At 43.9% G+C, this 115,343-nt stretch carries 106 protein-coding genes, 3 pseudogenes and 1 other annotated feature (1 of these 110 only partly in view); of the genes and pseudogenes, 85 read left to right on the top strand and 24 right to left on the bottom strand.

Annotated features, from left to right (window positions below):
• Positions 1 to 205, bottom strand: the 5' portion of a protein-coding gene (locus NSQ49_RS08500) for a hypothetical protein (RefSeq protein WP_159862150.1). Its footprint begins 200 nt before the window's first position; the window shows 205 of its 405 coding nt (coding positions 1-205); it begins with the start codon at positions 203 to 205; its stop codon lies off the left edge, out of view.
• A gap of 226 nt (positions 206 to 431) precedes the next feature.
• On the opposite strand from NSQ49_RS08500, the gene NSQ49_RS08495 reads away from it, so the two are divergent.
• The 16 genes from NSQ49_RS08495 to NSQ49_RS08420 all read left to right on the top strand — a co-directional run bounded on the left by NSQ49_RS08495 (position 432) and on the right by NSQ49_RS08420 (position 16,198).
• A complete protein-coding gene (locus NSQ49_RS08495; protein WP_341070664.1) occupies positions 432 to 737 on the top strand; it encodes an antibiotic biosynthesis monooxygenase family protein in 306 nt (101 codons plus the stop codon).
• Complete coding sequence (locus NSQ49_RS08490) at positions 734 to 1,099, top strand: hypothetical protein (RefSeq protein ID WP_159862148.1); 366 nt, start codon at positions 734 to 736, stop codon at positions 1,097 to 1,099. Before NSQ49_RS08495 ends, NSQ49_RS08490 begins: the two co-directional genes overlap by 4 nt.
• A 1-nt stretch (position 1,100) precedes the next feature.
• Positions 1,101 to 1,745 (top strand): cobalamin B12-binding domain-containing protein, encoded by a 645-nt coding sequence (locus tag NSQ49_RS08485; RefSeq protein ID WP_251284560.1) that lies wholly within the window; start codon positions 1,101 to 1,103, stop codon positions 1,743 to 1,745.
• A complete protein-coding gene (locus NSQ49_RS08480) occupies positions 1,732 to 2,517 on the top strand; it encodes an STAS domain-containing protein (protein WP_159862146.1) in 786 nt (261 codons plus the stop codon). Before NSQ49_RS08485 ends, NSQ49_RS08480 begins: the two co-directional genes overlap by 14 nt.
• A gap of 197 nt (positions 2,518 to 2,714) precedes the next feature.
• A complete protein-coding gene (locus NSQ49_RS08475; protein WP_251284561.1) occupies positions 2,715 to 3,917 on the top strand; it encodes a benzoate/H(+) symporter BenE family transporter in 1,203 nt (400 codons plus the stop codon).
• Positions 3,918 to 4,429: 512 nt separating this feature from the next.
• Complete coding sequence (locus NSQ49_RS08470; RefSeq protein WP_251284562.1) at positions 4,430 to 5,251, top strand: DUF3100 domain-containing protein; 822 nt, start codon at positions 4,430 to 4,432, stop codon at positions 5,249 to 5,251.
• A complete protein-coding gene (locus NSQ49_RS08465; RefSeq protein ID WP_159862143.1) occupies positions 5,244 to 5,696 on the top strand; it encodes a hypothetical protein in 453 nt (150 codons plus the stop codon). Before NSQ49_RS08470 ends, NSQ49_RS08465 begins: the two co-directional genes overlap by 8 nt.
• Before the next feature lie 95 nt (positions 5,697 to 5,791).
• Positions 5,792 to 7,075: a M20 family metallo-hydrolase gene (locus NSQ49_RS08460; RefSeq protein ID WP_251284563.1), complete on the top strand. Its 1,284-nt coding sequence runs from the start codon at positions 5,792 to 5,794 to the stop codon at positions 7,073 to 7,075.
• Positions 7,076 to 7,092: 17 nt separating this feature from the next.
• Positions 7,093 to 7,590 (top strand): GNAT family N-acetyltransferase, encoded by a 498-nt coding sequence (locus tag NSQ49_RS08455; protein WP_251284564.1) that lies wholly within the window; start codon positions 7,093 to 7,095, stop codon positions 7,588 to 7,590.
• A gap of 466 nt (positions 7,591 to 8,056) precedes the next feature.
• Positions 8,057 to 9,073 carry a TAXI family TRAP transporter solute-binding subunit gene (locus NSQ49_RS08450; RefSeq protein ID WP_159862141.1) on the top strand — a complete coding sequence of 339 codons (1,017 nt, stop codon included), beginning with the start codon at positions 8,057 to 8,059 and terminating at the stop codon, positions 9,071 to 9,073.
• A gap of 13 nt (positions 9,074 to 9,086) precedes the next feature.
• Positions 9,087 to 11,051: a TRAP transporter permease gene (locus NSQ49_RS08445; RefSeq protein WP_251284572.1), complete on the top strand. Its 1,965-nt coding sequence runs from the start codon at positions 9,087 to 9,089 to the stop codon at positions 11,049 to 11,051.
• A gap of 13 nt (positions 11,052 to 11,064) precedes the next feature.
• Positions 11,065 to 11,790, top strand: coding sequence for a FadR/GntR family transcriptional regulator (locus tag NSQ49_RS08440; protein WP_251284565.1), 726 nt, complete (start codon positions 11,065 to 11,067; stop codon positions 11,788 to 11,790).
• On the top strand, positions 11,780 to 13,195 hold the full coding sequence (locus NSQ49_RS08435; protein WP_251284566.1) for an FAD-binding oxidoreductase: 1,416 nt from the start codon (positions 11,780 to 11,782) through the stop codon (positions 13,193 to 13,195). Before NSQ49_RS08440 ends, NSQ49_RS08435 begins: the two co-directional genes overlap by 11 nt.
• Positions 13,188 to 14,453 (top strand): (Fe-S)-binding protein, encoded by a 1,266-nt coding sequence (locus NSQ49_RS08430; RefSeq protein ID WP_251284567.1) that lies wholly within the window; start codon positions 13,188 to 13,190, stop codon positions 14,451 to 14,453. The genes NSQ49_RS08435 and NSQ49_RS08430 overlap by 8 nt, the downstream gene beginning before the upstream one ends.
• An 18-nt stretch (positions 14,454 to 14,471) precedes the next feature.
• Positions 14,472 to 15,680: an L-2-hydroxyglutarate oxidase gene (lhgO, locus tag NSQ49_RS08425; RefSeq protein WP_251284568.1), complete on the top strand. Its 1,209-nt coding sequence runs from the start codon at positions 14,472 to 14,474 to the stop codon at positions 15,678 to 15,680.
• Between the two features lie 62 nt (positions 15,681 to 15,742).
• Positions 15,743 to 16,198 carry a hypothetical protein gene (locus tag NSQ49_RS08420; RefSeq protein WP_159862136.1) on the top strand — a complete coding sequence of 152 codons (456 nt, stop codon included), beginning with the start codon at positions 15,743 to 15,745 and terminating at the stop codon, positions 16,196 to 16,198.
• Between the two features lie 40 nt (positions 16,199 to 16,238).
• Here the strand turns inward: NSQ49_RS08420 and cbpA are convergent, their stop codons facing one another.
• Complete coding sequence (gene cbpA, locus NSQ49_RS08415) at positions 16,239 to 16,883, bottom strand: cyclic di-AMP binding protein CbpA (RefSeq protein ID WP_251284569.1); 645 nt, start codon at positions 16,881 to 16,883, stop codon at positions 16,239 to 16,241.
• A 138-nt stretch (positions 16,884 to 17,021) separates the two neighbouring features.
• On the opposite strand from cbpA, the gene NSQ49_RS08410 reads away from it, so the two are divergent.
• The 3 genes from NSQ49_RS08410 to NSQ49_RS08400 all read left to right on the top strand — a co-directional run bounded on the left by NSQ49_RS08410 (position 17,022) and on the right by NSQ49_RS08400 (position 20,647).
• Positions 17,022 to 17,666: a LytTR family DNA-binding domain-containing protein gene (locus NSQ49_RS08410; RefSeq protein ID WP_159862134.1), complete on the top strand. Its 645-nt coding sequence runs from the start codon at positions 17,022 to 17,024 to the stop codon at positions 17,664 to 17,666.
• Positions 17,667 to 17,798: 132 nt separating this feature from the next.
• Positions 17,799 to 19,346 (top strand): acetyl-CoA hydrolase/transferase family protein, encoded by a 1,548-nt coding sequence (locus NSQ49_RS08405; RefSeq protein WP_251284570.1) that lies wholly within the window; start codon positions 17,799 to 17,801, stop codon positions 19,344 to 19,346.
• A gap of 107 nt (positions 19,347 to 19,453) precedes the next feature.
• Complete coding sequence (locus NSQ49_RS08400; RefSeq protein ID WP_251284571.1) at positions 19,454 to 20,647, top strand: class I SAM-dependent rRNA methyltransferase; 1,194 nt, start codon at positions 19,454 to 19,456, stop codon at positions 20,645 to 20,647.
• A 164-nt stretch (positions 20,648 to 20,811) separates the two neighbouring features.
• Here NSQ49_RS08400 and NSQ49_RS08395 read toward each other — a convergent pair.
• A protein-coding gene (locus NSQ49_RS08395; RefSeq protein ID WP_159871978.1) for an IS1182 family transposase occupies positions 20,812 to 22,160 on the bottom strand; the annotation gives its coding sequence in 2 pieces (ribosomal slippage) (positions 20,812 to 21,596 and positions 21,596 to 22,160; 1,350 coding nt in all).
• 185 nt (positions 22,161 to 22,345) lie between these two features.
• Positions 22,346 to 23,392, bottom strand: a complete 1,047-nt coding sequence (locus NSQ49_RS08390) for a TRAP transporter substrate-binding protein (RefSeq protein ID WP_251283299.1) — start codon at positions 23,390 to 23,392, stop codon at positions 22,346 to 22,348.
• A gap of 91 nt (positions 23,393 to 23,483) precedes the next feature.
• On the opposite strand from NSQ49_RS08390, the gene NSQ49_RS08385 reads away from it, so the two are divergent.
• The 5 genes from NSQ49_RS08385 to NSQ49_RS08365 all read left to right on the top strand — a co-directional run bounded on the left by NSQ49_RS08385 (position 23,484) and on the right by NSQ49_RS08365 (position 29,704).
• A complete protein-coding gene (locus NSQ49_RS08385) occupies positions 23,484 to 25,076 on the top strand; it encodes a sensor histidine kinase (RefSeq protein WP_285869072.1) in 1,593 nt (530 codons plus the stop codon).
• Entirely contained in the window at positions 25,066 to 25,752 is a 687-nt protein-coding gene (locus NSQ49_RS08380; protein ID WP_251283297.1) for a response regulator, read from the top strand. The genes NSQ49_RS08385 and NSQ49_RS08380 overlap by 11 nt, the downstream gene beginning before the upstream one ends.
• Before the next feature lie 121 nt (positions 25,753 to 25,873).
• Positions 25,874 to 27,163, top strand: coding sequence for a C4-dicarboxylate transporter DctP (gene dctP, locus NSQ49_RS08375; protein ID WP_311315891.1), 1,290 nt, complete (start codon positions 25,874 to 25,876; stop codon positions 27,161 to 27,163).
• A gap of 303 nt (positions 27,164 to 27,466) precedes the next feature.
• The gene (locus NSQ49_RS08370; RefSeq protein WP_251283296.1) at positions 27,467 to 28,780 is read left to right on the top strand and encodes an MFS transporter; all 1,314 of its coding nucleotides are present in this window, start codon (positions 27,467 to 27,469) and stop codon (positions 28,778 to 28,780) included.
• A gap of 78 nt (positions 28,781 to 28,858) precedes the next feature.
• Positions 28,859 to 29,704, top strand: a complete 846-nt coding sequence (locus tag NSQ49_RS08365) for an STAS domain-containing protein (RefSeq protein ID WP_251283295.1) — start codon at positions 28,859 to 28,861, stop codon at positions 29,702 to 29,704.
• A gap of 42 nt (positions 29,705 to 29,746) precedes the next feature.
• On the opposite strand, the gene NSQ49_RS08360 is transcribed toward NSQ49_RS08365, so the two are convergent.
• A complete protein-coding gene (locus NSQ49_RS08360; RefSeq protein ID WP_159862125.1) occupies positions 29,747 to 31,423 on the bottom strand; it encodes a hypothetical protein in 1,677 nt (558 codons plus the stop codon).
• A gap of 177 nt (positions 31,424 to 31,600) precedes the next feature.
• Here NSQ49_RS08360 and NSQ49_RS08355 point away from each other — a divergent pair, with 177 nt between their 5' ends.
• The 5 genes from NSQ49_RS08355 (at position 31,601) to NSQ49_RS08335 (ending at position 34,665) form a co-directional block, all read left to right on the top strand.
• Complete coding sequence (locus NSQ49_RS08355; protein ID WP_251283294.1) at positions 31,601 to 31,999, top strand: GNAT family N-acetyltransferase; 399 nt, start codon at positions 31,601 to 31,603, stop codon at positions 31,997 to 31,999.
• Positions 32,000 to 32,093: 94 nt separating this feature from the next.
• Positions 32,094 to 32,918: an MBL fold metallo-hydrolase gene (locus NSQ49_RS08350; protein WP_251283293.1), complete on the top strand. Its 825-nt coding sequence runs from the start codon at positions 32,094 to 32,096 to the stop codon at positions 32,916 to 32,918.
• A 58-nt stretch (positions 32,919 to 32,976) separates the two neighbouring features.
• Positions 32,977 to 33,519: a DinB family protein gene (locus NSQ49_RS08345; RefSeq protein WP_251283292.1), complete on the top strand. Its 543-nt coding sequence runs from the start codon at positions 32,977 to 32,979 to the stop codon at positions 33,517 to 33,519.
• A complete protein-coding gene (lepB, locus tag NSQ49_RS08340; protein WP_251283291.1) occupies positions 33,512 to 34,033 on the top strand; it encodes a signal peptidase I in 522 nt (173 codons plus the stop codon). Before NSQ49_RS08345 ends, lepB begins: the two co-directional genes overlap by 8 nt.
• Positions 34,034 to 34,068: 35 nt before the next feature.
• Positions 34,069 to 34,665 carry a histidine phosphatase family protein gene (locus NSQ49_RS08335; RefSeq protein WP_251283290.1) on the top strand — a complete coding sequence of 199 codons (597 nt, stop codon included), beginning with the start codon at positions 34,069 to 34,071 and terminating at the stop codon, positions 34,663 to 34,665.
• Positions 34,666 to 34,701: 36 nt separating this feature from the next.
• Here the strand turns inward: NSQ49_RS08335 and NSQ49_RS08330 are convergent, their stop codons facing one another.
• Complete coding sequence (locus NSQ49_RS08330) at positions 34,702 to 35,961, bottom strand: sensor histidine kinase (RefSeq protein WP_159862120.1); 1,260 nt, start codon at positions 35,959 to 35,961, stop codon at positions 34,702 to 34,704.
• Positions 35,962 to 36,274: 313 nt separating this feature from the next.
• Here NSQ49_RS08330 and NSQ49_RS08325 point away from each other — a divergent pair, with 313 nt between their 5' ends.
• Both NSQ49_RS08325 and NSQ49_RS08320 read left to right on the top strand, forming a co-directional pair.
• Positions 36,275 to 38,359, top strand: coding sequence for a catalase (locus NSQ49_RS08325; RefSeq protein WP_251283289.1), 2,085 nt, complete (start codon positions 36,275 to 36,277; stop codon positions 38,357 to 38,359).
• A 285-nt stretch (positions 38,360 to 38,644) separates the two neighbouring features.
• Positions 38,645 to 39,508, top strand: a complete 864-nt coding sequence (locus tag NSQ49_RS08320; RefSeq protein ID WP_159862118.1) for an AraC family transcriptional regulator — start codon at positions 38,645 to 38,647, stop codon at positions 39,506 to 39,508.
• A gap of 43 nt (positions 39,509 to 39,551) precedes the next feature.
• Here NSQ49_RS08320 and NSQ49_RS08315 read toward each other — a convergent pair whose 3' ends face one another.
• Positions 39,552 to 41,066 carry a glycine betaine uptake BCCT transporter gene (locus tag NSQ49_RS08315; protein WP_159862117.1) on the bottom strand — a complete coding sequence of 505 codons (1,515 nt, stop codon included), beginning with the start codon at positions 41,064 to 41,066 and terminating at the stop codon, positions 39,552 to 39,554.
• A 135-nt stretch (positions 41,067 to 41,201) separates the two neighbouring features.
• On the opposite strand from NSQ49_RS08315, the pseudogene NSQ49_RS08310 reads away from it, so the two are divergent.
• The 4 genes and pseudogenes from NSQ49_RS08310 to NSQ49_RS08295 all read left to right on the top strand — a co-directional run bounded on the left by NSQ49_RS08310 (position 41,202) and on the right by NSQ49_RS08295 (position 44,572).
• A pseudogene (locus NSQ49_RS08310) lies at positions 41,202 to 41,689 on the top strand (DinB family protein).
• Positions 41,652 to 42,209, top strand: coding sequence for a hypothetical protein (locus NSQ49_RS08305; RefSeq protein WP_311315890.1), 558 nt, complete (start codon positions 41,652 to 41,654; stop codon positions 42,207 to 42,209). Before NSQ49_RS08310 ends, NSQ49_RS08305 begins: the two are co-directional and overlap by 38 nt.
• 332 nt (positions 42,210 to 42,541) lie before the next feature.
• Entirely contained in the window at positions 42,542 to 43,765 is a 1,224-nt protein-coding gene (locus NSQ49_RS08300; protein WP_251283288.1) for an MFS transporter, read from the top strand.
• Between the two features lie 318 nt (positions 43,766 to 44,083).
• Positions 44,084 to 44,572 carry a DinB family protein gene (locus NSQ49_RS08295; RefSeq protein ID WP_159862115.1) on the top strand — a complete coding sequence of 163 codons (489 nt, stop codon included), beginning with the start codon at positions 44,084 to 44,086 and terminating at the stop codon, positions 44,570 to 44,572.
• A gap of 339 nt (positions 44,573 to 44,911) precedes the next feature.
• On the opposite strand, the gene NSQ49_RS08290 is transcribed toward NSQ49_RS08295, so the two are convergent.
• On the bottom strand, positions 44,912 to 45,640 hold the full coding sequence (locus tag NSQ49_RS08290; protein ID WP_251283287.1) for a DUF3784 domain-containing protein: 729 nt from the start codon (positions 45,638 to 45,640) through the stop codon (positions 44,912 to 44,914).
• A 105-nt stretch (positions 45,641 to 45,745) separates the two neighbouring features.
• On the opposite strand from NSQ49_RS08290, the gene NSQ49_RS08285 reads away from it, so the two are divergent.
• Together NSQ49_RS08285 and NSQ49_RS08280 are read left to right on the top strand one after the other, a co-directional pair.
• Positions 45,746 to 45,970 carry a hypothetical protein gene (locus tag NSQ49_RS08285; RefSeq protein ID WP_159862113.1) on the top strand — a complete coding sequence of 75 codons (225 nt, stop codon included), beginning with the start codon at positions 45,746 to 45,748 and terminating at the stop codon, positions 45,968 to 45,970.
• 71 nt (positions 45,971 to 46,041) lie between these two features.
• Positions 46,042 to 46,650 (top strand): exonuclease domain-containing protein, encoded by a 609-nt coding sequence (locus NSQ49_RS08280; RefSeq protein ID WP_159862112.1) that lies wholly within the window; start codon positions 46,042 to 46,044, stop codon positions 46,648 to 46,650.
• 41 nt (positions 46,651 to 46,691) lie between these two features.
• Here NSQ49_RS08280 and NSQ49_RS08275 read toward each other — a convergent pair whose 3' ends face one another.
• From NSQ49_RS08275 to NSQ49_RS08265, 3 genes are read right to left on the bottom strand one after another with little or no spacing between them, the layout of a single operon-like run.
• The gene (locus tag NSQ49_RS08275) at positions 46,692 to 47,945 is read right to left on the bottom strand and encodes an ATP-binding protein (RefSeq protein WP_251283286.1); all 1,254 of its coding nucleotides are present in this window, start codon (positions 47,943 to 47,945) and stop codon (positions 46,692 to 46,694) included.
• A 39-nt stretch (positions 47,946 to 47,984) separates the two neighbouring features.
• Positions 47,985 to 48,182 (bottom strand): YwbE family protein, encoded by a 198-nt coding sequence (locus NSQ49_RS08270; RefSeq protein WP_159862110.1) that lies wholly within the window; start codon positions 48,180 to 48,182, stop codon positions 47,985 to 47,987.
• Entirely contained in the window at positions 48,182 to 48,370 is a 189-nt protein-coding gene (locus NSQ49_RS08265) for a hypothetical protein (RefSeq protein WP_285869043.1), read from the bottom strand. The genes NSQ49_RS08270 and NSQ49_RS08265 overlap by 1 nt, the downstream gene beginning before the upstream one ends.
• A gap of 218 nt (positions 48,371 to 48,588) precedes the next feature.
• On the opposite strand from NSQ49_RS08265, the gene NSQ49_RS08260 reads away from it, so the two are divergent.
• A complete protein-coding gene (locus NSQ49_RS08260) occupies positions 48,589 to 50,415 on the top strand; it encodes a M6 family metalloprotease domain-containing protein (protein WP_159862108.1) in 1,827 nt (608 codons plus the stop codon).
• Between the two features lie 45 nt (positions 50,416 to 50,460).
• Here the strand turns inward: NSQ49_RS08260 and NSQ49_RS08255 are convergent, their stop codons facing one another.
• The 4 genes from NSQ49_RS08255 to NSQ49_RS08240 form a co-directional block, all read right to left on the bottom strand.
• Complete coding sequence (locus NSQ49_RS08255) at positions 50,461 to 51,381, bottom strand: ketopantoate reductase family protein (RefSeq protein ID WP_159862107.1); 921 nt, start codon at positions 51,379 to 51,381, stop codon at positions 50,461 to 50,463.
• Positions 51,382 to 51,596: 215 nt separating this feature from the next.
• A complete protein-coding gene (locus NSQ49_RS08250) occupies positions 51,597 to 53,048 on the bottom strand; it encodes a carbon starvation CstA family protein (protein WP_251283285.1) in 1,452 nt (483 codons plus the stop codon).
• A gap of 252 nt (positions 53,049 to 53,300) precedes the next feature.
• Positions 53,301 to 54,032, bottom strand: coding sequence for a LytR/AlgR family response regulator transcription factor (locus NSQ49_RS08245; protein WP_251283284.1), 732 nt, complete (start codon positions 54,030 to 54,032; stop codon positions 53,301 to 53,303).
• Complete coding sequence (locus NSQ49_RS08240) at positions 54,001 to 55,770, bottom strand: sensor histidine kinase (protein WP_251283283.1); 1,770 nt, start codon at positions 55,768 to 55,770, stop codon at positions 54,001 to 54,003. The genes NSQ49_RS08245 and NSQ49_RS08240 overlap by 32 nt, the downstream gene beginning before the upstream one ends.
• Positions 55,771 to 55,927: 157 nt before the next feature.
• On the opposite strand from NSQ49_RS08240, the gene NSQ49_RS08235 reads away from it, so the two are divergent.
• The 7 genes and pseudogenes from NSQ49_RS08235 to NSQ49_RS08205 all read left to right on the top strand — a co-directional run bounded on the left by NSQ49_RS08235 (position 55,928) and on the right by NSQ49_RS08205 (position 62,013).
• The gene (locus NSQ49_RS08235; protein WP_251283282.1) at positions 55,928 to 56,749 is read left to right on the top strand and encodes a DUF2268 domain-containing putative Zn-dependent protease; all 822 of its coding nucleotides are present in this window, start codon (positions 55,928 to 55,930) and stop codon (positions 56,747 to 56,749) included.
• Positions 56,750 to 57,382 carry an NUDIX hydrolase gene (locus NSQ49_RS08230; RefSeq protein ID WP_251283281.1) on the top strand — a complete coding sequence of 211 codons (633 nt, stop codon included), beginning with the start codon at positions 56,750 to 56,752 and terminating at the stop codon, positions 57,380 to 57,382.
• Positions 57,372 to 57,947, top strand: a complete 576-nt coding sequence (locus tag NSQ49_RS08225; RefSeq protein ID WP_251283280.1) for a nucleotidyltransferase family protein — start codon at positions 57,372 to 57,374, stop codon at positions 57,945 to 57,947. The genes NSQ49_RS08230 and NSQ49_RS08225 overlap by 11 nt, the downstream gene beginning before the upstream one ends.
• A gap of 17 nt (positions 57,948 to 57,964) precedes the next feature.
• Entirely contained in the window at positions 57,965 to 58,525 is a 561-nt protein-coding gene (locus NSQ49_RS08220; protein ID WP_251283279.1) for a hypothetical protein, read from the top strand.
• Between the two features lie 59 nt (positions 58,526 to 58,584).
• A complete protein-coding gene (gene map / locus NSQ49_RS08215) occupies positions 58,585 to 59,325 on the top strand; it encodes a type I methionyl aminopeptidase (RefSeq protein WP_159862099.1) in 741 nt (246 codons plus the stop codon).
• A 111-nt stretch (positions 59,326 to 59,436) separates the two neighbouring features.
• Positions 59,437 to 59,644 (top strand) — a binding site (T-box leader).
• Between the two features lie 153 nt (positions 59,645 to 59,797).
• Positions 59,798 to 60,939 (top strand): annotated as a pseudogene (tyrS, locus tag NSQ49_RS08210) (tyrosine--tRNA ligase); the annotation flags it as partial.
• 78 nt (positions 60,940 to 61,017) lie between these two features.
• On the top strand, positions 61,018 to 62,013 hold the full coding sequence (locus NSQ49_RS08205; protein ID WP_251283278.1) for a zinc-binding dehydrogenase: 996 nt from the start codon (positions 61,018 to 61,020) through the stop codon (positions 62,011 to 62,013).
• 43 nt (positions 62,014 to 62,056) lie between these two features.
• On the opposite strand, the gene NSQ49_RS08200 is transcribed toward NSQ49_RS08205, so the two are convergent.
• Positions 62,057 to 63,100, bottom strand: a complete 1,044-nt coding sequence (locus tag NSQ49_RS08200; RefSeq protein ID WP_159862096.1) for a lactonase family protein — start codon at positions 63,098 to 63,100, stop codon at positions 62,057 to 62,059.
• A 127-nt stretch (positions 63,101 to 63,227) separates the two neighbouring features.
• Between NSQ49_RS08200 and NSQ49_RS08195 the strand changes: the two genes are divergently transcribed.
• From NSQ49_RS08195 to NSQ49_RS08160, 8 genes are all read left to right on the top strand, one after another.
• The gene (locus NSQ49_RS08195) at positions 63,228 to 63,992 is read left to right on the top strand and encodes a hypothetical protein (protein WP_159862434.1); all 765 of its coding nucleotides are present in this window, start codon (positions 63,228 to 63,230) and stop codon (positions 63,990 to 63,992) included.
• A gap of 68 nt (positions 63,993 to 64,060) precedes the next feature.
• The gene (locus tag NSQ49_RS08190) at positions 64,061 to 64,363 is read left to right on the top strand and encodes a hypothetical protein (protein ID WP_251283277.1); all 303 of its coding nucleotides are present in this window, start codon (positions 64,061 to 64,063) and stop codon (positions 64,361 to 64,363) included.
• 82 nt (positions 64,364 to 64,445) lie between these two features.
• Complete coding sequence (locus tag NSQ49_RS08185; protein ID WP_159862094.1) at positions 64,446 to 65,261, top strand: STAS domain-containing protein; 816 nt, start codon at positions 64,446 to 64,448, stop codon at positions 65,259 to 65,261.
• A 283-nt stretch (positions 65,262 to 65,544) separates the two neighbouring features.
• Positions 65,545 to 66,768: an S-methyl-5-thioribose kinase gene (gene mtnK / locus NSQ49_RS08180; protein WP_159862093.1), complete on the top strand. Its 1,224-nt coding sequence runs from the start codon at positions 65,545 to 65,547 to the stop codon at positions 66,766 to 66,768.
• Positions 66,769 to 66,780: 12 nt separating this feature from the next.
• A complete protein-coding gene (gene mtnA / locus NSQ49_RS08175) occupies positions 66,781 to 67,842 on the top strand; it encodes an S-methyl-5-thioribose-1-phosphate isomerase (RefSeq protein WP_159862092.1) in 1,062 nt (353 codons plus the stop codon).
• A gap of 380 nt (positions 67,843 to 68,222) precedes the next feature.
• A complete protein-coding gene (locus NSQ49_RS08170) occupies positions 68,223 to 69,482 on the top strand; it encodes a S8 family peptidase (RefSeq protein WP_251283276.1) in 1,260 nt (419 codons plus the stop codon).
• A gap of 204 nt (positions 69,483 to 69,686) precedes the next feature.
• The gene (locus NSQ49_RS08165; protein WP_159862433.1) at positions 69,687 to 70,475 is read left to right on the top strand and encodes a class II aldolase/adducin family protein; all 789 of its coding nucleotides are present in this window, start codon (positions 69,687 to 69,689) and stop codon (positions 70,473 to 70,475) included.
• A 99-nt stretch (positions 70,476 to 70,574) separates the two neighbouring features.
• Positions 70,575 to 71,909 (top strand): CoA-disulfide reductase, encoded by a 1,335-nt coding sequence (locus NSQ49_RS08160; protein WP_251283275.1) that lies wholly within the window; start codon positions 70,575 to 70,577, stop codon positions 71,907 to 71,909.
• 30 nt (positions 71,910 to 71,939) lie between these two features.
• Here NSQ49_RS08160 and NSQ49_RS08155 read toward each other — a convergent pair whose 3' ends face one another.
• Positions 71,940 to 73,148 carry an MFS transporter gene (locus NSQ49_RS08155; protein WP_251283274.1) on the bottom strand — a complete coding sequence of 403 codons (1,209 nt, stop codon included), beginning with the start codon at positions 73,146 to 73,148 and terminating at the stop codon, positions 71,940 to 71,942.
• A gap of 267 nt (positions 73,149 to 73,415) precedes the next feature.
• On the opposite strand from NSQ49_RS08155, the gene NSQ49_RS08150 reads away from it, so the two are divergent.
• The 12 genes and pseudogenes from NSQ49_RS08150 to NSQ49_RS08095 all read left to right on the top strand — a co-directional run bounded on the left by NSQ49_RS08150 (position 73,416) and on the right by NSQ49_RS08095 (position 88,974).
• A complete protein-coding gene (locus NSQ49_RS08150) occupies positions 73,416 to 74,873 on the top strand; it encodes an alanine/glycine:cation symporter family protein (protein ID WP_159862088.1) in 1,458 nt (485 codons plus the stop codon).
• Between the two features lie 167 nt (positions 74,874 to 75,040).
• Positions 75,041 to 76,681, top strand: a complete 1,641-nt coding sequence (locus NSQ49_RS08145; RefSeq protein WP_251283273.1) for a PhoX family protein — start codon at positions 75,041 to 75,043, stop codon at positions 76,679 to 76,681.
• A 9-nt stretch (positions 76,682 to 76,690) separates the two neighbouring features.
• Positions 76,691 to 76,876, top strand: coding sequence for a twin-arginine translocase TatA/TatE family subunit (locus NSQ49_RS08140; protein WP_251283272.1), 186 nt, complete (start codon positions 76,691 to 76,693; stop codon positions 76,874 to 76,876).
• A 56-nt stretch (positions 76,877 to 76,932) separates the two neighbouring features.
• Positions 76,933 to 77,658 carry a twin-arginine translocase subunit TatC gene (gene tatC, locus NSQ49_RS08135; protein ID WP_251283271.1) on the top strand — a complete coding sequence of 242 codons (726 nt, stop codon included), beginning with the start codon at positions 76,933 to 76,935 and terminating at the stop codon, positions 77,656 to 77,658.
• A gap of 106 nt (positions 77,659 to 77,764) precedes the next feature.
• Positions 77,765 to 78,898, top strand: a complete 1,134-nt coding sequence (locus NSQ49_RS08130; protein ID WP_251283270.1) for a zinc-dependent alcohol dehydrogenase — start codon at positions 77,765 to 77,767, stop codon at positions 78,896 to 78,898.
• Between the two features lie 143 nt (positions 78,899 to 79,041).
• A complete protein-coding gene (locus NSQ49_RS08125; protein ID WP_251283269.1) occupies positions 79,042 to 80,280 on the top strand; it encodes an ATP-binding protein in 1,239 nt (412 codons plus the stop codon).
• Between the two features lie 139 nt (positions 80,281 to 80,419).
• On the top strand, positions 80,420 to 80,710 hold the full coding sequence (locus NSQ49_RS08120; RefSeq protein ID WP_251283268.1) for a hypothetical protein: 291 nt from the start codon (positions 80,420 to 80,422) through the stop codon (positions 80,708 to 80,710).
• Between the two features lie 277 nt (positions 80,711 to 80,987).
• Positions 80,988 to 82,919 (top strand): bifunctional 2',3'-cyclic-nucleotide 2'-phosphodiesterase/3'-nucleotidase, encoded by a 1,932-nt coding sequence (locus NSQ49_RS08115; protein WP_251283310.1) that lies wholly within the window; start codon positions 80,988 to 80,990, stop codon positions 82,917 to 82,919.
• 336 nt (positions 82,920 to 83,255) lie between these two features.
• Positions 83,256 to 85,644, top strand: a pseudogene (locus NSQ49_RS08110) (immune inhibitor A domain-containing protein).
• A gap of 406 nt (positions 85,645 to 86,050) precedes the next feature.
• Positions 86,051 to 87,175, top strand: coding sequence for a DEAD/DEAH box helicase (locus NSQ49_RS08105; protein ID WP_159862080.1), 1,125 nt, complete (start codon positions 86,051 to 86,053; stop codon positions 87,173 to 87,175).
• A 124-nt stretch (positions 87,176 to 87,299) separates the two neighbouring features.
• Positions 87,300 to 88,781, top strand: coding sequence for an amidase family protein (locus NSQ49_RS08100; protein ID WP_251283267.1), 1,482 nt, complete (start codon positions 87,300 to 87,302; stop codon positions 88,779 to 88,781).
• Between the two features lie 58 nt (positions 88,782 to 88,839).
• Positions 88,840 to 88,974, top strand: coding sequence for a hypothetical protein (locus NSQ49_RS08095; protein ID WP_258549819.1), 135 nt, complete (start codon positions 88,840 to 88,842; stop codon positions 88,972 to 88,974).
• A gap of 518 nt (positions 88,975 to 89,492) precedes the next feature.
• Here the strand turns inward: NSQ49_RS08095 and NSQ49_RS08090 are convergent.
• Complete coding sequence (locus NSQ49_RS08090) at positions 89,493 to 91,019, bottom strand: FAD-dependent oxidoreductase (RefSeq protein WP_159862077.1); 1,527 nt, start codon at positions 91,017 to 91,019, stop codon at positions 89,493 to 89,495.
• 192 nt (positions 91,020 to 91,211) lie between these two features.
• On the opposite strand from NSQ49_RS08090, the gene NSQ49_RS08085 reads away from it, so the two are divergent.
• The 5 genes from NSQ49_RS08085 to NSQ49_RS08065 all read left to right on the top strand — a co-directional run bounded on the left by NSQ49_RS08085 (position 91,212) and on the right by NSQ49_RS08065 (position 96,618).
• Complete coding sequence (locus tag NSQ49_RS08085; protein WP_159862076.1) at positions 91,212 to 91,442, top strand: hypothetical protein; 231 nt, start codon at positions 91,212 to 91,214, stop codon at positions 91,440 to 91,442.
• A 33-nt stretch (positions 91,443 to 91,475) separates the two neighbouring features.
• Complete coding sequence (locus NSQ49_RS08080) at positions 91,476 to 92,597, top strand: GerAB/ArcD/ProY family transporter (RefSeq protein ID WP_159862075.1); 1,122 nt, start codon at positions 91,476 to 91,478, stop codon at positions 92,595 to 92,597.
• The gene (locus NSQ49_RS08075; protein ID WP_251283266.1) at positions 92,594 to 94,183 is read left to right on the top strand and encodes a spore germination protein; all 1,590 of its coding nucleotides are present in this window, start codon (positions 92,594 to 92,596) and stop codon (positions 94,181 to 94,183) included. The genes NSQ49_RS08080 and NSQ49_RS08075 overlap by 4 nt, the downstream gene beginning before the upstream one ends.
• Positions 94,180 to 95,364 (top strand): Ger(x)C family spore germination protein, encoded by a 1,185-nt coding sequence (locus tag NSQ49_RS08070; RefSeq protein ID WP_251283265.1) that lies wholly within the window; start codon positions 94,180 to 94,182, stop codon positions 95,362 to 95,364. The genes NSQ49_RS08075 and NSQ49_RS08070 overlap by 4 nt, the downstream gene beginning before the upstream one ends.
• A gap of 123 nt (positions 95,365 to 95,487) precedes the next feature.
• Positions 95,488 to 96,618, top strand: a complete 1,131-nt coding sequence (locus tag NSQ49_RS08065) for a trans-sulfuration enzyme family protein (protein ID WP_251283264.1) — start codon at positions 95,488 to 95,490, stop codon at positions 96,616 to 96,618.
• A 2-nt stretch (positions 96,619 to 96,620) separates the two neighbouring features.
• Here NSQ49_RS08065 and NSQ49_RS08060 read toward each other — a convergent pair whose 3' ends face one another.
• Positions 96,621 to 97,112: a hypothetical protein gene (locus NSQ49_RS08060; RefSeq protein ID WP_251283263.1), complete on the bottom strand. Its 492-nt coding sequence runs from the start codon at positions 97,110 to 97,112 to the stop codon at positions 96,621 to 96,623.
• A 169-nt stretch (positions 97,113 to 97,281) separates the two neighbouring features.
• Here NSQ49_RS08060 and NSQ49_RS08055 point away from each other — a divergent pair, with 169 nt between their 5' ends.
• Positions 97,282 to 98,091 (top strand): Fpg/Nei family DNA glycosylase, encoded by an 810-nt coding sequence (locus NSQ49_RS08055; protein ID WP_159862432.1) that lies wholly within the window; start codon positions 97,282 to 97,284, stop codon positions 98,089 to 98,091.
• A gap of 34 nt (positions 98,092 to 98,125) precedes the next feature.
• Here the strand turns inward: NSQ49_RS08055 and NSQ49_RS08050 are convergent, their stop codons facing one another.
• Positions 98,126 to 98,269, bottom strand: a complete 144-nt coding sequence (locus NSQ49_RS08050) for a hypothetical protein (protein ID WP_201306449.1) — start codon at positions 98,267 to 98,269, stop codon at positions 98,126 to 98,128.
• Positions 98,270 to 98,448: 179 nt separating this feature from the next.
• Here NSQ49_RS08050 and rraA point away from each other — a divergent pair, with 179 nt between their 5' ends.
• A complete protein-coding gene (rraA, locus tag NSQ49_RS08045; protein ID WP_159862070.1) occupies positions 98,449 to 98,928 on the top strand; it encodes a ribonuclease E activity regulator RraA in 480 nt (159 codons plus the stop codon).
• Positions 98,929 to 99,019: 91 nt separating this feature from the next.
• Entirely contained in the window at positions 99,020 to 99,277 is a 258-nt protein-coding gene (locus tag NSQ49_RS08040) for a hypothetical protein (RefSeq protein ID WP_159862069.1), read from the top strand.
• 26 nt (positions 99,278 to 99,303) lie between these two features.
• Here NSQ49_RS08040 and NSQ49_RS08035 read toward each other — a convergent pair whose 3' ends face one another.
• Positions 99,304 to 100,239, bottom strand: coding sequence for a VanW family protein (locus NSQ49_RS08035; protein ID WP_159862431.1), 936 nt, complete (start codon positions 100,237 to 100,239; stop codon positions 99,304 to 99,306).
• A gap of 167 nt (positions 100,240 to 100,406) precedes the next feature.
• Complete coding sequence (locus tag NSQ49_RS08030; RefSeq protein ID WP_251283262.1) at positions 100,407 to 100,919, bottom strand: hypothetical protein; 513 nt, start codon at positions 100,917 to 100,919, stop codon at positions 100,407 to 100,409.
• A gap of 246 nt (positions 100,920 to 101,165) precedes the next feature.
• Between NSQ49_RS08030 and NSQ49_RS08025 the strand changes: the two genes are divergently transcribed.
• The 12 genes from NSQ49_RS08025 to NSQ49_RS07970 all read left to right on the top strand — a co-directional run bounded on the left by NSQ49_RS08025 (position 101,166) and on the right by NSQ49_RS07970 (position 114,202).
• A complete protein-coding gene (locus NSQ49_RS08025) occupies positions 101,166 to 101,513 on the top strand; it encodes a lmo0954 family membrane protein (protein ID WP_159862067.1) in 348 nt (115 codons plus the stop codon).
• 17 nt (positions 101,514 to 101,530) lie between these two features.
• Complete coding sequence (locus NSQ49_RS08020) at positions 101,531 to 102,163, top strand: PspA/IM30 family protein (RefSeq protein ID WP_251283261.1); 633 nt, start codon at positions 101,531 to 101,533, stop codon at positions 102,161 to 102,163.
• Positions 102,164 to 102,333: 170 nt separating this feature from the next.
• The gene (gene liaF, locus NSQ49_RS08015; RefSeq protein WP_159862065.1) at positions 102,334 to 103,068 is read left to right on the top strand and encodes a cell wall-active antibiotics response protein LiaF; all 735 of its coding nucleotides are present in this window, start codon (positions 102,334 to 102,336) and stop codon (positions 103,066 to 103,068) included.
• Positions 103,065 to 104,081, top strand: a complete 1,017-nt coding sequence (locus NSQ49_RS08010) for a sensor histidine kinase (RefSeq protein WP_159862064.1) — start codon at positions 103,065 to 103,067, stop codon at positions 104,079 to 104,081. The genes liaF and NSQ49_RS08010 overlap by 4 nt, the downstream gene beginning before the upstream one ends.
• A 43-nt stretch (positions 104,082 to 104,124) precedes the next feature.
• A complete protein-coding gene (locus tag NSQ49_RS08005; RefSeq protein ID WP_159862063.1) occupies positions 104,125 to 104,757 on the top strand; it encodes a response regulator transcription factor in 633 nt (210 codons plus the stop codon).
• Between the two features lie 126 nt (positions 104,758 to 104,883).
• Positions 104,884 to 105,834 (top strand): cation diffusion facilitator family transporter, encoded by a 951-nt coding sequence (locus NSQ49_RS08000; protein ID WP_251283260.1) that lies wholly within the window; start codon positions 104,884 to 104,886, stop codon positions 105,832 to 105,834.
• Positions 105,835 to 106,008: 174 nt separating this feature from the next.
• Positions 106,009 to 106,143: an RAxF-45 family protein gene (locus tag NSQ49_RS07995; protein WP_268891629.1), complete on the top strand. Its 135-nt coding sequence runs from the start codon at positions 106,009 to 106,011 to the stop codon at positions 106,141 to 106,143.
• 327 nt (positions 106,144 to 106,470) lie between these two features.
• Complete coding sequence (abc-f, locus tag NSQ49_RS07990) at positions 106,471 to 108,351, top strand: ribosomal protection-like ABC-F family protein (protein ID WP_251283259.1); 1,881 nt, start codon at positions 106,471 to 106,473, stop codon at positions 108,349 to 108,351.
• Positions 108,352 to 108,581: 230 nt separating this feature from the next.
• Entirely contained in the window at positions 108,582 to 109,958 is a 1,377-nt protein-coding gene (locus NSQ49_RS07985; protein ID WP_251283258.1) for a sigma-54 interaction domain-containing protein, read from the top strand.
• A gap of 86 nt (positions 109,959 to 110,044) precedes the next feature.
• Positions 110,045 to 111,364 carry an aspartate aminotransferase family protein gene (locus NSQ49_RS07980; protein WP_341070632.1) on the top strand — a complete coding sequence of 440 codons (1,320 nt, stop codon included), beginning with the start codon at positions 110,045 to 110,047 and terminating at the stop codon, positions 111,362 to 111,364.
• A 12-nt stretch (positions 111,365 to 111,376) separates the two neighbouring features.
• Complete coding sequence (locus NSQ49_RS07975; protein ID WP_159862058.1) at positions 111,377 to 112,744, top strand: YjiH family protein; 1,368 nt, start codon at positions 111,377 to 111,379, stop codon at positions 112,742 to 112,744.
• A gap of 132 nt (positions 112,745 to 112,876) precedes the next feature.
• On the top strand, positions 112,877 to 114,202 hold the full coding sequence (locus NSQ49_RS07970; RefSeq protein ID WP_159862057.1) for a polysaccharide biosynthesis protein: 1,326 nt from the start codon (positions 112,877 to 112,879) through the stop codon (positions 114,200 to 114,202).
• Positions 114,203 to 114,233: 31 nt separating this feature from the next.
• Here NSQ49_RS07970 and NSQ49_RS07965 read toward each other — a convergent pair whose 3' ends face one another.
• Together NSQ49_RS07965 and NSQ49_RS07960 are read right to left on the bottom strand one after the other, a co-directional pair.
• Positions 114,234 to 114,908, bottom strand: coding sequence for a hypothetical protein (locus NSQ49_RS07965; RefSeq protein WP_251283256.1), 675 nt, complete (start codon positions 114,906 to 114,908; stop codon positions 114,234 to 114,236).
• Positions 114,909 to 114,965: 57 nt separating this feature from the next.
• On the bottom strand, positions 114,966 to 115,229 hold the full coding sequence (locus NSQ49_RS07960) for a hypothetical protein (protein WP_159862055.1): 264 nt from the start codon (positions 115,227 to 115,229) through the stop codon (positions 114,966 to 114,968).
• Positions 115,230 to 115,343: the final 114 nt, after the last annotated feature.

Genomic DNA, 115,343 nt, shown 5'->3' with positions numbered 1-115,343 from the left:
TGCCGTTCAAATGCGCATTTTTTACAGCAGCAATGATGAATTTCAGGTGTGCATTTTCTGCAGGAGCAGCTTTTATGCTCAAAAGAGCATCTTTTGCAGGGACAGTGGAATTTAAAATCGCTTGTGCATTTCTTGCAGCCGTGATGTTCAGGCTCTTCTTTCTTTTTGCAGCAGACCTTTTTCTTGTAATAATATTCTTCAACACAATAATGGCACATGGGTTTCACTCCTTTCCTCCTACCAATATATGAAGGAGAAACCAGAAGGAAAGAGCCCTTGTCCATATTACATGAAATATCCGCAAATGCCCTCTTTTTGAGGAGGCTGAAGTAACATTGCCCTCTCCAACCTACTAACCCGTCAAAATGACAATCCCATGCAGTATGTTATACTAAAGGAGCCATAAAACTCCCAAAATTGGAGGAGAGTTCATGTACACTGTTTTTTCAACATTCGACGTTCCCGACGAAAAGTCGGAAGAAGTCATTCGCATATATAAAAATAGAACACGGTCGGTTGACCAGGCTGAGGGGTTTGTCGACTTTCTGCTGCTGCAGAATGATAAGCGCCCCGGCGAACTGACTGTGCAGCTCATTTTTGATACAAAAGAAAACTATTTAAACTGGCTCCGGAGCGAAGATTTTAAGAGAATCCATGATCTGGAGAAAAAGTATCCTGATCAGGAGCTCGCTGCGGTGGTACCGAAGGTTTCTCAATATAAGGTGGTGGCTAAGTGAATTATGAAAAGATCGTAAACAGCATAACCGAAAAGATTTATGAACTTGAGCCTTCCCTGCTGGAGCGGTTCGGTGAAAAAGGGAAAGAGAAGTGCCGAGAAGACAACCATCATCATATGAAACATCTCGAGACTGCTTACGAGCTGGATCAGCCTGCTTTTTTCATTGATTATGCTGTCTGGCTTGAGGGCATTTTAACAAAGCATGGGATGAATTCACAGCACCTGATCGACAATTTTGAAATCATTCAGGCTGTTTTGGCTGATAGTATGGATTCCGATGAAAAGAGAGAGAAGTTTCATCTTTACCTTGCTGAAGCTATTACTGTTTTGAAAGGTGAACATGTGAAGGGAGGCGCGTAAGATGCAACAGGCTGAACTACTCGCTGCTCTATTGCTGGAAGGAAACTCTGCGAAGGTCTGGGATAACCTTCAAAAGAATTCCCATCTATCACGGATCGAAGTCTATCAAAATCTGATTACACCTGCTATGCAGCACATCGGGTACTTGTGGGAGACGAATCAGATCACAGTGGCTGATGAGCATCTTGCTACAGCTACCTGTGACTTTGTGTTGTCAAAGCTCGCTTACCAGCGTGAAAAAAGCCAAACAGGCAAAAGGGCCATGTTTCTTTGCCTGGATGGGGAGCAGCATTACATTGGGCTGAAAATGGTTAACAGCCTTTTTGAAGAGAACGGATGGGAGACTAAATATTTTGGCCCGAGTCTGCCCTTGGAATATGCGCTGACAACGGCAATAGACTGGAAGCCAAGCGTCATCGGCATGTCGGTCAGCATTGTTTATCACCTGCCGAAATTAAAGGAATATGCCGACGCCTTTGCCAAACTTCCGCATAAGCCGACAGTTCTGCTTGGAGGACGGTTAACCGGAAAGTATGACCTCCTTCCTTACTGCTCCGATCAAACAGTTATTCTAAAAGATTTGCCGCAAACAAAAGAATGGCTGCAAAACCATAAAGTGGGAGGACAGCAAAATGCAATATTTTAACCATGCGCTTCCTCTTGCGTTTTTAAAAGCGGACAAGAATGGAAAAATCGTCAGCTACTCTAGTATAGCAAGGGAAACATTTGACTTGAGCGGCGGGCATTTAAAGGGAATCATTGATGAGGAAAGCATTGAGAAGATGATTCAATACAGCTGGGAGCCTGGTGTGGATCCTGTGAAGCTGGAATTGAATATGAAAACCAGGGAAATGCAGCTCTGCTTATTTGAGGTTCATATCCAATGGGACAGCGAGGATTATGCCAATATGCTGTTTTTGCCAAAGGACAGCTCAAATGAAGGCTTGATGGATAAGCTGATGCAGCTGCAGGAGCGCCTGGCGTCAACAGATTTTGAGCTGCTGGAGAAAAAAGAAGAGCTGGAGCAAGTGCTGCTCCGCTTAAATCAGTTGTCTGGACCATTTATTCCGCTGTCTGATACACTTTGCCTGATCCCTTTATTTGGCGATATAACCGCAGATAAAATAAACGTTATTTCGGAAAGCTGCCTGAAGGCTGTCTTTGCAGGTGAATATGACGAAATTCTTTTTGATCTGACCGCTGTTGGGGAAATTGAAGATAAAGGCATAGAGAAATTCACCCAGCTGATTAAAACCTTGAACTTTATGACAGGCAGCATCATCAAATTGATCGGAATAAAGCCAAACCTGGCTGAAGTGCTTAATAACTATAAGCTTGATGAATGGGTGCAGATCGATCAGTCCCTGAAGCAGGTTTTAAATGTCTATTTTAAAAGGAATGAACGGGGGGCCTCTTAGGAGGTCTTTTTTTGCCGCAAATGGAAGAACGCCGAAATTTCATAAAGTGACAGGCACCACCCGAAATTTGTCGAAACAGAGAAATATCCTTGCGAGGGTATTTCTTTTTTTTGTTTCCAAAGGCGAAATAGTTTGACAATTATTCCGTTTAAAATCATGATAGTAAGTAAACTATTTGAAAGTCGGGGGCAGAAAAAATGGGTTTGCCGAAGGAGAGGCCTAACAGTCAAACGGAACAAAAGGGTTCCTTCATAAGAGATTTGACTGCTGAAAACATATCATCGGGAATCATTGCAAGCACACTGGTTATGACCGGGCCTGCCCTGATCATCCTGCAGGCGGCGTCAGCAGGGGGGTTCACCGATCAGCAGACGATTAACTGGATGTTTGCGGTTTATTTTTTTGGGGGTGTCTACAGCATCCTGCTGCCGCTTTTATACCGGATGCCCATTACAGGAGGGCATTCGATTACCGGTGCGGCCTTTTTGGCGACTGTGACTGCACAATATTCGTATCCAGAACTGATTGGCGGATATGTCATGTCCGGCCTGCTGATTTTTCTGGTTGGCATTTCTGGCCTGTTTACAAAAATCATTGGCTGGGTGCCGAAAGAAGTCATCGCCAGCATGCTTGGCGGGCTGGTCGCCAGCTATGTAGTGAAGCTCGTACCAGCAATCCAGGAAATGCCTTTTGTTGGAGGAGCGGCTTTGGTCAGTTTTCTGCTTTTTACGAGATATGTGAAAAAGTTCCCGCCTGTGCTAGCGGCTGTTGCAGTTGCCTTTGCGGTCTTATTTTTTACAGCAGATTTGAATGCAGCAAAAGACATATCATATTTTTTGCCGTCAATCCAGACACCGGAATTCAGCTGGATGGGGCTTGTAACGATTGCTCTGCCGCTGGCAATGCTGATTCTGAGCAATGATGCGGCACCAGGAATCGGTGCATTGGAAAGCGGAGATTTCAAACCCCCTATTCGGAAAATTGTTTCATCAAGCGGCATATTCTCCGTGATCACGAGCTTCTTTGGCGGACAGTGTGCCAATATCGCCGGCATGATGAGTGCTATCTGTGCCGGACCGGATTCCGGTCCCAGGGAAAAAAGGTATATGGGAGCAGTTGTGTCAGGAGCGATTACGATTGTCTTCGGCATTTTCGCCTGGAAAATCGTTCCCTTTATCCAATCGCTCCCCCAGGCTTTCATTTCATTGCTGGCAGGGTTCGCCCTCATTGGCGTCCTGCATTCAAGCCTGCAAACGGGCTTTTCCGGAAACCGATACCGATTAAGCGCCCTCTCAGCTTTTATTGTCACTTTATCAGGCGTGAGCATTCTTCATATCAGCGCTCCTGTTTGGGGACTTGTTGCCGGAGCGGTATTGGCCCGGACGGTGGAGAAGCATTAATGTGGTGACAGGCACCAGTAAAATGTGTGGAAACGAAGGAATGAGTTTGGGAGCTTGATAGAAAAATGCTCAGTGTTTATATGGGGGAAATGCAGGGAACTATTCCCCGTCTTAGCCATACAAGGCAGCAAAACAAGCGAATCTAGTAACTTCTTCATTGCCTGGACCAAATATTGTCATGGGTGGTATGATGGGTGAAAGCAGGGGCTTTCCTGCTTTAAAGCCTCATAGTTTTGTTCAAATATGAGCGAGCACCATAGATAGATCCAAAAACAGACCTGGAGCTGTATCAAGCTGCGATGGAGGTCCTGTCCATTCGGTGGAAAGATCCTGCAGAATACATATAGAATGTGATGTTTAGCCTCGAGCACAGACCAAGGATATCCACTTACAAAAAGATATTTTCAGCTGGTGTGCGACATACTAGGAAGGCTGGAGCAGGGGAAGGGCATGCTTGATTCTTCCACTGGGTGCGGATCTATCTAGTAATCTTTATATCTAGGGGGGAAACCGTGAAAAATGAAAAAACAGAAATTTTAAAAGATTGGCGCTTGCATGCCATTGTGCTTGTTTTGGTGGCAGCCACTGAAGCGATCGGACAGATCAGCTTTAAAGTAGGCGCTGGAGTTATTCTGCTGCTGCCTATGCTTTATGCTTTTTTCGTGGGGCTGGGTCTTTACTTCACTCCTCTTATTAAAGAAAAACAGGCTAAAAATGCAGAGCCCCTCATCGTGCTGGGGGTTACTCTGTTAATTGCGAAAATTGGCGTAACAATTGGGCCGCAAATCGAGGCCATTATTGCGGCTGGGCCTTCATTGCTGCTGCAGGAACTTGGTAACCTGGGAACAATCTTATTTGCGCTGCCAGTGGCTATTTTTCTTGGCTTTAAAAGAGAATCCATTGGCATGACCCACTCAATTGCCCGTGAGCCGAACGTGGGGCTGATTATGAATAAATACGGATTCGATTCGCCAGAAGGCAGGGGAGTAATGGCTATTTATATTTTCGGTACTGTGTTTGGTGCTGCCTTCCTGGGACTGATTTCCGGATTCCTGGCCACCATTACCCCGCTCCATCCATTGTCTTTCGCGATGGCATCAGGGGTGGGAAGCGGAAGCATGATGGCGGCTGCCAGCGGATCACTCGTTGCTGCCTTCCCTGAAATGGAGGCGCAGATTGTTGCCTTCGCAGGCGCCAGTAATCTTCTTTCACTTTCAACAGGGCTGTATGCAAGTATTTTCATTGGACTCCCTCTTACTGAAAAGCTGTACAGCATAATGATAAAACGCAAAGAGCAGAAGGATGCGGACAAAGGGGGAGATATCCATGCTTAAAAATATAACAGAGTGGTTCCTGATATTATGTATATTCGGTCTTTCAGCGCTGATCGGTAACTGGGTAGGCTACGATATCCTGCCGTCTGCAGCCATTCCGGGCATGCTTGTGTTAATTGTCATCAGTGTACTTGGTCTTATTCTTGAAAAAGTGCTGCCAGGTAATATTCCGAGTGTCGGATATATTGGGATTATCGGAATCATCGTTTCTATTCCTGGAGTACCTGGATCACAGTACGTTGTCGAATGGACAACCCAGGTCAATATCCTGGCTCTTGCTACCCCTATTTTGGCTTATGCAGGCATCTCAATCGGAAAGAACTGGGCTGATTTTTCCAAGCTGGGTTGGAGAAGCATTATTGTCGCAGTCTTCGTGTTCTTCGGAACCTTCATTGGATCTGCCGTAATAGCCGAGATTATTCTGCGGATGCAGGGAATTATTTAATGATTGCAGCCTGGCAGGAGAATACTGCCAGGTCTTTTTGGCTCGAATATCCACAGTGTTAATAGTATCCAAAAAAATAAGAAAGAGTGAAGCCTATGAACCTTTATGAACAGCTAATAAAAGGTTATGACCAGGAACTGACCCGCTCAGGTGTAAACGGCGAAAGATTGGCTAAAAGACTTGATGAGCTTTCAAGGATAGGCCTCATGGGTAGCGGTGGAGTGACCCGCCCAGGCTATTCTGCTCAAGAGAAAGAAGCGAAGGAGCTGGTTACCAATTGGATGAAAAGCGCCGGTCTTACTGTGACAGCAGACGGTGCAGGAAATGTATTCGGCAGATTGGAAGGAAAAACAGATGGCCCCTCAATCGCTTCCGGTTCCCATGTTGACAGTGTTCCAAATGGAGGGCACTTCGATGGGCCATTAGGGGTTCTCTCAGCATTGGAAGTTGCGGAGTCATGGAAGGAAACAGGATACATACCGGAGAAGCCGTATGAGGTTGTGATTTTTTCAGATGAAGAGGGTTCAAGATTTAAGAGCAGCTTAACAGGCAGCCGGGCATTTATGGGTCTGCTGAAGCCGGAAGAAATGGATCACCTGCGTGATGAAAATGGCAAAACGTTTCGTGAAGTGTTAAGCGAATATGGCAGCAGTGCTGAAGAGTGCTTAAAGGCAGGAAGAAACAGGCGTGACATCGAAACCTTCGTGGAGGTCCATATTGAGCAGGGGAAGGTGCTGGAAAGAGAGAATCAGCCAGTTGGTGTGGTAAAAGGCATTGCTGGTCCAGCCTCTCTGGAGGTAACGTTTACGGGGGAAGCGGGCCATGCGGGAAATACGCCAATGGCTGGACGCAGAGATCCCTTAGTGGCTGCCTCATTGTTTGTAGCGTCTATCGAGAAATTTCCAAAGCAAATCTCCGATACGTCCGTTGCGACTGTTGGAAAGCTGAACGTACACCCGAATGGCTTTAATGTCATCGCTCAGGAAGTAATATTAACAGTGGATATACGGGATATTTTTGAAGAAACCCGTGATCAGCTGCTTGATCAAATTAAGAATGAAGCCCGAAAAATAGCGGACGAACGAAGTATTGACGTGAAAATGAAGCTGAATGCCAAAATCAAACCTCTGCCAATTAATGAAAATCTGCAATCTGGCATAGCAGAATCCCTGGAGAAATTCGAGATTAAACCTGTTTATATCCCAAGCGGTGCCGGCCATGACACGATGATTGTCGGAACTGAAATCCCAGCGGCTATGCTGTTTGTCCGCAGCAGGGATGGCATCAGCCATAATCCCCGGGAATGGACGTCATTAAATGACTGTGTATATGGTGTCCATGTTTTGAAAGATTTTGTTGAAGGGCTTATGAAAAAATAGCAAAAGGAGCCATCCGCATGAGTATCCGCCACATAACCCTATCAGACGCCCAGTCCCTGGCAGATCTGATTACACAAGTAGAAAACGATTCAGACTACATGCTATTTGAGCCCGGTGAAAGGCAGACATCAGCTGAAGCGCAATTTAAAAGAATTGAAGCTATCCAAAAAGAAGATCACTCAGCCATAATTGTAGCAGAACAGAACAATAGATTGATCGGCTTCGTAATGGCTATCGGCGGTGCAGCAAAGAGAAACAGGCACTCAGTCTATCTCGTTGCAGGCATTCTTAAGGAACACAGAGGCCAGGGCATCGGCACTATGCTGTTTGAAGAGCTTGACCGCTGGGCGCGTGAGCAAAATATCCACAGGCTGGAGCTTACAGCCGTTATCCATAATCATGCCGGTATCGCCCTCTACAAAAAAGCGGGTTTCCAAATTGAAGGCACCAAAAAACATTCGCTCATGATAAACGGTAATTTTGTTGATGAATACTATATGGCTAAGCTGATATAGCAGAAAGGTCATTTCCTATTAAACAAGGGGAATGGCCTTTTTCTTCTTAAAAATTTGTACACAGGCGGCACTTCGGACAGAACAAGCGGAAATCACATTGCTAGAGTCTTGAACCTGGGTCAACTTCGGACAGAATAAGCGGAAATCACGTTGCTAGAGTCCGAACCTTGGTCAACTTCGGACAGAGAAAGTCAAAATCGCTCCCCCAGAGTCCGAACCCCGTAACGCTTTAAACAAAAAAGGCACGACCCCCAGCCAACCTAGGTTAATAGACCGATCTTAAGGTAGAATTTCCTATTTTATTTCAGAAATCCCAGTATTCCCAAGGCATTCGGCATTCATTTTCACTAAACATAATGAAAAATCAGAATTTTATTTGAATTCAAAACAAGTAATCTTGTATACTTGTAATACAAGTAACTTAAAAACGCTTACATTCAACATTCAGCAGGAAAGGGAGGATTTTATGATTAAGAGAAAGTGGAAGATTATCATATCGGTTCTGACACTGGTTTTCATTGTCATTGTTGGCGTACGGACTGCAGCCGAAAACGAGGATAAAAAGTTCGTTTCTGTTGCGACTGCATCAACTGGAGGTACATATTACCCGATAGGGGTTGGAATGGCTAATATTTGGAGCAGCCATTTAAAGGATGAAAAAATTCAGGCGAGCGGTCAGTCTTCAGCCGGCTCTATTGAAAATATTGAACTGCTTCGTGAAGGGGAAGCGCAGCTAGCTATCCTGCAGGGGTTAATTTCTTCACAAGCCTATGCAGGGGACGATTCCTTTGAAGGGAAACGCTATGAGGATCTCCGAACGATCTCGATGCTATGGCCAAATGTGGAGCATTTTGTGCTGATGAACAATGATATCAAAAGCGGGACGATCGACGATATAAAAGGAACACGATTCTCTGTAGGGCCGCAGGCAAGCGGTACGGAGCAATCCACAGTCGTGATGATGGAAGGACTCGGTCTTACGAAAAAAGATATTTCTCCTGAGTATCTTGGCTACAGTGACACAGTTTCCGCGATGCGTGACGGAAGACTGGATGGAGGTTCACTGCCTGCGGGGATCCCGATTTCTGCAGTGACGGATATGTATGCAAGTAATGTAAAAGCTTCGATTTTGGAAGTAACCGATGAGCAGCTGGATGCCATTAATGCAGTATCTGACAGCTGGTACCGCTATGTCATTCCTGGCGGGACATATCCTCGCATTGACGAAGATATCAACACCATTGCCCAGCCGAACCTTTTATCCACAACGAAGGAAATGGATGAGGAAACGATCTATACATTAACCAAAACGCTCTATGAAAATTTGGATGAAATGTATGAGGTTCATAGCTCTGCCAAGGAAATGACTCTGGAAACCGCCCTTGATGGTGTATCCGTGCCTTTGCATGCCGGAGCCTACAGATATTTTAAAGAAGCTGGTCTTGATATACCTGAAAATCTAATACCGCCGGAAGCGAAATAAAGGAGGGAACATGATGACAAAATCAACAAGCGAACCCATTGTACAGCCCGCTGATTTGGATAAAGAAGCAGGCGGAGGTATGCGCCTGCTTGAGGGGCCATACAAAAAAACTGCTGCCGCCATTGCTGTACTGTTTTCTGTTTTTGCCATTTATTCCAATGGATTATCCAATATTCAAGAGATATACAGAAACCTGATTTTCCTGGGTATTCTGCTGGTAATGACTTTTTTGTACTACCCTGCCGGCAAATCTTCCAATCAAAAAAGGTTTACATTACCTGACTACCTATTTGCGGCACTTGCCCTTGCTGGTCTTGGCTATCTGCTCCTGAATTATACAACGATTCATGTGGACCGGGGCTCCCAGCCGATAATGATTGACTATATTTTTGGAGCAATTACTATCATTGTCCTCCTTGAAGCATCAAGAAGGGCAGTTGGGATCTTTATCCCCATCCTGTGCGGAGGCGCAATGGTATATGCCTTGTTTGGCACATACTTCCCGTGGATCTTCGGACATGCGGGCTTTTCACTTGAACGGCTTCTGTACCGTCTTTATATGACGACTGAGGGTGTACTCGGATTAACGCTTTCAACAGCATCCACGTTCATCGTCATGTTCGTCCTGTTTGGAGCATTCCTCTCTGTCAGCGGCGCCACCCAGCTTTTCAATGATCTCGCCCTTGCCATTGCAGGCAGAAAGCGTGGAGGCCCGGCTCAGGTTGCGGTCATCTCCAGTGCACTGACAGGGTCTTTGAGCGGAAGTGCAGTTGCCAATGTTGCGACAACAGGAGCTTTTACCATTCCGCTGATGAAATCCATTGGACTTAAGCCTAAGTTTGCCGGTGCAGTAGAAGCAGCTGCTTCTACTGGCGGTATGATCATGCCGCCGATTATGGGGGCTGCGGCCTTCATCATGGCCGGGTTCCTTGGAATCTCTTATACGACGGTCATCCTGGCAGCAATCATTCCAAGTTTTCTCTACTATATCGCTTTGATCTTTGCCATTGATATTGAAGCGAAAAAGCAAGGACTAAAAGGGATCAGCAAAGAAAATATCCCGGATGTTATCAAAATTCTGAAGGAACGAGGGGTTCTCCTTATCCCGATTATCGTTGTTATCACAACACTATTAATGGGGAAAACAGCCCTTTTTGCCGGATTTGCCGGAATCGGCGCGGTCATCATTGCGAGCTGGCTGGCAAAAGATAAATCATCAAGAATTACCATTTCTAAAACAATTGAGGCATTTATCGAAGGCGGAAGAGGGACAATTCAAGTCGGGATCGCCTGTGCCGCCATCGGAATCATCATTTGCGTTGTTACTATGACGGGAATTGGATCTACATTAGCTTATAATATTGTCGAATTAACGGGCGGACAGCTTTGGCTGATTTTAATCGTTGTTATGATCACTTGCATCGTTTTAAGTATGGGACTTCCATCGACAGCTCTTTATATCGTGGTTGCAGTAACAGCTGCTCCAGCGCTTGTAGAAGCAGGCGTTCATCCGATTGCGGCACACTTCTTTGTGTTCTGGTTTGGTGCTTTATCAAATATCACGCCTCCGGTGGCATTGGCTTCTTATACCGCAGCGGGACTGGCCGGGGCCAATGCGATGCAGACGTCATGGGAAGCGCTTAGAATTTCATTGCCGGGCTTTATCATTCCATTTATGATTGCCTATAATCCTATCATTCTCCTTCAGGCAGCAGAGGGGGAGACGGTATCTATTTTATCAGTAGCGCTTGTAGTCATCACAAGCACAGTTGGCATTTACGCTCTGGCAAGTTCACTTGGAAACTACCTGAATGCCAAGCTTGTGATTGTTGAGAGAGTCCTGATGTTTGCAGGAGCTTTAATGCTCATTAAACCAGGCATGATTACAGATATCGCCGGACTCGGTATTTGTGTGTTCGCGATTTTATTCCACATCATCAGAGTCAAGAAAAGCAGTTCAGTCGAAATCACCATATAAGGAGCTAACAGCTATGAAAATCGAACGAAAAAAAATCTCGGCCCAGGTGCTGGATCAGCTGAAAGAAATGATAAAGGATGGCAGGTTCACGGCAAATAAGCCGATGCCATCCGAGAATGAACTGGCCAAACTGTTTGGCGTCAGCCGTGCGCCTGTTCGAGAAGCATTGAGTGTGTTATCTGCCAGTGGAATTATCGAATCCAGGCAAGGCGGCCGCAGCTTCGTCAAAGAAGTTAATATGGCAGACATGCTTGGATCGTTAGCGATTGAATACATTTCTGTGGAACAGGTTTTTGAGCTATTGGAGATGCGGATGGTTATGGAGACACAGGCAGCAGCAATTGCTGCCTTACGTCGTGATGAGGACGACCTGGAAAAATTGAAGGAAGCGCTCGATCAATTTGAAATCACGCTGACCAACCCTGAAGCGGTTGGCGATCAGGCAGATGTTACTTTTCATAAACACCTGATTGCTGCAACGAAAAATCGCTTCATGATACAAGTAATGGAAAATATAGATTATCTGTACCGAAAAGCCATTGCCTTTTCCCTCAAGAAGAATGTAGGCCTTCCGGCAAAGCGCGAACAGGTATATCAGGAGCATAGAAGCATTTATGCAGCTATTAAAGAACAGGATGAAGAACGAGCAGCAAAAGCGATGCGGGTGCATCTTGAGAATGTGTCAAATAAATTGAAGGTGAATGAAGGGGAAAGAAAGAAGGTGCCTTGTGATCACTGAACAGATTGTTGAGCGGCTTAAAAGCATCATGGATTCAGAAAAGCGCATTTTGCTTGAAAGGGCAGACCTGGTCTCTTATTCATATGATGGTTCATTTGGAGCCTATATTCCGGAGATCATTCTGCAGCCTGTTTCGACTGAGGAAGTGGCAGGCATTGTGAGGCTTGCAAATGAAATGAAAATCCCCGTCTATCCAAGAGGCAGAGGAACGAGTCTGAGTGGCGGCCCGCTTCCGGTTCATGGCGGAATGGTGCTTGACTTTTCCAGGTGGACTGAGAAGCTGATCATCGACCCGGAGGATACCGTTGCGATTGTATCTCCAGGTGTCATTACAGCCGATATTGACCGGGAAGCGCAGCGGCATGGACTGATGTATCCCCCAGACCCGAGCAGCTCCCATGTTTCCACAATCGGAGGGAACCTTGCTGAAAATGCAGGAGGCCCGCGCGGTTTAAAGTACGGAGTAACAAAAGATTATGTGCTGGGACTCGAGGTTGTCACCCCAGAAGGTGACATTATCCGGACAGGCGGCAGGACGGTCAAAAACGTCACCGGCTATGATCTGACAAAACTGATCGTTGGCTCTGAGGGGACGCTCGGCATCATTACAGAAGCGACCCTCCAGCTGATTCCAAGACCGCAGGCCACTCAGACCATGATGGTCATATTTGAAGACATTATTGATGCAGGAAAAGCGATTTCCGCAGTACTCACATCCGGCATCCTGCCTTCTAAAATGGAAATCATGGACCAGGCTTCCATCCAGGCGGTGGAAGAGTTTCAGCCGATTGGGCTTCCGATAGATGTAGATGCGATTATCCTGATTGAGCTTGATGGCCATCCAATCGCCATCAGAGATGAAAGCGAGCAGGTGAAGCAGGTATGCCTGGAAGTTGGGGCCAGGGAAGCAATCATCGCCAGGGACGGGGAATCTGCCGCAAACCTATGGAAAGCGAGAAAACTTGTTTCACCTGCTATCGTCAGGAAAAAACCGACGAAAATTTCCGAAGATGCCACCATTCCCAGAAGCAAGATTCCTGAAATGTTCAGAAGGCTACAGGAAATCAAAGCAAAATATGAAATTGACTTAGTTGTATTCGGTCACGCTGGAGACGGAAATCTGCATCCGAATATTATTACCGATAAAACAAATAAGGAAGAAATGAAATGCGTAGAAAAAGCAGTCGAAGAAATTTTCACAGCAGCGATTGAATTGGGAGGAACTCTTTCAGGCGAGCATGGAATCGGGACCATGAAAGCGCCATTTATGGAGATGGAGCTGGGAGAAGCGGGACTCGACATGATGAAACGAATGAAGAAAGCGTGGGATCCGAATAACATTATGAATCCGGGCAAAATTTTTCCCGAGACAAAAGGACAAAAGCTGGTGTTAGTCCATGACTAGCCAGCTTGCCTATAAAGAAACATTCGATTGCGTCCAGTGCGGTTATTGTCTCCCGGCATGTCCCACATACGCCACTATGGGGAAGGAAAGGCACTCGCCCCGGGGCAGGATTAATCTTGTGCAAATGGCGGCCGAAGGGAAGATAACCATTGATGAAATTACCGAATCGATGGAGCTATGCCTCGGCTGCCGTGCCTGTGAAACAGCCTGTCCAACCAATGTGCAATATGGAAAAATTCTTGAGTCATTTAAGGAAGTAAAAGCGGACGAAACACCAGCTCCATTCATGGAAAACATGGCGCTGCAGAAGGCCTTGCCGAATAAAAAATTGCTGGCAGCCATGAGAGCTTCACTTCGGGCCTATCAGCAAGCGGGTTTGAATTCGTTTGCCCGCAAAAGCAAGGTGCTCAGTATTCTTCCCGAACAGCTGCGTGCTTTTGAAGAAATTGCTCCGGCGGTGGAAATGCCAAATAAACAGCTGAGAGCAGGCACCCATAGCCTGGGGCGTAAGCTGAAAGTCCGTGTCGCATTTTTTACAGGCTGCATAATGGATGTGTTTTTTGCCAAAATCAATGACCTCAGCATCAAGCTGCTGAAGCATGCGGGCTGCGAAGTTACGGTAATCAAGGAACAAACCTGCTGCGGCGCACTGCAAAACCATAGCGGTGACACGGGAACATCCAGGAAGCTGGCGAAGGAAAATATCGCGGCCTTTGAAAAAGGGAGCTTTGACTTTGTCGTTAATGCGATTGGCGGCTGTGGTTCGATGCTTGTTGAATATGATCACCTTCTTGCTGATGACCCGGAATGGGCAGAGCGTGCCAGGGTGTTTGCGGAAAAGAATAAGGATGTAAGTGTAATTCTGAACAAACTCGGAATCAGCTTCAGCCGGGAACTATCAGGGGCTGTGACCTATCAGCCATCCTGCCATTTGCTGAATGTGCAGAAGGTGGCGGATGATCCCGTCCAGCTCCTCGAAAGCATACCGGGGATTACATATGTTCCGCTTCCGAAAGGAGAGATGTGCTGCGGATCGGCGGGGATTTATAATATTGTCCACTACGAAGAATCCGTGGAAATCCTTGATAGCAAAATGGAACAGGTCCAAAAAATCTCCCCGGACATCATCGTCACGTCCAACCCGGGATGCCATCTGCAGATGTGCCTTGGGGTCAAACGGGAAGGGCTTGAAGGCAAGGTCCGTGTTGTTCATATTATTGAATTATTAGCAGAAGCCTGCGGGATTGATCATAAATAAGGGAAAGGGTGGAGGATCATGTATGATTACATCATTATTGGCGGGGGCATTGTCGGCCTGTCAACAGGAATGGAGCTGCTGAACCGGTTTCCGTCTGCAAAAGTGGCTATCCTGGAAAAGGAAAGCCATGTGGCTGCCCACCAGACGGGCCATAACAGCGGCGTTATCCATTCTGGTATTTATTATAAACCTGGCAGCTTTAAAGCTAAACTTGCTAAAAAAGGCAGCGAATCCATGACAGAATTTTGCCGGAATCATGGTCTTGAAGTGGATATCTGCGGCAAGGTTATTGTTGCAAGCGAAGATTTCGAGCTCCCCCTCATCGACAATTTATATCAGCGCGGACTGGACAACGGCCTTGGAATCCGCATGATTGACAAGGAGGAGCTGCATGAAATCGAGCCGCATGTGAATGGAAAAAAGGCCATTCATGTGCCAATGGCAGGCATTGTTAACTATAAGCAGGTTTCCGAAAAAATGGCTGAGATCATTACGGAAAAAGGCGGAGACATTCTGCTGAACCATAAAGTTCTGGCGATTGATGAAAATGCTCAGGAAGTAATCGTTCAGACCAGCAGGAAAGAGGTTAGGGGAGTATATTACGTAAACTGCGGCGGTCTTCAATCAGACCGGATTGCAAAGCTTGCCGGACTCAGAACAGATGTCAAGATCGTGCCATTCAGGGGAGAGTATTATATGCTCAAACCGGAGAAAAGCTCGCTTGTCAAAAACCTGATTTATCCTGTGCCTAACCCTAACTTTCCTTTCCTGGGAGTCCATTTTACCCGTATGATTAATGGAACGGTCGATGTTGGCCCCAATGCAGTCCTTAGCTTTAAGCGCGAGGGATACAAAAAGACGGACCTGAATGTGGCAGATCTGATGGAGGTTGTAGCCTATAAAGGGTTCTGGAAGCTTGCAAAGAAATACATGAAAGAGGGAGTGGATGAAATGGTCCGCTCAGCATCCAAGGAGCTGTTCATGAAAAATGTCCAGAAGCTAATGCCGGATATCCAAAAGGATGATATTGTTCCGGGACCGGCCGGTGTCAGAGCGCAGGCCTTGAAGGACGATGGCTCTTTAGTCGATGACTTTTTCATTGTGCCCGGCAAACGCTCCATTCATGTCTTAAATGCACCATCTCCGGCCGCGACGGCATCCATAGAAATTGGAAAAGAGATCGTCAGGAAGATGGACGGAACGTTTAAGATGGAATCAGCTGTTTAATAACGATCGGAGAATAATTAAAATCCCCCTAAACCATAATATGGAAGAAGGGGGATTTTTTAATGAAAGCCACAACTGTGATAAGGCTGATGCATCTGGTTATACCCTGGATGACAATCGTTTTTCTGCCTAAAAAGTCATTCAATAAATTCTCAACAGTTTCTGTTTTTGCAGGTATTTTAGTGTTTATTTTAAGCACACTGGCTATCCCTTTTAAATGGTGGACAGTGGAAGGAGGGCACTTCAAGAAGCTGCTTAATGATCTAACCTTCATACTGGGGCCATTTTTTATCGGGACCCTCTGGATCTTCCATTTCACTTTTGGCAGTTTTAAGAAGTACCTGGCAGTAAATGCAATCATGGATCTTCTGTTTGCATACCCGCTAAATTACTTGTATGAAAAGTTTAAATTGTACAAGCTCGAAAAATTTAAGCCCATTCATATTTTCCTGTTCTTCACCTCTTATGCCTGGATTATATATGGGTACCAGGAATTCTTCCACCGGAATAACCGGTAAAAAAAAGCCGCTCCATCATGGAACGGCTTTTCATCTGTAATCAGCATTCTCCATTATGACACTCGACTCCGATCACACGGAAGCCATTTGCATCCAGTTCTTTCTTGATTTTATCCAATGTCTCTTCTGTCGTATCCTTCGGCAATGTAAAAAGGACACGGCGGATCAAGCTGACATGGAAGTTGGATGAATCCAGTGAGATAACACCCTGGATATCGCTGTACTTGCTGATTATGCCTGTCATCTTCTTCAAGGTACCCTGTGTACCATAGCTGCCCACAGTCAGTGTATAACTGCCGCGGTTCAGCCCCCACGCTTCCTCCAGCAGTTCAAGTACGGCTGCGTGTGTCAGCAGCCCAACAAACTGGCCATGATCATTCTCAACCGGGAGATAAGGATATCTCTTCAGCGTGATAAAGGCCTTCATGAAAGAGTCGTCCTCATTTATTACAGTCTGCTGGTCTTTAGCCAGAACTGTAATCGGGTCATCCAAAGAATGATTCTCTTTATATTCTAAAATATCGACCTTATAAATATTGCCTGCAAATCTTGTATGTGTGGCATCCAGAATAGGGACACAGCGGTAGCCGGTTTGATTTAAAAACTGCAGAGCCTTTTCCAAATTAAAGGTCTCATCACAAAACTTAACATCTTTTTTATCCACCATCTGATGGCGAATCAGCATGCGAGCATCCTCCTTTACCCCTAACCTTCTCTATTCTATGCCGGTGCCTTTTCGGCAATGATAAGAAATTAAGTGAAACCCCTTGTGAAAACTTGTAGAATAGGAAACAGCCATCATCATGAAAGGTGCTGAGAAAACGTGGAAAGCATTACAGTTGTATCGCTGCTGGATGTAATTGGAGAGCTGTTTTCCGATGAGATTTCCATTGCGGTTTCCAATAAGAGTGAATATATCTATTACCGGCCGAGCAAGCGCATCGATTTAAAAATCAGGCCGGGTGACAGGGTGAAGGAAGGAACCATCACCTATAAGGCATTAGGGACACAGCAAAGAGTATCGGAGTTTATTGACCGTGATGTCTTTGGTGTTCCGTATCACGGCATGGCCGTGCCTTTTTTGCATGAAGGGAAGCTTGAAGGCTGTGTAACGGCTATTTCTCCGGCTTTAACGGATGGAAAATCGGTTGTGACGATGAAAACAAATGATGGATGGATTCCTATTCCTTTTTCAGAGGTTGTTTACCTTGAGGCAAAGGATAAGAAGACATATGTACATACCGGCGGCCATTCAGGCACCCACAAATATTCGCTTCAGGATTTTGAGTATTCGCTGCCGAAGGACAGTTTCATCCGCTGCCATCGTTCATTTATTGTCAATGTCAATCAAATAAAGGAGATCTTTCCTGACTCGCATTCCACCTTTCTCCTTGTCATGAAAAACGGGGACCGGGTGCCGGTCAGCCAGTCTTATTCCAGCTATTTCAGGAAACTGCTTGGTTTTTAGAAAATTCTTTCTGTTTCAGCTTGGTAATTTGCTGTTTTATCCGAATATTCCGTAACATAACCGAAAAAGTCCTGGCTCCCTTTTTATCCGGGTAAAATGATGATATATACCATGGCAAAGGGGAGGAGCAACATGGATAAACAATTAGACCGGATTCGCGACAGCCGCCTGCATGACAGGGTAGTTACACCAGAAGAAGCAGCATCCTGGATTCAGGATGGCATGACTCTGGGGCTAAGCGGCTTTACACGTGCAGGTGATGTGAAAGCGGTACCATTTGCACTGGCTGACCGGGCCAGACATGAAAGCTTTAAAGTGAATGTGTATACTGGGGCATCTTTGGGATCTGATGTGGATAAGCTTTTTGCGGAAGCGGGGATTTTGGGAAAGAGGCTTCCATTTCAGGCTGATCCAACTATGAGAAAAAGCATTAACCAGGGGGATTTCTTATTTATCGATCAGCATTTATCCCATACGGCAGAGCTTGTGCGCGCCAATGTTATGGATCCTATTGATTTCGCTATTTTGGAAGCGGTTTCTATTACGGAGGATGGCTTGATCATCCCGTCTACTTCAATCGGAAACTCGCTGTCTTTCGCGGAAAACGCCAGACATATCATCATCGAAATCAATCTGGCTCAATCCACACAGCTGGAAGGCCTGCATGATTTGTATGAACCTGGCAGGCAAGGAGAACGGGATCCAATCCCGCTTACGAAAGCTGACGACCGCATCGGCACGCCGGGAATTAAAGTGGATTTGGATAAGGTGAGGGGAATCGTGTTCACGAACCAGCAGGACTCTCCTTCGACAATCGTGCCGCCGGATGAAGAGACCGCCATCATGGCTCAGCATCTGCTTCAGTTTCTCCGCGGGGAAATTGCAGCAGGGAGGCTGACGAAAAGTCTGGCACCTCTGCAGTCGGGCATTGGGTCTGTGGCAAATGCCGTGCTTCATGGAATGCTCGATTCTGAGTTTGAGAATCTGGAAGTCTATTCAGAAGTGCTGCAGGATGCGGTATTTGACTTGATGGATGCCGGAAAGGTGGACTTTGCGTCCTGCTGTTCTATCACTCTATCAGATGAAAAAATGAAAGAGGTTTTTGCGAACTTCGACCGGTACAGGGACCGCTTAATTATGCGTCCGCAGGAGATATCCAACCATCCTGAAATCATCCGCCGCCTCGGCTTGATTTCGATCAATACCGCACTGGAGCTCGATATTTATGGGAACGTGAACTCCACCCATGTACTTGGAACAAAAATGATGAATGGCATCGGCGGATCAGGCGATTTTGCCAGAAATGCACGTCTGGCGATCTTCGTGACAAAATCCATTGCCAAGGACGGCAAGATTTCAAGCATCGTCCCATTCGTCTCCCATGTTGACCATACCGAGCATGATGTCGATGTAATCGTCACAGAACAGGGCTATGCAGATCTGCGCGGGCTGGCTCCAAGGCAGCGCGTCGAGCTGATCATCGAAAATTGCGCACATCCGCTCTACCGTGACCAGCTTCGCGACTACTACCGCGAAGCCCTCACAAGAGGCGGCCAGACACCGCACATACTGGAAAAGGCCCTCTCCTGGCACACAGACTTCGCCCAAAACGGAACTATGCAGAAAGAAACAGCGTCAGCTTCAGCTGCTGCTGCTGTTCCACAGTGGAGCTTCTGCTGAAAATAGATGGTGACAGGCACCTATACCACTTCACCGAACTGGTATAGGTGCCTGTCACTTTTAATGTTACAATGATAGCTATACTAACAAAATGATTGGGTGAATTTATGAGGAATGCTATCAAATTAATTGCGGCTCCTAGATATAGGAATAGTTTTCGGGAAGGTTATCCGCTTGTGACAGAGGAGTCTGTGCAGCGGATTCCGAAGAACATCGAAGAGGGTGCGGTCTTTGAATTGACTGATGAGAGCGGCCGGTTTATCGGCAAAGGGTATTATGGGAAGCAGAATAAAGGCAGAGGCTGGATTCTTTCCCGAAATCCTCAGGAAACCTTCGATGAAGCATTTTTTGCGAAAAAATTCGAAGAAGCACTGGAAAGGCGGGAAGCTTTGTACCATGATCCCGATACAACCGCTTTCCGGGTGTTCAATGGGGAAGGAGACGGAATCGGAGGCATCACGATTGATTTTTATGATGGCTTTTATGTAATCAGCTGGTACAGTGAAGGCATTTATTCATTCAGGGATACAGTGATTCAGGCATTGATGAAAAGTGCTGATGTTAAAGGACTGTACGAAAAGAAACGGTTTGCTGTAAAAGGCACGTATATCGAGGATGATGATTTTATAGAAGGAGAACGAGCATCTTTTCCGCTGATCGTGAAGGAGAATGGCATCAGATTCCCCATTTATCTGAATGATGGTGCCATGGTAGGTGTATTCCTTGATCAGAGGCATGTCCGCAAGACAATCAGGGACAAGTATGCCGCCGGAAAAACGGTTCTGAACACGTTCTCTTATACCGGCGCTTTCTCAGCGGCTGCCGCATTAGGGGGAGCCGTGAAGACAACCAGTGTCGATCTTGCCAACCGCAGCAAAAGCAAAACGATTGAAATGTTTAGCGTTAACGGCATTGATCATGAGGCACAGGATATCATTGTGGAAGATGTGTTCAACTACTTTAAATACGCAGTGCGGAAGCAGCTGAAATTTGATATGGTCATCCTGGACCCTCCAAGCTTTGCCCGTTCCAAAAAGCATACATTCAGTGCGAGAAAAGATTACCCAGAGCTGCTCGCGCAGGCCATCCAGATCACAGAAAAGGATGGAATCATTGTGGCATCATCCAACTGCAGCACATTCAGCATGAAAAAATTCAAAGACTTTATCAAAAAGGCGTTCGCCCAGACAGGGGACCGCTACAAAATCCTTGAGGAATTCACCCTTCCGGAAGACTTCCGCACCATCAAGGAATTCAAAGAAGGAAACTATCTTAAAGTAGCATTTATACAGAAGCTGTAACAAAAAAGGGGTGACAGGCACCTATACCAGTTTAGTGAACTGGTATAGGTGCCTGTCACCCAGCTTGTGGAGAAAGGTATGATTTTTCCACAAGCTTTTTTTATTTTCTCAATTACTGACTTAAAAATAGGCTTTTTTTATGGAAAAACAATAGATCGCCACAATTATCCTAGCTTGGCTAGGTGAGTGGCGATCTTTTTCATATTCTGGCACGCTGCGGTGAGTAATACTTGCTCACTCGCATTGTGCAATCCCCGTAACCGGCAATAGCGAAGCCCATGCAGTTCTTTTGAATCTGCGAAGCTTCGCTCAACTTTCTCTTTTCTATATTTATAAAGAATTTTTCCGGAGAGGGAGAGTCTGTTTAGGCGCACTTTCTCTTTAAATTCTTCCCACACATGGCGTGTTAGGACCTTTTGTTTGTTCTTTGACCTTGTGCACTCCTTCAGGAGTGGGCATTCTGAACACTTTTTAGAATCAGACTTGTACTCTCTGTACCCTTCTCTTGTTGTTGTGCGATAAACTAGCTTCTGGCCATTTGGACAAACATAGATATCTTGTTCTTTATGATAGGTAAACTTCCATTTTGGAAATAATCCTTTGGTCGGCTGATATCTCCGATGGGCAATTACACCAAAAATGCTTCTGTCGTGAAGCCCTTTACAAATGGGATTCGTTAAATAACCTGAGTCGAGTGCCACTGCCTCTACTTTAAATCCAAAACGATCGATCTGACGATCCAATCTAGAAAGATAAGGGATAGAGTCATGGACATTTCCAGGAGTAACATAGGCATCCGTTATGATATTGAACTTCATATCCGTTGTTCGGTGGTCTAAGTAACAGAACATTTCCTGCTTATTTTCCCTGGACATGAATCCGCAATCTGGATCGGTTGTACTTTTTCGGATTTCCTTGGTCTCTGTCACCTCCTCTCTTTCTTTTAGCGCTTTTTTCCGTGGTTTGACCTGTCTTCCTCAATAGCTTTATTAAGTTCATCTATATATTCCCGAGTTTCAATTTCTACTTCTTCACGAGTGAATTTGTGCTTGTTTGCATTCGCTTTAAGGTGAGTGGAGTCAGTAAATAAAACTCTTCCACCGACCATTTTATGACTAATGGCTTGATGGACAATTTCATCAAAGATCTCTTGAAAAATATTTGTATCTTTAAAACGAGTTCGCCGGTTCCAACTGATGGTTGAATGGTCCGGAACAGGATCATTGAGCTTCAAGCCAAGGAACCATCGGTACGCCACATTCATCTGTACTTCCCGTTCTAATTGTCGTTCTGAACGGATGCCATAAAAGTAACCAATGAACATCATCTTAAAAAGCATAATGGGGTCCGAAGGACGCCCGTTATTCTCTGAATAGAAGGGACGGACTTTCTCCCCGATAAAAGAAAAATCTATGTACTTATCAACTTTTCTTAAAAGATGATCTTCAGGGACTAAATCTTCAATAAAAACAAATTCCGCTTCATTTTGTGATTCTCTTTTCGGTTTGAACATGCCATCCACCATCCTAAGTAAAATTAATTATATTATATCAAATTAACGCGGTGAATTAATAAAGTTAATGATAAAAATAAAAGCTGTCGAGAGTTTCTCGACAGCCTGGGTGACAGGCACCTATACCAGTTTAGTGAACTGGTATAGGTGCCTGTCACCTTTTCAATCTCTTCATTGTCACCTTTTCATTCGTATTCTGCCCGCAGCTCTTTCATTTTTCTCACCAGGTTCTTCCCAATGTCATGTGAGAAGTCTTCATAGACCGGGTCCAGCATGGCTTGCCATTGCTGTTTTTCATCCGGTGTGAGTTCATGAATCTGAATGGAAGAATTCTGCCTGATTTTCTCTAGCAGTTCTTCGTTCATGTCAAAAGCCATCCGGCTGTTCCAGTCAGTTGTTTCTTCCATAGCCTCCAGCAGGATTTTCCTGGTTTCCTCACTCTGCTCATTCCAAACCTTATTGCTCATCATCACCGCATATCCAAGATAGCCATGATTGCTGATTGTCATGTGCTGCTGCAGGTTATAAAATTTCTTAGAGTAGATGTTGGAAATCGTGTTTTCTTCGCCATCCACTTCACCTTCTTCCAGCAGCTTGTAAGTAGAATTAAAGGAATCCTGGACAGCCTTTGCCTTTAAGCGGCTGAATTGGGCCGATAGCACATCACTTTGCATGATTCGGAAGGATTGCCCTTTCAGATCCTCCGGCTTTTGTATGGGCCCTCTATTCGAGGTGATCTGTTTAAATCCATTTGGCCAGTGGGCGAGTCCTTTAAGGCCGGCCCCTTGAAGAGAATTCAGCAGCTGCCTGCCGATATCCCCGTTCAAGCCTTCCAGAGCCGCTTCGCGCGAAGGGAAAGCAAACGGCAAGTCGAGCACACCCCATTGCGGGGAAAGCATGCCAAGCTTGGACGTGGAGGGAGCAATAAAGTGAACCTGCCCCTCCTTTAACGCATTGATTTCTTCAATATCAGAATAGAGACTGCCGTTTGGAAAGACTTCTATTTTAATGCGGCCATCCGATTTTTCAGCGACAAGCTTTGCAAACCGTTGAGCTGCAAGGCCCTTCGGCGTATTTTCTGCCACAACATGGCTGAATTTAAAGACAATTTGCTCCTTGAGCCCTTCCTGGTCATCATCGTAGGGAATCTCTTCCCCTGGAAAAAAGCTTCGATAGCCCAAAAAGGCAGCCAGCAGCAAAACCGAACCGGCAAGGAGAACATAGCTTTTCATGTGAATCCTCCTTTTTAAAAACTATTAATGTTATCATACTTACAAGAATTCTATCCGTAAAGACAGAAGGGAGGGACCCCTTGTGAATCAGATGCCCATCCGCTGGAAGATTACCATTCTTTCTTATGCCGTCGTCATTTTTTCTTTATTGATTGGCGGGATGGTTGTGATTGCTAACATCCAGGAGCAGGAAGAAAAAGAACTGAGAATTCGCTCGATGAATACTGCCAGAACGGTGGCAGAGCTGTCAGATGTGAAAAAGGGGATCCTGCAGCCGCAGGGCTGGAAGACGGTCAACAAAGTTGCAGAGGAAATTCGCATTATTAATGAAACAGATTATATAGTGATCATGAATATGGAACGTATCCGCTATTCTCATCCGGTCAGGGAATTGATCGGCAAGCCATCTGCAGGCGAGGATGAAAAGCCCGCATTTGCCGAACATATTTATTTTTCCAAGGCAGAGGGAGAAGCAGGCATCTTTATCCGCGCGTTTATCCCGATCAAGGATGAAAACCTCAACCAAATCGGTGTGGTGGCAGTCGGCAACAAGATCCCTTCCATAACCGAAATAATCGCAGATTTGAAAGATGAAATCAGTATCATTGTTCTGCTGACGCTCATATTCGGTCTGATCGGCTCTTTAATGCTCGCCAATCATATTAAAAAGCAGATGTTTCAGCTTGAGCCACACGAAATCAAACGGATGCTGGAGGAAAGGACAGCCACTTTCCATTCGATCAATGAAGGCGTAATTGCGATCGACAACCAGGAAAATATTACGATTTTTAATGACAAAGCCAAGAAAATTTTTAATGTGGCAGGCCGTGTCGCAGGCAAAAAAATCAGATCTGTTTTAAAAGATACAAGGCTTCCCGAGATTGTGGAGAGCAACCGCGCCGTTTATAATGAGCAAATTATAGTGAGCGGCAAGGTCATACTGAGCACCCGAATTCCGATCCGGAAAGACAATGAAAAGATCGGAGCGGTAGCCATCTTCCAGGACCGTACAGAAGTCACGAAGCTGGCTGAAGAGCTGACAGGAGTGAAAAGCTTTGTAGAGGCGCTCAGGGTGCAGAATCATGAGCATATGAACAAGCTTCACACCATTGCCGGTCTGATTCAGCTCGGGAAAGCGGATCAAGCATTAAAGCTGACGTTCGACGCTTCTGAAGAGCAGGAAACCCTCTCGAATTTCCTCAGTGATAATATCCGGAACGATGCCATTGCAGGTCTACTATTAAGCAAGGTGCGGCGCGGCAAGGAATTGGGCATTACAGTCGTCATCGACTCTAACAGCAGTCTGGAGAAGTTTCCGGACCGGCTGGATCACCATGATTTTGTTCTGCTGCTGGGCAATCTCATTGAGAATGCCTTCGGGGCTTTTGAGCATAGCGATCGGGAAGATCGAAAAGTGGATATCAGCATTGAGCAGACAGACGAGATTTGTGCCCTGCTGGTGGAAGATAACGGAAGCGGCATAGAGGAATCAATTTTGCCAAAGATCTATGAAAAAGGATTTACTGCCAATAAATCTGGCGGGACAGGCTACGGACTTTACCTCGTCAAGCAAATTGCAGAAAAAGGCGGGGGAGCAATCGAGGTTTCAACAAGCAAGGATGAAGGAAGCTCTTTTACAATCATTTTTCCGATGGAAGCGGAGGGAGAATCATATGGCGATTAAAGAAGAAATCAGTGTGCTGCTGATCGAAGATGATCCAATGGTCCAGGAAGTGAATAAAGAATTTATAGCAAGTGTGCCAGGCTTTAAGATCATCGGAGCGGCCGGGAATGGGGAGGAAGGCATTACCCTGGCAAAAAAACTGCAGCCTGACCTGGTGATCATGGATATTTTTATGCCAAAAAAAGATGGCATTCAAACCTTGAAGGAATTTAGAAAACAGCACCTTGATTCGGATGTCATCGTCGTTTCCGCTGCAAAGGATAAGGAAACCATCAAGCAGATGCTTCAAAACGGAGCCAGGGATTATATAATAAAGCCCTTTAAGCTGAACAGGATACAGCAGGCTCTCGAAAAGTACCGCCATTATAGAGAAAGCCTTAAGGAATCGGGCACCCTCTCACAGGAGCAGCTTGATGCCCTGATTTATGCGAAGCAGGCGAAGAAAGAAGAAAACGTATTGCCGAAAGGGCTAAATGAATTCACCTTAAATGAAATTACTGCGTTTATGAAACAGCAGACTGAACCCCGCTCTGCCGAAGAAGTCGCGAACGGCATCGGCATTGCCAGAGTTACCGCCCGCCGCTATCTGGATTACCTTGAAAAAAGCGGAGCGATCTTGCTGGATGTGCAGTATGGGGGCGTGGGCAGGCCTGTAAATCGGTATGTCATCGTTTAGCTGTTTTCTTAAGACCAAAATGAACAAAACATCCGTTATGACCATAAACTTCTCTCTTTTATCTGAAAACGCTATCATTTCTAATAGAATGAATAGTTAGAAAAAAGGAGCTGAGATAAGAGTGAAGAAGCAGCGGATTTATAAGAATTTAACCTTTCAGGTGTTAACGGCTATTTTTATCGGTGTTATGGTCGGGCTTATTTGGCCGGAAGTCGGAAAAGAAATGAAGCCTGTAGGCGACACCTTCATAAACGCAGTCAAAATGGTCATCGCTCCGATTATCTTCCTGACCATCGTCCTTGGAATCGCAAAAATGGGCGATATGAAAAAAGTCGGCAAGGTAGGCGGAAAAGCATTCATTTATTTTGAGATTGTTACTACACTTGCTTTAATGATCGGCCTGATCGTCGTAAATGTCATTAAACCGGGTGCAGGACTGAACTTTAATGAATTGGAAAAAGGAGATGTTTCACAGTATACAGCCAATGGCGGAGAGGGCATCAATTGGATTGAGTTTGTGACACATATTGTTCCTTCCAACATGGTGGATGCCTTTGCCAAAGGAGATATCCTGCAGGTATTATTCTTTTCTGTACTATTTGGGGTCGGCTTGGCGGCTCTTGGAGAAAAGGGCAAAATCGTCATTGAATTTTTGGATAAGCTATCACTGGTATTCTTTAAAATCATCGGCTATGTCATGAAGGCCGCCCCGCTTGGAGCATTTGGCGCCATGGCCTATACAATCGGACACTTCGGACTTGCATCACTTGTACCACTGGGCAAACTGATGATTTCCGTGTACGTGACAATGTTCTTATTTATCTTTGTTGTATTAAACATTATCTGCAAAATGTACGGATTCAGCTTATGGAATTATCTGAAGTTCATCAAAGATGAAATTTTGATCGTATTAGGTACAAGTTCATCAGAATCAGTGCTTCCGAGAATGATGGATAAAATGGAGCGCATCGGCTGCTCCAAATCGGTGGTGGGTCTTGTCATTCCAACAGGCTACTCCTTTAACCTGGATGGTACATCCATCTACCTGTCTATGGCTGTTGTCTTCCTTGCCCAGGTATTCGGAGTGGATCTGACAATCGGCCAGCAGATTACGATTCTGCTAGTATTAATGCTTACTTCAAAGGGAGCAGCAGGTGTTACAGGCAGCGGGTTTATCGTATTGGCATCCACGCTTGCCGCCCTGCAGGTTATTCCTCTTGAAGGATTGGCTCTGCTTCTTGGTGTAGACCGTTTCATGAGTGAAGGAAGAGCAATCGTAAACCTGATCGGAAACGGAATTGCCACGATGGTTGTAGCGAAGAGTGAAAATGAATTTGATGAAAATAAGGCGAAACAAGCCATCAGTGATATGAAATTAATGAAGCAGGAACAGCAAAAGCAGGCAGTATAAATGGAAAGGCCATTCTCCTTTTGGGGGAATGGCCTTTCCATTTATATTGTCGAAATACCCGCTGTGCAGGCGACAATTATTGCAGTAATTTCCCGGGAAAAATTCAGAACTGACAGTATTTCCATGTCTTTTCAATCAAACGTTTGATTGAAAAGTAAATTGTTGAATAAACACGAAAGACAAATAAAATTTAGAAAGTTATAAAAATTTTATGGTATGATTATTTTTAAAAAATGTGACAGGTACCTATACCACTTGGCCAAAGTGGTATAGGTACCTGTCACCGGAAAGAAGGTTTACGTAGTGAAGCGCTCAAAGGTTCATTATGCGTGGATAATTTTAGTGCTGACGTTTTTGGCTTTGCTGGCTGCACAGGGGGTTCGATTGTCGTTCGGAGCGTTTATGGCGCCATGGGAGCATGAGTTTTCGGCAAATCGAAGTGTTATTTCCTTCATTGCTTTTGTGAGCTATATTGTTTTTGCCATTTCACAGCCGTATGTCGGCCGGCTGATTGATAAGTATGGCATCCGTTACATTCTATCCTTCAGTATACTGGTTATTGGTTTTTCAACACTTCTGACCTTTTTTACCACCAGCCCCGTTCAGCTGATGATCATCTACGGAGTAGTCGCCTCAGTTGGCTTTGGCGGTGCATCCAATGTAGCGGGAACGATGGCAGTGGCGACCTGGTTTGCAGATAAAAAAGGAATGGCGATGGGACTGATGTCTGCAGGCACAGCCGCAGGACAGCTTATTCTCGTCCCGCTCTCCTTATTCCTAATTGACCAGCTGGGCTGGAAGACAACCGTCCTGGTGCTCGGCTGCTTTTTGATAATAATCATTTTCCCGCTGCTTCTGCTTTTTATCCGTTCGAACCCGGCTGATCTGCATATCCATGCGTACGGAGCAAAAGTGAGTGAAAGTGAGAAGGGCCTGCAGGAGAAAAAGGAAGCACCAAAAGGGACGCTATCTATATTCCAGCTTTTAAGGAGGAAAGAATTCCTGTTTCTCATGCTCCCGTTTTTCGTGTGCGGCGTGACGACTACTGGGCTGATGGATACGCACCTTATTCCATTTGCCCAATATTGCGGATTTACGCCTGGCGTTACGGGAGCCGCTGTCAGCCTGCTGGCCGGCTTTAATATTTTTGGCACTGTTGTTTCCGGGTTCCTGGCAGATAGGTGGAATTGCAGAAAAATCCTTGCCTTTCTCTACGGAGTGAGGGCTCTGACTATTGTTCTGCTTCTGATCATCTTGAATGATGCTTCACTATTTGGCTTTTTCATCACCCAGTCCCATCTGCTCATCCTATTTGCCATCAGCTTTGGAATTGTTAATTTTGCCACTGTCGCACCAACTATGAAGCTGGCCGCGGAATATTTCAGTCATCTGTCCGCAGGAGCAGTGATTGGCTGGATCTATTTGAGCCATCAGCTGGGGTCAGCTCTCGGTTCCTTTGTCCCTGGTGTATTATTTGATCTGACAGGCAGCTATGACAGTTCTTTCATTGCCTCCATTATTCTTCTGATATTCGCATCTGCCTTAAGCATAATGCTTCCAAGGCAGGGGGCAGATTATCAGTATGCTGCCGGCAGAGAGTTAGCCGAGTATAGGTAGAGGCTAAAAATCGACACTTTATTTCTCTTCGGTTAAAATAAAATTATTGAAATAACAGTTCGGTTAGGGGAGACGGGCATGCATCGTAATCATGATTTATATCAATTTTTCCTTGAAAAAACATGGGACTTAACAGAAGAATGGTATAAAAATGTGAACAAAGAAAAAAGCGGCGGGATTTATACCTCGGAAGACCCCGCTGTGATCGAACGAGTAAAGAAGCAAAATTACGAGTTCCACAAAGAGTTCTCCGAAGTCTTTGATAAAGATGAAGAAACTTTTTTTCATGATTTGGAAGGATGGATTGTCAAAGTGGCGCAGGATGATGAACATCTCCGCACCCCTCTGGAGAAGATCCTCCAGGAGTTTTTTAACACCCAGGAACAGTATTTGAATCTGCTGGAGCAATTCGTTGAAATCAATCAGGGCCAATTTAATGAAAAGCAAATTTCCTTATGGCGCAGGATGATTACTAAAACCATTGGTGAAGTGGTTACCTGGTTCACGGAGGAATATAATAATCATTCCCAAAAGAGGCTGCAGGCTCAGCAGGCTTTAATCCTTGAGCTCAGCTCCCCGGTCATTTCTTTGACGGAAGATATCGCGCTTCTGCCGCTTGTCGGGGATATTGATACCACACGTGCGAAAATCATGCTTGAAAATACACTTCAGCAATGCAATAAATTAGGGGTGACTCAGCTCTTTTTGGATCTCTCAGGTGTAGTCATGATCGATACGATGGTAGCCCACCAGCTATTCCAGCTCATAGAAGCGCTAAGCCTGATCGGCGTAAAGACCACAATCTCCGGCCTAAGGCCGGAAATTGCCCAGACTGCCGTACAGCTCGGGTTGTCATTTGATCACGTTAACATTACATCCACGCTATCAACTGCCATTAAATCAGCAAAAATAATAGCAGGTTAATACAAAAACACGATGAAGACTGGCTTCATCGTGTTTTTCTATCTATTTTAATCCTTTAATGGTCATGTCCTTCACTGGCAGGAAGGCTTCACCTGTATCCAGATAATTTACGTCCACCTGATCGCCTTCCTGCAGATAAATGGCCATCGGCACGGTTTCAGATGAAACCACATAGCTCTGGCGGTTATCGAGAAGGAACGATATGACAGTGTAATCACCGGACTTCTCCTTGTACACTCGAAGTACAGATCCGTTCACCTGTTTTTCCTCTGCCTTCGAGCTTCCGTCTACAGTGCCTCCGCCTCGCTGCAATGCAGTTTTATAGGAACGCAATGCTTCATTTGGCGTTGTACCATAAGCCGATATTTCCGGATTGGCTGCAGATACAATAAAGTAGTTCTGCAGGAATCCGTTGGCATCAAGAACAGGCGTCAGCCAGCTCGCTTCACCGTAGAAGTTATACAGAACAGGCATTTCACCGCTCCATTTTTTCTCGATAAATTTCTTTTCGATAATCTGCAGGGCACCCTGGGAGTCCATATATGATTCCTCGAGATTGCCTGTATAGAAGGTGGCCTGACCTGTCCTTGAATTTGTCAGAGAATAGCCAAGCATCGAATCTACGCCTTCTTTTGGACTTGTAAAATCAGTGAAGTAGTACATGTCACCATTTTCATCAAAAATCGGACTCACATTGGCCTCCGTTCCTTCATCAGATGGAAGCCTTACATCTGATTTTCCAAATTTGCTGTTCCAGAAGCCATGGACATAATTCCCGAAATAACTATTTTGCAGACTGACCGTTTCAGGAGAGACTGCTCCATCAATAAAAGCCGGCACATCGGCAAGTTTATAAGACTTTGTCTGTCCGTTCAGCGGGTCAACCATGACGATGCCTTTAACATCAAAGCCATTTCTCGCTGAAATAAACTCTCCATAAGAACGGATATAAAACGGCTTTCCGTCTTCATCCACTTCCAGCTGCACATCTCCGTAAAAAATCGCCTGTGGATACTGCATCCGGATATGGCGCTCTATATTTTTATTAAAATAAGAGGATGGTGTATACACCATATCGCTTTTCACAAACTTTGGATTAGCTGTGGAATCAGTGGCGCTAATAGTAAAATAGCCTGGTGTCTTATCTCCATTCCACCATTTGAAAAAGCCGGAAAACTCTACAGGAGCTATATACACATACTCTCCATTGACTTTTTGGATCTGCAGGCTGCCGAGTTCGTAATAGCTCGTGTTGGGAACCTGCCCGAAAGCCTTCTTCATTTTATTGCGGGCAAACTTCGGCGGCACGCTTGCAGGTGTTTCTTTTTCATCAAATGTCTCAATCTCCGTTTTTTCCTTCATTTTGGCACTCTCATATTTTTCATCTGCATTGAAGAGGAAAGCGGTCAGAAAGAAAATTCCTGCTATCAGGCTGACGGCAAACACACCGGTTTTGATCATTCGTTCCCTGCCTGTCGCAAGAACGGCTCCAATTAATGAAGCGATAACCGCTAACAGCCATAAGCTGGTCAGGTTTCGGTCCAGATTGGAGAAATAATACACAGCAAAAACAAGCAGCACAGATACTGCGGCTGTGGCGGCCATAATTCCGGTTCCCCGTTTCCTGCCTTCCTTTTCCTTGGATTTATAGCTGAACGGTATCAGCAGGATAGAAATCGCCAGTCCGGCTATGAGTGAAAAAATAAATATATTTCCCATTATGAATCTCCCCTAATAAAAAGTTCGTTACTATCTGTTACGGATGAAAAACCAAAAAGTTTCATAAAGCTGATCTTTAAGTGTTCTTGAGCAGCATCCCAGCATAATTCTTAAAAGAAGGATTCTTCCGGCTCGAACCAGAATAGGATTAGCATTCCCATATGAAGGAGATTTTTCATGATTACATATGAATGGGCTATACCGGACCAGGATCAGTTATTTCAGTTATATGAACTTGACGGCTGGAATGATTTTTTGAAGATGCCAAAAGAAAAATTGTATAAGGCGATGGAGGGGAGCTTGCTTGTAATCAGTGCCTATGATGGAGAGAGCCTGGTCGGGACAGGACGAATTATTTCAGATGGAGTGATCAATGCATATCTTTGCGGAGTAATCGTCGATCCTGATTTCCGCAGCCAGGGCATTGGCAAGGAAATGGTGCGAAGGCTTGCAGAAGAGTGCGCTAAGGCCAGTCTCCATTTACAATTGCTCGCCGAGGAAGACAAAGCAGGCTATTATGAAAAGCTGGGGTTTGAAATTTTTACATTAGGCTTAAAGTATAAGACTTCAGGCTAAAGCTGTAGATGCTTTCAGCCGGAACGGTGATTCAGCTTATTGTGTCAGGTCTTAAAATGGTTAATGTAACCAGTATGAGAACGGAGGCAATTTCATGGAAAAATATATATGCAAAACATGTGGAACACAATTTCCGCCAGCTGCACATCAGCCTGAAAGCTGTCCCATTTGCCTGGAAGAGCGCCAGTACGTTGGACCCCGCGGCCAGGAATGGACAACATTGCATGCAATGATTGTAAGCCAAGATTATACGAATGAAATAAAGCAGGAGGAACCACACCTTTACAGCTTGAAAACAGCCCCGGAGTTTGCCATCGGCCAGACAGCCTACCTTGTTCAGCAAAATGGCTTTAATCTGTTGTGGGATTGCATTACCTATCTTGATGAGCACACGATTGAAACCATAAAAGAATTAGGCGGAATTAACGCAATTGCACTGTCCCATCCTCATTATTATTCAGCCCAGGTTGAATGGGCGGAAGCATTCAATGTGCCGATTTATATCCATGAGGATGATAGGGAGTGGGTAATGAGGAATAGTGAGCACATCATTTTCTGGAGCGGTGAAAGTCTGAAGCTTCATGATGGCCTGGTCATCTATCGCATGGGCGGCCATTTTAAAGGCGGTGCTGTCCTTCATTGGGAAAAGGGGAATGAGGGGAAAGGCATCATGCTGACTGGCGACATAATTCAGGTCGTTGCGGACAGGGCTTGGGTCAGCTTCATGTACAGCTACCCGAACCTCATTCCGCTTCCCGCCGAAACCGTTGAATGGATAGCCGGCAAAATCAAACCGCTGTCATTTGACCGGATTTACAATGCGTTTCACAGAGTGGTAGAAAAAGAGGCAGACCTTGCTGTTCAACGGTCAGCTGAGCGATATGTCAAAGCTGTCAGGGGCGAGCTTTTTCAGACCTGATGCTGGCTGTTAATATGAAAATTTAGTAAAATAAGGTAATAGAATAGGAGGGGACGAGATGTTAAAGAAACCTGAATCAAATGAGTATGCACCGTATTACGAGAAATATGTCAGCTCTATACCGGAAGGGGACCTTCTGCAGATCCTCGATGAACAAATGAGGGAAACAATGAATCTGGTTAAAGATCTGAAGGAAGACCAGGCCCAGTTCAGGTATGCTCCGGAAAAATGGACAATTAAAGAAGTGATCGGCCATATTACAGATACTGAACGCATCATGAGCTATCGAATGCTTTGCATTGGCAGAGGTGAGAAGGCTGAGCTGCCGGGTTATGATGATAACCAGTATGTAAAGAATGGGAAATTTAACCGCTTCAGCATTAGGGAACTTTCAGCACAAATGTCCCAGGTTCGTCAAAATACGATTGCTTTACTGAAAAGCCTGGATGATGAGGCGCTGCTAAGGCGAGGGAATGCGAACGGCACCGAGGTAACCGCCAGGGCCATTGCGTATATCATTGCCGGCCATGAACATCACCACCGCACCTTAATCAAAGAACGGTATATGGGTGCAGAAAGCTACGGCAGAGTGAATGGATAAGCATGAACTGGCAAGCTGGCTGAAATCCCTTCTAATTGCCTTTGGAATTACATTGGTCATAAAGGTTTTTCTCTTTTCGCCGTACTATGTGGAAGGAGCATCCATGGATCCGACCCTTCATGATGAGGAAAAAATCTTTGTTAATAAATTTGAAGAATTGAACAGAGGCGATGTTGTCATCATCAGGGGCGATGAAAAAAACTATGTAAAAAGATTAATAGGTTTCCCTGGCGATGAACTGGAAATGAAGGATGACCAGCTGTATATTAACGGCCAGCAATGGGATGAAGACTACCTTGCTGAAAATCGCAAAGCAGCCGATGGGATTGTCAGCAAACTGACCGGTGACTTCGGCCCTCTGACGGTACCGAGTGATCATTATTACGTCATGGGTGACAACCTCCTGGTCAGCAGGGACAGCCGAAATGGACTCGGGTTTATAGAGAAAGAGCGGATTATTGGCGTCAGTAAATTTGTCTGGTATCCTTTTACAAGTATGAGGAAAGTAGAATAGAACCTAATTATTGAAAGAGAAAGGACGTTGTCCAAATGACCAAAATCGGATTAATCCGTCATGGAATCACCCCCTGGAATAAAGAAGGACGGGCACAGGGAAGCTCTGATATTCCCCTTCATGAAGAGGGGCTGGCTGAGGCCGAACGTCTGGCCGAACGGGTTAGCGGCGAAAACTGGGATGTGATTTACTCCAGTAATCTCCTGAGGGCAAAGCAGACGGCAGAAGTCATTCAGGAGAAAATCGGTTCGATTCCACTGCACCTTGATTCCCGAATAAGGGAAGTCAGTGGAGGAATGATTGAAGGAACAACCGAAGCAGAGCGTCTTGAGAAATGGGGCAAGAATTGGCGAGAAATGGACCTTGGTTTCGAGGCGAAAGAAAGTGTTTTGAAAAGAGGTCTTGGCTTCCTGCAGGAGATTGCAGAAAGGCATCCGGACGAGAACGTTTTGATCGTAAGCCACGGCTCCTTCATTCGCCATCTCCTAAGAGAACTGGTTCCGCAGACAGATCTATCCACTCCGCCGAAAAACACCTCTATTACGGAACTGTTATTAAAGGAAAGCAAATGGAACTGCGAGTTGTATAATTGCACGAAGCATCTGGAAGCGGAGCAGATTGAATCAAAATAAACATCAAAAAAACAGCAGAATTTCCTGCTGTTTTTTTTAATCCTTATGTATTTCCGACTTATAATTCGGAAAGGTAAAAGTGAAAACAGTTCCTTTATCAACTTCGCTTTTGACCCGGACAGTGCCACTCATGGCCCTTACAATACTGAATACAACCATCATTCCAAGGCCGGTCCCTTTGGAGCCTTTAGTGGAATAATAGGGTTCTCCCAGGCGCTGAAGCTGTTCGGGAGTCATGCCCACGCCGGTGTCTTTTATTTCGATGGTGATCTGGCTGCTGCTATAGTGGGTCTCTATGTATAATTGCCCGCCGCGAGGCATAGCCTCAATTGAATTTTTAATGACATTCAAGAAGCATTGGTGGAATTTTTGCCGGTCTCCCTTAATCGATCCCAGGAGGGCAAAGTGGGCATTGATCTCGACGGAATTCTGGTTGGCTGTCGGTTTTAATATATTCATTACCTGCATAAGTTCTTTTTTTACATTAATTTCTTCGATCTTATCTAAAGATGGCTTGGAAAAAGTTAAATAGTTCTGGATGACCTGTTCAGCTGATTCCAGCTCAGCCTTCACAATGCTCAAATACTCCCCCCTTTTCCGCGGTGGCAGCCGCTGTTCCTGCAAAAGCTGCACAAATCCGATAGCAGCTGTCAGGGGGTTGCGGATTTCATGGGAGATGGCGGCACCCATTTGCTCGACAGCTTCAAGCTTTTCAGCCCGGACGAGATTCTCGCGCATATCCAGGTTTTTTTTAGCGAACTCAAATACATATGTAATCATAAAGACACCCAATGAAGGAATTATTAAATAAGCAAACCAGGCGTCGAACCGGTTTTGAGGGGGCACGCTAAATTCCATTACCAAGACCGTTGCTACACTTAAAAACATGGTAATGATGACCGAAAAGCGGATCCTTTTCCGTGGCGCCTGCTTCCAAAACCAGGGATAGAGCTTCCAAAGAATAATCCCTAAGGGTAAATATAAAAAAATATTAGAATAAAATCCAGGCTCTATTCCATAAAAACTTCTCATCAATATAACAGACCCGCCCAGTACGAGGCCTAATCCGGCATATAATCCGCCGATGATGACAGGTATCAATCGCAAATCAAAAAAGTAATGGGGGCTTGGCTGAAAGGAAAACTGAAAGCATATCCAGATCATAAACAAAAGCCATGCAAAGGAACAGACTTTGGAAAACCGGAATTTAGAGCTTTTTTCCGCCCATACAAGCACAATAAACAAGATAACCATCAAGAGCGATAGATTGAAGAAAAAATGCTTTGTGATTTCCACCGTTTCACCCCCCTCTTTATGAGGTTATAAGAAAATTCTATATTGTTTTACTATTATTGACAATACTCATTTGCTTTTTTTATATATTATTGTCAGAAAAAACAAAAATTTGGAGGCTGGCGGAACCAGTTTATTCAAAAATATATAATCTGTGAAAAGGTACCTGTCTGGATTCCTGTTAAGAGACTCAGATCAATTCCTGCTTTCTTTTATTTTGCAGTTTACCTCCTTCAATGTAGGGTACTTCAATTTATAGATACATACAGCGTAATCCGGAAGCATTTGCTTCTTCAATATAAGGAGGAATGAGCAATTGAAACAAGAGCAAAACAAAGGAGTAAATGAGCACAGTAAGGACAGGCAGCTTGAGGAGTTTCGCATGGATAATACAGGCAGGAAGCTGACAACGAATCAGGGTGTTAAGGTTTCAGAGGATGAGCATTCGTTAAAAGCCGGTTCCCGCGGTCCAACGCTGATGGAGGACTTTCACTTTCGGGAAAAAATGACGCACTTTGATCATGAGCGCATCCCGGAGCGGGTTGTTCATGCCCGAGGTTTTGGCGCACATGGATATTTCCAGGTGTATGAATCCATGGCGGAATACACCCGGGCCAAGTTTCTGCAGGATCCATCTGTTAAAACCCCGGTCTTTGTCCGGTTCTCCACAGTTGCGGGCTCCCGCGGCTCCGCAGACTCTGTACGTGATGCCCGCGGCTTTGCTACTAAGTTTTACACAGAAGAAGGCAATTATGATTTAGTTGGCAACAATATTCCTGTGTTTTTCATACAGGATGCCATTAAGTTCCCGGATCTCGTTCATTCATTCAAGCCGGAGCCGCATAATGAAATGCCGCAGGCTTCAACAGCCCATGATACGTTCTGGGATTTTGCTGCCAACAATACTGAAACCGCCCATATGATCATGTGGACAATGTCAGACCGTGCCATTCCGCGCAGCTACCGCATGATGGAAGGCTTCGGTGTTCATACATTCCGGTTTGTGAACGAACAGGGAAAGGCGCGCTTTGTGAAATTCCACTGGAAGCCGGTTCTGGGCACGCATTCACTTGTTTTTGATGAAGCCCAAAAGCTTGCCGGAAAGGATCCGGATTTCCACCGGCGCGATCTTTGGGAAGCCATTGAAATGGGTGATTACCCTGAATTTGAGCTCGGTGTTCAGATGATTGATGAAGAAGATGAATTCTCCTTTGACTTTGATATTCTGGATGCAACAAAGCTGTGGCCGGAGGAAATGGTTCCGGTTAAAATCATTGGAAAAATGACCCTGAACCGGAATCAGGATAATGTGTTTGCTGAAACGGAACAGGCTGCATTCCATCCTGGCCATGTCGTACCGGGCATTGATTTTTCAAATGACCCATTGCTGCAGGGGCGGTTATTCTCCTATACAGACACCCAGCTGATACGCCTTGGAGGACCAAACTTCCATGAGATCCCGATTAATCGGCCGGTTTGTCCATTTCATAATAACCAGTATGATGGCTATCATCGCATGACGATCAACAAAGGGCCGGTTGCCTATCATAAAAACTCGATGCAGAATAATGATCCAAGTCCTGCCACAGCACAGGAGGGCGGCTATGTTCATTATCAGGAAAAGATCGAAGGCCGCAAGGTGCGCCAGCGCAGCGAAAGCTTCAGTGACCATTACAGCCAGGCAAAAATGTTCTGGAACAGCATGTCCCAAGTCGAAAAGGAGCATATTATCGAAGCCTTCCGTTTTGAAATTGGAAAGGTCCAGAATAAGGATGTGAAGCAGCAGGCAGTCGATATGTTCAGCAATGTAGATCTTTATCTGGCTGAACAAATTGCCCTTGGCGTGGGCGCAAAGGTGCCGGATGGTGCGGCTGAATCCAAAGTTACGCTATCTTCTCCTGCGTTAAGCCAAATGAATACAGCCAGATCAGCTAAGACCCGAAAAGTTGCCATTCTTGCTGATAATGGCTTCAACTATCAGGAAGTCAGCAGCGTAATGGAAGCTTTGAAAGCGGCTGGGGTCATGCCGGAAATTGTCAGCAAAAACCTGGGAATTATTAAAGGGGACGGCGGGGAGCTGGAAGTTATGAAAACCTTCCTGACCTCTCATTCGGTTATGTACGATGCTATCTACGCAGCAGGAGGGAAGGAAAGCGCAGAATCACTGAAAAAGGTGCCGCAGGCCAAGGAATTCGTCAGAGAAGCCTATGTGCATTTTAAGACGATTGCGTTTGGCGGCGAGGGAGCAGAATTGCTGCCCGCAGAAGCCTTAAACATGCTGGGGCAATCACATTCGCTATCTGAAATGGGAATCGTTGAAATCAAAAGCGGCGATTCAGCCTCCAGTGAGAATTTAATCAACACCATTGCCATGCATCGCCATTGGGGACGTGCTATATAAACTTTAATGGAAGCCAGCTGCCTGTTCACGGGCGGCTGGTTTTTTTATGCTCTTATGAATGATAGGAGGCTCTCTATCCCATTTGGCCGGTAAAATAGCATAATAGGCAGGTGAATTTCCTGTTCTTTCCCCGTTCCAGCAGCTAACAGCATAAAAATTCCTCATTCAGCAGGTATTCTTTGCTTAAAATAAGAATCTTTACTAATCACCTGCCAAAAGAAAGCAAAAAATGACAGGCAGCCAAAAAGAGATAAAGATAGGATAATTATAAGGGAGTGTTCAGTAATGTCATGGATCGAATCACTGCAGAAGGCCATTGATTATATAGAAGAGCATTTGCTGGATGAAGATTTTTCAATCCAGAAGGCTGCGGAGGCAGCAAACGCCTCGGTATTCCATTTTCAGCGGACGTTTGCTATTCTGACAGATATGCCGGCTGGCGAATATATCCGGGGAAGAAAGTTAACTCTCGCAGCACAGGACCTGGTCTGCACAGACCTTAAAGTGATTGATCTTTCCTATAAATATGGCTATGACACTCCGGAAGCTTTTACAAAGGCTTTCCGCAGGCAGCATGGCATGACCCCCACGGAAGCAAGGAAATATTCCGGAAAGCTGAAATCCTATAACCGCCTGGTAATCCAGGTGAGTCTGAAAGGGGCAGAACCGATGCAATATGCAATTGTTGAAAAAGAAGCTTTTCAAGTAGCAGGAATCAAAAAGGAGTTCTCTGTGGTCCATGAAGAAAATCTGGCCGGCATCCCGAAAATGTGGGATGAAGTGAACAGAAACGGCACCTCCGATAAGCTGTTCAAGCTGAATAATGGCGAAATTAAAGGGATTCTTGGCGTGTGTGTGGATAAGCGCAGTTCAAAACCAGACAGCATGGATTACTGGATTGCCGCAAGCTTTAAAGGCGCAAAGCCGGACAGTTTCGAAATCCTGGAAGTCCCGGCATCCAAATGGGCGGTATTTGAAGTCCATGGTGCCATGCCTCATGCCATACAGAACGCCTGGAAAAAAATCTTCTCGGAATGGTTCCCATCCAGCGGCTATGAACATGCCGCTGCACCTGAACTGGAAGTGTATACTGCCGGTGATGCATCCAGTCCCGATTATTATTCAGAGATCTGGATTCCGGTAAAATAATCAGCAAGAAACCTGCAGATGCCAGATCTGCAGGTTTCTCTATCTACACCTTCTTCTTCGGAATTTTTCCTATTCCGAGCTCCTTCGCTTCTTTTTGCAGAGCCTTGATCAAACTGAAGGTCATTAATGCCATGATGACGGAAAAAGGAAGAGCAGCTGCAATCATCGTATTCTGCAGCGCTTGAAGCCCGCCGGAATAAAGCAGAACCAATGAAATGGCAGCAAGCAATATCCCCCAGATCATTTTTATCTTGTTGCCGGGATGGTGCGAGCCGTTTGTTGTCATCATTCCTAATACATAGGTGCCGGAATCGGCAGATGTAATAAAGAATGTACAAATGAGCAAAATGGCAATGATTGAAAGGAGCGTTCCCATCGGCAAGTTGGAAAAAACACCAAACAATGCTTCCTCAGTAGCCAATTCGGAAATTTTGGAGACACCGTTGTGCTCTTGCATTATTGCAGTACCGCCAAATGCGGAAAACCATATGAAGCCTATTAGTGACGGCACAAGGAGGACACCAAAAACGAATTCCCGGATTGTTCTTCCTTTTGAAACACGTGCGATAAAAATCCCTACAAATGGTGCCCAGGCAATCCACCAGGCCCAGTAAAAAATCGTCCAGCCATTAATCCATTCCCTGACTTCTGGATTTAACGGAGCAATTCTGAGGCTCATGCCAGGCAAATTCTGCAGATAAGACCCAAGTGTATTGGTGAACAGATTTAAGATGAACAAAGAAGGTCCCAGGAAAAAAGTAAGCAGAAATAGAATCAATGCTAAAATCATATTGGCATTGCTCAAAATTTTGATGCCCTTTCCAAGTCCGGACCATGCGGATATCATGAAAAGAACTGTAACAATAGCCACAATAATAAACTGGATTGTAATGCTCACCGGTATGCCAAATAGATAAGACAGCCCTCCGTTAATCTGCACAGCACCAAACCCAAGTGTTGTTGCCACACCAATAACAGTCGCAACCACTGAAAGAATATCAATGATCTTCCCTGTAGTTTTCTGCGTTTGTTCGCCTAAAATCGGCTTTAAAGTGGCACTGATTAAACCTGGTTCTCCGTGGCGGAAAATAAAGTAAGCCAAAACAAGCGCCACAATGCCATAAATCGCCCATGCATGGATTCCCCAATGAAAGTAAGTATATCTCATGGCATTTCGAATGGCCTGGTCTGTTCCTACTTCTCCTCCAGTTGGAGACCCGACTGCATAGTGATAAACCGGCTCTGCAGCTCCCCAGAAAACCAGACCGATTCCCATTCCCGCACTAAATAGCATCGCAAACCAAGTAGGGCGGGAAAATTCGGGTTTATCATCCGGCTTCCCAAGCTTAATTCTGCCTAAAGGACTTATTAAAAAGTACAAATTAACAATGACAATAAACGAAACAAGAATCAAATAGTACCAGCCGAATTTATCGGTGATAAAGGCCTGCACATTGGCTGTCACACTCTCCAGAGAATCCGGTACAAACACACCAAATAAAACAAGCAATAATAAGATTCCGGCCGATATATAGAAAACCATTAAATTCTTTTTCACCTGCAATCCCCTTTCTCATGCTGCTTCCTTTAGGATTAAATAGATGGCAATTAATTATGCGGAGGAAAAGAAATTTTAAAGGAAAATCCCATTTGCTGAAGAAACCTACAAGTATATGGACAAGGAGGTAAATGTATGCTGACGTTGTTTCGCTATAACTGGCAAGTGCGTGATGAGTGGTTTGAATGGTGCCGTCAACGTACAGCCGAAAGAGCTGAATGCCAACCGGACTGGAGGAGTTGGCGGCATTCTGGAGACCCTCTTTCCTATCGCAGACGTAGAATACAGCTGGATTTGTGTGATACAGGGCAAGGAAGTGAAAGATCCCCTGTTTTCCGACTATGGATAAAGTAATGGCGCTTTCCGAAGAATACCGCAGGGAGCTAGAAACCTTTTTTCAAGAGGAATGGCCAGTCCCATACAATGAGTTTGTTACACCCCCATGGACGGAGAAGCAATATAAAAAGGGAGATATCTTAAACCATATGATTGCCCATGAAATCCATCATATTGGACAGCTGTCAGTCTGGGCAAGGGACCTTAATCTTCAGCCTGTGTCAGCCAATTTGATCGGGAGGACATTAATTGAAAATGATCAGACAACTTACAGAACAACATCATGAAAAATGCTTCAGTCTTTTAAAGCGGCATCCTGCTGAGAATCTGTACATTATTGGAGATATTGAAGCATACGGCTATGAGCATGACTTTCAAAAGGTGTGGGGGGAATTTGGAGAAGACGGCAGATTAAAGGCCGTTTTATTAAAATATGAAGAAAATTTCATTCCTTATGCAGCAGGAGACTTTAATGCCAAGGGATTTGCGGAGATAATGCTTGGTGACCCGAACCTTGGAATGATGTCCGGCCTAATAGCTGTAACGGCGAAAATTGAACCATATGTTTCACATCGCATAAAAAGAAAAAGGGAAACATATTATGCAAAATGCATAAAGTTAATGGCAGAGGGTATTGAAGCATCAGCTGTGTGCCAGGCAGGCCCTGAAGATGCAGAACAGCTGGTGGAGCTACTTCACAGCATACTTGAATTCAGCGATTCAGCCATTACCGTCGAACGAAAGCGAAGAGGGCTAAAAAAAAGGTCATCAAAGAGGGAGCTAAGATGGTCAGCACTGCTTCAATAACAGCTGATATTCCCTCTCAGCGATGGTTGTTGGTGTAGCAACATGTGCCACTCAGTGTATAGTCAAACTCTGCTGCCAGCTTCATTCGGAAAATAAAGAGCTGTGTCCCGGCTGCAGGAGCCATCTATAAACGCAGCGGTTTTGAAGATATTTTTTGGATGGTTTACATGATAGAAAAGAAATGTCCTGATCAACTAGGGCATTTTTTTATCACCGAATTAGCTTTTAAGCTGCCCTTAAATAGGGTTAATGGGAGGTACTGGAGGTAACTCTCCAGATCTTCTTGTGATACACTGATAATTAAGAAAATTCTTTAATTATACAGGTGATATATGAAGCAATTTAACTGGAAATTAGCGTCATTGCTGCTCACGGGGACTGGGATATCCAGATTAGGAGATTTCATATACCTGATTGCAATTAATTTGATTGTCTATGACTTAACCGGATCAGCAGCTGCTGTAGCAGGATTATGGATTATAGGTCCTATCACTTCCGTAATAACTAATTCATGGAGCGGAGGCATGATTGACCGGAAAAACAAAAAGAGCATTATGATTTGGACCGACATGGCCAGGGCACTGGGTGTAGCGCTGATCCCGTTTATCGGAAGCATCGGGTCCATATATGCAGTCCTCTTTTTAATTAGCGTGGCAAAGGCTCTATTTATGCCGGCTTCCGCTGTGTATATAACCAAGCTCGTTCCGATTGAAAGCAGAAAAAGGTTCAACTCCATTAACAGTCTTGTTGCCTCAGGAGCTTTCATTGTGGGGCCAGCGATAGCAGGAGGCTTGTTTTTGATTGGAACTATTGAAACGGCTGTCTTTATAAATGCTGCCTCCTTTGTCTTTTCAGCTGTCATCATATGGCTTTTGCCGGACATGGATAAAGATTTGCCATCGTCTTCCGTAAAAGCGTTAGCCTATGAAACACTCCGTGATGATTGGAAGCAGGTCATCTCATTTGGCAGGAGCGCGATTTTTATTCTATCTGTCTATGGATGCTTTCTGGCATTTGGTTTGTTCTCCCTTGCAATGGATTCCCAGGAGGTTGTCTTTATCCAGGATGTTGTAGGTTTGACAGAAGCGGATTATAGTTTTCTTGTCAGCATCAGCGGAATTGGCTTTGCCCTGGGCGCGCTCTTTATCACCATCATTTCAAAAATGCTCAGCCTCAAGCAGCTCATGGGCTATGGCATGCTATTGACAGCAGCAGGTTATCTGACTTATGCATTGGCAGACTCCTTCATGATGGTTGCAGCTGGATTTATAATACTAGGCATTTTTAATGCTTTCTCAAGTGCGGGATATCAAACCTTTTATCAGAATAATGTACCTGTGGAAATCATGGGCAGAATGACCAGTGTGATTGGTGTCATACAAAGCATGGCTCAAATTATACTGCTATTAGGAAGCGGTGTTCTCGGGGATCTGTTTCCGCTCCGTTATACAATTGTCATTTTATCAGTCCTCAATATACTTCTTTCTCTATATGTCTGCTGGCAGCTTTTAAAACCGGGGAAGCAACAGTATTTTTCAGAAACAACGTCCGCTTAAAAACAAACATAGATCCATGTTATATTTGAAATTTATTTAGGTGCTGCTGGTGCAGCATTTTTTATTGAACAAAATTGGCAGGTTAGTTGAAAAAGAAATTAAATGCAAATTTAGTTTTCGACAAATAAATCGAGCATTTTAAGGGGAAATATGGTATTCCTTATCTGATTGATATTTTTTAAAATTCGCAAAAAGGATAGGGATTCAACTTTAAGATATTGGTTGAGAGGGGGTAAGTTTGAATAGAAAATCCAACTCAAATGAATCTTGACTAAAATGATTATCTATTAAAGGGATTAAAATGGGAGGGAATAGAAAATGGATGTAAGGACACTTTTGTTACAGCAATGGGCAAGTTGCTTAGATCAAGAAGACTGGTTTCCGCCACTTGAAAAAGTGCTAGAGAATATCACCTTTGAACAGGCAATTTGGAAACCTGTTGAAGGGGCACATTCCATTTGGGAATTAGTTTGTCATTTGCTTTTCTTTGAAAAAAGAATTCTGTTACGATTTCTTGGTGAAACAACAAATGAACCACAGGCAGAAAATAATGACGCTACATATCGATTACCAACTGAGACACCTCAAAATTGGCAGAAAACAAAACAAGAATACTTCTATGTTCATCGTGAACTAGAAAAAATACTTGCAACATCAGAACTTGAAGATTTGTATAGAGAAATCCCTGAAGACAATCCATTAATGATTGAACTAAAGAGTTTAGCAATGCACGACGCCTATCATATTGGGCAAATTGTATTCCTTAGTAAAATGCAGGGAGCTTGGGTAGCTAAACGCAGCTTTTAAAAAATCTTCATTAGCTTTACAGTATTCCATTATAGGGGGCCTTAATGGAATAAGAACTGGAACGTCTAAATCGGACGTTCCCATATTTTATACCTGAAAAACGACAATACTATTTAACAAAGCCAAAATTTAAGAATTACTTTTTCAAAATAAGTTTGTGAAACATTGTACTTATGCTAATGGGTGCTTTTAAGAAAAACCAGATTCTATAACAAGAAAACTCGCCAAATTTAAAGGGCGAGTTTTCTTAGTTTAAAAGTCATTAGAAATGTAAAAAGGTACTGTTATTTCGGGGGGGGATTTTTTAAAAAGCACCCAAATCGCTTTTATGCCAGCAACTTAATTGTTAGCCGCTGCTTCCTTCATTACCATATACCAGCTCTCAGTCTCTGAGGGATTTTTGCTATTCACAAAGATCTGTTTATCTTTAAGTTCAATGTACAGAATCGGCGAATGGCTTTTCTGAATGAATAATAAGCTGCTGCCATAGCCGGTCACTTTAAAGTGCCCCTGTGAAAGGGTAGGGAGGCCGATTCCATTCTGCTTCCATGTGACCTCAGGCATTTCCTCCAGTAGTTGAACAGACTGAATATCCCGATAATCCCATTCGTCTCCGTACATTCCGGAAATTTCAAATGAATTCTCTGCTAGTGCCATTTCATAGCCTTTATGGCTGGAGACAGTCAGGTAAATGAGGGGGCCCAGAGTCACAATAAAAATGATGAGAGCAATAATATAACTTCGTTTTCTTTTGGCAGGCACTTCATATTTGGATAAATAAATGAATCCCCCAAGCAAAACAATTATCATAAAACCGAACTGCACTTCCATTGCGAATCGGAATTCTGTAAATGATAAAGGCAGGAGCACCAGCATCCCGATTGCAGTGCCAATGAGCAGGCTGCCGGTTTTTTGCGGATAGCCGCTGCTGATTAATTGTTCTTTTTCAATCTCCGGCCGCGAGGCGAAACCGGAAATGAGCCAGTAGGCTTTTTTGAATCGTACAGCCCATCCCAGAAGCAGGAATAGCAGAATTACAGAAATTTGTGTAATGATAAGACCAATCATGGCAAAAACCTCCTTGTTATTCTTTACGGATAATGCCGCCGTTTTGTTTCGGTTTTGGTATAATAATAAGACAGATTTTTAGTTCAAATAAGAGGAGGCACGTCCTTGAATAGCAAAAATATTTTATTTTATATATTAGTGGTGCTATTGCTCATTACCATTGTCAGCATCGTTATGGGATACCATAGCTTCGGATTTGGGATAGGCTTTCTGTTCGCCTTTCTGTCTCTTGCGACAGGATATTTCTATTCTATGAAAAACCGTGAATACATGCATCAGAATTACCATGCCGATTATGTGGACCGCCTGAAAAACGATAAAAAGATCTAAAAGCGGTTCCGCTGGCATTCAGCACTCCTCTAATATATGCTTAATTTAAATTCAAAAAGAGGAGGCAGGCTATGAGAAACCAGGAAAAGATGGGATTGCTGCTGGATGTGGAGACAACGGGCCTTGGACCAAATTCCGATGAAATCATCGAATTGGCATTAAAGCTATTTTCATACCGTGCCGACACAGGGGAGATTCTTGATATAAAGGATAAATCCGCATTCCTGCGGGAGCCCATCAGCCCATCAGCCAAAAACAATTACAGCCGTGCATTCAGAGTCCATGGGATTCCTTATGAAGCTGTCAGAGGAAAAAGCTTTGATGACATCAAAATAAAAAAATACTTCTTTCACGCTGATTCGGTCTTCGCTCATAATGCATCCTTTGACCGGAGCTTTTTGTACCGGATGTATCCAGAGGACATCAATGAATTAAAATGGTATTGCACCATGAGAAGTGTTCCATGGAAAGAATACGGTTTTTCAGACAGCAAGCTGCTGACGCTTCTTCAATCCCACCGGATCGCGGAAAGCCAGACACACCGAGCCATGGATGATATTACATACCTCTTGGAATTGCTGAAAAAAACAAATCCGGCCGGTGATTTCTATATGCGTGATGTTCTGGCAAAAGGCCCGATGAGAAAATATCAGCCAGCAGCCCAGGGCCGGCTCGGATAAAAATCCACACAGAAAAAGAGTGCACTCAGGCACTCTTTTTCTTATTCGCTGTTCAGCAAAGGCAGTGTGATGTTTACTGTTGTCCCCTTGCCGATTTCGCTATCATACTCAATTGTTCCCTTCATTTCACGAATGATTTTGTTCGTAACCATGCTCCCGAGGCCTGTGCCCTTTGTTTTCGTTGTATAAAAAGGCAAACCGATATTTTCTAATTGCTCGGATGTCATGCCCCGGCCATTATCCGCAATCGATATTTTAACGGTTTTAAGAAAATAATCTGCTGAAATAACAATCGAGATCTTTCCTTTTTCCTGAACCGATTCAATTCCATTCTTGATCACATTCATGATGGCCTGTTTTAGGTGATCTTCATCACCTTTCACATATAAGGGCTCTTTATTCCCGTACTCAATCTCCACATTTGAATAAGAGGCAAGCGGCCTCATGAGCAGGACACAATCCTGAATCACGTCATGCAGGGGGACATTGGCCAGATGGGACTGTTCAGGCTTTGACACTTTAAGATAGTTGGTAATGATGATGTTTGTGCGATCCAGTTCTTCAATTATCAAAGGGGAGAACTTCTTAAAGTTCTCATCTGCCGTATCCTGGCTCAAATATTGAATGAAGCCCCTCACAGTGGATAAGGGATTTCTAATTTCATGGGCAATCGAAGCTGCCAGCTGGCCGACCATTGTCAGCTTATCCATATACACCATTTCACTTATCTGTTTATTGGTTCTGAATAAACTCTCAATTATCAGTATGAGAGCAATAAATGTCAGGTAAAATGCTGCATAGTAGATCAGATAAAAATAGGTGTCCAGAAACATGATTGCTGTCTCAATGATCGCTATATACAGATAAAAATAAAAAAATACAATAAGTGACCCCGTAATCACCCGGTGATTTGAATTAAGAAACACTCTTCTTAATGAAATGGAAACCACAAAAGCTAAAATGGAAACCAAAATTCCAATAAAAGTAAACTGGCCGCCTATTACATAGCGAGTAATGACAGTACTCAGCATCACAATGGATCCCGGCAGCCATCCGGTATACAGCGTCACAATCATGATTGCGACCATTCGCAGGTCAAAATGGGTTTCCCCCAATGTTTCAATGGGGTAAAACATACACAGAAGTGCTCCGAATGATCCAAGCAGTCCATATATCAACCTTTGCTTAAAGGTAAGAGGGGCCTTTGTCTGATATGGGAAAAACAAGTTTCCGTTAAACGCAAATGAGAATAGGATCGTAATATTTACCAGTAAAGGTTTAATCAGTGTAACCAATAGTCTCCTCCGTGAGTTATCTATTTTAAAGACGGCTCCTTATGGGCGCAGGATTTGTTTGACACGGCCAACCTGCCCGTCCACAAGCCTTACTTTAATGCCATGCGGATGGGAAGGGGACTTCGTTAAAATGTCTTTCACGATTCCTTCGGTCAGCGCACCTGTCCGCTGATCTTTTTTTAGAACGATTTTCACTTTTAATCCTGGCGCAATTGCAGCGCGATTCTGGCCATCCATTACACACCAGTCCGTTTCCGCTGATTATTGGTCTTCTTTGTCTGCTGGCTTTTCAATGCTTTCGTGGATTTAACGGGAGCATTATTGAACGTTCCGCCTGTCTGACCCTGTTTTTTATTCATAAGCTGCTGTTTCATTGCTTCTTTAAGACTTATTTTCTTAGGTGTATTATCTTCTATATTAATCATATTAGAATCTCCTTTATTTACATATCCCTCTATTATAAATCATTAACCTATTAAAGGAAATTTCTCAGAGAATATAATCTTTTCACCTGTAACTTTTCTGAAAAATAAGTCTTTTGGATCACTAAATTCCCTGCCAAATAATACTTTCAACTCATTCCTAAAATACTGAATATTTTATATATTTAGATTGCAGAAATAGATTATAGGGAGTGAGTCCATTGTTAAAAGTCCTATCAACTTCAGCATTATCTCTTGCTCTAGCAGGAAGTGCCGTTTTTGCAGGAGCCGGACCGGCAAATACTCAGGTTAAGCAGGAAAGCAAGTATCAAATCAGTCTTGCGCATCATGTCGGTGCATCGCCGGAACTTGCTGCAAAAGCGAAGGAATTGGGTATGGATCTATCAAAAGTGGATCCTGCTGAGAAAGCGGCCAAGGCAGGTGCAAAGTTTCAGAAGCCTGGCGACAATCACGTTGCATATAAAGAAGCAACAGGGGATATTCCAGTTCTGGTTCTTCTTGCAAAGTATCCGGATGGCGATGAGCCTGTTGGCGATATGCCCGGACAAGTCCCGGCTAAATATTATGAGGATTTAATTTTTGGCACTGAGTATAACCCATACGAACTTGAACAGTTCAAGCAATATGATGGACCAGATGTTCCAAAGGATCGCACGATGCAAAACGCTTATAAGGAATCCAGTTATGGAAAAACGAACCTGATCCGCAAAGAGAACACCGAGTTTGTCTGGGTACAAATGCCAAAAGGTGCATCTTATTACTTAGATCAGGAAGGAAAGTTTGCTGAAAACGGAACATATGTAAATGGAAACGTGAATGGTGATGCCCATACAGGGGAATTTATTCGCGACTTGCTGAAAGCTGCAGACGATCAGGTTGATTTTTCAAAGTATGCCGAAAATGGGGAAGTGCCTAATATTTTCGTCATTCATGAAGGTACAGGAGCTGAATTCAGCCGTGATCCTGCACAGTTCTGGTCTCATAAGTGGAGCCTTTTAAGTGCTCTGTATTACGGAAAATACTATGAAACTGGCAAACCTGCAGATGTTCATGCTGGTATGTCCCAAGGTGCGTGGATTGACCAAACAGTTGCTGAAGATATGACATATGATGGGGTAGTAGTCAACAACTACAATATCCAGCCAGGCATCGGCGGTAATGTTGCCGGATTTGATGCTGCTACAAATACTTACAAAGAAGAAGCCAAAACGGGTCCGTTTCCGGCACAAACAGGGGTTTATGCTCATGAATTTGGACATGCCCTGGGGTTGCCTGACTTCTATGATACGGTCTATAGCTCAGAAGGGGCAGGAAACTACTCGATGATGGCAGGCGGTTCATGGCTGCGCTATCCGGATAAACCTGAATATGGCGGAAATTCACCAGCTCACTTTGATCCATTTTCTAAGATCTTCTTAGGATGGGTAAAGCCTATTGAAGTAAAACCAGAGGATGGCGTGAAGGAAATCACTCTGCCGCCAATCAGCAAAGCGGATGATGACAACGGAATTATCAAAATGGAAGTGCCAGGCTCAAACGGCACTGAATACTTCCTGTTTGAAAACGTTCAGCACGATGGATTTAACAAAGGATTTATCCGCCAGGGGGAAGATGCTAAAGGCTTAGTGGCGTGGCATGTAGATGAGAACATCATTAACCTGTACCAGACAGCCGGCTTCCGTCCAAACAATGTGGAGAACTGGATGAACAAACGCTTCCAGTACAACCAATCTGAAACAGCTAGTGACGGAACAGTGGTAACACACTATGGCTTATCTGTTCTGCAGGCTGATGGCAAGTATGACCTGGAGAAAAATAAAAACCGCGGTGATGCAGGTGACTTCTTCAAGACAGGCAGCAAAATCACCCCTGTTTCAGGAAAGGTCCACACAGGCTCTTACTACTTCTGGAAAGGATACGGCTCTACACCGGCTGACTCCGGAATCCATGTAACAAACATTAAAGAAAATGCCGATGGATCCATCACAGCAAAATTCTTCTATAACACGAACAGCAGCAAAAAATAATAGATAAAAAAATCCGAGCAGGGTGGCCTGCTCGGATTTTTGTTATTAAAGACTATTCTTCTCATAAACTTGCAGGTTCGCATAAATCGCTCCAAGAACAGGAGCATCTATATCCAGCAGTTCAGCCTTTTCCAGCAAGTACCCGAAGAAATGATCCGCTTCAATAGGCTGCCCTTTTTCCATATCCCGCTGCAGGGAGGATTTCATTTCATAGCCCATTTCATGTACTTTCTTCACCTGGGCTTCTTCAATCCCATCAGCGAGCGGAGCACCTAAGCCTCTCATAATGGCAGATACCTCTTTCAAAACCTCTTTAATTGAATTCAATCCGAATGACTGCTCGCGAATCGGCCCGATTGGGGAACGGAACAGGGAGGTGACACCGGAAAGTGTGGAGATAAACAGGTACTTATGCCACAACTCCTGTTCAATATTTTCAGAGAGGCGGAAGTTTGCTTTTGTACCTGAAAAAGTTTCTTGAAGCTTCAGAATTCGCTCTGTTTTTTCACCGGAACGCTCCCCGAAAACCAAGTCATGGACTGGGCTGGTGTGAATCACTTTGCCATTTTCACCAAGAGTGGTTTCAATAAAGCAAAGTCCGCCCAGAACATTTTCTTCTCCAAAAGCAGCTATTAGCTGATCCATATGGGCAATTCCATTTAAGAGAGGAAGAATCAAGGTTTTGCTGCCTGTGTATGGGCGGATATCCCTGATGGCTCCTTCAAGATGATAAGCTTTTGTGGAGAGCAGGATGACATCGAATGCATCAGCACTTTCTCCTGCCTGAATGATTTTCGCCGAAGAGAACTCCATCTTTCCATGGACACTTTCAGCGAGCAGTCCATATTTCTCAAGCTCCTGCTTTCTTTTCTCCCTCACCAAAAACGTAACATCCTCGCCTTTTTCCAGAAGTCTTCCGCCAAAATAACCGCCAATAGCGCCGGCTCCGACAATTAATATTTTCATACTATAGTGCCTCCTTTGGTAAATGGAAAAGTGCACGCATGTACGTGCACTTTTGCAAGATTACTAAGTTAAATAGAAGAAGAATCCTGCTCCTGATAACATAACTGCAGTTAAAATCAATTTGGAAGTAAGAGAGAGAGACTCCTCACCTTTCGCGTTTATTTTCTTCTCTTCCTCCTTTACTGTTTCCCGGTAATTGGGGGAGCAGCAGGCCATTATGCAGATCTCTTCCAGCCGGAAATATCTACTTCAAGCGGCAGGTTATTCGCCCGCGCTTTTTTAGCAGCGGAGAAGAAGAGGACTACAAGAGCAATTGTACCGATCGCGCCGCCAATCCAGGCAGCAGTCCAGGATAATCCGAAGCCGATAGGTGCATTTAAGATATACGTTAAGACCATCAGCAGCATGAATGTTCCAGGTATAAGCGAGATCCAGTAATTTTTCTTCGCGATATACAAGTACATGGCACCGACAAACAGTGCAATCACTGCAGTTGATTGGTTAGCCCAGCTGAAGTATCTCCATAGAATGTTAAAGTCGATTTGCGTAAGTGCCAAGGAAACAGCAAACAATGGAATCGCAATCCATAAACGGCTTGAAATTTTCTTCTGTGCGAAATTGATATAGTCAGCAATGATCATTCGGGCACTTCGGAATGCTGTATCACCAGATGTAATTGGAAGGACCACAACACCAAGAATGGCAAGCGTTCCGCCTATTGCACCAAGCATTAGGGTAGAAGCTTCACTTACCACGGCACCAGGGCCTCCGTTGGCAAGGAAATCACTTAATCCATTGTAGCCATCAAATAAACTCATGGCAGCAGCAGCCCAGATCATCGCAATAACACCTTCTGCAATCATCATGCCATAGAAAATTTTACGTCCCTGGTTCTCGTTCTGAGTTGTACGGGAGATAATCGGTGTCTGTGTCGCATGGAATCCTGAAAGAGCACCGCACGTGATTGTGAAAAACAGCAATGGGAATATCGGTGCGTTAGCCGGGTGGAAATTCTGCAAAGAAATCTCCGGAATTTCAGCACCGGTTGCAACTAAGCCTATCCCCACACCAAGGGCACTGATTAAAAGTAAGGCGCCAAAGTAAGGGTACAGGCGGCCGATGATTTTATCAACTGGCAGTAATGTCGCTAAAATATAATAGATGAAAATTGCAGCAATAATTAGCGTTAATGAGATTTTTTGATCCATCACCACATAAAGAAGGTCAGCAGGAGTAGTAACAAAGACTGTTCCAACTAAAAGAAGCAGAAGAACAGCGAAAGCGTTCACAACATGCTTCATGACTTTGCCGAGGAATTTACTCGCAAGCTCAGGCAAATGGGCGCCTCGGTTGCGGATGGAAATCATTCCTGTTAAATAATCATGAACAGCACCGGCAAAAATACAGCCGACCACGATCCAGATAAAAGCGACAGGTCCGTAAAGCGCTCCCATAATCGGGCCGAAAATCGGACCAGTCCCCGCAATATTCAATAGCTGTATTAAAGAGTTCTTTGGTGTGCTCATAGCGATGTAATCTACACCGTCAGCATGTGTATAGGCAGGCGTCGTACGTTCCTGCTTCACACCGAAGACTTTTTCAACAAACTTGCCGTACGTAAAATAACCTACAATTAAAAGTGCAATACAGGTTAAAAAAGTAATCATATATATCCCCCTTTATGAATGCGTTTACATAAATTATATAAAATAACGAGAAGATTTGAACAATTTGTGTCCAACATGTAATAAATGAAGATTAAAAGGCAATAGAGGAGGATTAAGATGCAGAGAAGGGTACGAATGATTTGAAAATTTCCTTTATTTGCAGTGGCGGACCTGAGGCGATATGTAGTGAGCCTAAAATAAGAACAACTGAAGTCCCGCACATAGGAAAAAGCACCGTTTCCGGTGCTTTTATCACAATTCCAATCGCACCCGCAGTGCTTTTACATAGTTCCTGCTCACAGACAAGAGTTCTTCCCGGCCTTCCATCTCAAGCTGATAGGCACCGTTAAACCAGGGAGTCAGTCTGGTTACATAGTCCAGGTTTACCAAGTAACTTTTATGAATCCTGAAAAAAGAAAATGGCAATAGCCTGCTCTCCAAGTCCTTTAGCGGGATTTTGGTTTCGTGCTCTCCGGTTTTGGTAATGATTCTGGATACTTTTTCGTCCCGGCCGATATAGAGGATATCTTTTGGCTCCAGGTATAAAATTTCCCCATCTTCTTCAACTGCCAGTTTGCCGGCAGGCTTGCCAATGTCATGATCCTTTTTTCGGCTAATCAATTTTTCCACACGCCTGATCGTCTGCTCGAGCTGTTCTTCATCGTAGGGCTTCAGTAAATAATCGGTGGCTTCATAGCGGAAGGCTTCAGCAGCAAACTGCGGGTAGGCTGTTGCAAAGATGATAAGCGGCACCTTTTTCAGTTCGTGCAGAGATTTGGCCGCTTCCATGCCGTTCATTTTGGGCATCTCCACATCCAGGAAAACCACATCCGGCTGAAGCTGTATGGCTTTCATTACCGCTGCTTCACCTGATTCAGCCTCGCCGACAACCTGAATGGCAGGGAATTTCTCCAGTAAATGCTTTAATTCATCTCTGCTGTAGCGTTCGTCATCAGCAATTAAGGCCCGAATCGTTTTGTCCATCAGTTTTTTCCTCCGTTTGTGGAATGGCGAATTGTATGACAGTGCCGACGCCAGGCGTGCTGGCAATTTGAAGGGAAGCCTTTTCACCAAACATCATCGTCAGCCGGCGGTTAATATTATAGAGTGCAAGTCCGGACCCCGATTTTGACGTAAGGGTTTCTTTCCCAATTTGGTCAGCTCGCTCTTTGCTCATACCCTGTCCATTGTCCTCGACTTTAACTATCGTTACTCCATCCCGTTTCATGATTTCGATTTTAATGAGACAGTCCTGTTCTTTGTCTTTAATCCCATGCTTTACGGCGTTTTCCACAATCGGCTGCAGAGTGAGCGGCGGAATTCTCTCCAAAAGGGCCTCTTCCTCAATGTCATATAGGACCTCTAGCCGATCCACAAACCGGGTTTCCTCTATGGACAAATAGGCCTTTACATGTCTGAGCTCCTGTTCAAGGGTCGTACAGCTGACTGTTGTAGCGGTCAGGTTCTGCCGCAGAAAGTGTGAGAGCGATACAAGCAATTTCCGTGCCTGAGCAGGCTCAATCCTCACAAGGGAAATGATCGTATTTAATGAATTAAATAAAAAATGCGGTGATATTTGCGCCTGCAGCGCTTTAATTTCAGCTTCCTTTGCCAGCTGGTAGGCTTTATCAGCCTCAGCGATTTCGAGCTGATTGCTGAGCAGTACACTTAGTCCGGAGATCAGCTCCATCACGAGATTGGTCATTTCTTTTTCCGAAGTGAAGTAAAACTTTAGCGTTCCAATGGTTTCACCCCGCAGCTTTAAAGGAGCGACAATGGCAGCACCAAGTGGACAGTTATCCTGCCGGCAGTGAATGGTCCGGTCATTTGCAGCCATAATTTCACCGTGCTCAATGACATCACGTGTGATCCGGGTCTGAATCGGGCTTCCGGAACGGTGGTGGTCATTTCCAAGGCCGACATGGGCCAGGATTTCAGCGTGATTGGTGATCGCCACTGCTTTCATTTGAAGTTCCTTATGTAAGATCTGGCAGACAGCCAGTGCGGATTTATGATTAATCCCTTCCCGAAGGTGAGCAAGGGTCTGATCTGCAATACGCAGCGTTTTCTGTGCATGAAAAGCACCTGCTTTTTCTTCTTCGTTAATGACATTTTTTATGATCAGGAGGAATAATGCGCTGCCAAGTCCATTTGCTATAATCATGGGAATCCCAATCATTTCAACAAGCGCCACCGCTTTTTCCATGGGCCGTGATATTCCAAGGATAATCAGCATTTGCACGGCTTCTGCCGCAGCACCAATGAAGAAGGCTGATGACAGCTTTACATGTTCGTTCTTTCGGCGGAAAAAGCCGGCAAGCAGCCCGGCTACTATGGATGCAAGGCCGCAGGCAATCCCGGTAAAGCCGCCAAGTGTAAATCGGTGGAATCCTGCGATAATACCCGCACCAATTCCTACTTTAGGGCCGCCAAGCAATCCGGCGAGCACGACCCCAATCACCCTGGAATTGGCAATGGCTTCATCTGAAGCAAGCTCGGATGCCCAGCGGTTAAACTGCAGAGTGTCTGTATTAAAAGCCAGGCCGGAATAGGTTCCAATGATGCCAAAGAATCCGAAAAAAAGAATGGCTTTATACTCCTGCTGCCTTTTTAATCTTTCGCCATAAATCATCTCTCTGAAAAAGCGGAACCTTGTCAGAATCAGTGCAATAGTGACAATGATCCCAAGCCTCTCCAGCATCGTAATCAGCAGTTCCAGCATTAGTAAGCCCCTTTAAGAAAGTCTTTTATCATTATTTTAATAGATTAAAGAGTAAATGAAAAATAGCCTGTTTGAATTTTTCAAAAAAAGCAAAGGCTTTTCAAAGCAGTCTGTCGAAAGTTTATTGAAATTAGTTCCGGAAAAGGAGAGATTATTCATGGGATTCACGCTGAACCAAATCACACCAGCCCGCCTCCTGGAAAACCGCCTGGATATGAACCGTTACCTTCAAGCGGAGTTCAGCCCCCTGATCGGCAGGAAATCGTGGATGCAAAACTGGGAGCAGCTGGCGAAAAAGTTTCAGCTTTTTAAATTTGAAGCCTTGTCAGCAGAGAGGCTCCCTGAGTACAGCTGGAATCCCGAGGAGATCGCAGCCATCGCCGATGAAACGTGTAAGGCAGCTATGAGGCAGCTTCACTTTAAAAGCCTGTCTATAACAATTGTGCCTTCTCTGCCTTTCCCGTGGTTTCAGAATATAGATCAATCCCTGTGGACAAATGGCTACACTATAGGTCCAGATACTATTTTCCTTGCCATTCCGCCGCAGCCGGACCCCGACTTTTTAAAATATATGCTTGCCCATGAGCTCCATCATGCTTGCCCTGAAAATCCGATCTACAATCTTACACTAGAAACCTTTACTCTCGCTGACTGGTATAAAATGGAGGGGTGCGCTGAGTATTTCAGTCTTTCGCTTTATAGGGATAAGCGGTGGTGGAAGGAAAGCTTCACTGAGGAAGCCGAGCATCGCTATTTGGAAATTGCCAGGCAGAATCTGCATACAGAAGACGATGTGTTAAAAAGTAAAATCTGTTTTGGTGATAAGGAAATGGGCATCCCCATATTTTCAGGCTATTCTTTTGCTTTTAAAATGGTAAGGCATTACGCAGAACAGGAAAAAATCACAAGGTATCGGGATTTATTTCATATAGATCCGGTTGAACTGCTTAATCGATATATGATCAAGGAGGACATGTAATTGGAGACAGAAATGCTGAATATATTTGATGAAAATCGGAATCAGATTGGTGTTGCTTCCCGAGAAGAGGTACACATAAAAGGACTCTGGCATGAAACCTTTCACTGCTGGTTCATCGATAGACAAGAAGAAAAGGAATATATTTATTTTCAATACCGCAGCAAGGACAAAAAGGATTACCCGGGATTACTGGACATAACCGCTGCAGGCCATCTTATGAGCCATGAATCAGTCATGGACGGGCTGAGGGAAGTGGAGGAAGAACTGGGGATTCAAGTTGATTTTACGGATTTGGTGCCATTGGGCGTCATCGATTATATGGCAGAGAAAGAAAATTTTATCGACAAAGAACTGGCGAATGTATTTCTATATCCCAGCGGCCATACTCTGGAGGAGTTCAAGCCGCAGCAGGAGGAAGTAACGGGAATCTACCGGATTGATCTGGAAGACTTCCATGAGCTCTGGTTTGAAGGAAGAGATCATATCCAGGCAGAGGGATTTCAGATTGAACGCGATGAAAGAGTCACATCTTCTATAAAAGTGTGCAAAGACGACTTTGTTCCGCATGAGGATTACTATTACAGGCGGGTACTGCATTCGATTCGGGAGATGGAGAGGGAATATGCAGATTAAAACAGAAGAAGATATCGTGAAGCTGGTAAAAGAGGACAAATGGATGATGGATATCCTTTTAGCCGCAAAGTCATTAAACCTCCCTGACTGGTGGGTATGTGCCGGCTTTGTGAGGGCAAAAGTATGGGATACTCTTCATGGATTCAGGAATAGAACCCATTTGCCGGATGTGGATGTCGTCTATTTTAATAAGAATGACCTTAGAGAAGAAACGGAAAAAGTACTCGAGTCCAAGCTTAAATCCCTTCTGCCCCAAGTGCCCTGGTCTGTTAAAAATGAGGCAAGAATGCATCTGCTTAATGACCTACCCCCATATACTTCATCAGTGGATGCGATCTCGAAATTTCCTGAAACAGCTACTGCACTCGGGCTAAAACTTGATGACAAATACAATATCATACTAACGGCTCCTTGGGGGATAGAGGACCTGCTTTCTTTTAAAATAAACCCCACTCCTTTGTTTGCTGAAGATAGAAAGTTATTTGAAGTATACCTGCAGCGAGTTACAAAGAAGAACTGGACATCATTATGGCCAATGATAGAAGAAATTCAATCAAACATTTGATTGAAAGGAAGAAGCCAATGAAAAAGGTGTTTTTATTACTGTTGCTGCTCATACTGCCAGGTTTGCAGACATTGGCAACAAAATGGGTGGAAATAAATCCCGAAGAGGTCGAATCCCGTGCACAAGTCATTGTGCTGGGAACATATAATTTCAATAGTAAACTAAAATCAGGCAAGAGTATATTTTATGGAAGCCAGTTTCATGTTGAAAAGGTTTATAAAGGGGAAGCGGCAGAAAACATTACGGCAGGCATTGACAGAAACGATACTGGATGGGCAGAGGAATTTCAGCAGGAGGGCGGCAAGTTCCTGTTATTTTTGGAAAAAACAAAGGAAGCCCGTTTTCTAGTACCCGTCGCCGGTCCCAATGGAATGGCTGAGGTTCGGGATGGCAGGATTGTATCGGGGCATGAGGATTATTACAGAAGGATAATGGCTGAAAAAGGAAGAATACCAAGCCATGCTAAAGAAAAAGGGGATGGACACCTGATTGAAGTCCTGCTGTTTTCTTCAATAGGGCTGATTACATTACTGTTGATTTTAAGGTTTTTATTTAGAGAAAATGCGAATTCTTATTAAGCGCGTCACATTTAGATTATAATAGAGAAATAACAACTAAAGAAAAGGCAGGATTCTGTATGATTGTAAAAAATGAAGAAGAATTAGCAAAACTGAAGGAAATTGGCAAAATTGTCGCGGAAATTCGCGATGCGATGATTGAAAAAACCAAGCCGGGTGTCACAACCAAAGAGCTTGATGATTTAGCCGGAGAGCTGTTTGAAAAGCACGGAGCAATTTCCGGCCCTAAAGGAGAATACGATTTTCCAGGCTTTACATGCATAAGCGTGAACGAAGAGGTAGCCCATGGCATTCCCGGAAGCCGCATAATAAAAGAAGGCGATCTGGTAAACATTGATGTTTCAGGATCAAAAGATGGCTATTTTGCTGATACTGGCCTATCATTTGTCGTTGGAGAAGATGAAAAGCTGCAAAAATTATGTGATGTGGCACAGGAAGCATTCGACGAAGGTCTGAAAAAGTTAAAGCCGGGCGGCAAGCTGAGCCTTGTCGGCAAAACGGTTCATAAAGTGGCAAGAAACAACGGATTCAACGTAATCATGAATCTGACTGGCCACGGTGTCGGCCGCTCCCTTCACGAGAAACCGGACCATATTTTGAACTATTTTGATCCATGGGATAAACAGCTGTTAAAAGAAGGAATGGTAGTAGCCTTCGAACCGTTTATCTCAAGCGGAGATGACGAAGTTAGAGAAATGAGCGACGGGTGGACGTTTGTTACACCAAATAAAAGCCATGTCGCACAATGTGAACATACCGTTGTGGTCACAAAAGAAGGACCAATTATCTTAACGAAATAATCATGAACCAGGAGCATGGGATGCTCCTGGTTTTTTTAGATTTTTTGTTACCCGTGAAAAAAACGCTTGAACTCTCCAGAACATTCAGCTAAAATAATTAAAATTTCAAATTTTAAAGTAATGACAGAAACAAGTAGCTGTTATTCTCCCTGTTTTAGAGAGCTGATGCCCGGTGAAAATCAGCACATAGTTAACAGTGAATTACCTTCTTGAACTTTTCCTGTGAACAAGAGTAGCAGGGAACGGCCCGGACCGTTAATCCGCTGAGTGGAAGAGCAATCTTCAAAAAGGGTGGTACCGCGTTAACCACGTCCCTTTCTTTAGGGGCGTGGTTTTTTATATTTCAATTAGAGAAAGGATGGGGAACATGGAGAATTTTTTTGACAAATTAACACAGGATCAAAAGCTCGAAACAGAGAGGCAGCTTGAGATTTACTCTAATGGCGTCCAGGAGATTCTGCCTGAAGCAGATCTAAAGAATAAAATAGCTAAATCCATTTTTCAAAATCAGCCATTAAAAATTAAGCTTGGATTAGATCCGTCTGCACCGGACGTCCATATCGGCCATACGGTTGTGCTGAACAAATTAAAGCAGTTCCAGGACAACGGCCATATCATCCAGCTGATTATTGGTGATTTTACCGGGAAAATTGGCGACCCGACAGGCAAATCGGCAGCCCGAAATCAGCTCACAGATGAGGCAGTGAAGCATAATGCGAAAACATACTTCGAGCAATTCAGCAAGGTGCTGGACATGGATAAAGTCGATCTTCATTACAATTCAGCATGGCTTTCAGGCCTCCAGCTTGAAGATGTTATCCGCCTGTCCGCGAGCATTACGGTTGCCCGTCTGCTGGAACGAAATGACTTTTCGGAGCGCCTGGCCACAGGGAGCCGATCTCCCTTCATGAATTTTTCTACCCGCTGATGCAGGGCTACGATTCGGTTGCTCTTGAAAGTGATATCGAGCTTGGCGGCACTGATCAGCACTTCAATGTGTTGATGGGACGCCATCTGCAGGAGCATTTTGAAAAGGAAAAGCAGGTTGTCATCCTTATGCCGCTCCTTGAAGGCCTTGATGGCAAAGAGAAAATGTCTAAATCGAAAAACAATTATATTGGTGTGGATGAAGACCCGAATAATATGTACGGCAAAACGATGTCCATACCGGATGAGCTGAGTGTCAAATACTTCAATCTGGCAACCGATTTGCCGGTAACTGAAAAGCAGCAAATCGCAGAAGGGCTGGAAAACGGAACGCTTCATCCGCGTGACGCCAAAATGCTTTTAGGCCGCACGATTGTCCGCATGTACCATGGGGCAGCTGCAGCCGATAAAGCCGAACAGCATTTTCAAACCATTTTCCAAAAAGGAGCCATGCCGGAAGAGATTCCGGAACTCGAATGGAAGGGAGAGGGTGAAATGTTCATTACGGACCTGATTGCAGGACTTGGCCTTCTTCCATCCAAAACAGAAGCAAGAAAAATGATTGCAGGAGGCGGCATCCGGTTAAACGGAGAAAAAGTCAGCGATGTTAAGCTGCTCGTGAAAATTACAGATGGATTAGTTCTTCAGGCAGGAAAAAGGAAGTTTGTGAAACTGAAGCTTATCTAGGCATATCGCTTTTTTCCTGGCCCCTTCTCAAGCTATGATAGAATAGACGAAATTTTTAAAGAAAAGCAGGTGGACGAAATGAAAGCGATCATTCATAAAGGAAAAGCGGGTCTCGACGGGTTATCATATGGTGAATTGGAAAAACCTGAGCCGGGTGCAGGCGAGGTCAGGGTGAAACTAAAAACGGCAGGATTGAACCACCGTGATTTATTTGTCCCGCATCGCCACAAACCGGAAGATCCGGCACTTGTCATCGGTTCTGATGGAGCCGGAGTCATTGACGCAGTCGGGGAGGGTGTATCAGAAGTGAAGCGAGATGATGAAGTCATCATCAATCCGGGGCTTGGCTGGAAGGAAAAAAGCGAGGCGCCACCTGAGGGCTTTGAAATTGTCGGCTTGCCGTTTCATGGCACCTTCGCGGAATACATCGTGATTCCGGCTGAAAATGCAGCTCCCAAACCCAAATATTTAACCTGGGAGGAAGCGGGCGTTCTTTCCCTTGCAGCACTAACCGCATATAGAGCATTATTCACCAGAGGAAAGCTTAAGAAAGGCATGAAGGTGTTTATTCCCGGAATTGGAGGGGGAGTGGCAACCTTCTTAATGCAGTTCGCTAAAGCAGCAGGGGCAACCGTGTATGTGGCTTCCCGTTCCGAGGAGAAATGTCAGAGAGCTCTGGAGCTTGGTGCAGATATAGCCTTGGACAGCGGCGAAGATTGGAAGGCAGCCCTTGGCGGGGAAAAGGTGGATCTTGTCATTGAATCTGTCGGCCCGGCTACATTTAATAAATCTCTGGAGATCCTTCGCAATGGCGGAACCATCGTAACATTTGGCTCTTCAACAGGAGATGTGCTGGAACTTAATCTTCGCAGTCTCTTTTACGCTCAGCAAAACCTGCTTGGCTCGACAATGGGAAGTGCAGAGGAATACCATGAAATGCTCCAGTTTATTGAAAAACATCAATTAAGACCGGTATTGGATCAGGCATTTCACCTGGAACAATACGGCCATGCTTTTGATAAAATTGCAAACGCGGAGCAATGGGGGAAGATTGCTTTCAGAATCAGCGAATAAAAAAGGGTGAGATGCTGCCTAAAAGCAGTATCTCACCCTTTTTTTATACATGTAAAAATTTCACGCAAACAGGGTCCGGCACTTTCACATCTGCCTGAAGCAATGTTAGCTTCCCTGTTTGTTCATCTCTCGAGTACAAAACAATATTACTGGAGTTTTGGTTTGAGCCAATGATAAATTTTTCGGCAGGATCGAGCTCAAAGTCACGGGGCCAGTTACCTTCTGTTGAGGTATGCTCCACAAATGCAAGCTCTCCATTATCCTGATTGACGGAGAAAACAGCAATGCTGTCATGTCCGCGGTTTCCCGCATAGATGAAGAGGCCGTCAGAAGAGATATGGATGGCGCTTCCCTGATTATTTTCCGTAAAGCCCTCCGGTAGTGTGCTAATAGCCTGCTTTTGAACAAAGCTCCCATCATCGTGATACTGAAGCAAAAGAACCTCAGAGCTAAACTCGGTCATCACATAGGCATACTTTCCATTTGGATGGAACACAAGGTGTCTCGGTCCGCTCCCAGGTTTAACGGACAAGGTGCTAGTTTCCTTTAGAATGCCATTACTTACCTCATACGTAATTACCTGGTCTGTTCCCAGGTCAACTGCAGCCAAGTATTTTTCGTCCGGTGTCATTCCTGCATAATGGGTATGCGGCTTTTCCTGCCTGCTGTCAGGACCTGATCCGCTATGCTCTATAACCGAAACAGCAGGATTTAAAGAGCCATCCTCATTTGTTAAGTAAGACTCGACTGTCCCTTTATGATAGTTTGCACTGAAAACATTGCGGACAGCAGAATCCACACTGACATGGCATGGAGGGGAGCCGGCAGAAACCTGGCTGTTGATCTTCTCAAGTGCACCGGTGCTGCTGTCCAGACGATATGCAGCTACTCCGCCGGATTCGCCTTCCTTGGCTACTGAGTATAAAAAGCGGTTATCCTGGCTGATTGTTAAATAAGTGGGATTATCCAATTTCGCTGCCGTTTTCACATCGGAAATTTTACCGGCATCTGTATCCAGAATAAATGTATATATCCCTTCACTTTCACCCTTTGTATATGTCCCTATGTATCCTCTATATTTGGCCATATGGAGCCTCCTTTTAATTCTTTTTCTCTGAAAATACTCTATCATACATTCCAGTTCAAACAAAAGGAAGAGGAATTTGACAATCAAAAAAGAATAATAAATAAGGTATATAGATGAAAGGATGATCATATTGGAGGCACCCCAATCGATTTTGTCTGTTTGGAAAAAATTTGATCACTTTCCGATGGAGACTTTGACTAAAGCATGGTTTTACGATAAAGCAGGAACGAAAAAGCAGCGGGACGTTTCTTTAATGAAAGAGCACCGTGCTCAATATGGAATTACCGGAAACTGCTTTGACCTCGCAATTTGGCTTCTGCACGAGTTTATGGAGGCTGGAATTCAGGCCTATCCGGTTGGCCACGAATTGCATAATTCCTCAGCCCATGCTGCAGTGGTAGCGGTGGATGAGGAGGGGCACCGTTTTCTATGTGATCTTGGCGACCAATGGCTGCAGCCCATATTAATTGATTCAAAGGCACGGAATTTTACTCCGGAAAAGAGAAGCGGATTTTTCCCGGCAGCAGATGTCCAGGTTTCAACCCAGCACGGACAGCTGGAAATTGCCTATCACCGGCCGAACGGAAAAATATCGCGGCAAAGTTATGATACAAATCCGGTTGAACTGAACTTCTTTCTTGATGCAGCTGAACGTTCCCAAAACTATATTTATCCAAAGGCTTTGCTGGAGCAGCGGATTTCCTATAAAAACGAAACCGCACACTGGGAATTTTACAATTGGAAAAGCTTCCTCAGCACTACAGAAGGCTTGTACCATGATCCCCCTGCGGATACTATTGAAGAATGGACAGACAGGATTCATGAAAAGACAGGGTATGATCGGGAGCTTTTAACAGAATCATTGGGCTTCTACAAGAAGCTGAAAGGTTGAAAAGATGACTGAATTTTATCCATAAACCCTCAGCCTTGCCCAAATCGCCAATATCTTAAGGAGATACTATGTGCATAAAACTCTATCAATATCATATTAGCCCTGAAAACCAGCAGGAACTGATGCAGATTCAGCGGAAAGCCGGTGAAATCTACCGAAAGTATATCGATGTACAGACCAAGATATTAAAAAGCAAGACAGATGAGACAAAGTGGACTGAAATCAGTTTTTTTAAGTCGGAAGATGACTATCTAAACAAGATGCCGCTAATTAACAGCGATCCTGGAATCCTTGAGCTTTACAGAAGATTTGAATCTCTCCTGATCAGTGAGAAAAGGGAAGAAGATTATGAGGAATGGTTATTATCTTAAGGAATCATTTCCCAATCTGTTCTTTTGAAGATTTAGTAGGATATAATCGAAGCAAGACATAGGAGAGGGGATATACATACAGATGGAGCCTATACAAAAAGTTGCAGCATATCTTACTCAAAATGCGGAGGTATTATCCGAAGAACTGGTTACAGAAATCATAAAACGATTTGGTTTTGAAATTCCTAAACCGGAAATTGAGGCTGCCGTATTGATGTATGTGAATTTTTTGAAGTTCTTGGGAACCATGATTGCAAGCAGTGATAATATGATTCCTGATGGACTTGTTGAATGGAGCAAAGGAAATGGCGAGCGGGCTGCATCCAAAGGAGGGAAAATTTCTGATATCGTTATCCGTTATCCGGACACCCGCCTAGTTTTTACTGATAGATTAAATAATATTGGCAAAAAGCTTGAATTAACGGCTGATGAAATTATTACTATTGTTAAAAAAGTAAATTTTATGCTGGACATCAGCATTAATGAGACCGTATTTGCCTTTGAACGGCACTCCGAGGAGCAATTAAAAGAGACGCAATCCCAGGTAAATGAGCTGTCTGCAGCCATTGTACCGATTCAGGACAGCATTGCAATACTTCCATTGATCGGAAGCATAGACTATGACAGAGCACAAATCATCATAGAGAAGACAGTCCCGCGGGTAAACCAGCTGGGGATTGAAACCTTAATTATTGATTTTTCCGGAACGGTGCATATAGATGTTGAAATTGCCAATCATATTTTCAATATCCGGAATATACTCCAGCTGGTCGGTGTCAATACCATTGCCACTGGTGTCAGACCGGATTTGGCAAAAAGTGCTGTTGGACTTGGCATCGACTTATCATCCCTTGAGGTATATTCGAACGTTTTGCAGGCGATTAGAAGCATTAAATAACTGTAATGAAAGGAGCTGCTTATTAAGCGGCTTTTTTTTATAAAAATGGTGAAAACTTCTTACTCCGGTACATGTACAGCATCAGCGCCTGACTGCAGGGAGCCTCCACTCGCTGCAATCAACGGACAACATTGTTAAGTGAAAAGCACTATTTATACGAAAACCCCCTTAAAAAACAATTGTCGAACCCCAATTCACATGATAGTATTTAGATATTTTCAAATATATTAAATTAACAAAATAATAGATGCTATCAAAAAGATTCGTATGGGGGGATTTTTGTATGACTGTATTTACATCTGCTTATTTTACAATGACTGAACAAGAAGCCATTGAATATGCCAAAACAAGGCTGAGTTATTTTGCACCAGATGCAGAATTGGATTGCAGGGAAATTGGCGATGGCAATTTAAACTACGTTTTTAAGCTGATTGACCATAAACACAAGAAGTCTCTGATTATTAAGCAGGCCGGACCGGTTGCCAGAATATCTGATGAATTTAAGCTATCCCCTGACCGCAACCGCATCGAATACGAAATTCTCGATCTTCAAAACAGGCTCGCTCCAGGTTTTGTGCCAAAGGTGATTAGCTACGATCCCATAATGAATTGTACCGCAATGGAGGATTTGTCAGATTACACTATTATGAGGACAGCTTTAATACAGCATGAAAAATTCCCGCTGTTTGCTGACCATATCTCAAGCTTCCTGGTAAATACCCTATTACTCACTTCTGATGTTGTCATCGGACATAAGGAAAAGAAAGAGCTGGTCCAAAGGTTCACTAACCCGGAGTTGTGCGAAATTTCAGAGGATCTCGTCTTCACCGAACCGTTTTACGACTGTTCGAGAAATGATGTATTTGAAGGTACCAGGGAATTTGCCAAGAAGGAAATCTGGGAAGATTCCAAGCTTCAGCTCGAAACGGCAAAGCTAAAATTTGAGTTTATGACCCATGCTCAGTCATTATTGCATGGCGATCTGCACACAGGCTCAATTTTTGTAAAAGAAGATTCTACTAAAATTATTGACCCAGAGTTTGCCTTTTATGGCCCGGCCGGATACGATATCGGCAACGTGATCGCCAATCTGATCTTCGCCTATGTGAACGCGAAATATACAATGGATAATGGAGAACAAAGGCAGGTTCAGATGGAATATCTCGAAAATACAATAGAAGATATTATCGACTTGTTCAAAACGAAATTCCTGAAGGCATGGGATGAGAAAGCAACTGAACAAACAGCCCGTTATGAAGGGTTTAAAGAATATTATCTGGAAACAATTCTGCGCGACACAGCGGCTGTTACAGGACTTGAATTGTGCAGGAGGATTATTGGGCTGGCATCAGTAAAGGATGTCACTTGCATTGACGATTACAGCAGCAAAGCTGCTGCAGAAATGATTTGTCTGGCAGCCGGAAAGATGTTTATTATGGAAAGGGAATCTTTTAAAACAGGAGAAGACTTTGTGCGTACTCTAAAAGACTGTGAAAAAAGATTCTAAGGAGGCAGCAAGATGGGAAAACCAGTGGATGTTATCCAGTCTGTAAGATTGGAGGATGAAAACAATACACTCATTCTATTAGATCAAACAGTTCTGCCGAATGAAAAGAACTTTTTGTATTTGAAAGAATTAAAGGAAATTTGGGATGCAATCTATCATTTAAAGGTCCGGGGTGCACCTGCCATCGGAATAGCTGCGGCTTACGGTGTTTATTTGGGCACAAAGCAATCAGCAGCAGAAGACTATGATGAGCTTTACCTGGATTTTAAAAAAGCGAAGGAATATCTGGCTTCATCACGGCCGACTGCAGTCAATCTGTTTTGGGCGCTCGACCGCATGGAAGCCCGTTTCCAGAAGGAAGAAGGCAGGAGTGCAGCAGAAATAAAGCAGGCTCTGAAAGAGGAAGCAGAAAAAATTCGTAGTGAGGATGAAAAAGTCTGCGAGTCAATCGGCCAGCACGCTCTTTCTGTACTTGAGCCCGGATGGGGAATTCTGACACACTGCAATGCCGGTACAATTGCGACTGCTAAATATGGGACAGCCCTGGCTCCGATTTATTTAGGACAGGAAAAGGGATATGATTTTAAAGTATTCGCCGATGAAACCCGCCCGCTGCTTCAGGGGGCCCGCCTGACTGCATGGGAGCTTAAAGAAGCAGGTGTCGATGTTACGCTGATATGCGATAATATGGCCAGCATCATCATGAAAGAAGGCAGGGTTCAAGCGGTACTTGTCGGCTGTGACCGTGTTGCAGCCAATGGGGATACTGCCAATAAAATTGGAACATCAGGCGTTGCGATTCTCGCAAAACATTATAATATACCTTTCTATGTTTGTGCTCCGCTGTCAACTGTCGACCTCACATGCAAAACAGGGAACGATATCCATATTGAATTAAGAGATTCAGAAGAGATTACTTCTAAATGGTACGAAAAGCCGATGGCGCCAGAAGGCGTAAAAACCTATAATCCCGCATTCGATGTAACGGATAATGAACTGATCACAGGCATTATCACGGAGAATGGCATCGCGTATGCACCGTACACAGATAGCCTTCCTAAAATGTTTAAATAAGAATAAAAATCCTCCTGTCCACGCGATTAGGAGGATTTTTATTCTTTATATCTTTAAAGCGTTTAACTAGGAAAATATCCCTGAAAGCGACAAAAAACATAGTGTAATATTACTCTTTGCATCAACCAATTGTACTGTTTTATTTGGGGGAATTCTTTTTTATGTGGAAAAATTATGAATTAAACAACATATTAATAGTAGAAACTATTTGTAAACCCTCCAAATTACCTGATACTTTTTAAGAAACTATGTTTTAGTGCCTGATTCCAAAGTCTGATAATTAAATAATTTAGCATATTGATAGAGTCTGAATATTTCAAATATACTTTAAATGCAACAAGAAGCGACAGAAAAAATAAAGATTCGAGAGGAGAAAAAGGATGAAGAAAAAAAGGGCATTAGGAGCAGCATTACTAAGTATGACAATGGGTTTATCAGTTTTCACAGCGGGGGCATTTGCAAAAGAACCGGAGACTCAAAACGAAACCTATAGGGTATTGATCCAAGGCCCATCAAATGCTACAGCTTCTGTGAATTCGCAGGTGGACAAGCGCTGGGATTTTGGCAGCGATGGAATGACTGCAGAGGTCAATGCTAAGCAGTACCAGGCATTATTGAAAAATAAAAACTTAAAGATTGAAAAAGTACATGAAGTTAAACTTGATACAGTCAGGACAGCAGCGTCCAAGAAGGCTCAGGCCGCTGGATATCCAAGTGACCAGACACCTTGGGGGATTGAATCCATCTATAACAACAGCGGCATAACGAGCACCTCAGGCGGAAGCGGGATTAAGGTAGCTGTTCTTGATACAGGGGTTCATACAAACCATATCGACCTGGCAGGCTCAGCGGAGCAATGTAAGGATTTCACTCAATCCTCTCCGATTGTCAATGGCTCATGTACGGATCGACAGGGACATGGTACACATGTAGCTGGAACTGTATTGGCACACGGGGGATCTGATGGCCAGGGAATTTATGGGGTAGCCCCACAGGCGAAATTATGGGCATACAAAGTTCTTGGCGATAATGGTTCGGGTTACTCAGATGATATTGCAGCTGCAATCCGCCACGTTGCAGACGAAGCATCCCGCACAGGTTCTAAAGTGGTCATCAATATGTCACTTGGTTCAAGCGGCAAAGATTCATTAATCAGCAGTGCTGTTGATTACGCATACAGCAAAGGAGTCCTTATTGTGGCGGCGGCAGGTAACTCAGGTTACAGTGCTAATACAATCGGATATCCTGGAGCATTAAAGAATGCGGTTGCGGTTGCAGCTCTTGAAAATGTTCAGCAGAACGGTACATACCGTGTGGCAAACTTCTCTTCCCGCGGAAACCCTAGCACTGACGGTGACTATGTGATTCAGGAAAAAGATGTAGAAGTTTCTGCACCGGGAGCAAGCATTGAGTCAACATGGTATAACGGAGGCTATAACACGATCAGCGGAACATCCATGGCTACACCTCACGTAGCTGGTCTTGCAGCGAAAATCTGGTCATCCAGTCCATCCATGAGCCATACTCAACTTCGCTCAGAGCTTCAAAACCGTGCTAAGCAATATGACATTAAAGGCGGATACGGAGCAGCAGCAGGAGATGACTATGCGTCAGGCTTCGGATACCCGCGCGTGAAATAAGCAAGCAGTATCATACCCCCTAAGACCGTCCGATCCTCTGATCGGGCGGTTTTTATGTATAGCATGAATGATCCCGAAATACATAATATTTCCGCGGAAATGATCATTTTTTAGCGAAAAATGAAAACTTGTAAAAACTGATGATGCAAATCCTGTTTGAATATACAATAAGGAGTGGATGTGAATAGGAAGGAGCTGACAGCTATGGCTGTTCAAAATACATATATAAGCGATCAGGATGCAAAGGAATTAATCTGCGAAATCGGCAGAAGGGTTTACAATAAAAACTTTGTTGCTGCTAACGATGGGAATATCTCTATAAAAGTAGGAGACCATGAGATCTGGACCACACCAACAGGAGTGAGCAAAGGATTTATGACACCGGAAATGATGGTTAAAATGGACCTTTCAGGAAATATTCTGAAAGGGAAGCTAAAGCCTTCTTCAGAAATAAAGATGCACCTTAGAGTGTATCAGGAAAATTCTGAAGCAAGGGCTGTAGTTCATGCCCATCCGCCTGTGGCAACATCATTTGCCATAGCCGGAATCAGTCTTGAAAAACCCATTACTCCTGAGGCGGTAGTCTTGCTTGGCAAAGTGCCGGTAGCCCCGTATGCCACCCCTGGAACACAGGAAGTGCCAGATTCCATTGCCCCTTATTGCCGGGATTACAATGCAGTCCTTTTAGCAAATCATGGTGCACTAACCTGGGGCCGGGACATAACAGAGGCCTATTTCCGGATGGAGTCACTGGAACACTATGCACTCATGCTAATGTACTCCGGACATATCATTCAAAAGTCAAATGAATTGAGCACTGAACAAATTGCAGAGCTGATCACAATCCGTGAGAAAATGGGCATTAAAACAGGCGGGATACCTGATGGTGGCTGTGGGGAGAAAAGCCGGACAGCTCCAGGCTATCGGGAAGAAATGATCGAAAGCATAGTTCGAAAAGTAACGGAAGAAGTATTGAAGAACGTCTTAAAATAGCCAAAGCGGGGTAGCTATAAGGGTATAGAGATGCTGTATAATTTTGCCTCTTTAACGAAACCTATCTAAAAGCTTATTGATACGTGAGGAGAGATTCTGATGAAACTGCTGGTCATTGGCGGGGTGGCTGCAAGTATGTCAGCCGCATCGAAATTGAGAAGAATGGACGAAAAAGCGGAAATTACCGTTTATGAGAAAGGCAAGTTTTTATCATACGGTGCCTGCGGTCTTCCTTATTATATCTCAGGAGAAAATGATGATCACCGGAAAATGATTGCAAGAACACAGGAGCAATTTTCTGAGAGGAACATTAAAACATATCTTCTGCATGAAGTATTAAAAGTGGATACAGATAAGAAGGAAGTAACAGTTAAAGACCTTGCATCAGGGGAGATGTTTATGGATACTTACGATAAGCTGATGATTGGAACAGGCACGTTTCCCATCATGCCCCAGTTCCCAGCGGACCTTGAGAACGTTCACGTGCTGAAAACCATGGAAGATGGGATGGCGTTAAAAGAAATTTCCAGTAAATCGGAGGTGAAAGATGTTGTCATTGTCGGCGGAGGCTATATTGGCATCGAAGTGGTCGAAGCGATGAAAACCCTCGGCAAAAATGTCCGAGTGATTGAAATGGGTGAGAGAATCCTGGCACCTTTTGATAAGGAAATAACCGATATCGCTGAAAAGGAAATCCGTGATCACGGCGTAGAGCTGAACCTGGGAGAAAAGGTGGAGAGCTTTAGCGGCAATGGGAAAGTGGAAAGCATCAAAACGGATAAAGGCTCGTATAAAGCCGATTTAGTGCTTGTAGCTGTTGGTGTAAAGCCTGCTACGAAGTTTCTGGAGGGATCGGGAATAGAGCTGGCGGAAAATGGTGCCATTATTATCGACCGTGAAATGCAGACAAATGTTGAAGGGGTTTATGCAGCGGGGGACTGCGCTCAGGTATATCACAGATTGCTAGAAGAAAATGATTATATCCCGCTTGGAACAAACGCGAATAAATGCGGCCGCCTCGCTGGGGCCAATATAGCCGGCAGTCGTGAAAAATATGTGGGAACGCTTGGCAGCGCCGCGATCAAAATTTTTGATATGGAGCTTGGCAGAACGGGGCTTTCAGAGGAAGATGCCAAAAGGCTTGGCCTAGCCTATACAACTGAATTTGTTAAAGCGGCAGATCATCCGGGCTACTATCCGAATCAGACCCCTATCTGGATCAAGCTGATCTGTGAGAAAGGAACAAACCGAATTCTCGGAGCCCACGCCATCGGAAATAAAGGAGTGGTCCTTCGAATCGATGTTTTTGCCGTTGCCATCCACAATAAAATGACAGCAGAAGAGCTTGGCATGGTGGATCTTTGTTACGCCCCTCCATTTGCAGGTGTCTGGGATGCTGTCCATATCGCAAGCAACGCAGCAAAAGAAAAATGAAGCCAGCATTTCTGCCGGCTTCATTTTCATTTAATAAGAATCCTTCACCAGCTTCGGATGGCGGTTCATGATACCAAGCAGAATCAGTCCGCTTAGGATGAGGAGGAAGCTTGTAACGACGAATACGGCCGAAAAACCTAAATAGCCTGAGATCAAACCGCCGATGACGGGTCCGATAATATTTCCAAAAAAACGGAGGCTTGTGTTGTAGCCAAGCACTTCACCCTGCATAGCAACAGGTGCTTCCTGGCGAATATAGGCGATCCGGACAGGAATGATGCCTCCGATGGTGACACCAAGTGCAAAGCGGACAAGAACAAGCTGCCACATGTTTGAGACAAATCCGCCAGGCAGATAAAACACACCTGCGAGAAGGAGGAGAACAACCAATGTTTTGACATAGCCATGCTGATCCCCGATTTTTCCCCATTGCCTTGCCATCAAGAGATTGCCAAGCCCTGCAGCTGAAAAAGCAATTCCGGCAAAAAACGCCAGATTTTCTGGTCCGTGCAATTCACTGACATATAGAGAAAGGATAGGCTGAATACTGAAATGTGCGATTTGAACAAGCGTAGATATCAGCATGACGGTCAGCAGGACGGGATTGCTGATAATATGCTGAATGACGGCCTTACTTGAATACTGTGTTTTCTCGCCCTTTTGCGTTTTGATTTTGTGCTCTTTTGTGAAAAAGACTAGAAAAGCGGAAACAAATATGGCGATGGAGGTCCATTTAAAGGTGTCTGAGAATCCGAATAAATCAGCGAGAACTCCGCCGAGAAGTGGGCCCATCAATGACCCTGTAATGCTCCCGGTCTGCAGTGTCCCCATTACCCTGCCTGCGATTTCTTTTGGAGTCTGAGTGGAAATAAATGCCTGGGACATACCGATGAAGCCGGTGAAAATCCCCATAAACAGTCTCAGAAAAAACAGCTGCCAGACGTTAGTCACATATCCCATCAGGAAGATGGATAAGCCCATCCCAATTCCGGACAGAATCAATATTTTCCTGCGCCCAAAAAGGTCCCCGATTCTTCCCCACACAGGTGAAAATAGAAACGCCGTCACAAATGTGATCGCAAACGTCCATCCAGACCAGTGCTGAACATAGGTGGCAGAATGGTCGCCAAAGCTTTCTATATATAACGATATAAAGGGAAGCACCATTGTCATGCTGCCTGCCACAAAGAAATTGGCAAACCACATAATCATTAAATTTCTTTTTGTCTGTTTTACCATGTTTGAAACACTTCTTTCCGGTCAACACTTCGTTTCCCTAAATATATAATAACGAAAATGACAAAAAATAGGAAGGGTTATGCTATTACTCTAATTTATATATATCCTCTCAACTATGATGAAAACCGCTTTACTCAGGGAATCAGAGAAACTTCTATGACATTTTTACCAGAGTCCGTGAAAAAAACATTGTCTTATAACAGTATTTATTCTATAATTCCTAATAGGAAAAAGATTCAGAATATATCTAAAAAAGGGGGAAGTTGTTTGGAAGCTTTTGTTAATCAGCTAAACGGTATTTTATGGAGTACACCTGTTATTTACATCTGTTTAGCAATAGGGTTGTTCTTCTCAGTCTTAACTCGATTTTTACAGGTCCGCCATATCAAAGATATGGTACTGCTTATGTTTCAAGGGAAAAGTTCCGCAGCGGGCGTTTCGTCTTTCCAGGCCTTATCTATTGCTCTTTCCGGCCGTGTAGGAACTGGTAACATCGCAGGTACTGCCACTGCTATCGCAATGGGTGGTCCTGGTGCTGTATTCTGGATGTGGGCCATTGCTTTTATCGGAGCAGGCAGTGCATTTGTTGAATCAACGCTGGCTCAGATTTACAAAGTGAAAAAAGACGGGCTATACCGAGGCGGTCCAGCCTATTATATTGAAAAGGGAATCGGAATTAAATGGTTCGCCGTTCTTTTTGCCATTTCTGCATTGCTGGCAATGGCACTATTAATGCCTGGCATCCAGTCAAACTCAATTGCGCTTGGAATGGAAAATGCATTTGGCATAAGCAAAACAGTAACAGGTCTTGTTATTATCGGTTTACTTGGCCTGATTATTTTCGGCGGTGTAAAGCGTATTGCAACTGTGGCTCAATATACCGTTCCTTTTATGGCAGTGGGTTATATCTTAGTGGCTTTAATCATTATTGCCATGAACATTGGTGAACTGCCTGGCGTAATTTCGTTAATCTTCAGCAGTGCTTTTGGTGCTGACTCCATGTTTGGGGGAATTATCGGAAGTGCAATTGCCTGGGGGGTAAAACGCGGAATTTATTCAAACGAAGCTGGTCAGGGTACAGGCCCGCATGCTGCTGCAGCTGCTGAAGTTTCCCACCCTGCAAAGCAAGGCCTTGTGCAGGCATTCTCTGTATATATTGATACGCTATTCGTATGTTCTGCAACAGCTTTCATGATCCTATTTACAGGAATGTTCAATACAGTCGGCTCTGATGGAAAGACTCCAATTATCGAAAACCTTCCTGGAGTGGAAGCTGGACCGGGCTTTACACAGGCAGCTGTTGAATCTGTGCTTCCAGGCTTCGGTGCCGGATTTGTTGCTGTTTCTCTTTTCTTCTTTGCTTTCACAACTATCATGGCCTACTACTATATGGCTGAAACAAACGTAGCTTACCTGATTAGCGGCAAGAACAGCAAACTGGCGATGTTTATTCTGAAGATTGTCTTGCTAGGTGCAACATTCTATGGTGCTGTTAAAACAGCAGGTCTGGCGTGGGCACTTGGAGATGTTGGCTTAGGTCTAATGGTTTGGCTGAACTTAATTGCCATCGTAATCTTAAGAAAGCCGGCTCTGATTGCACTGAAAGATTACGAGGCCCAAAAGAAACAAGGTCTTGATCCAGTATTCAATTCCAAAAAGCTTGGCATTAAAAATGCGGAGTACTGGGAAGAAGAATACAAGTCACAGGAAGAAAAGGTATCTTAATAGAAAGAAAAAAGATGTCCGGCTGAAGCCGGGCATCTTTTTTACAATATTTAAATCTACTTTTACAATTTTCGGCATATTTCTTAGCATTCTCTTAATAATCATCATTTAGTATTTTATTTGAGTTAAATACATAAATTGATATTTTAATAGAAGAGGTGCTGAGGATGACTGAATTGAACCGCCGCAAATTTTTAACCTATGTTGGTACAGGTGTGGGAGCATTGACTGTGGCTTCAACAGGATTGGGGGCAATGGTTCCAAAAGCGGAAGTTAAGGGGGTTGAGGCAGCGGCCCATTTATTCGGATTCCAGAAGAAAATATCTGGATTGAATTTCAAGCCGATTGATCCGACAGCTAAAGACGACCTTGTGTTGCCGCGTGGGTATAAATATGATGTGGTGGCAGCTTATGGAGATGTCATTAATAAAAAAGGCGATACATTCGGATTTAACAATGACTTTACATTATATTTTCCAATCGATAAGGACAAGCGCGGTCTCTTATGGGTGAATCATGAATATTCAAGCGATCTATTTGTTCATGGTGCAAGGCCGGCAAATGGCAAGTATACAGCAGCGCAAATTCAGAAAATGCTTTACAGCCAGGGTGGATCGATTATCGAGGTATACCGTGATAAAGAGGGTACATGGAAAATGGACACGAATTCTAAGTATGCACGCCGTATTACAGGCTTGACGCCCTTTCAGCTTACAGGTCCTGCCAGAGGGTCAAAAGCAGTGGGCGGTGCAACGAATGTTCAGGGAACCTTTGCTAATTGCTCTGGCGGCAGGACTTTGTGGGGCACGGTTTTATCGGCTGAGGAAAATTTCGAATCTACATCAAAGGATGCAGGATTAAATGATACACATTATGGCTGGATTGTAGAGATTGATCCATTCGATCCTCATTTTAAGCCGCGCAAGCATACTGCGCTTGGCCGCTTTAATCATGAAAATGCAGCAGTCGGCCTGACCAATGACAATCGGGTTGTCGTGTATATGGGTGATGATAAAAAAGATGCCTGCGTGTATAAGTTCATCAGTAAAAATAAATATGTAAAGTCCCGCGGCAAAGCCAACGCAGATCTTCTTGAAGAAGGGACACTCTATGTGGCGAATATGGGAAGCGGAGAATGGGTGCCATTAACGATCGAAAATGTACAGAAAATCGCCAAAGGGAAAGCAGATCTTTTAAAGAAATTCCAAACACAGGCCGATGTGGCTGTTCATTGCCATGAAGCAGCATTGCTTGTTGGCGGAACACCTACCGACCGCCCGGAAGATGTGGAAATCAGCCCTTTTGATAAAACGGTATTCATTGCTCATACCAACAATGATAAACATGGTAACTTTCACGGCCATATTACCAGATTTATCGAGGATGGAGATGACCTCGGAGCACTGACCTTTGATTTCGAAATCTTCGCAGCCGGCGGAAAACAGAGCGGTTTCAGTGCACCTGATAATCTGACTTTCGATAGCTTTGGCAATCTCTGGACTGTTACAGATATGTCATCAAGCAAGCTGAATACAGGAATCTACACTCATTTTGCAAACAATGGCATGTTCGTCATCCCGACGATCGGCAAAAATACAGGCGAAGCCTTTCAGTTTGCTTCTGCGCCAGCTGAAGCAGAACTGACTGGACCATCCTTTACACCAAACGAGACAACCCTGTTCCTGTCCGTTCAGCATCCGGGAGAAGAGACGGATGACCTGAGCAATCCCACAAGCAAATGGCCGCACCGCAAGGGAGACACCATGCCGCGTCCTGGGGTTGTGGCGATTACAGGGTTCAAGTACTAGGAGGTTATTATGCTATCTAATATCGGAATACCAGGATTAATTATTGTTCTAGTACTGGCGCTGATCATTTTCGGTCCATCCAAGCTTCCCGAAATCGGCAGGGCATTTGGGACAACTTTGAAGGAATTCAAGAAATCCACACGCGAACTTGTGTCCGAGGAACAGCCAGAAGATAAGAAAAAAGAATTGCGATAACAAAGAATAAGGAAGGGAGTGTTATCTTCCTTCCTTTTATATTGGGGTGATTAATTTTGAACAATGAGGCAGTAAATGTTCTCCAGCATTTTGAGGAGCTCCGGAAGAGGCTGATGATTATTGCTGCAGTTTTTATAGCATTCCTGGCATTATCCTTTATTTTCGTCAGCGACATTTATCAATGGCTGGTTAAGGATCTGGACTTTAAATTGGCTGTTCTTGGTCCCTCCGAGATACTATGGGTCTATTTTATGCTTGCGTCTGTCGTCGCGATTGCAGCTGCTATCCCTGTAGCTGCCCATCAAATCTGGCTGTTTATCAGTCCGGCGCTTACCGGTATGGAGAAAAGGGTAGCGTTATCCTATATACCCGCGTTATTTTTCCTGTTCATTACCGGTATAGCATTCGGGTATTTCATTCTTTTGCCGATGGTTCTAAATTTTTTAATGACCTTATCCGGAGAAATGTTCACCGCTTTTTTTACAACGGAAAAATACTTTCAATTCGTGCTGCATCTAACATTGCCATTCGGCTTTCTGTTCGAGCTTCCGGTTGTGATTATGTTCTTGACCAGCCTTGGCATCCTCGATCCTTATTCGCTGCAGAAGATAAGGAAGTTTGCCTATTTCGTGCTGATTGTAGTTGCAATTTTAGTCACACCGCCTGATTTTATTTCAGATATATTGGTTACATTACCTCTCCTGGTGCTTTACGAGGCAAGTTTGAGCCTGTCTAAGATTATCTATAACCGAAAGCTGAAAAAGCAGGCTGCTGTGCAGTAAAAATGGCCGTTGGAATTATTTTCAAAATTAATTTTTGGATATTTATGGAGTTAACTCCTATCTTAAATGGGTAAAGCCTATTAAGTCATTTAAGGAGTGTGAAGCAATGAGAGCTGTAACTTACCAGGGAGCAAAAGATATTCAAGTGAAAAACGTGGAGGATCCCAGAATTGAAAAAAGAGATGATGTGATTATTCGGATTACATCAACAGCTATTTGCGGATCGGACCTTCACTTATATCAGGGAAATATGCCATTGCGGCCAGGGTATATTATTGGGCATGAGCCAATGGGAATCGTTGAGGAGACAGGACCTGATGTAACTCGGGTAAAAAAAGGCGACAGGGTGGTCATCCCTTTTAATGTGTCGTGCGGGCATTGCTTTTATTGCCAGCATGACATGGAAAGCCAATGTGATAATTCCAACCCCCATAACGATTCTGGCGGCTATTTTGGCTATACAGAGAAATATGGAAATCATCCGGGCGGCCAGGCTGAGTTCTTAAAGGTGCCGTTTGGCAATTTCATGCCCTTTGTCATACCGGAATCATGCGAGCTGGAGGATGAGTCACTGCTCTTTTTATCAGATGTGCTGCCGACGGCTTATTGGAGTGTAGAGCATTCAGGTGTAAAACCCGGAGATACAGTCGTCGTCCTCGGCTGCGGCCCCATCGGGTTAATGACCCAGAAATTCGCCTGGATGAAAGGGGCTAAACGGGTAATAGCCGTCGATCATCTTGATTACCGACTGAACCATGCCAAACTTACCAATGATGTGGAGGTCTATGACTTCAAGAAATATGATGACATGGGTGCTTATTTAAAAGAAATTACTCAGGGCCGAGCAGATGTAGTCATTGATTGTGTGGGTATGGACGGAAAGAAATCTGCAGTGGAAAAAATTGAACAGAAGCTCAAGCTGCAGGGCGGAACGCTTGGCCCGATCCAAATAGCGACGAAAGCCGTACGGAAATTTGGTACCGTTCAGCTGACAGGTGTGTACGGGCTAACATACAATATGTTCCCGCTGGAGGAATTTTTCTCGAGAAATGTGACCATTAAAATGGGACAAGCCCCTGTTGTGCACTACATGCCAGAGCTATTCGAAAAAATCACGAATAAGGAATTCGATCCTAAGTCCATTATTACTCATCAGATTCCCCTCGAAGAAGCAGATCGTGCATATAAGATTTTTAACGACCATGAAGATGATTGCATTAAAGTTATATTAAAGCCTTAGCCGTTATAAACAAACCGGCCTGGATATGCCAGGACCGGTTTTTTGAAGTTTAAGAATATAACATAATGTTACATGTTTCGACACAAACGTATATAATAGTCCTAAAGGCATATTATTAATAGAGTTAACCAAGGAGCATGTAAATGAAAGGCTTTAATCAAGATACTTTGATAAAAGAAGAAACAAAGGCAATCACCCTCTTTATCTGGCTGTTTTATATTATTTTAGCGCTATATGATTTATTTTATTATTACGTGCTTCCCCTCAATATCGGCGGCAATATCGGGCTCCCTGAGGGCGGACTCGGATGGGGCTATTACCTGGCTATTATCGGGCTTTTGCCGATAGGGATTTATTTTATTAGAACGAAACGGCCTTTCCTCGTAAAATACTTATTTTTTGCAGGGTTTTCCCTGATTGATTTTAGCAGCAGCATGCTGATTTATTTTGGTGAATCGAAAGAATTTCAGAGCGGGAGCGCAGTAGAACTTTTATTTATGATATTTGCACCGATTTTTGTAAATAAGCGCTATTTTTGGATTGTAACCGGAGGCATGGTTGCGAAGTATCTTTTAGCAGGTGTTTTCCTGAGCAGTCAGAAGGTAATGGTGCCAATCGTGCTTTTAATCATTTTTTCAAGTGTTTCTTATGTGCTGCTGAACCGCTTCTATTCATATATTCATTCGCTTACACATGTTTTCCAGGAACTGCGCCAGAAAGAAAAGCTGGCTGCTGTCGGACAGATGGCTTCCGCAGTGGGTCACGAAGTAAGGAATCCCTTAGCAGCATTAAGAGGGTTTACTCAGCTGCAGATGGAAAAACACCCTGAAGACAGGAATCGATACAAACTTATGATCGAAGAAATCGACCGCATTAATCTGATAGCCGATGACCTGATGATCCTGAGCAAACCGAGGCTGCCTGTGTTTAAAAGTGTTGAACTGAATGCAGTGATTCACTACGTCCTCTCCATTATTAAAGAACAGGCTGCCAGTCAAAATATCCGCTTTGAAACAGAGAATTTGAACTCCCTTCCCAGAGTTCAGTGTGATGAACATATGCTGAAACAGGCTTTTATTAATCTGATTAAAAATGCCATGGAATCTATGACTGTGGGAGGCACGATCCTGATTTCAGCCAATGTGGAGGAGGGTGACCAGGTTCTGATCAGCATTAAAGATGAAGGCTGTGGAATTGATAAAGATAATCTGAAGCGAATAGCAGATCCGTTTTATACAACTAAACCGGATGGAACTGGTCTGGGCCTGATGGTTACCAAGCAGATTATAGAAGAACACAGGGCTGGAATCCTATTTGAAAGTGAAGTGGGAAAAGGAACAATTGTGAACCTTACTATTCCAATAGAGCAGCCTGCAGAGTAGCAGAAATTTGAGGATGTACCCTTTTGGGTGCATCCTCTATTAATATTTAGGTCAAATGACCCTGTGCAAACAGAGGATTTATAGTTTCTTATACATAATATGGGATGAAGGCCGGGGGTTTGCCGTAGTAGCAACCGAAGTGAGGAAGCTGGCTGAAAACTCTAAGAAGATGAGCAGCCATATCAAGGAACAAATCCAAAAAAGTGATAATCAAAGCAGCGTTCTGGTTGATACCATGAACTCCATGAATCTCTCAACCAAAGAATCACAGACTCGGATTCAGCAGGTAAAAGGCGGGCTTGTTACCGTTAAAATGGAACAATATCTGGATATGTTTGGCCGCAACAAAAATGACCAGGACAGCATTGTTCAGTCCATACAGGAATCAATCATACAACCGAAAGACTGTCAGTGCTTGCATAGGAATTAAAGGAAAAGGCTGAGGGTGGAGATAAAATGATGCAGCATCCTTCGAGGGTGCTGTTTTTTGATTACTTTTTTACAAAAAATTACTAAGAATTGCTCCTAATTGCTCATTCTCAAATAAGTCAAAAAATAGATAGAATTATGAATGTTATCATCCTAATCTACTAAAATTGAGGAGATGTATTCATTTGAAAAATCCTGCGCGCAAATTAGGAAAAACAATTCTCGCTGCTACGCTGTCCCTTTCTGTCTTAGCTGCTCCTATTTCATATGATTCGGTAATGGCAGCAATGCCCGATCATAAGGGGAAGCCGGGGCAAAAGTTCAGCCATGATGTGAGTCTGAGGATATTAGGAACAACAGATATACATACACACCTCTATAACTATGATTATTATAAAGATGCTGAGACGATTGAATTTGGCCTTGCGAAAACAGCTACCCTGATCAAACAGGCAAGAAAAGAAGCGAAAAACACCTTACTATTTGACAACGGAGATTTAATCCAGGGGAATCCGCTTGGCGATTATAAAGCAAAAGTTGATAAGCTTGAGGATGGGGAAATGCATCCAGTCTTCAAAGCGATGGAATTGCTGGACTATGATGCAGCAACAGTAGGAAACCATGAATTCAATTATGGACTTGACTATTTAGATGAGGTTCTGGATGATTCGCCATTTCCTTATGTAAATGCCAATGTCTATAAAGATGATCATGATCAAAATCCTAAAAACGATAAAAATTACTTTAAACCGTATACAATCATCAAGAAAAAAGTCGTTGACGAAAAAGGCAGAAAGCAGGTCATTAAGGTTGGGGTGATCGGTGCTGTGACTCCGCAGATTACACAATGGGATAAAGCCAATCTTGATGGGAAAATCATTACAAAAGATATTGTAAAATCAGTAAAAGCTAACATTCTTAAAATGAAGAAAGACGGGGCTGATATTATCATTGCGCTTGCTCACTCCGGTATGGGGGACGCGGAATATGCAGAGATGGAAGAGAATGCGGCCTACGACTTAACAAAAATAAATGGAATAGATGCGGTTATTTCCGGCCACAACCATAAAAATTTTCCGGGAGATTTCACCGATCTTCCTGGAGTGGATACAGAAAAAGGAACGGTCAACGGGGTGCCGTTCATCATGCCGGGCAGCTGGGGCAACCAGCTTGGTGTTATGGACCTGACCATTGCCAAGGTGAAAGGCAAGTGGAGGGTGAAGGATTCCCAGTCCTCCTTAAGGTCCATTTTTAGAAGCTATCAAAATGAATCCGGCGCAACCGTAAAGGAAAGCGTTGCAGATGCAGATCCTGCCATTTTGAAAGCGGTAAAGGAAGAGCATGAAGGAACGGTGAATTATGTCCGCCAGCCTGTGGGGGAAACAACCGCTGATATCCACAGCTATTTTGCACTTGTCAAAGATGACCCGTCTATTCAAATTGTGACGAATGCACAGAAGTGGTATATCGAAAAGCAATTAAAAGGAACACCAGATGAAAACACACCGGTGCTTTCAGCAGGAGCACCCTTTAAAGCGGGCGGCCGCAACGGGGCAAGCTATTACACATATATCCCCGAAGGCACAATCGCCATCAAAAATGTAGCAGACCTATACCTGTATCCGAACACAGTTGCTACTGTAAAAGTTAAAGGGGGAGATGTGAAAGAATGGCTTGAAATGTCTGCTGGCCAGTTCAATCAGATAAACGAAAATGAAGCGGGTGAACAGTCACTCATTAATGAGGATTTCCCTACTTATAACTTTGATGTAATCGATGGTGTGACATATGAGATCGATGTTACAGAACCTGCAAAGTATGATAAAGATGGCAAGCTGGTTCATGCCGATGCAAACAGAATCAAAAATCTTCAGTATAACGGGGCACCTATTGATTTGGATCAGGAATTCATTGTAGTGACCAATAATTATCGGGCCAGCGGAACATTCCCTGGGGTTAGAAACAATACGGCAGCAGAGCTTTATCCGGATGAAAACCGCCAGACGATCATTGATTATATTCGCGAAGAACAAACCATCGATCCTTCTGCAGATGCCAATTGGTCATTTGCATCGGTTGCTGGTGAAGTAAATGTAACGTTCGTATCTTCACCTGATGCAAAGGATGCGATTGCTGAAGACAGCGGAATCGGCTATGCCGGGGAAGCAGCCAATGGCTTTGTAAAGTATTCGCTTCAATTCCCGGAGTAACAGCCATTTGAAGTCCAGTCTTTGGAACTCGTCGGCCTTGATGCTTTATCAGGCTGAATCAAAGGACTAAAGAAGTGTTGAAGAAGAATTACCAAAATGAATGAATAATAGAAAGGGCATCAGAACAGTCTGATGCTCTTTTTTTTATTCCTCCTAAGTAAGCATGAATACCTAATTTCAGTGTTCGTTCTGAAAAAATCGAGTATTATTACCTACTCAAAATTTATCAAAATATTAAAATAACAGTATTGTTAGACTATTAAAAACTTTATGTTAGTTTGATAGAATTAATTTCGCGCTTCGAAGATTCAGAGAAATTATATAGGGGGCTACAAGATGAATAATAAGAACAAACCTTTTAAGGTTGTATCTTCTATTACAGCCAGCACGATGATGGCAGCTGCGCTATTTGCGGGATCTTTTGCCGGGACAGCATCTCCTTCAAAAGCTTCAGCAGAGGAGCTTTCTGCACCGATTGATTTAAACATCGTGAATGAAGACCGGCTCGGAAAGGCTTTAAAGGAAAGAGGGCTAGTTAAAAAGGAAGCATCATCAAAAGAAATAGAAAAGGCTGTTAAGGATTACATAAATGAAAAACAGGGTGAAAAGCAGCCAGGAAGTACAAAAAATAGCCATACTCATAAAGATGAATTTGACAAAAAAACAAAAGATTTTTTAACCAAACAAAAAAGACAAGCTGTCAAAGCAGCTGAACAAAGGACATAAAAATTTCAAAAAGGGCAAACCGGACGGCTATGTAAAAGTAGATCCGGCCAAGGATGCAAAATACAATGGTGATGTCAGAACAGATAAAGTGCTTGTGCTTTTAACCGAATTCGAAGATTTCAAGCATAATAATGTAACACAGGAAGAGGGCTACATGTACGCTGATGATTTCAGCAAAGAACACTATGAAAAACTGATGTTTGGCGATACTGAATTTAAATTATTTAACGGAGATAAAGTGAAAACGTTTAAGCAGTACTATGAAGAGCAGTCCGGAGGCAGCTACACGGTGGATGGCACTGTATCAGATTGGCTTACTGTCCCTGGAAAAGCAAGTGACTATGGTGATGATAGTCCTAGCGGTGGCCATGACAATCTATCACCTCTTGGACCTCGCGATTTAGTAAAAGAAGCTTTAAAGGCGGCTGTAAACGCGGGAATGGATCTGTCAGAATACGATGAATTTGATCTATATGATTTAGATGGTGATGGAAACCTTAACGAGCCTGATGGATTGGTTGACCATCTCATGATTATCCACGCCGGTACAGGTCAGGAAGCTGGCGGAGGTGCGCTCGGTGATAATGCCATCTGGTCTCACCGCTGGACGCTTGAAGGAGTATTTGCAGTTCCAAATACAACAGCCAAGGTAGATTACTGGGGCGGAAAAATGGGAGCATTTGATTACACAATCCAGCCTGAAGACGGAGCTGTCGGGGTATTTGCTCATGAGTTTGGCCACGATCTGGGATTGCCGGATGAGTATGATACACAGTATACCGGTGAGGGTGAGCCGATTGCTTCCTGGTCCATCATGAGCGGAGGCAGCTGGAACGGGGAAATAGCAGGTACTGAACCAACCAGCTTCTCACCGCAAAATAAAGAGTTTTTCCAAAAAGGCATGAGCGGAAACTGGGCTAATATTATGGAAGTAAATTATGAAGATATTGATAAAAAAGGCATGGCAACGGTTATTGACCAAAGTGTAACCAAATCGAAAAACCCGGCAATTGTTAAAGTAAATCTGCCTGAAAAAGAAGTGAAGGGAATTGCACCTGCATTCGGGGAGAAATATTACTACAGCACAAAAGGCGATGATCTTCATACCACTTTGACGACGCCTGAATTTGATTTAACAAGTGCCACAACAGCAGCCTTTAACGCAAAGGCATATTTTGATATTGAGTTTGATTATGATTATCTGACAGTTACTGCAAAGGCATCTGATGGGACAGAAGCTGAGCTGGATGTTATCGGTGATGAAGATACAGATGGTGATGCCCGCGCTGAATCTTCAAAAGGACAATGGACAGATAAGACATATGACTTAAGCGAATTTGCAGGTAAAAAGGTTAGCCTGACATTTGAATATGTAACAGACGGCGGCTTAGCGTTGGATGGGTTTGCGATGGATGAAATCACTGTTACGGCTGACGGCAATGTGATTTTCTCAGACGATGCTGAAGGAAACTCACAGATGGCACTTGACGGATTTATTGTTTCCAATGGAATCAGCTTTGCGAAGAACCACTATTACCTTGAGTGGAGAAATTACGCTGGCTCCGATACAGCTCTTGCCCATTCCAGAGGGGTAAAATACAACACTGGTTTAGTTGTTTGGTATGCTGATGACAGCCACACAGACAACTGGGTTGGCGTTCATCCGGGAGAAGGTTTTCTTGGAGTGGTGGATTCTCATCCGGAAGCCATTACGGGTCTGTTAGACGGCAAAGAAACAGTATCTCAAAGCACAAGATATCAGATTGCAGATGCTGCGTTTTCCTTGGACAAAGCACCAGCATGGCAGGTAAGTTCTCCATCCCGCGGAGATTATGACTATCCTGGCCTCAAAGGAGTTTCTGTTTTTGATGATTCTAACCAATTCATTAACAGTATGATTCCTGATGCAGGAAGAATTGTTCCTGAATTTGGCCTGAAATTCCAAGTGATCGGTGAAGCAAAGGACAACTCTGCCGGAGCCGTATGGATTCATAAGTAAGTATTAAGGCACGGATGCCCGAAAAGGCTTCGTGCCTTTTCATTTAAACTGTTCGCAAAGTTTTCTGCTTTTTGTATTAATTTACATAGCTGATTGTAGCGTAAGTGCGAGATTTTCGAAAATGCATGCGCATTTTCTTCGTGCGGTGTTTAATCAAGGAAGCTTATTCAAAGTCCAACGGGACAGGTGAGCCCCCGCAGACGCACAGCCTAGAGGATGCTCATCGTCCGCCCAGCGGAAAGGGAGCACTTGGAAATTAATAATTTATACGAATAGAGCCATCTTTTAAGGTGGACAACTTCCTGCCTATAAGCTAGTATCATTACCGATACTAGTTTTTTCCGATTTTCGGCTATACTAATAATAATTAATCTAATTTTACGCAATAAAGTTAAAGGAGTAACATATGACACAATCTTTTATTGAAAATATGAAGCCATTTATCCAGGAGGCATGGAAAAAGTCAGCATTCGCTCAGCCGACGACCATTCAGGCAGAAGCGGTGCCAGAGGCCCTGGAAGGCAGAGATGTTATTGCCGAGTCTCCGACTGGAACCGGAAAGACACTTGCTTACCTGCTGCCGGTCCTGGAAAAAATAGACCCGGATAAACAGGCCGTTCAGGCTGTCATTTTAGCCTCTTCACAGGAGCTTGTAATGCAGATATTAAGCGAGATTCAAAAGTGGGCTGAAGGCAGCGGGATTAAAGCTGCTTCTTTTATCGGCGGTGCCAATGTGAAAAGGCAGCTTGAAAAATTAAAGAAACATCCTCATATTGCTTTAGGAACGCCGGGACGGGTGTTGGAGCTGATTAAACAGAAGAAGCTGAAAATGCATGAAGTCAAAACTGTTGTCCTTGATGAAGGCGATCAGCTTCTCGTTAAGGAACACACTCAGACGGTCCAAAACATTGTTAAATCTACGCTTAAAGAACGCCAGGTTCTGCTGTTTTCAGCTACACTGCCTCCGGTTGTTGAGCAGCTCGCGAAAGAGCTGACAGCTGATGCTGAAGTCATCCGTGTCGAGAAGGATGAAACCATTCAGGCTGCAGGAGTGGACCATATTTATTTTGTGGCAGAAGCGCGGGATAAAATCAAAATGCTCGAGAAGATCTCAAGGCTTGAGGACATAAAGGCACTGGTATTTGTTAAGGATATTGGCAACCTTACCGTCATGGCTGAAAAGCTTGATTTTAAAAATATCTCTTCAAGCACTTTGCACAGCGACCTGAGCAAATTTGACAGGCAGAAAGCGATTAAGAATTTCCGCACGGGTAAAACAAATATGCTGATTGCCACAGATGTTGCGGCAAGGGGGCTGGACATCAAAGGTGTTACCCATGTCGTACATTTCGACTTCCCGAAGGATATCAATCAATATGTTCACCGGTCGGGAAGAACAGGAAGATTCGGCGCTGGCGGAACTGTTATCTCTCTTGTTACTGAGAGAGAAGAGCGCGAACTGAAGAAAATGGTGAAAGAACTGAGCCTCACTGCAGAAAAGAAAGTCATGCGCGGCGGCCAAATCGTATAAAGATTAAGGGCCGGACACCTGAATCAGTTGGTGTCCGGCCTTTTTTTAAAAAGGAATTTCCCGTAATCTAAGCGAATTAGTAAGTACAGCTTTATTTCACTAAAGAATAGGGGAAATCAATAAAATGGAGAATCCAAGGCTAGAGAGTTTTCATGATAAGTATCTGCTTGAAGCCACAATAGATCAACTGCAGGAAAAAATGCAGAATGGGGAAATTACCTCCAAAGAACTTGTATTAATGTATATGTACCGAATTGGACAGCTGGATAAAAATATTCATTCTGTTTTAGAACTAAATCCGGATGCACTGCATATTGCAGCTTCTCTTGACGCGGAAAGAGAGAAGAAGGGGCCGCGCAGCCCTCTTCACGGCATTCCCATATTATTAAAGGATAATATTGATACAGGAGACAAAATGCGGACAACTGCAGGCTCACTTGCCTTAAAGAATCACTTTGCACAAAGGGATTCATTTGTGGCATCTCAATTAAGACAAGCGGGGGCTGTTATTTTAGGAAAAACTAATATGACAGAATGGGCTAATTTTATGACAGATGGGATGCCGAGCGGTTACAGCTCACGGGGCGGGCAGACCTTAAATCCTTACGGGCCGGGTAAATTTGATGTCGGAGGTTCGAGCGCCGGATCCGGTGCAGCTATTGCAGCTAATTTTGCAGTGGCAGCCATTGGAACAGAGACATCGGGCTCTATATTAAGTCCTGCCAGCCAGAATTCTCTCGTTGGAATAAAGCCGACCGTCGGACTTGTCAGCCGAACCGGAATTATTCCCATTGCACACAGCCAGGACACTGCCGGGCCAATGGCGAGAACGGTAAAGGATGCCGCATTATTATTAAACGTGCTGGCCGTCTCTGACGAAAATGATCCGGTAACCCTGACCAATCAGGATCGGCAGGGGAAGGATTTTTCTTCGTTCCTTGATGAAAACGGACTGCAGGGAGCACGAATCGGCATTGCCAGAGAGACTTATTTTGACTATTTAAGTTCTGAGAAGCTTGCCGTCATGAATCAGGCCGTAGCCCGATTAAATGAGCAGGGTGCAGTGGTGGTCGACGAAGCAGTGATTCCTTCCGCAAAAACGGAGTGGAGCTACGACGTCCTGACTTATGAATTTAAAGCGGATGTGAATGCCTATTTGCGGACTGTCGCACCGCACCTTCCTATTCGCACCCTATCCGCTGTCATTAAATTCAATGATAAAAACGGCGAAAAGTGCTTAAAATACGGTCAATCCATTCTGATTGAAGCGGAGGAAACCAGCGGAGCTTTAACCGAAATGGCCTATATATCAGCGCTTGAGAAGGACATCTATTTTTCAGGGGAGCAGGGTATTGATTACGTAATGCAGGAGAATAATCTCGATGCCATCGTGTTCCCGAATAATTATGGGGCAGGCATCCCTGCAAAAGCAGGATATCCATCCATCACAGTACCAGCCGGATATACCCCTGAAGGAGAGCCGGTGGGCATCACATTTACAGGACTTGCCTACAGTGAGCCGCTCCTGATTAAACTTGCCTATGCTTTTGAACAGGCTACCAGGCATAGAAAAGCCCCTGAACTTGGAGTGCTGGCATCAGAATAACAGCTCCCTGATTGACTCATACTACTCCTGATAAACCAAAAAAGGAGCAGATGAGAATATGGGCAGAACCAAACTTGGAAATGGCAATGCACAGCGCAACAACAATAAACACAGACCGCAGCGAACAAGCGAAGAGCTTGTTGAATTCACAACTGGAAGCAAAGAAAAGAAAGAAAACAATGTGCAGGACTGATGAACCCAATCCCCCTTTTAAAAGGGGGATTTTTTGCTGCTGTCATACCTGAGGGCGTGTAAAGGCTATCCGAAAATAAAAGTGAGCTATATGCATGTAAAAGAGGTTATCTGAAAGTAAAAGCTGGGTATTCAGCATCTTAAACTTTAAAATGCAGCTATATTTATAGTGCAGAATACTATCTGCACATAAATAGGGCTGTGCGCACAGAAAAAGATTTATCCGCACAGAAAAAGTAGTATCCGCCCACCAAAAAGGGTTATGCGCACAGAAAAAGGTTTATCCGCCCACCAAAAAGGGCTAGGCGCACAGAAAAAGAATTATCCGCCCAGAAAAATGGGGTATGCGCACAAAAAAGTTCTATCCGCCCACAAAAAAGGTTATCCGCACATAAAAAAATTATCTGTACATAAATCAGGACCAGCTCTATCACTGGCGCGTAAATCCTCCGAAACACATAAAAAAAGACAGTTTTCCCATTCGAAGACTGTCTTTTTTACATTTCAATTACCTATATCTCATTCTTCAACCTTTTTCAGCGGTTTGGCAGCGGGACCTTCGACAACGGTTCCATCATAGGAAAAGCGTGAGCCGTGGCATGGGCAATCCCAGGTGCGATCACCATGGTTCCATTCGCATTCACATCCCATGTGGGTGCAGGTTGTATCCACAAGATGAAGGCTGCCTTCAGGATCCCTGTATGCCCCTGCCCGCTTGCCGTTAATCATTACGACGCCGCCTTCATCATTGGACAGATCCCCTGTATCTTTTGGAACAAATTCAAGCTTGCCTTTGATCAGCTGTCCGGCAACATCTGTATTGGCTGCAATAAATTTTTTAATGCTTGGGTCAGCCTGGAATCTTGATGGAGTAAACAGGTCGGCATAAGGGTTGTCTCTTTCCATTATCTGATCCCTTATCAGCATGGCAGCTGCTGCCCCGTTTGTCATCCCCCATTTCCGGTAGCCTGTTGCGACAAAAATATTCTTCTGCTTGGACGTGATCGGACCGATATAAGGGACTTTATCCAGTGTGTATAAATCTTGGGCAGACCATCTATAAGGATAATCGGTTATGCCGAGCACCTCCTCCGCAAATACTTCGAGGGCGTCGTAGTGCTTCATCGTATCCGGCCCATGACCCGTCTTATGGCTGTCCCCGCCGACTAAAATAAGCTTGTCTCCGTTATAGGGGGTGTACCTCAGCGAGCGGGTCGGTGAATCGGCACTTAAATACATGCCTCCAGGAAAATCCTCTTTGATTTTTACGCCAATGACATAAGATCTTTCCGGAGATAATCTGGAAAAATAAAACCCTTTCATATCCGCAAAAGGGAAGTGGGAAGCTGCAATGACATATTTGCATTTCAGTCGATGGCCATCTCTGGTTACCACATCAGGCAGATTGCCTTCTTCAATATCTGATGCTGTTGTATTTTCATAAACAGTCCCTCCGAGATCCACAAATTCTTTAAGGAGCGTTTTCAAGTATTTCACAGGATGGAATTGGGCCTGGTTATTCATAGAAAGCACAGCAGTCGTGTTGATGTTAAACGGGATGCTCTCCTTCATTGCGTGTGGAATGCCGAGTTTTTCATAGGCTTGGCGCTCTTTATCAACTTTTTGTGCATACTCTTCCGAAACAGCATATATAATGGCTTCTTCATTGCTGAAGTCACATTGGATTTGTTGGTCAGAAACGGTCTTCCTGATAAAATCCAGAGCGTCAGCGGAAGCCTGGTAGTAAAGTTTAGCTTTTTCCACGCCAAAGTGGCTGATCAATTCATCGTAAATTAGACCATGCTGTGCAGTTACTTTTGCTGTTGTATGGCCAGTGGTGCCGTTCAGGATATTGCCGGCTTCAAGGATCGCCACTTTAAAACCTTCCTTGGCAAGAAGGTACCCTGCTGTAATCCCGGTTATGCCTCCTCCGACAATCGCAATTTCCGTTTGAGCATCTTCTCTGAGCTTGTCAAAGGCAGGAAGCTCCTCTTCCCTCCAAAATGGCTCAGGATATTGAGGTGTTTTGTGGTTGGATGTCGTCATATCTGTCCTCCTACGTTGTATTCATACATAATTTTTCCTGCAAATCCTATTCCTATACAATTTGTCCTTCTCTAACCATACCCAAATAATTGGAATGGTAAATCGGATCCTGGCCAGATTTTTCTTTTATTCTGGATAAAATGGGCAGACCGAGAAAAGATATACAATATCCAATGTTAATGGGGTACAGACATGATTACATTTAGCTATCTGGCCATTTTTCTGCTCTTGGCTATATTGTGCACTATTTTTGATATGAAAATATTTGATGAAACGTTTTTTGAAGCTTTGAGGAATCTGCTGTTTTCAGAGGTTGCTACTGGAAGAATGATTGTTATTGTTACCGTTATGATTGGAATTGCCTCGAGTGCAGCTGTTGATTTCCATCTTTGGAAAGCCAGGAAAAAGAATCGGTCATCTTAGAACTTACACATCTTAAAAGGGATTGGTGATGGAATGTTAAAAGAGAATATTTCTCTCAGCCAGCTGCTGACATTGTTGATCAATTTCCTTTTAGGAAGCGCCATTGTTGTCGGAGTAGGCGGGGATGCCAAGAAGGATGCCTGGATTGCCATTGCAGTTTCCATTATGTTCGGGTTTGGGATCATGCTATTCTACTATTTCCTGATTAGCAGGGTACCTGGAAAAAATTTGTATGAACTCATGGAAATGGGTTTTAAAAGACCGCTTGCCATAATTTTTTCTAGTATTTATGTAGTTTATTTTCTGTACCTTGCAAGCCGTGTGGTCCGGGATTTTGGCGAATTGATTGCTTCGGCCATTCTGCCGTCGACGCCAATTGAGATCATTTCGCTGACCATCTGTCTTGCCATGGCCTATATTTTATATCTCGGCCTCGAAGTCCTTGGGAGAACTTCAGAAATTTTTACGCCTTATTTATTCGGATTTTTATTCCTTCTGACCATCTTCTTATTTGCAAGCGGGAATGCCAGCTTAAATGAAATAAAGCCCGTGCTCGGAGATGGGATTAAGCCGGTTGTAAAAGCGCTTTTTCCAACTTTAATCGTGTTTCCTTTTGGCGAGCTTGTTGCATTCACACTCATCCTTCCCGTCGTAACCAACTTTAAATATTGCCTGCGTGTGTCATTGCTGGGAGTGGCGATTGCGGGTGTGCTTTTATTATTTGCGATGTTTTTGATGATTGTGACACTGGGATCTGATGCTTTGCTGCGTTCCAATTTTCCTATGCTCAGTTCTGCCCGCGAGGTCTCCATAGGCAATTTCATAGAAAGAATTGATGCGCTCGTTGTTTTTATCATGATGCTGGGGATTTTGGTCAAGGGATCCGTATTTATGTTTGCAGCTCTGAAGGGCTTGGAATACACCTTCAGAATTCCGTATCGGTATTTCTCCCTTCCGGCAGCCATGATTGTGTCATCTTATTCTATATTGATATCAGCCAATTTCGGTGACCATTGGCAGGAGGGACTTGAGATGGTTCCATACTTCTTGCATTTGCCGATGCAGTTCGCGCTGCCTTCACTTCTATTAATCGCAGTTTTATGGAAGAGCCGAAAGAAAAAGGCTAAACCCGGCACGAAGGGGATGAAGTTTTGAGTATTCTTAAATCACTCTTGAAAATGCGCAAAAAAAAGGAACACCCTGTTCAGATTGAGCAAGCGGCAGACCCGGGTCCGGTTCTAAAAAGCATGAGCCTGGAACAGCTGAGAAAAAAAATCAAAGCAGAGTTCGGAAGCACGATTGATTTAAGCATGGATGAACTGAAAACAGAAGGCAAAGATGCGCTGCTTGTCTATCTTACAACCATGATTGATACTAAATCACTCAAGGAAACGATCCTGCAATCCATCAGCGGGCATAAGGATGGTTTTAATTTATCAACAGAGGATGATTTAAAGTCTTTATGTAAGGAGAAATTCGGGGGAGCAGGCTATCAGCTTGTTGATACATTCGATGAGATTATCACCTCTCTGCTTTATGGAAACATCATTATTTTATTTAAAGATATGGAGAAGGCGCTTTCCCTTTCTATGGCTATCGGGGAAGACCGGTCCATAACTGAGCCAAGCACGCAGACGGTTATCCGGGGGCCTAAGGATGGGTTCGTAGAGTCGATAACAACCAATGTAAGCCTGCTGAGAAGAAGAATAAAAAACAGAAACCTCCGTTTTGAAAAATTCATTATTGGTTCTGAAACTAACACAACTGTATACATCGGGTTTATGGAAGGAATCGCAAATAAAAAGATCGTTGAGGAGGTACGCAAAAGACTTGGCAAGATAAAGGTGAACGCCATCTTTGAATCCGGAAATATTGAAGAGCTGATTGCAGATAAAGCAGCGACACCTTTTCCATTGGCTCTGAATAGTGAAAGGCCTGATGCGGTGGCAGCTAATTTGCTGGAAGGGAAGATTGCCATCATTGTCGATGGTACTCCCTTTGTACTGGTGGTTCCGGCAGTACTGGTCGATTTCTTCTCCATCGCAGAAGATTATTATCAAAACTTTATGATGGGAAGCTTCTTAAGATTAATCCGCTATTTATCCTTTATGATTGCCTTGCTTACGCCCTCCTTATATGTCGGGATTTTAACCTTTCATCATGAGCTTCTGCCAACCCCTTTGCTTCTCGGGATCATTGCCCAGCGGGAAGGAGTGCCCTTTCCAGCGGTCATTGAAGTTATATTAATGGAAGTAACGTTTGAGATCCTGAGGGAAGCCGGTGTTAGGATGCCAAGGGCTGTCGGGCAGACTGTTTCCATTGTAGGGGCACTCGTGATCGGCCAGGCTGCAGCAGAGGCAGGGATAATATCGAATATTATGGTCATCATTGTCGCTATTACTGCCATCGCCAATTTTGTGTCACCAACTTATAGTTTTGCTGCAGCAGCAAGGCTGTTAAGGTTTCTCTTGATAATTGTATCGGCTATATTGGGCTTGTATGGCGTACTGATTGTACTTGTTTTTGTTGTGGCCCATCTGAGCTCTCTCAGGTCTTTTGGTGTTCCATATCTATCGCCGGTGGCACCGTTTATCATTGAGCAGCAGAAGGATGTATTTTTCCGATTCCCGATCTGGAGCATGAGGAAGAGGCCGGCATATTTAAAAACACAGAATCCTGAAAAGTTTCCAAAGACAGGGTCGCCCTCTCCTCCCCCAATGAAAGGAGAGCAGTCCAATTGAAAAAATTTGGTGCCATTTTTTTAACGGCAATACTGCTGACAGGATGCTGGGATCAGAGAGAACTGGGGGAAATAACCGTTGTAATAGGAATGGCTGTGGATAAGGGAGAAAACGATAAATACATCCTGACTGTGGAAGGCGTTAATGCAATCGAGTTAAATAACCGCACCGCAAGCGGCTTTGCTCCTTCTATCGTATTCTCTGCAGAAGGAAATTCTCTGGCAGAGCTGGCCTATAGAGTGAATGAAGGACTATCCAGGCATCTGATCTATTCTCACATGCGCACGCTGATTATTGGAGAGGAACTAGCCAAAGAGGGGATTATTGACTTCATTGATTTTCTGGAAAGAAACAGGGAGATTCGAGATGATTTTAATATATTGATTGCAAGAGAAGCCAAAGGTTCTGATATTCTAAAGGTGACATATCAATTCCAAAAATCTACTTCTTTAAAATTGCACACACAGCTGGATACCATGATGAAGGATTGGGGCGGAGACCCAGGCGTTAGAATGAATGATGTCATTACGGCCTGGACAACTCCGGGCCGTCAGCCTGTAATGGCCGCTGTCAGAATAAATGGTGACCCGGAGGCTGGCCCAAATGTGGAAAATATGATGAAGGTCACCCCGGACGCACTTGTAGTCCTGGACTCACTGGCGATATTCAAAGGTGATAAGCTGGATGGATTTCTAACTTTGGAGGATTCAAGAAATTACTTATGGCTTCAGAATAAAATTGATAAAACGTCGATTACTGTAAAATGCAGCGAAAACCGTTATATGGGGATAAGAGTATACGATACACGGACGAAAGTTAAAGGGAAACTCGAGAATGGGAAAGCAGATATCCATATAAAAATCAGAGCAGAGTCCTATATTAACGGTACTCATTGCAACGATCAGTTTGATAAAGCAAAGACATTCGATGAAAATGGGCAAATGGCAGAGAAACAGATTAATGAAATGGTTGCTGAAACGATCAAAAAAGTTCAGAAGGAATATGGAACCGATATCTTCGGTTTTGGCGAGGTTGTGATGAGGGAGGATTATCAGGATTTCAAAAAGGTCGAGAAGAACTGGGATGAAAAATTTGCACAAGCAGATATACATGTAGACACAACATTAATCATTCGGAGGACGGGCATCAGGACAAAAAGTTTTCTGCAGGAAGTAAAGTAGGGATCCTCTCGTACATTGACGTATAAAAGCTGTATTGATATAATTTTTTATAAATTCAGCTAATTTCATTAAAAAGGTCTGGGCTTGTCTCCAGGCCTATTTCTTTTAAAGGAGTAAGACCAAATGAATTTCGAAACTTCTGTTCTTCATAGAAACCATAACACCCAACGAAACATTAAAAGTAAAGTAACACCCATTTATCAAACCTCTGCTTTCGCTTTCAGCGACCTTGATGAGCTGGAGGGATTTTATCAGGGGAACGGCAATTATCTTTATTCCCGGGTTGGGAATCCGAATACAGATGAGCTTGGTGAATTAATTGCCGGCCTTGAAGGAGCACCGGCCGGGACTGCTGCTTCATCCGGTTTATCTGCCATCCTGGCGGGGGTGCTTGCTGTGGTCAAAAGCGGAGATCATATCGTGGCAGCAGATGACCTGTACGGAGGCAGCTTCCATTTAATTAAGGAAGAGCTGACACAGCTTGGTATAGAAGTAACCTTTGTGTCATTTTCTGATGCTCACCAAGTGGAGGGGGCCATAAGGAAGAATACAAAACTTTTATACTCTGAAAGCATCACAAATCCTTTATTGCGGGTGGAAAACCTTGAGGATGTCGTCCGACTGGCGAAGAAGCATCACCTCGTTACTCAGATTGATAATACATTTGCCACTCCATATCATTGCCAGCCCTATTTGAAAGGCATTGATCTGGTCGTCCACAGTGCAACCAAATACATAGGCGGACACAGCGATATTACAGCAGGTGTCCTGGCAGGAAATGAAGAATTGGTCGGGAAAGCACGCACAAAAATTATTAACCTTGGCGCAAATCTAAGCCCGTTTGAAGCCTGGCTGACCTGCAGGGGAGCAAAAACTCTGGCACTCAGAATGAAGCAGCAGTCTGCCAATGCCAGTAAAGTGGCAAGGGCATTAGAGCAAAAGGTAAATAAGGTATATTATCCTTCCCAGCACGGTGAAGAAGGGTTCGGGGCCATTGTAACAATTGAATTGTCTGAAAGTACTGATGTGAATGCGTTTTTTAAAGAGCTGGGGTGGATTAAAATTGTTCCGACACTTGCTGGTGTTGAAACGTCGGTGTCCCATCCGCTGACAACGTCCCATCGTGCACTGCCTCCTGAAGTGAGCAAAGAACTTGGAATCACCAAGCACGTGGTGAGGATTTCCATCGGTATTGAACATGCAGACGATATTATTGCACAGCTTAATGAGGCAGTTAATCGAAGTCAGGGATGATATTAGATGCTCTCAAGCCGGGCTAACATCCAAAACTTCAATAACACCAATAAGGCAGCAGTTAAGATGAAGTTTCTAAGGCTGAATGTCAGCCTGCCATCCCTGGGCAAAACAATGCCCATTGAAACCAAGTACCAGAACCACTTCTTATTAGTCAATCTATCCGGGTTAGAGAGTTGCCCCTGCTGTTTCTGTTTATTCTCATGACGGGCCCAGAGCAGAACAATGATGATATCAAGGCAGGAGGCAATGGAAATGGCTGTGATTACAAAGGTTTTGGTTGGCTTCCATTTCCCTTCGTTCTTAGCTGCTTTCTTTTCCTGATTATGCTTTTGAATCTGGAGTTCTTTCGAGAAAGTGAAAGAAATTTCGGTTGGCTGTTCTTCTTGGAACGAAGGTTTGAAAGTGGCAGCAGCAAAAATTAAACTGCCAAGTAATGCAGAATAAATGAAGAAAAACAATAATGCCTGCTTGCTGGAACGGTTCTTTTGCATATGGAAAAACCTCCCTTTATCTTAATCGTACCATTTTTGACATCAAAATATTGGAAACTATTGTTACGAAACGTTTAACAATGAATGTATTATTGTGCAGTTTCCAGGAATGAAGTGATTCCTTCCATTAAATACTAAGGTAACAGTATTTTAGGAAGGAGCTGACATGATGCCTGAACTTCCGGAAATGGAAACCTATAGAAGGCTGCTAACGGAACAGCTGGCCCGTAAAGTCATTACCGATGTAGAAGTAAATCGCGAAAAGTCCATAAACGTTCAGCCTGCCCAATTCAAAAGTCAGCTGATTAGTGTGCAAATAAACGAAATCCAAAGAAGGGCCAAGCATCTTATTTTCAAACTGAGCTCCGGTAAAAATTTGCTGCTTCATCTGATGCTGGGGGGGTGGATGTATATAGGAAATGAAGCGGACAATCCTGACCGAACTAAACAGATTATTATTTCTTTCGGTGATAAAAAGCTCTATTTTATTGGACTAAGACTTGGCTATCTTCACCTGCTGACAGACGCAGAGATTGAAAAGGAGCTTTCAGATCTGGGACCGGAGCCTTTGGCTCACACGCTGGGATTTCCAGCCTTCCGGGAACTGATCGGAAGCCGAAGAGGAATGCTGAAAACAACATTCATCAATCAGCATTTTCTTTCGGGAATCGGCAATTGTTACAGTGATGAAATCTGCTTTGAGGCAGGACTGCTGCCAATGAAAAAGGCAGATGAATTGGATGAGGATGAAATAAAAATCCTGTATCAGTCCATGAGGGGCGTATTAACCCGCGCCATTCAGTTTGGGGGCTATATGGAAGAGCCGTTGTTTAAAGGAGATAAAAGAACCGGAGGGTATAATGAGCAGTGCAGAGTGTATGACAGAGAAGGAGAACCATGTCTTCGCTGCAGCAGCCCTATAGTGAAAGAAGAAATATCTTCACGGAAAACGTTCTATTGTGCAAATTGCCAAAGCTGACTAAGAGGCTGCCTATTTCGGCAGCCTCTTTTCATTACTCTTTTGTATCACTCTCGATTCTGTCAACAGTCTTGGAATCACGGGTATCCATTGCACCTTTTAGAAAATGGACAAGCATGTATCCGACAAGACCCAGTGACACAATAAAACCGATGGTAATTGCCCACATTAAAGCCATCCTTTAACCTCCCTTTTCTATTAGTGCAGAGTTTCTTTACTAAAAGGTATATGCCTGAAATCTGTAATCTTTCCCATTCGATTATTAAAATAGGAAGGGAACAGGCTGCTGCATATCGAAGTATTGAAAGATGGCATGAAGAGGTTTACAGCCAAAAGTGCTTAAGGAGGAGATCTCTTTTGAGTTTTAAAACGGCAGATTTATGTGATGAGTACAGTCACGAGCTGCGTATTTGCCAGCAGGAGTTTAAGTCGTATGGGAAAAAAAGCAGGTTTTCCGGCCCCATTTCGACCGTCAGAGTGTTTGAAGATAATGTGCTGGTAAAAGAGGCACTGGAGTCAATACCAGCGGGAAATGTACTGGTTGTGGATGGCGGCGGGTCAAAAAGATGTGCCTTAATGGGTGACCGGCTTGGTGAGATTGCTCAATCAAGGGAGCTTGCCGGTGTAATTATTTACGGATGCGTTCGGGACACAGTGGAGCTTGGGAGCCTAAATACAGGCATTTTGGCACTTGGTTCAAATCCTTTGAAAAGCCGTAAAGAAGGAAAAGGAGACCGCAGCATTCCTGTCACTTTTGGCGGGATTGACTGGAAGCCGGGAGAATATGCTTATGCAGATGATGATGGTGTGATTGTCTCTTCGAAGCCGCTTATCTAAAGTTGAACACCCGCTGGTGAGCGGGTGTTTCCTGTTTATTGGCACTTTCCTGACTAAGAGGGAATACCGTATCTTAAAGGGGGTGCACATTATGTTTATAATCTTTTTGCTAATATGGGCCGCCGGCATTTATCTTCTGTTCCGCAGCAGGAATGAGGAAGAAGAGCACCTGGTGCTGAAGCTGATTGGTTATTATATACTAGGCACATTCACTTTCAGCTTTAATGGCATTATTTTGCCAGTTGGCTTTGTGATCAGTTTATTCCTAAAGCCCGGAAAGAATAGAGGTGTGAAGCGGATCTCTTCGGTCTTTGGACTGGTCATAATGCTTCTTGGTCTTCTTTTATAGATGTTCAATGAATAGCCTGATCAACTTCAGTCCTCTATAATCGTTTCCTTTTCGATTCTGATTTCTTCCGGCAGCATGGTTGAGGCCTTCGGGACCCGGCGGGGCTCATAGTCTATTTCATCAGATGAGTATACCCTGACCACCATTTGGCCGTTCAGGGCTTTTGCCCGTATAAGCAGTGGCGAGCTGTAGCGGTTTTTAAAGGTGAAATCCGGGCCATACCAGCTTACCGTTGCATCCCGGCCGGGAGGTACATACGGAACCTTCTTGCTGTGGGAATAACGCTCGAGTACCTTGACGCCAGCCCGGTCCACTGCATTGAACAGAGTCGAGGATACCTGACAGATCCCGCCTCCGATATCTTCTGACAATTCCCCCCTTACGATAACCGGGGCACGCATATAGCCTTTCCCGGCTGTTCTTTTGCCAACCGCACGATTAAAAGAAAACACTTCTTTCGGAAAAACCACAGTATTATCAAGGGCTTCAGCTGCAAGCTGAATATTGTGCGAGCGCGAGGTGTTATTGGGATTAAAGTATGTAACATACTGGCCGATCATTTTAACCCGAATATGGGAAAGAAGGTCCCTATCCACTCTAGGATAAACGGGGAGCATCGGGATCTGAATTCTTGCCGTTCCCTTATTATAAAAATACGTATAGAAAATATCGATGAATGCTTTGCGATGCAGGATTCTTCCGGGTTTCTCGGCAACGATCCGCCCGCTGTCGTCTATATAAGCGTTCATAGGCGGAATATACGTCTGTCGATCCAATGTCTCAAGGAGCTGAATGAACCGTTCGCTATCTACCATGGGAAGCCCGGGAAACGGTATTTGATAGTCCATTCTGCTGATATTTGAAATGGTTTGGCCGTTATGTTCAATGGACAAATCTTGTGGAAGCCCGGCAGTCTGTGTTTGTACCATTAACATAATCCCTAATACCCATGAGAAATTCATATCATTCTCACCTCCGCCATTAGTATTGGCAGGAAAGAATTCTTTCATGTGCCGAAAAGTCTGTTTGATCATCATTCCAATCTGCTTAAGTTCTGGCCGCAATAAGCAATTACAAAAAAGAAATACCTACAAAAAAGAAGCTCCTCTTTGGGCTTCCTTTTGGATGATCATGATCTTTTCTCATCGACGAGCTGACAGTCCGCGGAGCAATCATTGATATTTTTATTGCACCACAGCATATAAATGGCCTTCCCGTCACTAAGTGTGCCATCTGCCATATCCATTGGCAGCAGAGCGAAAAAAACATAATAAAAGGAAAAATAGATAAATTGGTACCACAGCATATTAGCATCCAGAACACTTATTTGGATCAAGTGATTCACAAGAAAAATACTCGCAATGTTTAAAATGGATCCTCCTACAAAGATAAGAGATTTGGTCAGTTTACTGCTGTATCTTAAAGAGGTATATTCACACCCTCCATACCAGAAGTAGTACCGTCTCAATTCCAAAAACCTCGTTGTGAATAGAATTTTCCCTGTGCCAATGATAACACGGATTCTTTTCCCGCCAAAAATGGCTGCAAAGAATATATGACCTAGCAAATGAATGAGGGTCACTATTGGGAATACCACAAAAAAGGCTTGCATGAACTTCAAAAAATCATCATACCCAAACATGGAAGTCCCTCCAATTCAATAGATCTATAAAAACTGCCCGATCAGACATCGTTAATTGATTGCACACCTCATGTGTACCCCTCATTTTACTGCACTAACGTAGATTATTTTTCCAGATTTTCCAATTAAATTTAAAAGGGCCGACCAGCTGCTACGTCTCAGGTCTTATTTAAAAATAAAGCTGAGGCTCGTTATAGCATTTACGGATTACAGGTAAGATGAAATCAAGAAAGGAGGAAACGAAAAATGAAAAAAGTTGGATTATTGATAGCAGGTGGAATTGCAGCGATGGTGCTGATTTCGAATCTTGGCCCAATCGTGGGTCTCGCAGTAAGCGCGGCAATTCTATACTTTGTGATTAAACAATTTTTAAAAGCAGAAAGCACCATGGCGAAAATCGGTCTTGGCATCATCGGATTTATGGCTTTGATGGCCACAGCTTCCAACTTCCCAGCAATTCTGGGGCTTGCAGCTGCATACGTGCTTTACCTGGTTTATAAAAAATGGAACGATTCAGGCTCAAGTGTAATGGAAGAAGATAATGATCCTTTTGCCAGCTTTGAAAAGCAGTGGGCAGAATTAAATAAAAACTAAAAAGAGGAGAGATCCATATGGCAAACCTAGTAACAAGAATAAAAGATACTGTAATGGCAGACCTTCATGAGGCGTTGGATAAAAAGGAGAAAAGGAATCCAATAGCACTATTAAACCAATACCTTCGTGATTGTGAGAGGGAAACTGAGAAGGTCCGCAAGCTGTTGGAACGTCAATATACATTGAAAGAAGAATTCACCCGGGAATACGAGCAGGCTAAAAACCTTGCAGATAAGCGCAAGCGCCAGGCAGATGTTGCTTCCAAGGCCGGTGAAGAGGAACTCTTCCAGTTCGCATCACAGGAGCAAATGCAGTATGAAGAGCGTGCCAGCCGCTTGAAAGATCTATTAGACCAGGCGGTAAATCAACTGGGTGATCTTGAAAGAAAATATGAGGAAATGAAGCATAAACTGAAGGATATGCATATCCGCCGCATGGAACTGATGGGCCGTGAAAATATTACACGCGCCAACCACCGAATGGATAAGGTGCTTGATCAAAACAGTGATAAATCCATTACAAGATTCCAGGAAATTGAGTCCTATTTAGACCGTCTTGAGCAGCAGGTGAAAAGCTCCTATCACCGCAGCACAATCGATGCACGCATCGCGCAGCTGGAAAAAGAGCTGGAGAAAAAGCCTGTATTGTAATAGCTGAGAAGTTCTAATTGAACAAAAAATGAAGCCTGCCTGTATGATATTTTTCTCAAAAAGATAAAAACTCTTTCTACTTAACGAACAAAAAATGGTATTCTAAAAAGGCGTAGAATGACTGCGCCTTTTAATCAATCATTCCATATTACACAAAAGGAGGATGCCAGATGAACACTTACAACAAAAGGGACTATATGAACTGGATCATTATATTGGGCATTGTCTTTCTCTTTATAGAAATAGCCTTTTTCAACAGCGGTATGGTATTCTCTCTTCTTGTGCCAATTGGAATGGTATATATCGGAAGAAAGTGGATGCCAAAGAGCTCAGGTAAATGGCTTTTCTGGTTAGGATTAATCATTCTGCTCATCAATATTTTAGGCATGATGACGCTGAAATTTTTCCTGCTGGCAATTCTGGTCCACCTGCTGATTCAGTTTGGGCAGTCTAAGAAAGACCCTAAACGGATTCATCCGGATTTAAAGGAACCGGCAGTAAATCTCCAGAAAGATACAGTCATAAAAAAGAATCCCCTTTTTTCCAATATATTTGTCGGCCAGCAAAAAACGCCTGAGCAGGTGTATGAATGGAACGATATCAATATCCAGACCGGAATAGGTGATACCGTTATTGACCTGAGCTATACAGTCATTCCAAAGGGAGAGACCGTCATTTTTATCCGGAACTTCATTGGAAATGTACAGGTCCTTGTTCCTTATGACGTGGAGGTTAGTGTCAGCCATTCAGCCATAGCCGGAAAGGCCCGAATATTTGAGTACGAAGAATCAAAGATGTTTAATCAGCATCTTCACCTTCAGACGCCGGGCTTTGATCAATCCGGACAGCGCGTTAAGATTTTCACTTCCTTTGCAGCCGGGGATCTCGAGGTGAAGCGCGTATGAATATCCTTCAGCGGCAAATTGCATGGGGAGCGGGCATGTCTCTCCTCATTCTTGCTGTCCTGACAGCTTCTTTTTTTACGATGTTTCCCATTCCCGGCTGGAAGGATCTTTGGGAAACGGAAGTACTTGATATTCCTTTTATTATTTTTGTGCCGAGCATAAGTTTGGCCATTGGCCTGATCTTTGGTTTGCTGTCAGGCATTTACTGGCGCCGGCAGCTTTTTGCCGTAGATACTATGCTCCACCAGGTTGAAGAAGGCAGGCAATTAGAGGTACCGGAAACAGGTAAAGAATTGAAGTCTATAGCAGCCAGGGCTGAGAAAATCCAAAAGAATATAGCAGAACAGGCAAAGATCTCTCAAAAACTGGCAAATGAAAAAGCGGAAGATATCGAGAACAGGATGCAGGAGATTGTTTCCCAGGAACGGAACAGGCTTGCCCGTGAGCTTCACGATTCTGTCAGCCAGCAGCTGTTTGCTGCGTCCATGATGATGTCCGCCATTACTGAAACCCAGCAGGATCCGGAAGACAGGCAGGCAAAACAGCTGAAAATGGTGGAGGAAATGATTCATCAGTCACAGCTGGAAATGCGTGCCCTCCTGCTGCACCTTCGTCCGGCTGCACTTAAGGGCAAAAGCCTTCAGGAAGGAATTGAAGAGCTGTTAGTCGAATTGCTTCAAAAGGTTTCCATGGAGATTGAATGGAAGGTTGAGAACTTCCCGCTCGATAAAGGGGTGGAAGACCATTTATTTCGCATCCTTCAGGAGGCTGTGTCCAACACACTCCGCCATTCCAAATCACAGAATCTTGAAGTGCTCCTGATTCAAAGAGATGATTATGCCATACTCCGGGTGGCTGATGATGGTGTGGGCTTTGATGTGGAGGAAACAAAGGCAGGCTCCTATGGCCTGCAGAATATGTATGAACGGGCAGCAGAAGTCGGCGGCAGCATGAAAATAATCAGTGTGAAAAATAAAGGAACCCGGCTTGAAGTGAAGGTTCCGATTATGTAAATAAATCTGTTTTAGGCAAGACTAAATTCTGAGGGTGAGGCCAATGATTAAAGTTTTATTTGTGGACGATCATGAAATGGTTCGGATTGGGGTGTCTTCCTATTTGACGGCACAGCCGGATATAGAGGTTATAGGTGAGGCGGATAACGGGAAAACAGCTATTGATCTGGCACTCGAATTGCGGCCGGATATCATTCTGATGGATCTGGTCATGAAAGAAATGGACGGAATCGAAGCGACCAGAAGAATCATAGAGCTATGGCCGGAAGCTAAGATCATTATTGTGACAAGCTTCCTGGATGATGAAAAAGTGTATCCGGCTTTAGAGGCAGGAGCGACAAGCTATATGCTTAAAACCTCGAAAGCCAGTGAGATTGCTGAGGCAGTCCGTTCTACTTATCATGGACAGTCGGTGCTTGAACCGGAAGTAACCGGAAAAATGATGGTGAAAATGAGGCAGAAAAACCAGCAGCTGCCCCATGAAGAGCTGACCAGCCGCGAGATGGAAATCCTTCTGTTAATGACACAAGGCAAAACGAACCAGGAGATCGCAGACGAGCTTTTTATTGCCTTAAAAACAGTCAAGACACATGTGAGCAATATATTAAGCAAACTGCAGGTGCAAGACAGAACTCAGGCTGTCATCTATGCCTTTAAGCACTCGCTGGCTAAATAATATTTTTGGAGAGCTAATCTTGATATTAGCTCTTTTATTTTTGCCTAAGAAATATGGAGGAAAAATGATTCAGAATCGGATCCTGAGGGTAACAATAAAACCAAACTAAAAAATGGCGGTGAGGAAATGTCTGTGATTGCATTATTGAAAAAAGGAAATAAATCATCCGGAATGGCGGCAATTGGAAATACAGCTCTGGCAATTGCTAAAGGCCTTGCAGCTCTTTCAAGCGGGAGCGGGGCGATGCTTGCCACAACTCTTCATTCTGTCGCTGACGCACTGAACCAGGGGTTTGTGTTCTTCGGCAGCGCGCTTGCAGAAAAGGAGCCAACTAAAAAATTCCCAACAGGATTTGGCCGGGTAATCAACCTGTTTGTCTTAATTGCTGTTATCGTCATTTCCATCATGGCCTATGAAACGATACATAAAGGCTGGGAATTGATTCAGCATCCAAAGGAATCCACCGATCTCTGGCTCAATGTTGGGGTTATGCTCCTTGCGGTGGGGGTTGATGGATTTATTCTATTAAAAGCCATGAAAGAAATCGGGCATGAAACCAGGAATCCCGCCAAAGGAATTGGGATTGTGCCGGTTGCCTTTAAAAATGTCAGGCTTGCCTCACCTCCGACACGCCTGGTTTTTTATGAAGATATTATTGCGACATTTGGTGCCCTGCTTGCTCTTGTTTCAATTTTAATTGCTCATTTTACAGGACTTTATTATCTGGATGGAGTCGGAACGATTTTAATTGGCCTGCTTCTGGTGGGCATAGCTGTAAAAATTGGATTTGAGAATACACTGGGCCTGATTGGAGTGGCAGCACCAAAGGACATTGAAGACCGCATCGCCAAAATTATTCTCGGAGATCCTCAGGTCGTGGATATAAAACAGCTGCGGCTGATCCAGGAAGGGAGAAGATATCATGTGGAAGGATACATTGAGCTGGTAGAAGGACTAACACTTGCCGATGCAGATGATATCAAAATTGGTGTGAGAAATCAGCTGCTGGATGATCCTGATATTAGTGATGTAACTCTTGGTATTCTTGAGACAGATCAAATCCAGACTTGGAAATAAATTGAAAAGGAAGCCCGCACTAAGGCTTCTTTTTTAGCGGGTATAAATTTTTTTCTTATCCGCGGAACCCCTGCTTCTAAAAAATGCACATTTTGCTGGAAAAATACCCATTGCCTTTAAATTGAAGAAATATTAAAATAAAACTAACCTATTTGAAATGGAGGTGGAGAAGAGATGAATGGAACTGTTTTGGCACGTGGTGAATGGATTGAATTCCTGACAATTTACCGTGCAATTTTTCATGGTTTTGCTGTTAACGGGACAAGTCTGCCCTTTTTTAGCAAATTTCATATGAAAACAAAACAGTGAGAACATCTCTTTAACGCGCATTCCAAGAACGGTGAAGGGAGCTTCTTCAAGCTCTCTTTTTTTATCCCGTTTAATTGCTGGAAGCTTCGCAACAAGATTAAGAAATCCTGCTGCGTCAAGCTTCCAACAAAAGTACGTTTAAATGAACTCAGTATTAAGCTGCCGCATTTTGGCAGCAGCTGAGTGGCCGGCGCATTGCCGCACAGCTAACTGGGAGCAGAAAATCGTCCAGAAAAAGCTTCATTTTATCAAGACTTTACCTAGCCGTAGGAGTATGTTTCCTATGGCTTTTTTATGTATATTTTTATAAATTTGGAGGAAATATCTATGATCGCATGCAGCGCACAGCAAGTCGGAAAAATATATGGCGGAAGTACCGTGTTTGAAAATATATCCTTCGAAATTCATGAGAGAGACAGGGTTGGTTTGACAGGAAGAAATGGAAGCGGAAAAACGACTTTGTTCAAATTGCTCGCTGGAGCAGAAGACCCGGATGCGGGCAAAATTCATTGGAGAAAGGGGTATGAGATTGGCTATCTGGCACAGATTCCGGACTATCCGGCAGGAATGAAGGCAATTGATGTTTTAAAAACAGCTTTTACTTATTTGCTGGAGATGGAAATAACGATGAAGAAAATGGAACAGCAAATGGCAGATGAAACGATTTCAGATCAATTATCTAAACTTATTGGAGAGTATGGAGAGCTGCAGGATCAGTTTGCACTGAATAATGGCTATGAAATGGATAGCCAGATAGACCGCATCTCAAATGGTCTTGATATCAGCAGTCTTCTGAACAAGGATTTCAGCATTCTAAGCGGTGGTGAAAAAACAAAGGTATGTCTCGCCCACATGCTTCTGAAAAGCCCGAATCTGCTTCTTCTGGATGAGCCGACCAACCACCTGGATATTAAGGCAGTGGAATGGCTGGCTGATTTTGTAAAGAATTATGAAGGAACAGTAGTGCTCATTTCACATGATCGCTATTTTCTAGATGAAACGGCCAGCAGGATTCTGGATTTGGAAGATGGCGAAATCACCCTTTACCAGACAAATTATTCAGGCTTTGTAAAAGAGAAAGAAGAAAGGCTGATGAGAGAGTTTCAGCAATATGAGGAGCAGCAAAAAAAAATCAAGAAGATGAAGGAAGCCATCAAGAGGTTAAGAGAGTGGGCCAATCAATGCACCCCGCCTAACGCGGGCCTTCATAAACGGGCAAGCAGCATGGAAAAAGCCCTCCATCGGATGGAGAAGCTGGACCGGCCTGTATTAAACCGTAAAAAAATGAATATTGATCTCGAAGCATCAGAGCGGAGCGGAAAAGAGGTGGTATTAATGAAAGAAGTAAGCAAGTCTTTTGGGAGCAGGCACTTATTCCAAAACGTCAGCATACACATCCAATACCGCGACCGGACCGCTATTGTCGGGGATAATGGGACAGGAAAATCGACTTTGGTCAAAATGATGCTAGGAGAGCTAGAACCTGATGCAGGGGAAATTCGGATAGGGAGCAACTTGAAAGTCGGCTATTTGTCACAGCATGTTTTCACAAATGAAGATGATCAATCGGTGATTGATGCCTTTAGGGAAGGGCTTGCTGTAACGGAAGGAGAGGCACGCCATATTCTGGCCGGTTTCCTCTTTTATGGCTACACTGTTTTTCGTAAAGTTTCACAATTGAGCGGCGGTGAAAAAATGAGGCTCCGTCTGGCTCAGCTTATGCACAGGGACATTAACTTTCTTATTCTTGATGAACCGACCAATCATCTTGATATCGAATCTAGAGAGGTACTCGAAGAGGTATTGGAAGAATTCAATGGAACCATTTTGGCTGTCTCCCATGATCGTTACTTTATCAATCGAATATTCAGCAAAATATACTGGATTGATCAAAAAGAACTTCATTACTATGAAGGGAATTATGATCGGGCCAGAAAGAAAATGGATGAGAAGTGGAAAGCGGATATTGATGTGCCTGCTGTGAAAAAGGCTAAGATTGCAGCTGTTTTACCGGAAAAAAAGGATAAAGTGCAGGTTACTGAAGAGTTGGAATACGCAATTGAACAACTTGAAACAACTCTTATGAAATTAGAAACGGTTCTGGAATCGGAAATGGATTTGGAGAAACTGCAAACACTTTATAAGGAAAAAGAAGAACTTGAAAAGAAGAGGGAAGAGCTATACGGGAAATTGGATGCTATTTTATAAAGGTGAATGAGGGCTAACAAATGGGTTAGCCTTTTTTTATGCATTTAATCGAATTAATATAAGTTTATTTCAAATAGACCTTTCAGTTTTCATCTATTTCCTGTATAGTAATATACAAAATTGAATAATTATTTAAATCTGAATAATTTTACGAGAGTTTCTTTTAATAATAAGATCTTTCAAAAGAAAAAAGGCTATTCAATATTGAATAATTTTTTCGGAGGACCTAAATGAACAGCTTTTTCATGGATTGGAATAATGACAAAGAAGTCATATCTTCAATGGAAGAAGACATTATGGTAACCAATGCAGACGGCATAATTTTAAAAGTCAGTAAGGGCAGCGGGATGCATTATGGAATAGAACCGGAGACGCTGCTTGGTGAATCTGTATATGAGCTGGAAAGACGGGGAGTGTTTAAGCCTGCAATTACTCCTGAAGTATTAAAGAAAAAGAAAAAAGTCATTATGGTGCAAAAAGCCGGCTCGGGCAAAAAGATCCTGGTTACTGGGATTCCCGTATTTAATGAAGCTGGAAAAATCGATCATATCGTCAGCTATTCCTATGATGTTTCAGAACTTCTTGTTATTAAAGAATATCTGAATGGTGTTGAGGAGGAAATGGCCAGGGTAAAGAGCGAGCTGGATCTCCTGCGCAATAAGAGCATCAAAGTGGATGGCATGATAGCTGACAGCCTGGCGATGAGAAATATTGCCGAAACCATCAGAAGAATCAGGGATGTAGATGTCACAGTCCTGCTTCTGGGTGAATCTGGTGTCGGAAAATCGGCTCTCGCCAAATGGATTCATCAAAACAGTACGCGAAAAGACGGGCCATTCATTGAAGTGAACTGCAGTGCCATTCCGGAGTCCATCTTTGAAGCTGAATTTTTCGGGTATGAAGGCGGTGCTTTTACAGGGGCAAAGAATAAAGGCAAAATGGGATTTGCTGAAATGGCAAAAGGAGGCACGCTATTTCTTGATGAAATTGGCGAACTCTCAGCTCATCTGCAGGCAAAGCTCCTGAAATTCATACAAGACAAGAAGTTTTATAGAGTAGGAGGGACAAAGCCGGTTCATGCAGACTTTAGGCTCCTGGCTGCAACAAACAAGGATCTCGAAAAAGCAGTGGAATCCAGGGATTTCAGGCAGGACTTATTCTTTCGGCTGAACGTGGTGCCATTAAAGATTCCTCCTTTGAGGGAGAGGAAAGAAGATTTATTTGCGCTCATTCATTATTTTCTCCACACTATCTCCAGGCGGCATAATCGTGAAAGACAGCTGGACAGGTCCTTGGTTGATCACCTGCTGCAGCTGGAATGGAAGGGGAATGTAAGAGAACTTGAAAACCTGATGGAGCGGCTTATCGTGACAAGCACTGATTTGAGGATCACGAAAGAGGATCTGCCGTATGAATACCACATACAGGTGAAAAAAGAGGATTTTATAGATTATGAGGGACAGTCTCTTCCGGCAATTTTGGAGGAGGTAGAGAAAAAAGTATTAATCAATGCAAGGAAGTGTTATCGAACTACTACTGAAATAGCGGTTGCTCTGGGGATCAGTCAGCCTTCAGTAGTAAGAAAATTAAAAAAATATGATTGTTAATACATACTTTGGCATGGATATTGCATTAAAGAATAGCAGAGAAAACATAGCATTAACATCAAATGCAGAATTCAGGAGGGAAAAGTATGAACGGAGAAAACTGGAGTCATCTTGTAGGGAACATTTCAAATTTATTGGCACCAAGCATGGCAAAGGACCATCCGAATTTGCCGGTGGTAAAGGCGGAGGGCTGCTATTACTACGGAGTCGATGGAAAAGAGTATTTGGATTTTACGTCAGGCATCGCAGTGGAAAATGTCGGGCATCGCCACCCAAAAGTTGTACAGGCTATTAAAGACAGTGCAGACCATTTGGTGCACGGACCGTCAGGCGTTATCATCTATGAATCTATTTTGCGGCTTGCAGAGGAGCTGGGAAAAATTACTCCGGGAAATCTGGATTGCTTTTTCTTTGCAAATAGCGGAACGGAGGCAATCGAAGGAGCTATTAAGCTTGCAAAGTATGTGACGAGAAGGCCGTATGTTGTCTCCTTCACAGGGTGTTTCCATGGAAGGTCGATGGGTGCTCTCAGTGTATCCACATCAAAGAGTAAATACCGCAAGTTTCAGCAGCCGTCCTGGCTTACCTATCAGCTTCCCTATGCGGATATGCGGGATTGTCCTTTTGGGGAAGATCCTGAGGAGTACTTCCCTAGGAAACTGGAAAAGGATGCAGAAACACTCTTTAAGCATCAGGTAGATCCGGAAGAGGTTGCCTGCATGATCATTGAACCGGTTCTTGGGGAAGGAGGATATATTATTCCTCCAAAGAAATGGATGCAGAAAATCAGGGAAATCTGTGACCGGCATGGAATTCTTCTAATATTTGATGAGGTGCAAACCGGCTTTGGACGTACGGGAGAATGGTTTGCCGCTCAGGCTTTTGATGTTGTGCCGGATATCATGGCGATTGCAAAAGGAATCGCGGCAGGATTGCCGTTAAGTGCAACTGCAGCATCAAAGGAGCTAATGGAAAAATGGCCGCTGGGAGCCCACGGAACAACATTTGGCGGAAATCCGATTGCCTGTTCAGCTGCCTTGGCTTCTCTTGAAGTGCTAAAAGCGGAGAATCTTTTGGAAAACGCAAAGCAAATGGGAGAGTATGCATTACAGAAATTACAGGCTTTGAAGGCTGAACATCCTGCTATTGGCAGTGTCAGAGGTCTGGGACTGATGATCGGCATTGAAATAATCGATCCGCGAACCGGAAAACCGGATGGGAATGCGGTAATGGATATTCTGAACTCTTCACTTGATAAGGGAGTCCTCTTTTATCTTTGCGGAAATTCAGGGGAAGTGATTCGGATGATTCCGCCGCTTGTCGTGACAAAGGAGCAGATTGACCAGGGACTGAAAGTCTTGGAAGAAGCACTTATGGAACATGAAGCAGTGGTTTCCAAATCATAAGGAGGTAAGAGCATGAAAGCTGAGACAAGGGTTAAGCCGCAAGCCGTGACAGGAGAGTCCTGGAAATTTATTATTCCATCTTTAATTGGGTCGCTTCTATTTCTCGTTCCCGTTAAATTCCAGGGAGACGTAACGATAGGCGTTGGTATTTTAGCATCACTATTAGGTAATGTGTTCAGTGAACAGATGCCTGCCATCATTATTTTCATTTTAGGATTATCGGTTTTTCTTTCCGTCCTGACAAAAACAGCAAAGCCTGCACTAATACTGAATAATAAGTTTTTAAAAGGATTGTTTGATACTGGAAAGTTCGGGTTAACAATGAGAATCCTCGGTTTCGCAGTCGGAATTATGACTATGTTTGAGATCGGGCCTGAATTTATCTGGTCACGAAATACAGGGGGTGTGGTTCTTTACGATCTGGCGCCCGTTTTGCTTACATGGTTCCTGTTCGCCGGCATCCTTCTTCCGCTTTTAGTGGAATTTGGATTAATGGAGTTCATTGGTGCACTTGTCCAAAAATTCATGAGACCATTTTTTACACTTCCCGGCAGGTCCTCCATTGATTGCCTTGCATCCTGGATGGGAGCTGGAACAGTAGGTGTATTGGTTACAACAAAGCAATATGATGAAGGCTTTTACACAAAAAGAGAAGCATCGGTCATCGCGACAACCTTTTCAATTGCCTCCGTTGCTTTCAGCCTCGTCGTAGCGAATGTGGTTGGTCTTGGACATTTATTCATCCCTTTTTACTTAACCGTTTCTGCTGCATGTGTGGTGGCAGCATTGATTATGCCAAGAATTCCGCCATTATCCCGGAAGCCTGATACTTATTATGAGCCTGTGGGACAGCAGATTGATGAAACAATTCCAGAAGGTGTTTCCAATTTGAAATGGGGATGGGAGCAGGCGATTAATAAAGCAAAAAATGCCCCGGGTCCCAAGAAGCTTTTAACCGATGGCATTGAAACGGTTCTGGATATTTGGATGGGCCTTATTCCGCTTGTTATGAGTCTGGGAGCTGCTGCCCTGATCATTGCGGAATATACTCCTGTATTCGCGTTTATTGCATCCCCGCTCATTCCGATTTTGGAGTTTATGCAATTGCCGGAAGCAGAATCAGCAGCACAAACCATGCTTGTTGGCTTTGCTGATATGTTCCTTCCTGCTGTTATCGGAAGCGGGATTGAGAGTGAGCTGACAAGATTTGTTGTCGCAGGACTGTCATTAACACAATTAGTATACATGTCTGAAATCGGAATTCTGATTCTGCGTTCAAATATTCCGCTGAATTTTATGGATTTATTCGTTATTTTTATCGAAAGAACGATTATTACATTACCTGTTATTGTACTGATTGCACATGTTTTTGTATTTTAGCTGAAAGGAGGGCGGCATCTGGCTGCTCTCCTTTTCATTATATTAATTTTCTTAAAAATTCCTATAGGCAATATATTATCGGGGCATGTCTCATATCTTATATAGAATCTGCATTATATAAGGAGAGACGCAATGAGCAAATTCTTCAAAGGAGTCATCTTGCTTGCACTGGCGGCTTTTGCAAGCGAATGTATAGAGTTTGTGGTGAATATGGTGCTCGCCCGGGAACTGGGGGAGAGGGGCCTCGGCATGTACATGTCGATTTTGCCGACCATATTTTTGATCGTGCTGCTGGCCAGTTTTGAACTTCCAATCTCGATTTCCAAATTCATTGCCGAAAGGGATAAAAAGTACCATCTCAGCATGCTTAATCATGTCATCAAGCTGACCATTATTTTTACGGCCGTGTTAGTGCCGGCTGCAGCGCTTATTATCCCGTTTGTCAGTGCCTTTAATGAGTATCACCCGCTCTTAAGGTGGGTTGTGATCGGGTTTATCCCTATCGTGTCCTTTTCCTCGATTGCCAGAGGATTTTTTATGGGCAAGCATCAAATGGGGAAAATTGCTGCCTCCAATTTCCTGCGCAAATCCGCTCAGCTCCTGCTGCTCGTGGTGCTATATCAGGCATTTCAATTTGATGCCGATACAGCAGTCTTTATTGCCTTTTGTACATTTGTAGGAAGTGAGATTGTTGTTTTTCTTTATTTGCTGAACATGTTTATTATTCAGTATCAGCGCATTAAAAAAGAGCCATCTGAGTTTATAAGCGGGAGAAGTGTGAGGCGGAATTTAATCTCTGTTTCTGTACCGACGACTGCTTTGAGAGTTTTCCATGCCCTGACACATGCTATACAGCCATTTTTGATTAAGGGGGCGCTTTTAAAGGCGGGAGTGCCGGGAGAAATTGCAACAGAACATTTTGGGATGCTCGCTGGTGTCGCCATGACGATCGGTTTTTTCCCTTCTTTCATTGCACATTCATTTTTAATTATACTGATTCCGACAGTCTCCAAAGAATATGCGGATAAGAATCTGGAGGAGCTTCGGAGACTTCTTCAGCAGGTGTTCTTTGTAACCTTTTTATATGGGATTCCATCGGTTATGCTTTTCTATTTTTTTGCACGGCCGCTGACCGAGGTGTTTTTCCACTCCACAGATGCAGCCGTGTATTTACAGCTGCTGTGGCCATTTTTTCTGCTCCACTTTTTCATAATTCCGATGCAGGCCTATTTAATCGGCCTGGGACTGATGAAGGAGGCGTTCTATCATTCCATCTGGTCAACCGTTGTTTCATTCTCAGCCATGTTTTTGCTTGGCTCTCTTCACAGCCTGCAGATGGACGGGATTATTATCGGCATGAATATGGGAGCTGTTCTCCTGGCGATGATGCATTATGTAACAGTATGCAAAAAAATTGGCCTGACCCTCTATCTATCGCCTGAGAAGCAGTTTAACTAAAAAATAAGCATCTCCCCACATGGGCAGATGCTTATTCTTTTTCTTCATTATTTTTACCAAATTTGCTCTCTATCGTTTGTTCGTCCCCGTACAGGATAATATGGTCGCCTTCCTGAAGCTCCGTCACAAGCCGCTCTTTTCTAATTTTTAAGTCACCCCGCTGAATATACAGCACATTGATATCCTCATCATTATTGATAACATCACCTAACTCTTTATCTTTAAATTCACATGTTTCGTCAATAAAGTAGTCCAGTACATGATCAGAATCATCTGTAAGAAGAGCTTCTCTTATCGGAAGATCGCGGAAATCGTAATGTTCCTCAAGCTCATCCTCCAGCTTACCGGGAAGATAATCCCGCACCTTAGGCAGCCTTAAAATAATGATAATGATGACCAGGGCAACAGCCGCGAACGAGATCTTTGCAGTATAAAATTCATCGGAAAGGATATTGCTGATTGCCGAAATAATGACTGCTAATGAAAAGGCGCCAAATAATATTAAAAAAGCTCCGAACCTTCTGCGGATAGGATGGTCAATGATGAGCTCCGATTCTCCAGTTGTAAATCCTGTACCAGTTAGCATGCTGATTACCTGAAATCTGGAAACATGCTTATCAAGTCCTGTATAAGTAAAAATTAGAGTATTAATTTCAATAACGGCCAAGACGATTCCCAAATAAATCAGGATGAACAGAAATCCCATCTTCCTTCCTCCGAAACTCAAATTTTATTAAAAAAACCTAAGGAGTCAGTCCTTAGGTCATTGCTGAACAGTTTCATTATAGTAATTTACTGAATACATAGCGCCTTCATCAACCATTTTATTATCTTCAATATTATGCGGGTCCGGGTGACCCAGTTTTTCCGTTGGCACTGTATCGTTTAAAAAGCGTTCAGGCAGCATGCCTTTCATTTTAACTGCCAGAGACTGGACTTTATTTCGATTGTTTTTGCTTGCTAATAATAAGATGCTCGTGATGCCAACACCGGCTAATAGATATTGATTTAGCGGACGAGAGTTCATGAATATGCTCCTCCTTAATAAATTTGATTTTCTTTCTTGCTCTATCTTTACCCGGCATAATCAGAAGCAAACATTAAGAACTTTTAACATTGTTTCCCATACATGAAATAATTA

This window comes from Cytobacillus sp. FSL R5-0377 (assembly GCF_038004385.1).
GTDB lineage: Bacteria > Bacillota > Bacilli > Bacillales > Cytobacillaceae > Cytobacillus.
Note: the sequence above shows the minus strand (reverse complement) of the source record. Positions and strands in the feature narration are given on the sequence as shown.

What these genes read in the sequence shown, in the direction of transcription:
- NSQ49_RS08390 (WP_251283299.1), bottom strand. Translation starts at nt 23,392, where the DNA reads ATGAAAAGCTATGTTCTCCTTGCCGGTTCGGTTTTGCTGCTGGCTGCC.
- NSQ49_RS08220 (WP_251283279.1), top strand. Translation starts at nt 57,965, where the DNA reads ATGAAAAAGGTGTTTTTATTACTGTTGCTGCTCATACTGCCAGGTTTG.
- NSQ49_RS07995 (WP_268891629.1), top strand. Translation starts at nt 106,009, where the DNA reads ATGAATGGAACTGTTTTGGCACGTGGTGAATGGATTGAATTCCTGACA.
- mtnK (WP_159862093.1), top strand. Translation starts at nt 65,545, where the DNA reads ATGACTGTATTTACATCTGCTTATTTTACAATGACTGAACAAGAAGCC.
- NSQ49_RS08445 (WP_251284572.1), top strand. Translation starts at nt 9,087, where the DNA reads ATGACAAAATCAACAAGCGAACCCATTGTACAGCCCGCTGATTTGGAT.
- NSQ49_RS08185 (WP_159862094.1), top strand. Translation starts at nt 64,446, where the DNA reads ATGGAGCCTATACAAAAAGTTGCAGCATATCTTACTCAAAATGCGGAG.
- NSQ49_RS08225 (WP_251283280.1), top strand. Translation starts at nt 57,372, where the DNA reads ATGCAGATTAAAACAGAAGAAGATATCGTGAAGCTGGTAAAAGAGGAC.
- NSQ49_RS08050 (WP_201306449.1), bottom strand. Translation starts at nt 98,269, where the DNA reads ATGGCTTTAATGTGGGCAATTACCATCGGTTTTATTGTGTCACTGGGT.
- NSQ49_RS08005 (WP_159862063.1), top strand. Translation starts at nt 104,125, where the DNA reads ATGATTAAAGTTTTATTTGTGGACGATCATGAAATGGTTCGGATTGGG.
- NSQ49_RS08155 (WP_251283274.1), bottom strand. Translation starts at nt 73,148, where the DNA reads ATGGTAAAACAGACAAAAAGAAATTTAATGATTATGTGGTTTGCCAAT.
- NSQ49_RS08100 (WP_251283267.1), top strand. Translation starts at nt 87,300, where the DNA reads ATGGAGAATCCAAGGCTAGAGAGTTTTCATGATAAGTATCTGCTTGAA.
- NSQ49_RS08460 (WP_251284563.1), top strand. Translation starts at nt 5,792, where the DNA reads ATGAACCTTTATGAACAGCTAATAAAAGGTTATGACCAGGAACTGACC.
- NSQ49_RS08440 (WP_251284565.1), top strand. Translation starts at nt 11,065, where the DNA reads ATGAAAATCGAACGAAAAAAAATCTCGGCCCAGGTGCTGGATCAGCTG.
- NSQ49_RS08055 (WP_159862432.1), top strand. Translation starts at nt 97,282, where the DNA reads ATGCCTGAACTTCCGGAAATGGAAACCTATAGAAGGCTGCTAACGGAA.
- NSQ49_RS07965 (WP_251283256.1), bottom strand. Translation starts at nt 114,908, where the DNA reads ATGGGATTTCTGTTCATCCTGATTTATTTGGGAATCGTCTTGGCCGTT.
- NSQ49_RS08025 (WP_159862067.1), top strand. Translation starts at nt 101,166, where the DNA reads ATGAAAAAAGTTGGATTATTGATAGCAGGTGGAATTGCAGCGATGGTG.
- NSQ49_RS08365 (WP_251283295.1), top strand. Translation starts at nt 28,859, where the DNA reads ATGCATCGTAATCATGATTTATATCAATTTTTCCTTGAAAAAACATGG.
- NSQ49_RS08300 (WP_251283288.1), top strand. Translation starts at nt 42,542, where the DNA reads ATGAAGCAATTTAACTGGAAATTAGCGTCATTGCTGCTCACGGGGACT.
- NSQ49_RS08290 (WP_251283287.1), bottom strand. Translation starts at nt 45,640, where the DNA reads ATGATTGGTCTTATCATTACACAAATTTCTGTAATTCTGCTATTCCTG.
- NSQ49_RS08400 (WP_251284571.1), top strand. Translation starts at nt 19,454, where the DNA reads ATGAGGAATGCTATCAAATTAATTGCGGCTCCTAGATATAGGAATAGT.
- NSQ49_RS08430 (WP_251284567.1), top strand. Translation starts at nt 13,188, where the DNA reads ATGACTAGCCAGCTTGCCTATAAAGAAACATTCGATTGCGTCCAGTGC.
- liaF (WP_159862065.1), top strand. Translation starts at nt 102,334, where the DNA reads ATGAACACTTACAACAAAAGGGACTATATGAACTGGATCATTATATTG.
- mtnA (WP_159862092.1), top strand. Translation starts at nt 66,781, where the DNA reads ATGGGAAAACCAGTGGATGTTATCCAGTCTGTAAGATTGGAGGATGAA.
- NSQ49_RS08130 (WP_251283270.1), top strand. Translation starts at nt 77,765, where the DNA reads ATGAGAGCTGTAACTTACCAGGGAGCAAAAGATATTCAAGTGAAAAAC.
- NSQ49_RS08495 (WP_341070664.1), top strand. Translation starts at nt 432, where the DNA reads ATGTACACTGTTTTTTCAACATTCGACGTTCCCGACGAAAAGTCGGAA.
- NSQ49_RS08480 (WP_159862146.1), top strand. Translation starts at nt 1,732, where the DNA reads ATGCAATATTTTAACCATGCGCTTCCTCTTGCGTTTTTAAAAGCGGAC.
- NSQ49_RS08485 (WP_251284560.1), top strand. Translation starts at nt 1,101, where the DNA reads ATGCAACAGGCTGAACTACTCGCTGCTCTATTGCTGGAAGGAAACTCT.
- NSQ49_RS07985 (WP_251283258.1), top strand. Translation starts at nt 108,582, where the DNA reads ATGAACAGCTTTTTCATGGATTGGAATAATGACAAAGAAGTCATATCT.
- NSQ49_RS08200 (WP_159862096.1), bottom strand. Translation starts at nt 63,100, where the DNA reads ATGGCCAAATATAGAGGATACATAGGGACATATACAAAGGGTGAAAGT.
- NSQ49_RS08170 (WP_251283276.1), top strand. Translation starts at nt 68,223, where the DNA reads ATGAAGAAAAAAAGGGCATTAGGAGCAGCATTACTAAGTATGACAATG.
- NSQ49_RS08355 (WP_251283294.1), top strand. Translation starts at nt 31,601, where the DNA reads ATGATTACATATGAATGGGCTATACCGGACCAGGATCAGTTATTTCAG.
- cbpA (WP_251284569.1), bottom strand. Translation starts at nt 16,883, where the DNA reads ATGCTGATTCGCCATCAGATGGTGGATAAAAAAGATGTTAAGTTTTGT.
- NSQ49_RS08065 (WP_251283264.1), top strand. Translation starts at nt 95,488, where the DNA reads ATGAATTTCGAAACTTCTGTTCTTCATAGAAACCATAACACCCAACGA.
- NSQ49_RS08030 (WP_251283262.1), bottom strand. Translation starts at nt 100,919, where the DNA reads ATGTTTGGGTATGATGATTTTTTGAAGTTCATGCAAGCCTTTTTTGTG.
- NSQ49_RS08455 (WP_251284564.1), top strand. Translation starts at nt 7,093, where the DNA reads ATGAGTATCCGCCACATAACCCTATCAGACGCCCAGTCCCTGGCAGAT.
- NSQ49_RS08125 (WP_251283269.1), top strand. Translation starts at nt 79,042, where the DNA reads ATGAAAGGCTTTAATCAAGATACTTTGATAAAAGAAGAAACAAAGGCA.
- NSQ49_RS08020 (WP_251283261.1), top strand. Translation starts at nt 101,531, where the DNA reads ATGGCAAACCTAGTAACAAGAATAAAAGATACTGTAATGGCAGACCTT.
- NSQ49_RS08060 (WP_251283263.1), bottom strand. Translation starts at nt 97,112, where the DNA reads ATGCAAAAGAACCGTTCCAGCAAGCAGGCATTATTGTTTTTCTTCATT.
- NSQ49_RS08405 (WP_251284570.1), top strand. Translation starts at nt 17,799, where the DNA reads ATGGATAAACAATTAGACCGGATTCGCGACAGCCGCCTGCATGACAGG.
- NSQ49_RS08280 (WP_159862112.1), top strand. Translation starts at nt 46,042, where the DNA reads ATGAGAAACCAGGAAAAGATGGGATTGCTGCTGGATGTGGAGACAACG.
- NSQ49_RS08270 (WP_159862110.1), bottom strand. Translation starts at nt 48,182, where the DNA reads ATGGATGGCCAGAATCGCGCTGCAATTGCGCCAGGATTAAAAGTGAAA.
- NSQ49_RS08040 (WP_159862069.1), top strand. Translation starts at nt 99,020, where the DNA reads ATGTTTATAATCTTTTTGCTAATATGGGCCGCCGGCATTTATCTTCTG.
- NSQ49_RS08465 (WP_159862143.1), top strand. Translation starts at nt 5,244, where the DNA reads ATGCTTAAAAATATAACAGAGTGGTTCCTGATATTATGTATATTCGGT.
- NSQ49_RS08160 (WP_251283275.1), top strand. Translation starts at nt 70,575, where the DNA reads ATGAAACTGCTGGTCATTGGCGGGGTGGCTGCAAGTATGTCAGCCGCA.
- NSQ49_RS08090 (WP_159862077.1), bottom strand. Translation starts at nt 91,019, where the DNA reads ATGACGACATCCAACCACAAAACACCTCAATATCCTGAGCCATTTTGG.
- NSQ49_RS08475 (WP_251284561.1), top strand. Translation starts at nt 2,715, where the DNA reads ATGGGTTTGCCGAAGGAGAGGCCTAACAGTCAAACGGAACAAAAGGGT.
- NSQ49_RS07980 (WP_341070632.1), top strand. Translation starts at nt 110,045, where the DNA reads ATGAACGGAGAAAACTGGAGTCATCTTGTAGGGAACATTTCAAATTTA.
- NSQ49_RS08105 (WP_159862080.1), top strand. Translation starts at nt 86,051, where the DNA reads ATGACACAATCTTTTATTGAAAATATGAAGCCATTTATCCAGGAGGCA.
- NSQ49_RS08350 (WP_251283293.1), top strand. Translation starts at nt 32,094, where the DNA reads ATGGAAAAATATATATGCAAAACATGTGGAACACAATTTCCGCCAGCT.
- NSQ49_RS08255 (WP_159862107.1), bottom strand. Translation starts at nt 51,381, where the DNA reads ATGAAAATATTAATTGTCGGAGCCGGCGCTATTGGCGGTTATTTTGGC.
- NSQ49_RS08000 (WP_251283260.1), top strand. Translation starts at nt 104,884, where the DNA reads ATGTCTGTGATTGCATTATTGAAAAAAGGAAATAAATCATCCGGAATG.
- NSQ49_RS08450 (WP_159862141.1), top strand. Translation starts at nt 8,057, where the DNA reads ATGATTAAGAGAAAGTGGAAGATTATCATATCGGTTCTGACACTGGTT.
- NSQ49_RS08265 (WP_285869043.1), bottom strand. Translation starts at nt 48,370, where the DNA reads ATGATTAATATAGAAGATAATACACCTAAGAAAATAAGTCTTAAAGAA.
- NSQ49_RS08380 (WP_251283297.1), top strand. Translation starts at nt 25,066, where the DNA reads ATGGCGATTAAAGAAGAAATCAGTGTGCTGCTGATCGAAGATGATCCA.
- NSQ49_RS08360 (WP_159862125.1), bottom strand. Translation starts at nt 31,423, where the DNA reads ATGGGAAATATATTTATTTTTTCACTCATAGCCGGACTGGCGATTTCT.
- NSQ49_RS08035 (WP_159862431.1), bottom strand. Translation starts at nt 100,239, where the DNA reads ATGAATTTCTCATGGGTATTAGGGATTATGTTAATGGTACAAACACAG.
- NSQ49_RS08235 (WP_251283282.1), top strand. Translation starts at nt 55,928, where the DNA reads ATGGGATTCACGCTGAACCAAATCACACCAGCCCGCCTCCTGGAAAAC.
- NSQ49_RS08145 (WP_251283273.1), top strand. Translation starts at nt 75,041, where the DNA reads ATGACTGAATTGAACCGCCGCAAATTTTTAACCTATGTTGGTACAGGT.
- NSQ49_RS08080 (WP_159862075.1), top strand. Translation starts at nt 91,476, where the DNA reads ATGTTAAAAGAGAATATTTCTCTCAGCCAGCTGCTGACATTGTTGATC.
- NSQ49_RS08345 (WP_251283292.1), top strand. Translation starts at nt 32,977, where the DNA reads ATGTTAAAGAAACCTGAATCAAATGAGTATGCACCGTATTACGAGAAA.
- NSQ49_RS08320 (WP_159862118.1), top strand. Translation starts at nt 38,645, where the DNA reads ATGTCATGGATCGAATCACTGCAGAAGGCCATTGATTATATAGAAGAG.
- NSQ49_RS08385 (WP_285869072.1), top strand. Translation starts at nt 23,484, where the DNA reads ATGCCCATCCGCTGGAAGATTACCATTCTTTCTTATGCCGTCGTCATT.
- NSQ49_RS08245 (WP_251283284.1), bottom strand. Translation starts at nt 54,032, where the DNA reads ATGGACAAAACGATTCGGGCCTTAATTGCTGATGACGAACGCTACAGC.
- NSQ49_RS08190 (WP_251283277.1), top strand. Translation starts at nt 64,061, where the DNA reads ATGTGCATAAAACTCTATCAATATCATATTAGCCCTGAAAACCAGCAG.
- NSQ49_RS08205 (WP_251283278.1), top strand. Translation starts at nt 61,018, where the DNA reads ATGAAAGCGATCATTCATAAAGGAAAAGCGGGTCTCGACGGGTTATCA.
- NSQ49_RS07960 (WP_159862055.1), bottom strand. Translation starts at nt 115,229, where the DNA reads ATGAACTCTCGTCCGCTAAATCAATATCTATTAGCCGGTGTTGGCATC.
- NSQ49_RS08140 (WP_251283272.1), top strand. Translation starts at nt 76,691, where the DNA reads ATGCTATCTAATATCGGAATACCAGGATTAATTATTGTTCTAGTACTG.
- NSQ49_RS07975 (WP_159862058.1), top strand. Translation starts at nt 111,377, where the DNA reads ATGAAAGCTGAGACAAGGGTTAAGCCGCAAGCCGTGACAGGAGAGTCC.
- NSQ49_RS08420 (WP_159862136.1), top strand. Translation starts at nt 15,743, where the DNA reads ATGAAAGCCACAACTGTGATAAGGCTGATGCATCTGGTTATACCCTGG.
- NSQ49_RS08115 (WP_251283310.1), top strand. Translation starts at nt 80,988, where the DNA reads ATGGCAGCAATGCCCGATCATAAGGGGAAGCCGGGGCAAAAGTTCAGC.
- NSQ49_RS08085 (WP_159862076.1), top strand. Translation starts at nt 91,212, where the DNA reads ATGATTACATTTAGCTATCTGGCCATTTTTCTGCTCTTGGCTATATTG.
- abc-f (WP_251283259.1), top strand. Translation starts at nt 106,471, where the DNA reads ATGATCGCATGCAGCGCACAGCAAGTCGGAAAAATATATGGCGGAAGT.
- NSQ49_RS07970 (WP_159862057.1), top strand. Translation starts at nt 112,877, where the DNA reads ATGAGCAAATTCTTCAAAGGAGTCATCTTGCTTGCACTGGCGGCTTTT.
- map (WP_159862099.1), top strand. Translation starts at nt 58,585, where the DNA reads ATGATTGTAAAAAATGAAGAAGAATTAGCAAAACTGAAGGAAATTGGC.
- NSQ49_RS08250 (WP_251283285.1), bottom strand. Translation starts at nt 53,048, where the DNA reads ATGATTACTTTTTTAACCTGTATTGCACTTTTAATTGTAGGTTATTTT.
- NSQ49_RS08240 (WP_251283283.1), bottom strand. Translation starts at nt 55,770, where the DNA reads ATGCTGGAACTGCTGATTACGATGCTGGAGAGGCTTGGGATCATTGTC.
- NSQ49_RS08165 (WP_159862433.1), top strand. Translation starts at nt 69,687, where the DNA reads ATGGCTGTTCAAAATACATATATAAGCGATCAGGATGCAAAGGAATTA.
- lhgO (WP_251284568.1), top strand. Translation starts at nt 14,472, where the DNA reads ATGTATGATTACATCATTATTGGCGGGGGCATTGTCGGCCTGTCAACA.
- NSQ49_RS08095 (WP_258549819.1), top strand. Translation starts at nt 88,840, where the DNA reads ATGGGCAGAACCAAACTTGGAAATGGCAATGCACAGCGCAACAACAAT.
- NSQ49_RS08295 (WP_159862115.1), top strand. Translation starts at nt 44,084, where the DNA reads ATGGATGTAAGGACACTTTTGTTACAGCAATGGGCAAGTTGCTTAGAT.
- lepB (WP_251283291.1), top strand. Translation starts at nt 33,512, where the DNA reads ATGGATAAGCATGAACTGGCAAGCTGGCTGAAATCCCTTCTAATTGCC.
- NSQ49_RS08335 (WP_251283290.1), top strand. Translation starts at nt 34,069, where the DNA reads ATGACCAAAATCGGATTAATCCGTCATGGAATCACCCCCTGGAATAAA.
- NSQ49_RS08010 (WP_159862064.1), top strand. Translation starts at nt 103,065, where the DNA reads ATGAATATCCTTCAGCGGCAAATTGCATGGGGAGCGGGCATGTCTCTC.